90 protein-coding genes and 1 other RNA gene are annotated in these 99,281 nt (G+C 69.0%); 52 read left to right on the top strand and 39 right to left on the bottom strand.

The features are described 5' to 3' along the window. Positions 1–1,376 precede the first annotated feature (1,376 nt). Both HV826_RS13855 and HV826_RS13850 read right to left on the bottom strand, forming a co-directional pair. Positions 1,377–2,402, bottom strand: a complete 1,026-nt coding sequence (locus HV826_RS13855; protein ID WP_176417483.1) for a pirin family protein — start codon at positions 2,400–2,402, stop codon at positions 1,377–1,379. A gap of 112 nt (positions 2,403–2,514) precedes the next feature. Continuing rightward, positions 2,515–3,831: a ferritin-like domain-containing protein gene (locus tag HV826_RS13850; protein ID WP_176417482.1), complete on the bottom strand. Its 1,317-nt coding sequence runs from the start codon at positions 3,829–3,831 to the stop codon at positions 2,515–2,517. Positions 3,832–4,201: 370 nt separating this feature from the next. Here HV826_RS13850 and HV826_RS13845 point away from each other — a divergent pair, with 370 nt between their 5' ends. From HV826_RS13845 to HV826_RS13835, 3 genes are all read left to right on the top strand, one after another. Beyond that, a complete protein-coding gene (locus HV826_RS13845) occupies positions 4,202–4,741 on the top strand; it encodes a hypothetical protein (protein ID WP_255207931.1) in 540 nt (179 codons plus the stop codon). Between the two features lie 23 nt (positions 4,742–4,764). After that, positions 4,765–6,657, top strand: a complete 1,893-nt coding sequence (locus tag HV826_RS13840; protein ID WP_176417481.1) for a methyl-accepting chemotaxis protein — start codon at positions 4,765–4,767, stop codon at positions 6,655–6,657. Positions 6,658–6,860: 203 nt separating this feature from the next. Beyond that, positions 6,861–7,943 carry a LuxR C-terminal-related transcriptional regulator gene (locus HV826_RS13835; protein ID WP_255207930.1) on the top strand — a complete coding sequence of 361 codons (1,083 nt, stop codon included), beginning with the start codon at positions 6,861–6,863 and terminating at the stop codon, positions 7,941–7,943. A gap of 7 nt (positions 7,944–7,950) precedes the next feature. Here the strand turns inward: HV826_RS13835 and HV826_RS13830 are convergent, their stop codons facing one another. The 3 genes from HV826_RS13830 to HV826_RS13820 form a co-directional block, all read right to left on the bottom strand. Beyond that, the gene (locus tag HV826_RS13830; protein WP_176417479.1) at positions 7,951–8,211 is read right to left on the bottom strand and encodes a DUF3892 domain-containing protein; all 261 of its coding nucleotides are present in this window, start codon (positions 8,209–8,211) and stop codon (positions 7,951–7,953) included. A gap of 92 nt (positions 8,212–8,303) precedes the next feature. Next, positions 8,304–8,987 (bottom strand): iron-containing redox enzyme family protein, encoded by a 684-nt coding sequence (locus HV826_RS13825; protein ID WP_176417478.1) that lies wholly within the window; start codon positions 8,985–8,987, stop codon positions 8,304–8,306. Positions 8,988–9,074: 87 nt separating this feature from the next. Continuing rightward, a complete protein-coding gene (locus HV826_RS13820; protein WP_176417477.1) occupies positions 9,075–9,884 on the bottom strand; it encodes a GNAT family N-acyltransferase in 810 nt (269 codons plus the stop codon). A 218-nt stretch (positions 9,885–10,102) separates the two neighbouring features. Here HV826_RS13820 and folD point away from each other — a divergent pair, with 218 nt between their 5' ends. From folD to HV826_RS13805, 3 genes are read left to right on the top strand one after another with little or no spacing between them, the layout of a single operon-like run. Next, on the top strand, positions 10,103–10,975 hold the full coding sequence (gene folD / locus HV826_RS13815) for a bifunctional methylenetetrahydrofolate dehydrogenase/methenyltetrahydrofolate cyclohydrolase FolD (protein ID WP_176417476.1): 873 nt from the start codon (positions 10,103–10,105) through the stop codon (positions 10,973–10,975). Between the two features lie 50 nt (positions 10,976–11,025). Next, positions 11,026–11,184 carry a hypothetical protein gene (locus tag HV826_RS13810; RefSeq protein ID WP_176417409.1) on the top strand — a complete coding sequence of 53 codons (159 nt, stop codon included), beginning with the start codon at positions 11,026–11,028 and terminating at the stop codon, positions 11,182–11,184. Positions 11,185–11,226: 42 nt separating this feature from the next. Next, positions 11,227–12,072, top strand: coding sequence for a glyoxalase (locus HV826_RS13805; RefSeq protein ID WP_368670915.1), 846 nt, complete (start codon positions 11,227–11,229; stop codon positions 12,070–12,072). Positions 12,073–12,120: 48 nt separating this feature from the next. Here the strand turns inward: HV826_RS13805 and HV826_RS13800 are convergent, their stop codons facing one another. Further along, entirely contained in the window at positions 12,121–12,381 is a 261-nt protein-coding gene (locus HV826_RS13800; protein ID WP_176417475.1) for a hypothetical protein, read from the bottom strand. Between the two features lie 198 nt (positions 12,382–12,579). Here HV826_RS13800 and HV826_RS13795 point away from each other — a divergent pair, with 198 nt between their 5' ends. The 5 genes from HV826_RS13795 to HV826_RS13775 all read left to right on the top strand — a co-directional run bounded on the left by HV826_RS13795 (position 12,580) and on the right by HV826_RS13775 (position 18,093). After that, a complete protein-coding gene (locus HV826_RS13795; protein WP_176417474.1) occupies positions 12,580–14,322 on the top strand; it encodes an amidohydrolase family protein in 1,743 nt (580 codons plus the stop codon). 112 nt (positions 14,323–14,434) lie between these two features. Beyond that, on the top strand, positions 14,435–15,208 hold the full coding sequence (locus HV826_RS13790; RefSeq protein WP_176417473.1) for a M57 family metalloprotease: 774 nt from the start codon (positions 14,435–14,437) through the stop codon (positions 15,206–15,208). 164 nt (positions 15,209–15,372) lie between these two features. Further along, positions 15,373–15,780 carry an SRPBCC family protein gene (locus tag HV826_RS13785; protein WP_176417472.1) on the top strand — a complete coding sequence of 136 codons (408 nt, stop codon included), beginning with the start codon at positions 15,373–15,375 and terminating at the stop codon, positions 15,778–15,780. 357 nt (positions 15,781–16,137) lie between these two features. Further along, positions 16,138–16,920, top strand: coding sequence for a phospholipase D-like domain-containing protein (locus HV826_RS13780; RefSeq protein WP_176417471.1), 783 nt, complete (start codon positions 16,138–16,140; stop codon positions 16,918–16,920). Between the two features lie 405 nt (positions 16,921–17,325). After that, on the top strand, positions 17,326–18,093 hold the full coding sequence (locus HV826_RS13775) for a M57 family metalloprotease (protein ID WP_176417470.1): 768 nt from the start codon (positions 17,326–17,328) through the stop codon (positions 18,091–18,093). Between the two features lie 159 nt (positions 18,094–18,252). On the opposite strand, the gene HV826_RS13770 is transcribed toward HV826_RS13775, so the two are convergent. Further along, on the bottom strand, positions 18,253–19,710 hold the full coding sequence (locus HV826_RS13770) for a hypothetical protein (RefSeq protein WP_176417469.1): 1,458 nt from the start codon (positions 19,708–19,710) through the stop codon (positions 18,253–18,255). Between the two features lie 281 nt (positions 19,711–19,991). On the opposite strand from HV826_RS13770, the gene HV826_RS13765 reads away from it, so the two are divergent. The 3 genes from HV826_RS13765 (at position 19,992) to HV826_RS13755 (ending at position 24,452) form a co-directional block, all read left to right on the top strand. Then, on the top strand, positions 19,992–22,292 hold the full coding sequence (locus HV826_RS13765) for a zinc-dependent metalloprotease (protein WP_176417468.1): 2,301 nt from the start codon (positions 19,992–19,994) through the stop codon (positions 22,290–22,292). A gap of 184 nt (positions 22,293–22,476) precedes the next feature. After that, positions 22,477–22,980, top strand: coding sequence for a cytochrome c nitrite reductase small subunit (gene nrfH, locus HV826_RS13760; protein WP_176417467.1), 504 nt, complete (start codon positions 22,477–22,479; stop codon positions 22,978–22,980). Further along, positions 22,977–24,452, top strand: coding sequence for an ammonia-forming cytochrome c nitrite reductase subunit c552 (locus tag HV826_RS13755; RefSeq protein ID WP_176417466.1), 1,476 nt, complete (start codon positions 22,977–22,979; stop codon positions 24,450–24,452). The genes nrfH and HV826_RS13755 overlap by 4 nt, the downstream gene beginning before the upstream one ends. 51 nt (positions 24,453–24,503) lie before the next feature. Here the strand turns inward: HV826_RS13755 and HV826_RS13750 are convergent, their stop codons facing one another. Further along, a complete protein-coding gene (locus HV826_RS13750) occupies positions 24,504–24,971 on the bottom strand; it encodes a DUF2147 domain-containing protein (RefSeq protein ID WP_163784068.1) in 468 nt (155 codons plus the stop codon). Positions 24,972–25,279: 308 nt separating this feature from the next. On the opposite strand from HV826_RS13750, the gene HV826_RS13745 reads away from it, so the two are divergent. Then, complete coding sequence (locus tag HV826_RS13745; RefSeq protein WP_368670914.1) at positions 25,280–25,840, top strand: biotin transporter BioY; 561 nt, start codon at positions 25,280–25,282, stop codon at positions 25,838–25,840. Between the two features lie 102 nt (positions 25,841–25,942). On the opposite strand, the gene HV826_RS13740 is transcribed toward HV826_RS13745, so the two are convergent. The 6 genes from HV826_RS13740 to HV826_RS13715 form a co-directional block, all read right to left on the bottom strand. Then, on the bottom strand, positions 25,943–26,221 hold the full coding sequence (locus HV826_RS13740) for a hypothetical protein (RefSeq protein ID WP_255217206.1): 279 nt from the start codon (positions 26,219–26,221) through the stop codon (positions 25,943–25,945). Between the two features lie 118 nt (positions 26,222–26,339). Then, positions 26,340–29,066, bottom strand: a complete 2,727-nt coding sequence (locus tag HV826_RS13735; protein WP_303623582.1) for a CHAT domain-containing protein — start codon at positions 29,064–29,066, stop codon at positions 26,340–26,342. A gap of 184 nt (positions 29,067–29,250) precedes the next feature. Then, positions 29,251–29,784: a hypothetical protein gene (locus HV826_RS13730; RefSeq protein ID WP_255217205.1), complete on the bottom strand. Its 534-nt coding sequence runs from the start codon at positions 29,782–29,784 to the stop codon at positions 29,251–29,253. Between the two features lie 31 nt (positions 29,785–29,815). Then, the gene (locus tag HV826_RS13725) at positions 29,816–30,550 is read right to left on the bottom strand and encodes a hypothetical protein (protein ID WP_368670913.1); all 735 of its coding nucleotides are present in this window, start codon (positions 30,548–30,550) and stop codon (positions 29,816–29,818) included. Continuing rightward, positions 30,547–31,068 (bottom strand): RNA polymerase sigma factor, encoded by a 522-nt coding sequence (locus tag HV826_RS13720; RefSeq protein ID WP_255217204.1) that lies wholly within the window; start codon positions 31,066–31,068, stop codon positions 30,547–30,549. The genes HV826_RS13725 and HV826_RS13720 overlap by 4 nt, the downstream gene beginning before the upstream one ends. Before the next feature lie 313 nt (positions 31,069–31,381). Next, entirely contained in the window at positions 31,382–33,616 is a 2,235-nt protein-coding gene (locus HV826_RS13715; protein WP_176417462.1) for an exo-alpha-sialidase, read from the bottom strand. Between the two features lie 647 nt (positions 33,617–34,263). Here HV826_RS13715 and HV826_RS13710 point away from each other — a divergent pair. The 9 genes from HV826_RS13710 to HV826_RS13670 all read left to right on the top strand — a co-directional run bounded on the left by HV826_RS13710 (position 34,264) and on the right by HV826_RS13670 (position 43,247). Then, positions 34,264–35,052, top strand: coding sequence for a hypothetical protein (locus HV826_RS13710; RefSeq protein WP_368670912.1), 789 nt, complete (start codon positions 34,264–34,266; stop codon positions 35,050–35,052). Between the two features lie 132 nt (positions 35,053–35,184). After that, on the top strand, positions 35,185–36,057 hold the full coding sequence (locus HV826_RS13705; RefSeq protein WP_176417460.1) for a hypothetical protein: 873 nt from the start codon (positions 35,185–35,187) through the stop codon (positions 36,055–36,057). 109 nt (positions 36,058–36,166) lie between these two features. Further along, positions 36,167–36,805, top strand: coding sequence for a LysM domain-containing protein (locus HV826_RS13700; RefSeq protein ID WP_176417459.1), 639 nt, complete (start codon positions 36,167–36,169; stop codon positions 36,803–36,805). A gap of 215 nt (positions 36,806–37,020) precedes the next feature. Beyond that, a complete protein-coding gene (locus HV826_RS13695) occupies positions 37,021–37,482 on the top strand; it encodes a DoxX family protein (RefSeq protein ID WP_176417458.1) in 462 nt (153 codons plus the stop codon). Between the two features lie 242 nt (positions 37,483–37,724). Next, positions 37,725–39,065, top strand: coding sequence for a PQQ-dependent sugar dehydrogenase (locus HV826_RS13690; RefSeq protein ID WP_176417457.1), 1,341 nt, complete (start codon positions 37,725–37,727; stop codon positions 39,063–39,065). Between the two features lie 195 nt (positions 39,066–39,260). Next, entirely contained in the window at positions 39,261–40,976 is a 1,716-nt protein-coding gene (locus HV826_RS13685; protein WP_176417456.1) for a radical SAM protein, read from the top strand. Between the two features lie 131 nt (positions 40,977–41,107). Continuing rightward, the gene (locus HV826_RS13680) at positions 41,108–41,572 is read left to right on the top strand and encodes a carboxymuconolactone decarboxylase family protein (RefSeq protein WP_176417455.1); all 465 of its coding nucleotides are present in this window, start codon (positions 41,108–41,110) and stop codon (positions 41,570–41,572) included. 1 nt (position 41,573) lies between these two features. Beyond that, entirely contained in the window at positions 41,574–42,440 is an 867-nt protein-coding gene (locus HV826_RS13675; RefSeq protein ID WP_176417454.1) for a sigma-70 family RNA polymerase sigma factor, read from the top strand. A 171-nt stretch (positions 42,441–42,611) separates the two neighbouring features. After that, positions 42,612–43,247, top strand: a complete 636-nt coding sequence (locus HV826_RS13670) for a hypothetical protein (protein WP_255207925.1) — start codon at positions 42,612–42,614, stop codon at positions 43,245–43,247. A gap of 128 nt (positions 43,248–43,375) precedes the next feature. Here HV826_RS13670 and HV826_RS13665 read toward each other — a convergent pair whose 3' ends face one another. Next, positions 43,376–44,071, bottom strand: coding sequence for an NADPH-dependent F420 reductase (locus HV826_RS13665; protein WP_176417453.1), 696 nt, complete (start codon positions 44,069–44,071; stop codon positions 43,376–43,378). A gap of 152 nt (positions 44,072–44,223) precedes the next feature. Between HV826_RS13665 and HV826_RS13660 the strand changes: the two genes are divergently transcribed. The 8 genes from HV826_RS13660 (at position 44,224) to HV826_RS13625 (ending at position 51,291) form a co-directional block, all read left to right on the top strand. Further along, positions 44,224–45,189, top strand: coding sequence for a 3-hydroxyacyl-CoA dehydrogenase family protein (locus tag HV826_RS13660; protein WP_176417452.1), 966 nt, complete (start codon positions 44,224–44,226; stop codon positions 45,187–45,189). Next, on the top strand, positions 45,186–45,776 hold the full coding sequence (locus HV826_RS13655; protein ID WP_176417451.1) for a hypothetical protein: 591 nt from the start codon (positions 45,186–45,188) through the stop codon (positions 45,774–45,776). The genes HV826_RS13660 and HV826_RS13655 overlap by 4 nt, the downstream gene beginning before the upstream one ends. Positions 45,777–45,908: 132 nt before the next feature. Further along, positions 45,909–46,985, top strand: coding sequence for a hypothetical protein (locus HV826_RS13650; RefSeq protein WP_176417450.1), 1,077 nt, complete (start codon positions 45,909–45,911; stop codon positions 46,983–46,985). Further along, the gene (locus tag HV826_RS13645) at positions 46,982–47,902 is read left to right on the top strand and encodes an AHH domain-containing protein (protein WP_176417449.1); all 921 of its coding nucleotides are present in this window, start codon (positions 46,982–46,984) and stop codon (positions 47,900–47,902) included. The genes HV826_RS13650 and HV826_RS13645 overlap by 4 nt, the downstream gene beginning before the upstream one ends. Before the next feature lie 19 nt (positions 47,903–47,921). After that, a complete protein-coding gene (locus HV826_RS13640) occupies positions 47,922–48,506 on the top strand; it encodes an imm11 family protein (protein ID WP_176417448.1) in 585 nt (194 codons plus the stop codon). 6 nt (positions 48,507–48,512) lie between these two features. Then, positions 48,513–49,319 (top strand): hypothetical protein, encoded by an 807-nt coding sequence (locus tag HV826_RS13635; protein ID WP_176417447.1) that lies wholly within the window; start codon positions 48,513–48,515, stop codon positions 49,317–49,319. A gap of 186 nt (positions 49,320–49,505) precedes the next feature. Continuing rightward, on the top strand, positions 49,506–50,033 hold the full coding sequence (locus tag HV826_RS13630) for a DUF1993 family protein (protein ID WP_176417446.1): 528 nt from the start codon (positions 49,506–49,508) through the stop codon (positions 50,031–50,033). A gap of 97 nt (positions 50,034–50,130) precedes the next feature. Beyond that, on the top strand, positions 50,131–51,291 hold the full coding sequence (locus HV826_RS13625; RefSeq protein ID WP_176417445.1) for an ankyrin repeat domain-containing protein: 1,161 nt from the start codon (positions 50,131–50,133) through the stop codon (positions 51,289–51,291). 14 nt (positions 51,292–51,305) lie between these two features. Here the strand turns inward: HV826_RS13625 and HV826_RS13620 are convergent, their stop codons facing one another. Further along, positions 51,306–54,122, bottom strand: a complete 2,817-nt coding sequence (locus tag HV826_RS13620; RefSeq protein ID WP_255207924.1) for a carboxypeptidase regulatory-like domain-containing protein — start codon at positions 54,120–54,122, stop codon at positions 51,306–51,308. 356 nt (positions 54,123–54,478) lie between these two features. On the opposite strand from HV826_RS13620, the gene HV826_RS13615 reads away from it, so the two are divergent. Further along, entirely contained in the window at positions 54,479–54,934 is a 456-nt protein-coding gene (locus HV826_RS13615; RefSeq protein ID WP_176417444.1) for a hypothetical protein, read from the top strand. Positions 54,935–55,284: 350 nt separating this feature from the next. Here the strand turns inward: HV826_RS13615 and HV826_RS13610 are convergent, their stop codons facing one another. The 3 genes from HV826_RS13610 to HV826_RS13600 form a co-directional block, all read right to left on the bottom strand. After that, a complete protein-coding gene (locus HV826_RS13610) occupies positions 55,285–57,945 on the bottom strand; it encodes a DEAD/DEAH box helicase (RefSeq protein WP_176417443.1) in 2,661 nt (886 codons plus the stop codon). Between the two features lie 339 nt (positions 57,946–58,284). After that, a complete protein-coding gene (locus HV826_RS13605; RefSeq protein ID WP_176417442.1) occupies positions 58,285–58,806 on the bottom strand; it encodes a hypothetical protein in 522 nt (173 codons plus the stop codon). Between the two features lie 327 nt (positions 58,807–59,133). Further along, entirely contained in the window at positions 59,134–59,916 is a 783-nt protein-coding gene (locus tag HV826_RS13600) for an AraC family transcriptional regulator (RefSeq protein WP_255207923.1), read from the bottom strand. Between the two features lie 97 nt (positions 59,917–60,013). Between HV826_RS13600 and HV826_RS13595 the strand changes: the two genes are divergently transcribed. After that, positions 60,014–60,841 carry an NAD(P)-dependent oxidoreductase gene (locus HV826_RS13595; protein WP_176417441.1) on the top strand — a complete coding sequence of 276 codons (828 nt, stop codon included), beginning with the start codon at positions 60,014–60,016 and terminating at the stop codon, positions 60,839–60,841. Positions 60,842–60,900: 59 nt separating this feature from the next. Here the strand turns inward: HV826_RS13595 and HV826_RS13590 are convergent, their stop codons facing one another. Then, positions 60,901–61,116: a hypothetical protein gene (locus HV826_RS13590; protein ID WP_255217203.1), complete on the bottom strand. Its 216-nt coding sequence runs from the start codon at positions 61,114–61,116 to the stop codon at positions 60,901–60,903. A gap of 239 nt (positions 61,117–61,355) precedes the next feature. Here HV826_RS13590 and HV826_RS13585 point away from each other — a divergent pair, with 239 nt between their 5' ends. Beyond that, entirely contained in the window at positions 61,356–62,570 is a 1,215-nt protein-coding gene (locus HV826_RS13585; RefSeq protein WP_176417440.1) for a methyltransferase, read from the top strand. A 208-nt stretch (positions 62,571–62,778) separates the two neighbouring features. Here the strand turns inward: HV826_RS13585 and HV826_RS13580 are convergent, their stop codons facing one another. Then, complete coding sequence (locus HV826_RS13580; RefSeq protein ID WP_176417439.1) at positions 62,779–63,291, bottom strand: nitrilase-related carbon-nitrogen hydrolase; 513 nt, start codon at positions 63,289–63,291, stop codon at positions 62,779–62,781. A gap of 14 nt (positions 63,292–63,305) precedes the next feature. Here HV826_RS13580 and HV826_RS37155 point away from each other — a divergent pair, with 14 nt between their 5' ends. After that, on the top strand, positions 63,306–63,446 hold the full coding sequence (locus tag HV826_RS37155; RefSeq protein WP_368670916.1) for an ATP-binding protein: 141 nt from the start codon (positions 63,306–63,308) through the stop codon (positions 63,444–63,446). Between the two features lie 538 nt (positions 63,447–63,984). Here the strand turns inward: HV826_RS37155 and HV826_RS13575 are convergent. Next, positions 63,985–64,242 carry a hypothetical protein gene (locus tag HV826_RS13575; protein WP_176417438.1) on the bottom strand — a complete coding sequence of 86 codons (258 nt, stop codon included), beginning with the start codon at positions 64,240–64,242 and terminating at the stop codon, positions 63,985–63,987. Between the two features lie 624 nt (positions 64,243–64,866). Between HV826_RS13575 and HV826_RS13570 the strand changes: the two genes are divergently transcribed. The 8 genes from HV826_RS13570 (at position 64,867) to HV826_RS13535 (ending at position 71,574) form a co-directional block, all read left to right on the top strand. Beyond that, positions 64,867–65,187 (top strand): helix-turn-helix domain-containing protein, encoded by a 321-nt coding sequence (locus tag HV826_RS13570; RefSeq protein WP_176417437.1) that lies wholly within the window; start codon positions 64,867–64,869, stop codon positions 65,185–65,187. Continuing rightward, on the top strand, positions 65,184–66,002 hold the full coding sequence (locus HV826_RS38075) for a recombinase family protein (protein ID WP_176417436.1): 819 nt from the start codon (positions 65,184–65,186) through the stop codon (positions 66,000–66,002). The genes HV826_RS13570 and HV826_RS38075 overlap by 4 nt, the downstream gene beginning before the upstream one ends. A gap of 229 nt (positions 66,003–66,231) precedes the next feature. After that, on the top strand, positions 66,232–66,636 hold the full coding sequence (locus HV826_RS13560) for a hypothetical protein (RefSeq protein ID WP_176417435.1): 405 nt from the start codon (positions 66,232–66,234) through the stop codon (positions 66,634–66,636). An 85-nt stretch (positions 66,637–66,721) separates the two neighbouring features. Beyond that, positions 66,722–67,885, top strand: a complete 1,164-nt coding sequence (locus HV826_RS13555; protein ID WP_176417434.1) for a hypothetical protein — start codon at positions 66,722–66,724, stop codon at positions 67,883–67,885. A 280-nt stretch (positions 67,886–68,165) separates the two neighbouring features. Next, entirely contained in the window at positions 68,166–68,942 is a 777-nt protein-coding gene (locus HV826_RS13550; RefSeq protein WP_176417433.1) for a hypothetical protein, read from the top strand. Further along, the gene (locus tag HV826_RS13545) at positions 68,936–69,430 is read left to right on the top strand and encodes a hypothetical protein (RefSeq protein ID WP_176417432.1); all 495 of its coding nucleotides are present in this window, start codon (positions 68,936–68,938) and stop codon (positions 69,428–69,430) included. Before HV826_RS13550 ends, HV826_RS13545 begins: the two co-directional genes overlap by 7 nt. After that, positions 69,375–70,571, top strand: a complete 1,197-nt coding sequence (locus tag HV826_RS13540; RefSeq protein ID WP_176417431.1) for a site-specific integrase — start codon at positions 69,375–69,377, stop codon at positions 70,569–70,571. Before HV826_RS13545 ends, HV826_RS13540 begins: the two co-directional genes overlap by 56 nt. Positions 70,572–70,680: 109 nt before the next feature. Further along, a complete protein-coding gene (locus HV826_RS13535) occupies positions 70,681–71,574 on the top strand; it encodes a site-specific DNA-methyltransferase (RefSeq protein ID WP_217918617.1) in 894 nt (297 codons plus the stop codon). On the opposite strand, the gene HV826_RS13530 is transcribed toward HV826_RS13535, so the two are convergent. Then, entirely contained in the window at positions 71,564–72,487 is a 924-nt protein-coding gene (locus HV826_RS13530; RefSeq protein ID WP_176417430.1) for a ScaI family restriction endonuclease, read from the bottom strand. The genes HV826_RS13535 and HV826_RS13530 overlap by 11 nt on opposite strands. Positions 72,488–72,637: 150 nt before the next feature. Then, positions 72,638–73,003: a transfer-messenger RNA gene (ssrA, locus tag HV826_RS13525) on the bottom strand. A 219-nt stretch (positions 73,004–73,222) separates the two neighbouring features. Here ssrA and HV826_RS13520 point away from each other — a divergent pair. The 3 genes from HV826_RS13520 to HV826_RS13510 all read left to right on the top strand — a co-directional run bounded on the left by HV826_RS13520 (position 73,223) and on the right by HV826_RS13510 (position 78,148). Beyond that, positions 73,223–74,584, top strand: a complete 1,362-nt coding sequence (locus HV826_RS13520) for a pitrilysin family protein (RefSeq protein ID WP_176417429.1) — start codon at positions 73,223–73,225, stop codon at positions 74,582–74,584. After that, positions 74,584–76,191 (top strand): pitrilysin family protein, encoded by a 1,608-nt coding sequence (locus HV826_RS13515; RefSeq protein WP_176417428.1) that lies wholly within the window; start codon positions 74,584–74,586, stop codon positions 76,189–76,191. Before HV826_RS13520 ends, HV826_RS13515 begins: the two co-directional genes overlap by 1 nt. 79 nt (positions 76,192–76,270) lie before the next feature. Next, positions 76,271–78,148 carry an OmpA family protein gene (locus tag HV826_RS13510; RefSeq protein ID WP_176417427.1) on the top strand — a complete coding sequence of 626 codons (1,878 nt, stop codon included), beginning with the start codon at positions 76,271–76,273 and terminating at the stop codon, positions 78,146–78,148. 19 nt (positions 78,149–78,167) lie between these two features. On the opposite strand, the gene HV826_RS13505 is transcribed toward HV826_RS13510, so the two are convergent. Together HV826_RS13505 and HV826_RS13500 are read right to left on the bottom strand one after the other, a co-directional pair. Continuing rightward, positions 78,168–78,746: a TlpA disulfide reductase family protein gene (locus HV826_RS13505; RefSeq protein WP_176417426.1), complete on the bottom strand. Its 579-nt coding sequence runs from the start codon at positions 78,744–78,746 to the stop codon at positions 78,168–78,170. Continuing rightward, positions 78,743–79,819: a CFI-box-CTERM domain-containing protein gene (locus HV826_RS13500; protein WP_176417425.1), complete on the bottom strand. Its 1,077-nt coding sequence runs from the start codon at positions 79,817–79,819 to the stop codon at positions 78,743–78,745. The genes HV826_RS13505 and HV826_RS13500 overlap by 4 nt, the downstream gene beginning before the upstream one ends. A gap of 95 nt (positions 79,820–79,914) precedes the next feature. Between HV826_RS13500 and HV826_RS13495 the strand changes: the two genes are divergently transcribed. From HV826_RS13495 to HV826_RS13485, 3 genes are all read left to right on the top strand, one after another. Beyond that, complete coding sequence (locus HV826_RS13495; RefSeq protein ID WP_176417424.1) at positions 79,915–80,202, top strand: hypothetical protein; 288 nt, start codon at positions 79,915–79,917, stop codon at positions 80,200–80,202. 82 nt (positions 80,203–80,284) lie between these two features. After that, on the top strand, positions 80,285–81,544 hold the full coding sequence (locus HV826_RS13490) for a trypsin-like peptidase domain-containing protein (RefSeq protein ID WP_176417423.1): 1,260 nt from the start codon (positions 80,285–80,287) through the stop codon (positions 81,542–81,544). Between the two features lie 156 nt (positions 81,545–81,700). Next, positions 81,701–81,967: a vegetative protein gene (locus HV826_RS13485; protein ID WP_163782665.1), complete on the top strand. Its 267-nt coding sequence runs from the start codon at positions 81,701–81,703 to the stop codon at positions 81,965–81,967. A 37-nt stretch (positions 81,968–82,004) separates the two neighbouring features. On the opposite strand, the gene HV826_RS13480 is transcribed toward HV826_RS13485, so the two are convergent. Beyond that, positions 82,005–82,736 (bottom strand): RNA methyltransferase, encoded by a 732-nt coding sequence (locus HV826_RS13480; RefSeq protein WP_176417422.1) that lies wholly within the window; start codon positions 82,734–82,736, stop codon positions 82,005–82,007. 51 nt (positions 82,737–82,787) lie between these two features. Here HV826_RS13480 and HV826_RS13475 point away from each other — a divergent pair, with 51 nt between their 5' ends. Continuing rightward, positions 82,788–83,375, top strand: coding sequence for a hypothetical protein (locus HV826_RS13475; protein ID WP_176417421.1), 588 nt, complete (start codon positions 82,788–82,790; stop codon positions 83,373–83,375). A 69-nt stretch (positions 83,376–83,444) separates the two neighbouring features. Next, complete coding sequence (locus tag HV826_RS13470; RefSeq protein WP_176417420.1) at positions 83,445–84,404, top strand: phosphoribosylaminoimidazolesuccinocarboxamide synthase; 960 nt, start codon at positions 83,445–83,447, stop codon at positions 84,402–84,404. 27 nt (positions 84,405–84,431) lie between these two features. On the opposite strand, the gene purB is transcribed toward HV826_RS13470, so the two are convergent. The 12 genes from purB to infB all read right to left on the bottom strand — a co-directional run. Further along, positions 84,432–85,745 (bottom strand): adenylosuccinate lyase, encoded by a 1,314-nt coding sequence (purB, locus tag HV826_RS13465; RefSeq protein WP_176417419.1) that lies wholly within the window; start codon positions 85,743–85,745, stop codon positions 84,432–84,434. Then, positions 85,742–86,686, bottom strand: coding sequence for an ABC transporter substrate-binding protein (locus HV826_RS13460; RefSeq protein WP_176417418.1), 945 nt, complete (start codon positions 86,684–86,686; stop codon positions 85,742–85,744). Before HV826_RS13460 ends, purB begins: the two co-directional genes overlap by 4 nt. Further along, a complete protein-coding gene (locus HV826_RS13455; protein ID WP_176417417.1) occupies positions 86,683–89,223 on the bottom strand; it encodes a bifunctional serine/threonine-protein kinase/formylglycine-generating enzyme family protein in 2,541 nt (846 codons plus the stop codon). The genes HV826_RS13460 and HV826_RS13455 overlap by 4 nt, the downstream gene beginning before the upstream one ends. 109 nt (positions 89,224–89,332) lie before the next feature. Then, on the bottom strand, positions 89,333–89,788 hold the full coding sequence (dut, locus tag HV826_RS13450; protein WP_176417416.1) for a dUTP diphosphatase: 456 nt from the start codon (positions 89,786–89,788) through the stop codon (positions 89,333–89,335). Positions 89,789–89,855: 67 nt separating this feature from the next. Beyond that, complete coding sequence (locus tag HV826_RS13445; RefSeq protein WP_176417415.1) at positions 89,856–90,866, bottom strand: M23 family metallopeptidase; 1,011 nt, start codon at positions 90,864–90,866, stop codon at positions 89,856–89,858. A gap of 6 nt (positions 90,867–90,872) precedes the next feature. Continuing rightward, on the bottom strand, positions 90,873–91,670 hold the full coding sequence (locus tag HV826_RS13440; protein ID WP_176417414.1) for a hypothetical protein: 798 nt from the start codon (positions 91,668–91,670) through the stop codon (positions 90,873–90,875). Between the two features lie 159 nt (positions 91,671–91,829). Further along, entirely contained in the window at positions 91,830–94,001 is a 2,172-nt protein-coding gene (pnp, locus tag HV826_RS13435) for a polyribonucleotide nucleotidyltransferase (RefSeq protein ID WP_176417413.1), read from the bottom strand. 384 nt (positions 94,002–94,385) lie between these two features. Continuing rightward, positions 94,386–94,655: a 30S ribosomal protein S15 gene (rpsO, locus tag HV826_RS13430; protein ID WP_011552156.1), complete on the bottom strand. Its 270-nt coding sequence runs from the start codon at positions 94,653–94,655 to the stop codon at positions 94,386–94,388. Positions 94,656–94,865: 210 nt separating this feature from the next. Beyond that, complete coding sequence (gene truB, locus HV826_RS13425) at positions 94,866–95,735, bottom strand: tRNA pseudouridine(55) synthase TruB (RefSeq protein WP_176417412.1); 870 nt, start codon at positions 95,733–95,735, stop codon at positions 94,866–94,868. Positions 95,736–95,767: 32 nt separating this feature from the next. After that, the gene (gene rbfA / locus HV826_RS13420) at positions 95,768–96,127 is read right to left on the bottom strand and encodes a 30S ribosome-binding factor RbfA (protein WP_176417411.1); all 360 of its coding nucleotides are present in this window, start codon (positions 96,125–96,127) and stop codon (positions 95,768–95,770) included. Continuing rightward, positions 96,124–96,732, bottom strand: a complete 609-nt coding sequence (locus HV826_RS13415) for a DUF503 domain-containing protein (protein WP_176417410.1) — start codon at positions 96,730–96,732, stop codon at positions 96,124–96,126. Before HV826_RS13415 ends, rbfA begins: the two co-directional genes overlap by 4 nt. A 118-nt stretch (positions 96,733–96,850) precedes the next feature. Continuing rightward, the coding region (infB, locus tag HV826_RS13410; protein ID WP_255217202.1) for a translation initiation factor IF-2 at positions 96,851–99,281 on the bottom strand (2,431 nt) is incomplete at its 5' end.

Here is a 99,281-nt window from a genome sequence, read left to right as displayed (position 1 = left end):
CTATTCGTCGGCAGCGTCAGATGTGTATAAGAGACAGGTTCCTCACCAACGGCGCCATCCTGGCCAACCTCCTGCCGCGCTACCCACAGCTCAAGGCCGACCTGGGCCTCAGCAACGCACAATACGGGCTGGCGGTCGCCGCGTTCCCCGGTGGCGCGATGGTGGCGGGGCTTGCCGCCGGAGCGCTCATCCGCCGCTTCCGCTCCTCGCGGGTCGCCGTCGCCGGCACACTGCTGACGAGCCTGGGCGTGCTGGTCGCGGGCCTCGCGTCGTCGTGGTGGGCGCTCGCCGCTTCGCTCTTCTTCGCGGGCGGCATGGACGCCATCACCGACGTGGCGCAGAACTCCCATGGACTGCGGGTGCAGCGGCGCTATGGCCGGTCCATCCTCAACTCCTTCCACGCGATCTGGAGCATCGGCGCGGTGGTCGGCGGACTCATGGGCGGGCTCGCCGCGGGGCTGAACGTGCACCGGGGCCTGCACCTGGGATTCTCCGCCCTGCTCTTCGCCGGGGTGTCCTTGGTGGCGCTGCGCTACACGATTCCCGGCCCCGAGCCCATCCTCACCGTCGAGCCAGAGGCAGCCGCGGCGCACCAGGGCAGCGCTCCCGCGCGGCGTCCGCCGACGGGGCGCGGGCGCATCTGGCTGATGTTCTCCGCGCTGGTCTTGATTGCCGTCGGCGGCATCCTCGTCGAGGACGCGGGCATGACGTGGGCAGCCGTCTACCTCTCCGGGACACTCGGCGCCACGGCCGCGGTCGCTTCGTTCGGGTTCGTCGCCCTCGTGGGCGCGCAGTTCGTGGGCCGGCTGCTGGGCGATGGAATGGTGGACCGGTTCGGGCAGCGCGCGGTCGCTCGGGCGGGCGGCGCCACTACGGCGCTGGGCATGAGCGCTGCGCTGTTGTTCCCCTCCATCCCGGGCACCATCGCGGGCTTCGCGCTCGCCGGATTCGGCGTTGCCACGCTGGTTCCCGCCGCCATGCACGGCGCCGACGAGCTGCCCGGCCTGCGCGCGGGAACGGGGCTCACCGTCGTCAGTTGGCTGATGCGTCTGGGGTTCCTCGCGTCGCCCCCGCTCGTCGGGCTCGTCGCCGATACCGTGGGATTGCGCGTGGGTTTGCTTGGGGTGCCGCTCGCGGGGACCATCGTCGTGCTGCTCTCTGGCGTCCTGGCCCCCATCCGCGCCCCCGCCGCTTCACCGGGCGGCCAAGGCCCCTCGCTTCCGCGGCCCCATTGATGCGACAGGCCGGCCCGGCAGCTGCGCTCGTTGGGTTCACGCGCGACCACCTGCGAGACAGCCGGGCCTTCAAGCGGTGGTACGGCACTTCGCCGCGCGCGGTCCGCCAGCGCCCCGACTGAGCGCTGGCGGTCCTTCGGCTCAGGCCGGACGTTCAATGCGGCCATCCGCGTGCCGGGCGAAGCGCCCTTCCTCTCGCGGATGGACCGGGTCATTGGCCGGCCAGGGCCAGCCGCCAAAGCCGGTGCGCTGGTAGTCCGCGAAGGCCTGCTGAATCTCCTGCCGCGAGTTCATCACGAACGGGCCGTACTGCACGACGGGCTCGCCAATGGGACGGCCCTGCAGCATCAACAACTCCGCCGCGTCCGCGCCGTTCTCCAGCTCCACCGCGACGTCCGCTCGCAGTTCGACACCCTGCGACGGAGGAATGGCACGCCCCGCCACGCGCAGACTGGAGCCGAGGAAGAAGTACAACATCCGGTTGCTGCCAGGGGCCGCCGCCGGCAGCGTCCACCGCGCGCCCGGGGCCAGCTTGAGCGTCCAGATGGCCACGTCCGCCGCGGCATGCGCGGCCCACGACCTGGGCGGCGGCGGTGGCGCCTTCACGTCTCCCAGACTTCCAGCCACCACCGTGACTTCCGTGGCGCGCCCTTCCGCGTCCCGGGTGACGTGCCGGGGGATGACGTGGTTCCACAGCATGGAGAAGTGCGGCTCCACGAGCTTGTTCGCCCGCGGCAGGTTGAGCCAGATTTGAAACAGCTCCACCGGGTTCGGCTGGTCGCGCTGGAGCAGCGGGAACATCTCCGAATGGTTGATGCCCGCGCCCGCGGTGAGCCACTGCACATCCCCGCCGCCGAAGCGCGCCGCCGCCCCCAGGGAATCCGCGTGGTCGAGCAGGCCGCTGCGCACCACCGTGACAGTCTCGAAGCCCCGGTGCGGGTGCTGGGGGAAGCCGGGCACCACGGTGCCGTGATACATGTTCCAGCCGTCCCGCCCGTCGAAGTCCTGGCCCAGGTTGCGGCCCGCCAGCGAGGCGGACGGCCCGAGGCGCTCGTTTCCCACGGGGTACTTGTCGTCGTGGTGGACGCAGAAAAGGAACGGGTCCGGGGTCCGCCACGGCATCCCGAGCGGCTCCACACGAAGGACGGCTTCTGGTTGCTGACGCATCTGCTACGCCTCATCCCTTCCGGAGCCCCATGAAAATTCCCTGGGTCGGGACTCCCTCCGCTGAGCGTAACAGCGAGCCCTCCGCGCCGCTTGCCCCACCGTCCCACGAGGTTCAGGCCCACAGCTCCTGAGCGAGCGTGTCCACCATCGCCACGGCGACCTCGGGCGGGGGCAGCCCGGCCTGGGACACGAGCACGGGATTCACCGGCACGGCGGCCTCCTCGCGCAGGGCCTCCGCGGCCCGCTGCTTCGCCAACCGGAGCACCTCGCGCTCCCCGTCCGACAGCCGCGCCTGCGCCCAGGCATCAATCTTCCAGGAGAGCTCCGCGTGCCGCGTCTCGTCCTCCGCGATGCGGGCCATGGAGGCGCGCACCTCGTCGTCCTGGGCATGGAGTGACTGGTGCCGCGCCACCAGCGCGCCGAACGTCTCCCGCACACAGCCCTCCACCGCGTTGTCCAGCGCCACCGCGAACAAGGAGCGGGGCGCCGCCGCATCCACCCGCGGGGCCTGGGGCGTCGCGCCATGCCGTCCCGCCAGCCGGGCGCTGACCTCCGTGTGCATGACCTCCTCCAGGGCGCTCATCAGCGCCGCGTCCTGCAGCGCGAGGTCCGCGCCATGCGCCGCCAGCTCCTCCCGGAGCAGCAGGAAGGCCCGGATGGACGCGGCCTCCAGGTGGGCAATGGCGGCGAAGTGCTGGCCCAGCACATCGTCACACGACACCGAACCCCGTGAGCGCAGTCCTTCGGGCCTGCGCCCCACGGCGCAGTTGTCCGTGCCCCGCGCGAGCACGTTGCGCTCCTCCTCCACCACCTCGCCCGTTGACGACACGCGCAGGGCATACTGCGTCAACTCCGTCCCCTCACCACACGCCATGCCCTTGGTACCGACGACGCCGAACGCGCCGTCGCCCAGCGCCTTCACCGCCCCATACTTGAGCCCGTCGCAGCGCACGTTGTAGCCCGCGGCAAAGGCTGTCAGCGCGGCCTCCTGCGTCGTATCAATGGGCCCCAGGAACGACTTCAGCGCCTCCAACGAGGCGATGGCAGACACCACGTCGCCGCGTGTCGTCGCGACGAAATAGTCGGTGCAGATGAAACCGCAGGCGTCGCGGAAGCCCCTGGCGGGCGCCAACGCCTCGAGCTCTGACAGACATGTCTGGGTCTGGGTCGCCGTCGCGCACGGTGTCCCCGCGGAGGAGAGGGGGTTCGTTGCCATGGGCTGGCCAGCCGCATGGAAGCTCCGCAGCTGCACGAAGTCTGGCGCGACCGCAGGTGACAATCCTGTCACGGACAGCCCACCATTTTCACAAAGAGGCGGCTCATAGCCCGTCAGGTCCACTTCACCATCACATCCGGCAAGTGTCAGGGGTGACAGGAGCGAGGCGCGAAGGGCCCGGGAGAAGAGCAGACGCAAGCGATTCGAATCCATGGGTGCAGGACCTCCTTCGGATGGGAGTCCGCACCTCAGCAATGAAGATGCCAACACCCGCGGGCCTGGGAACAGCGGACAGGCACCGCGAAATCCGGACGTTTCTTGCCTGCCCCGCTCAGAAACCTGAGGGGCATGCGCGCTTGGCTTGCGCGACTTCAAGAACGGCATTCCTGGCTAAATCAGCGACACTGAAACACGAGTCACTGGCGACTCCCTCACAGTGTATGGCCAGGCAACCCGCGCGGTCGCCCAACATGAGCCGCGGGTTTTGTTTTCAGGCAAATGCCTGTGTCACACTGGCGCCGCAAGCATGACGCAGGCAGCGCCTCACCCGGCCCGGTGAACGCGCTCCGAGGATGAGGTGCGGATGTTGTCGTGGTTCGGTATCGCAGTCGCAGTGCTGGCGCAGATGCCCGCCGACGGCGCAGCCCAGGTGAAGAAGGTAGACGGGCTGGTCCCCGCGCTCCGGGAGATGGCCGCGGATCCCCTCGTCATCCAAGCGGTGCGTGAGCAGAACGCCCGCCGCGAATCCCTGGACGCCGTTCAAGCGCAGGACGCCGCCTGGATGGCGACGCCCGCGCTGACGCCTTTCAAGGAACGGCTGCTGAGCAGCGCCTGCTCGCGCGTCCTGAACCGGCACCGGGCGAAGCTGGGGCGCGTCATCGCCGAGGCCTTCGCCATGGACAACCAGGGCGCGCTCGTGGGCGCCACGCGGCGCACGTCCGACTACTGGCAGGGCGACGAGGAGAAGTTCCAGGTGCCCTTCACGCAGGGCCTCCAGCTGCGAGAGAAGCCCTTCTTCGACGAGTCGTCGCAAGCCTTCGTCATCCAGGTCTCCTTCCCGGTCCGTGAGCGCGGACGGACCATTGGCGCGCTCTCCGTCGGCATCTCCCTGCTGGACCTCTGAATCTCCTGCTCGCTCGACATCCCATGCGCTTCCTCGACGGACTGAAGCTTCGCACCCGCCTCATGCTGGCGGTGTTCCTGCTGGTCATTGGGGCCATCGCCCCGCTCAACCTCGTCGGCAACTTCTTCGCGGAGGAGGCGCTGCGGGAGCAGATCCACGCCACCCTGCAAGCGGAAGCGGAGGGGCTGCGGGAGCTGGTGGAGGCGGCGCTCACCGAACGTGAGGGCAACGCGCGCAGCTGGGCCGAAGACTCCATCGTCCGAGGCGCCCTGCTGTTCGACACCTTCGAGAAGAGCGACGCGGTGCTGGCCTCGCTCCAGAAGCGCCACGCCTCCTTCGCGGGGTTGGTGCTCTTCTCCGAGGACGGCCGGGCGCTCTCCGCCAGCGACCCCGCGCTGCTCAAGCGCTTCGCGAAACAGGAGCAGGCGGTCCGCGAGACGGCCTGGTTCAAGAACGCGAAGCAGAACCGGCTGGATGGCCATGGGCTCGAGCAGGTGGACCCCTTCTTCCAGAAGCGCGTGCTGCCCTTCGCGGTACCGGTCATCAGCCCCATCAGCCAGTCGCGCATCGGCATCCTGCTGGCGGCCTATGATTGGGGGCGCATCGGCGCGGAGGTCGAGGATGCGCTGGCGCGCGCGCACGAGCGGGGACAGAAGAGCTTCGCGCTGGAGGTCCTCTCGGCGGAGGGCACGCCCCTGTTCGACTCCCGCGGGGAGAGCGCGCAGCGCGCCACCGACGCGCTCCGGTTCGAGGCCCTGGACGGCAGGACGGAGGTGGACGTGGGGGATGGCTGGCGCTTCGTGGCGACCGTGTCCCCGCAAGAGGCCTACACCCCGCTCGAGCGGGGCGCATCCATTGCCCTCATCCTGACGGCCGTGTCGTTGATTGCGAGCATGCTGGGCTCCTGGTGGCTGGCCCGGAGCGTGACGCGTCCCATCTCCACGCTCAGCGACGTCGTCGGCCGCATCGTGCGCGAAGGCGACCTGACGCAGCAGGTGGAGGTGCCCGCCCGCCAGGACGAGGTCGGCGAGCTGGCCGCGTCCTTCGCCCAGATGATGAGCCACCTGCGAGAGTCCACCGCCAGCCTCCAGCAGGGCACGCGGGTGCTGGGGCAGACGGTGGCCGAGCTGACCAGCGCCTCCGCCCAGCAGGAGCGCAACCTGTCCCGCCAGGCCTCCGCCCTCCAGGAGACCCAGACGACGGCGCAGGAAATCAAGCAGACGTCGCTGATGGCCGCGGACCGCTCCCAGGAGGTGCTCGGCGTCACCGCGCGCGCCCGCGAGGTGGGCACCGCGGGCGAGGCCACCGTCAGCGCAAGCCTCGAGGGCTTCGAACAGTTGAGGGAGCAGGTGGGGCGGATGGCCGGCAGCATCACCGCCCTGGAGGAGCGCACGCGCCAGATTGGCGGCATCACCCAGTCGGTGAAGGACCTGGCGGACCAGTCCAACATGCTGGCGCTCAACGCCGCCATTGAAGCCGCGCGCTCGGGCGAGCACGGCAAGGGCTTTGGCGTGGTGGCCCGGGAGATTCGCAGCCTGGCGGACCAGTCCATCAGTTCCACGGGCCGCGTCCGCGAAATCCTGGAGGACGTCCAGCGCGCCATCCGCGCCACCGCCGCGCTGTCCGAGGAGGGCCAGCGGCGCACCGAGGTCGGCCTGGCCCAGGTGCGCGCCAGCGGTGAGAGCCTCCGCGAGCTGGCGGGCATCATCCAGGACAACGCCAACGCAGCGCAGCAGATCGCCGCCGCGGTGAGCCAGCAGAGCGCGGGCGTCTCCCAAATCTTCACCGCCGTGACGGACCTGTCCCGGATGATGGATGAGACGCTGCAGGGCATGAAGGCCACCCAGACAACCACTCAGACCTTGCGCGACGTGGCGCAGCGCATGGAAGCGGTCGCGAGCACCTATCGCGTCTGACACCCGGTCCCGGGCTGGCCGCGTCTTGTCAAGCCAACAGCGGCCCCTTGCATGACAAACGGCAGGCGCGGGAGCCTCCTGTCAAGCCCCGGGCCTACCACTGGGGGGTTAGGGACAGCCTTTCAGTCGGAGCCTATTGAATGGCCTGACACAGAAACGGACCCGCAGGGTTGCCTGACCAGACAGGAAGGAAGCTCGCGTCGATGAACGTCTCCTCCCATGAGTTCCTACTCCAGAACAAAGTCATCGCGGCGCTCAACAGCACCTTGTCCCTCCCCGAGGCGCTCGAATCCGCCCGGGCGCCCCTCCTGGAGCTGACGCCCGCTGACTACGTGGGCTTGTGCCTCATCAACCTGGGTCCCATCGTCGAGTTCCAATGGCTGGTGCCAGGCCACCGGCTGGCCCTGCTGGATGAGTATTCCAAGTGGGTCGACTCCGACTTCGTGCGGGCCCCCATCTTCGCCCAGCCGAATGTGGTCCTCCGGGACTCGGAGATGATTACCCGCAAGGAATTGGAGCGCAGCGCGCTCTACCAGCGCAGCAAGGAGCTGGACCTGAGCCTGGAGCACGTCATGGCGGTGCTCCTGCCCGTGTATCCACGACTCCTGGGCGCCTTCACGCTCTACCGGGACCGCCGGCTGGCTTTCTCGGAGAAGGACGCCGCCTTCCTGACGAGCCTCACGCCCCACCTGCTGAACGCGGTGCGCAACTGCCGTGACATGCAGACGGCCTCCACGGGCTCCCGGCTCCTGGAGGAGCTCTACAGCAGGCCTGACGCCGCGTACGTCGTGGTGGCGCCGCCCTCGCACGAGGTGCTGCGCTCACGCCGGGCCGCCGCGCTGCTGGAGCGGTGGTTCAAGCCCTCGGACCTCCACGCCTCGGGGATTCCGCGCGTCCTCATGGAGCGGCTGGAGGCCCTGACGCGGATGAGTCCAGACGCGCGGCTCCAGAACACGCGCTGGGTCTCCCTCCACGGGGATTCGTACCGCGTGGTGCGGTTCGTCCAGCTCCCCGAATCCGAAGGCCCGCGTCAGTGGGCCCTGATTCTGAACGAGATTCCCTTGTCGATTCCGCTCCCCGAAACCATGCGCGTGCAGCTCACGGCCCGGCAGGTGGACATCGCGCGGGGCATGCTCCGCAACTGGTCCAACGAGCAGATTGCCAGCGAGCTTGGGCTCTCCGAGGACACCGTGAAGACGCACGTGCGCGACATCTTCCGCCGGCTCCAGGTCGACAACAGGACGGACTTCCTCTACCAGGCGGCCCACCTCAACAAGCCCGTCTGAAGCAGCTTCAGAAGCGCGGCAGCTCCAGCAGGTTGTCCGTGAGGATGCCATTGGCCTTCGTGCGCAGGTACGGAGGTCTGGCGTCGATGACGAAGAGCTTCACGTCCCGGGGCCACGTCTGCACGCGGGCGTCTCCCCCCGCCTGGAGCCACTGCACCAGCTCCAGGCGGCTGCCCTCACCCACCTCGGTGCCCTCCTTCCACCGAAAGCGGGCAATGTGCTCGTGAAGCGCGCCTCCTTCGAGACGGATCTGGGTGATGTAGCGCATGAAGACGCCTCCCACTTCGCGGACGACGATTCGGAGGGGAGGATCGCCTTCAAGCGCGGGACTGTCTCTACCACCGGGGAGGTATGCGGCCTTCAGCGCTCGCGGAAGATGCCCGGGTAGATGCACCGCGTGGCGCGGGCGGAGAAAATCACCGCCGCCTGGTCCTCGGGGTCCGTCAGCGTCCGCAGCACCGCTTCCATCTCCGCCACGTGGTCCCCGTCCAGCGCGCCGTGGCTGCGCAGGAAGGTGACGGACTTGCGGATGTTCGGAATCGCGTCGGCCGCAATCAGGCGCTCCACGACGCCGGTCGCGCGCGTCTGGGACAGGTACTCCAGCACATACGCCGTCCCCAGCACCGCCGTCGGCACGCCGGACCGGGAGGTGAAGAAGTTCCAGCCGGTGTAGGCGTCCACCGCGGGGGTGCGCGCCGCGGCCTCCACGCGCGCCTCCGGACACCCCAGGTTCTTCAGGTCCGACAGCAGCCACTTCTCGTGGCCGCGCTCTTCTCCGGCCTTCTGCACCAGCAGCGCCGCCAGGTGCGGGTGCCGGCCCTGCCGCTCGAGCCGGTGGCCCGCCTCCGCCAGCATCGGCGTGCTCCAGCGCGCATAGTGGTAGGTCTGAATCAGGTAGTGGATGTAGCCCTCGGTGTCGATGGTGCCGTCGAAGAGGCGACGGGCGTCGGGCTGCGCGTCCAGCGCGGCCACCAACCCCCGGCCCTCCTGCTCCAGCACCCCCACCCAGTCCACCTGCTTCGGGTTCTGCGCTTGCGTGTTCACGGACGTCTCCTGTTCCCGGGCCGTTCGCGGTCCCCGGCTGCTGTGCGTTGAAGGTGAAGTGAAGGGAAGGAAGCAGCGCCAGCGGCCTCAAGCGGCGCGGCGAAGGGGGTGCTGCGCCAGCGCGGCGAAGCGCGCCAGGGTGCTGGCGGGAATCTCATCCAGCGCGGCGATGAGCGGCAGGGTGAAGCGGCGGAAGCTGGCGTCGTAGAGGGGCTCGGAGATGAAGCGCGCCCCCATCTTCCGGGCGAAGAGCGTGGGCGCCCTCGGCACGCGCAAGCCGTCCAGCAGGCCATGCTCCGCGCGCAGCCGCTCCATGGGCGTGTAGTAGGGATTGCTGGGGATGGCGGGCGCCTCCACCGGCTCCGGCACGTCCACGCGCCAGCGCGGGCTCATCCAGCCCCGGTAGGCGGCCACCTGGCAGGACAGCAGCGCGTCCTCGCGCGAGTCCGTGTCCAGGTTCGCGGACGCAAGCCAGTGCGTCACGCCGCGCCGTCGGCTCTCCTCGTAGATGCCCGCGTGCAGCCGGGTGACGGCCTCGGAGTGCCGCCAGCCGTCGAGCACGCAGAAGCGCGACGTCTCCGCGATGACCATCCCCGGGCGGACCACGTCCGACAGGTCCAGCTTCTGCTCCAGCTCCAGCCCCAGCCGTCCGCCAATGGCCTCCGCCACCTCCGGGTTGGGCAGCAGCAGCCGCAGCGTGGCCACCGGGGCCGCGTCCGCGTAGACGACCAGGTGCACGGTGGTGTCCAGCGTGTCGAAACAGCTCACCTCGCGGCGGGACGGCGACGTCCACCCCGTCATCAGCCCCAGCTCTCCGCCGAAGACGGCCCAGCGGACGCGGACCGCGTCGTCGAGCTCGCGTTGGGTGGTGGCAACACGACAGTGCATGGACGTCATGGGTTTCTCCGGGAAGCGAAGCGGGTCCGGCGTCGCGCCGTCCTCGCCCTTTCATTCGCCGCCCAAGCCCCGAGTGCGCGCGGGCCCTGTGCTTTTTGCTCCCCGCGAATCCAGGGCCCGCGGGGTACGACGGGGAGCGTGTCCCAGGACACCGTCCGGGGTGGGCACCGCGAAGAAGCGCTGCGCCAACCCCGGGAATCTGGCGTAAGAAGCCGCGCATGGCGCGGACCCTTGATGGAACCGAAATCAGCCGGGTGATGCGGGCGGAGCTGGCCCAGGACGTCGCGGCGCTTCAGGCCGCCGGCGTGACACCCGGACTCTCCGTGGTGCTGGTGGGCGACAACCCAGCGAGCCAGGCCTACGTCGCGAGCAAGACGCGGGCGTGCGAGGCCCTGGGGATGCGCGGCCAGACGCTGACGCTGCCCGAGGACGTGTCGAAGGAGGAGCTGTTCGCCGTCATCGACCGGCTGAACGCCGACCCGGCCGTACACGGCATCCTGGTGCAGCTGCCGCTGCCGGCCCACCTGCCCTACAAGGCCGTCCTGGAGCACATCCACCCGGCGAAGGACGTGGACGGCTTCCACCCCATGAACGCCGGGTTGGCCTTCGTTGGAGACCCTCGGGCCTTCGTGCCCTGCACCCCCGCCGGCATCATGGAGATGCTCCGGCGTGAGGACATCCCCACCCGGGGCAAGCACGTGGTCATCGTGGGCCGCAGCCTCATCGTCAGCAAGCCGCTGGCGTCGCTGTTGATGGCGCCGGGCCCTGACGCCACCGTCACCCTCACCCACCGCCACACGCCGGACCTCGCGTCCTTCACGCGGCAGGCGGACATCCTCATCGTCGCGGTGGGCAAGCAGAACCTCATCACCGCGGACATGGTGAAGCCGGGCGTCGTCGTCATCGACGTGGGGCAGAACCGCGTCTCCGACGCGAGCTCGCCGCGCGGCTACCGCATGGTGGGGGACGTGGACTTCGATGCCATCCGGCCCATCGCCAGCGCCATCACTCCGGTGCCCGGCGGCGTGGGGCCGATGACCATCACCATGCTGTTGGCGAACACGCTTCAAGCCGCGCGGCAGGCCCGGTAGCCCCAGGCGCGGAGAGGGAAGCGCCAGGGCCTCTCCCAAGGTTCACTGGCGTGGGTGGCATCCCCGCCGCCGACGCACGCGCGCAGGACCTCGGCCGGACGTACCGCTCGGACGACGGCGCTGGCGAGCACTGGCACCCGTCGACGGCCACGCACCAGAAGGTGGCGGAGGCGCTGACCCGGTTCATCCGGGACGGCGTGCGGCCCTGAGCGGCTCCGTGCGCCGCGCGCCGCCACGCATGACACGAAGAAGTGCCTCCGGCGACGTCGCTCGTCTATCCTCGCGCCATGCCCACCCATGCGACGAAGGCCACCGCCATCAGCGGGAAGGAGACGACCGTTCCGTTGCTCCCCTGCGTCTCGGCTGACGAAACATTGGAGTTCTACCAGGCGCTCGGCTTCGCAGTGACGTACCAGATGACCAAGCCGTACCTGTACCTGGCGCTGCGGTGGAGCAACATCGACCTGCACTTCGGCAGGGGCGCCAAGAGCCTGGACCCGAGCGAGGAGAACTCAGGCGGCTGCCTGGTCATGGTGGACGCGGTGGAGCCCTACCACCGGGCCTTCACGGACGCGCTGCGCGCGAAGTACGGCAAGGTGCTGGCCACGGGCAGGCCCCGCATCACCCGCTTCAAGCCCGGCCAGAGCCGCTTCTCATTGATTGACCCTACCGGCAACAACATCATCTTCATTCAGCGCGATGAGCCGGAGGATTTGGAGTACGGCGGCTCCGCGAAGCTCACGGGCCTGGCGAAGGCCATCGACAACGCGCGCATCCTGCGTGAGTTCAAGAATGACGACAAAGCCGCCGCGCGGGCGCTCGACATCGGGCTCGCCAGACACGAGGCGGAGGCTCCCGTGGAGGACCGGGTTCGCGCCCTGGCCGCCCGCCTGGAGCTGGCGGTTGCCCTTGGGGATGCCACGACGGGACGGGCGCTGAAGCAGCAACTCCAGGCCCTGCCCCTCTCCGAGGACGCGCGGCGCCAATTGTCCGACGAGCTGAAGGCCGCGGAGCGGCTGGAGGAGTGGCTCGCCCAAACCAAACCTCCCGAGCCCGCGCCGTCCAAGCGCACGGGGCCCCCGCGGCGGCCAAGATAGCGGCGAAAGCCGTGGACGAAGCCGTCGCGTCGCGCGTGCCCTCGAGCCTCAATCGACGTCGACGCCCGCATCGGGATTCCCCGAGCCGCCCCTGCCTTCCCTGAACCCCTGCGCCGCCTCCCGGGCCGCGCCCTGAGCCTCCTTCGCGGCCTCCCGGGCGCCCTCCTGAAGCTCCTTCGTCGCCTCCCCCACCTCACGGCCCACCTGTCGGGAGTTCTCCCGCGCGGACTGCTCATCGCAGCCGGTGAACGCCGCGAGCGAAGTCCCCAGGCCCACCAGCGTGAGCCACTTCCAACCCTTGCCTTTCATTGCACGCCTCCCTGGCTCGTGGTGCGTTCGCACCTTCCGCGGGCGAAGATAGTCACGCCCCCGCGGTGCGGCTGCCTGGGGGCCGAGCGCTCCCCTGACGCGCCCAGGCAATGGCATCCACGTCGGCTTGTGCAGGAAAGAACTGTCGGCGCGTCTTCTGGCTGGAAGCGGACAATCCACGGAGCCTAGGCTCTGTCCATGGACCTCATCGTCGAGAACGGCCTCGTGTTCGATGGTCTGGGCAATCCCCCGCGCAAGCTGCATGTGGGCATCCGGGGAAACACCGTCACCACGCTTTCGGAGGCCCCGATTCCGCGCGCCCCGCACACGCGCGTCATCGACGCCACCGGCCACTGGGTGACACCGGGCTTCATCGACTGCCACACGCACTATGACGCGGAGGTGGAGCTGGCGCCCTCGCTGTCGGAGTCCGTGCGACACGGCGTCACCACGGTGCTGATGGGGAGCTGCTCGCTCAGCCTCGCGCTGGGCACGCCCGAGGACCTGGCGGACATGTTCTGCCGCGTGGAGGCCATTCCCTACGAGACAGTCCGAACGCTGCTGGAGGAGCGCAAGACGTGGAACACGCTCGGCGACTACCTGACGCACCTGGAGCAGTTGCCGCTGGGCCCCCATGTCGCGTCCTTCATTGGGCACTCCGCGCTGCGCGCCCACACCATGGGCCTGCACCGCAGCCTGGAGCCCGGCCTGCGTCCACGAGAGGACGAGCTGCGCGCCATGGAGACCCTGGTGCGCGAGGGGCTCGAGCTCGGCTACCTGGGCCTGTCGGTGATGACGCTCAAGTGGGACAAGATGGGCGGCACCCGCGACATCCGCAGCCGCCCCCTGCCGTCCACCTACGCCCGCTGGAGCGAGTACCGCCGCCTGACGCGGCTGCTCCGTGAGCGGGGCCGGGTCTTCCAGGGCGTGCCCAACATCAGCACCAAGGTGAACGTGGTGCTGTTCTTCCTGGAGAGCATCGGGTTGTTCCGCCCGAGCCTCAAGACGACCGTCATCTCCATGATGGACCCGCGCGCCAGCCGCGGCATCCACCGCCTCATCGGCGCGCTCTCCCAGGTGGCCAACCGGCTGCTGGGGGCGGACTTCCGGTGGCAGGCCCTGCCCGAAGTCTTCGACCTCTGGGCGGACGGCATCGACCTGGTCGTCTTCGAGGAGTTCGGCGCGGGCGCCGCCGCCCTCCACCTCCAGGACGCCGCCTCACGCGCCGGGTTGCTGCGAACGCCGGAGTACCGTGAGCGCTTCCGCCGCGAGTGGACGAACCGCTTCCTGCCGCGGGCCTTCCACCGGGACTTCAACGAGTCGCGCATCCTCCAGTGCCCCGACGTCGGCGTGGTGGGCAAGTCCTTCGCCCAGGTGGCGAAGGAGCAGGGGCGTGACGCGGTGGACGTGTTCCTGGACCTCATCTCCACCCACGGCGACGCGCTGCGCTGGTACACGGTGATGGCCAATGACCGGCGCGAGGAGCTGGAGCGCATCTGCCGGCACCCGGACATCCTCATGGGCTTCTCGGATGCGGGAGCGCACCTGCGCAACATGGCGCACTACAACTTCCCCCTGCGGCTGCTGCGGCTGGTGCGCGAGGCGGAGAAGCGCGGCGAGCCCTTCATGAGCGTGGAGCGCGCCGTCCACCGGCTCACCGGGGAGCTGGCCGGCTGGTTCGGCCTGGATGCGGGGGTGCTCGCGGAGGGCCGGCGCGCGGACCTGGTCGTCATCCACCCCGACGGCCTGGACGCGAGGCTCGACGAGGTGGCGGAGGCCCCCATGGAGAACTTCGGTGGCTTCGTCCGGCTGGTCCGCCGCAATGACGCCGCGGTGAAGGCAGTGCTCATCTCCGGGCGCGAAGCCGTGAATGAAGCCGGCGTGTCTCCGGCGCTGGGCCGGGAGCGCGGCTTCGGCGGCGTGCTCCGCGCCCGGGCCTGAGGCCACGGCGCACTGCGTAGGACGGTGAGGCACCGTGCCGCCGCTACTTCCGCCATGCTTTACTCAAACGCGCAGCGCGGAAACCCGATTCAAGACAGGAGCCCATCCAACCATGCTCAAGAGAGCGGCAGTCCTGATGTTGAACTGTGGTGCATTGCTGTCCGGCTGCGGTCCCGACGCAACTGGCGGGAACGCGGAGGTCCTCTCCAATCTGACCGAGGCAGGGTTTCGCGCCGAGGACATCACCGTCGTCGATGACGCCGTCTACGTCGGAGGCGACGCGCATGTGCCGCTCGAGGCCTCCCGGGAGATGCTCCAGCGTGGCGAAGGGAGCCAGGAGCACTACAGGACGACCAACCTCGTCGGCCCCAACGTGACCCTGATTTGCGTCAATGCCACGTCTGCGCTGTCGAGCGTGTCCCGGTTCAGTCAGGGCCTCGACATGGCCCTCGCGAACTACAATGCCCTGGCGCTCAGGTTCAGGTTCGTTCGAGTCACCACCACCACCAACTGCTCCGCGACCATCAATGCGTCGACCATGCCGGGCACCGGGTACACGTCGGGCTATCCGTCGGGCGGGCTCCCTTATGGGCAGATTCGAATCGGCACCGGGCTGAGCAGCTACAGCGTGGACATGATTGAACATGTCATCACCCACGCGCTTGGCCACACGATTGGCCTCCGCCACACCGACTTCTACAATCGCGGCATCAGCTGTGGCGGCGGCCCCGTCAATGAGGGCCATGGTGGCATTGGTGCCATCCACATCGCCGGGACGCCCACGGTGGCAAACCCAGGCGGGTCCATCATGAACACCTGCATCCCGTCCAGCACGGACGGTGAGTTCTCCACCGGCGACATCATCGCGTTGACCTCCCTTTATTGAGAGGCGACGCGACGCGCCTCTACATGGGGGACGCATCCTCTCCAAGCGGGCCTCCGGGCACTTGCGCCCTCGCGTCGAGTGCGGTGCCCGGAGTCATCGCTGGACGGGAAACGACGTCCGATTTCTTCAAGCGCCGCGGTCACCGCTCGCGCAAGGCTGGCGCCATGACAATGGAATCCACGCACATCAGCGTCCGCATCGCGCGCTCGAGCGCGGACGTGTACGCCTACGCAAGCCAGCCGCGAAACCTCCCAGCCTGGGCGGCCGGCCTCAGCAAATCCGTCCACGAGGCGGACGGTCACTGGGTGTCCGACGCCCCCATGGGCCGGGTCACCGTCGCGTTCGCGCCCGCCAACGCCTTCGGCGTCCTGGACCATGACGTCACGCTTCCGAATGGGGAGACCGTCTACAACCCCGTCCGCGTCATTCCGGATGGAGACCACAGCGAAGTCATCTTCACCCTCCGCCGCCGCGACGGCACGTCCGCCGAAGCGTCCCGTCGGGACGCGGAAGCCGTCGCAGCGGACCTGGAACGACTGAAGGCACTGCTGGAGGGCCAAGGCACGCGCTGAACGCACCGAGGTCCTACAGTGATTCCAGTTGGAAGCGCCCGTCCGACAACCCACGGCGGACGGCGCCCACGGCCCCGGCGTGAGGAGTCGCGACGACCGTCCAAGAACTCGAATAGACGTCGCTGGTGCCCCTGCTTCAGCAAGGACACTTCCCAACAGATGCCACTCAGCCAGTTGTCGAAACTGTAGGCACCTTCGCCACAAGGTCTCCGGAGACCAATAAGACACCACGGGTCTAAAGACACCCCCTCGATAAAAGGCCACCAGTGGCATCGACGGTGTCCCGCACTCGCAGGATGCCTCCCTCTCCCTACCACCACCTGCTATTCTTCAGCTCCACGGTAATGGGAGGGGTTCTTGGCAATTGCAGGTGCGGGACGCTCACGAATCGAAATCCTCAATCACACCCAGACTGTCGCGAATCTCATGCGGCTCATTACGGAAGCCGAACGTGAGCTGCTGCTGGTCAGTCCCTATGTATCCCTCGACAAGCTCCGCGCTCCAGTTCGGGCGATCCAGGGGGCGCTTCACCGCAAAGTACGGGTCGAACTCATCATCCGAGAGAAGGATTTCAGCACGAGGCAAGCAGACCCGTTCGCCGCGAAGGAGATGCAAGAACTCCGCGCTGCGGGGATGCAGGTGCACCTCCTCAAGGACCTCCACGCCAAGGTCTACCTGTCCGAAAAGAATGCGCTCATCACCTCACTCAACTTGCTTGAGTCGTCCATCAACAACAGCATTGAAGTGAGCACATGGCTCTGTGCGGGCACTCCCGAGTATCAACAGCTCGTCGAAGTGCTTCGGACGGACATTCGCCCGACATCGGTGAAGGTCGAGACAGCAGTGCACTCGGCGCGGGCCACCCGAGCGGAAACCGCTCCCGGGAGGACGAAGACAAAAGCGAGTAGGGCCCCTTCTTTCGATGACTTGCCCATATTCGTTGATGACGAAGGTCACTGCATCCGCTGCGGGGACGACGTCGCCTTCAATACGGACAAGCCGTTGTGCACGGACTGCTTTGGTACATGGCGCCGCTTTGGCGACCCGTCCTATCGGGAGGCGTACTGCCACGCCTGCGGGGAGGACGAGGACACGTCGGTTGCCAAGCCGCTCTGCTACGACTGCTTCCGGAACATGTAGCGCGTCCAGCATTCGCGCAGCGGGAGGCGCGGTCCACAGCCGAGTGCAGGTTCCCTCCGAGTCCAAAAAATCGAAATGTCCCAAAGGGAGTGGTCCCCAGCCGCGTCAGGTGGGGACGAACTGGCGACTCGCGGTCGTCCAAGACCACGAGGCCGCCGCGGACGACCAGCGCGCGGTGTGACACGGCCGATGCCACTCCGTGTCACACCGCCAAGCCACTGTATTTTCTTGAATTCACCCGCTCGCCGGGCCACGCGCCCCGGCTCCGCGTTGGTGATTCGGCGCGTCAATTGATGACTGGATTCACCTGGGGAGTGGCCAAACACCGTGCCACCTCGGCTTGCGCCATGCTTTACTCAAGCACGCAGCGCGGAAACCCGATTCAAGACAGGAGCCCATCCAACCATGCTCAAGAGAGCGGCAGTCCTGCTGTTGAACTGTGGCGTATTGCTGTCCGGCTGCGGTCCCGAATCATCTACCGGGAGCGCGGAGGTCCTCTCCAATCTGACCGAGGCAGGGTTTCGCGCCGAGGACATCACCGTCGTCGATGACGCCGTCTACGTCGGAGGCGACGCGCATGTGCCGCTCGAGGCCTCCCGGGAGATGCTCCAGCGTGGCGAAGGGAGCCAGGAGCAATACAGGACAACCAATCTCGTCGGCTCCAGCGTGACCCTGATTTGCGTCAATCCCACGTCTGCGTTCCAGAGCTATGCCCAGCTCAACAAGGGCCTCACCCTCGCCATCGACAACTACAATGCCCTGGGGCTCAGCTTTACCTTTGTTCGGGGCCCGCTCGCCAAATGCGACGCCAACATCGTCGTGACGACCATGTCCGGTACCGGTCACTCCACGGGCTTTCCCTCGGGAGGATTGCCCTATGGGTTGATTTCAATTGGCACCGGACTGAACAACTTCAGCCTGGACGTGAATGAGCATGTCATCACCCACGCGCTGGGCCATACCCTGGGCCTCTATCACTCGGACTATTTCAACCCGAGCATCAGTTGTGGCAGCGGAGGTGGCGGCGGCCCCACGGGCGTGGGTGTCATACACATCCCCGGGACGCCCACCGGGGCAACGCCGGGTGGCTCCATCATGAACACCTGCTTCCCGTCCAGCACGAACGGTGAGCTCACGTCCTCCGACATCACCGCGTTGAACTACATGTACTGAGTTGCAGCGGGTCGACGCGCCTGCAAATGAGGCGCATCGGCCCGGACATCCGCATGCTCATTCAGGGGAGAAGCGCCCCTCCGCCCGCTGGAAAAAACGAGGGCCGCGCCCCCTTGGAATGGGCGCGGCCCTCACGTGCGGCATCGAAGAATCGAAGGACTACTCGCAGCTGCCCTGCCGCAGGTACGACAACAGCGAAGCGTCGTCCTCGGAGGCCGGCGCCGCGCCCACCAGGCACTGCCCCTGGGCGACGACCACCTGCGAGGCATTGGCGGAGAGCAGCAGCTCGCCCGTCACCACCTGCAGGCCCCCCTTGAAGCCCGTGGCGCTGTTGGCGGGCGCGGCGCGCAGGCTCGGCCCTCCGTCGCCCCCGCTGAGACGCAGCCGATAGGTCGCGTCCTCATACGCCGCGGGAATCTCCGACGCGGGCTCCGCTTTCAGGGGCGCCAGGTAGAAGCGCGTCACCAGGTCGAACTCCGGCTGCACCTTCAGCAGCGGCGCGCCATCCGCCCCGCGCGTCAGCGTCACGTCGAAGTGCCGGCCGGACTGCGCGTTGAGGTCCAGCTCGAAGAGCTTGTCGCTCCCCAGGCTCACGTGGGTCTGCGCGTCACCAAAGCCCAGGTTCTTCACCACGACGTCCGTCTGGTTCTCCGTCGCCTCGACGGAGTACGAGATGCCGGCCAGGGACACCGTCCAGTCCTTGCCCTGCAGCGACGGCGCCAGGCCCGTGTACGGAAGGCGAACCTCCGTGGTGTTCAGGTCCAGCGAGAAGCGCGCGCGCTTCGCCTGGCCGTCCACCTCGAACGCCACGAGCGGCTCGGCCCGCGCGGAGGAGAACGCGAAGGTGCTTCCCTCCAGCGCCAGCTCCAGCCGCAGCGCGTCCAGGATGGAGGCGCTGACAATCCAGTGCGCCTCGCCCTCCTGCGTCGCCTTGAGCTCGACCTGCCCCACCATCACCGTCGGCAGGAACCCGGCCGACTCGGCGTCGAGCTGCTCCACCGCGCCCTTCAAGCCCCCCAGGTCCACCACCAGCGAGACGGCCTTCGGCAGGAAGCGCAGCGCCAGCGGCTCCGCGCGATTCGCGCCGATGAGCAGCTCCAGCTCCAGAGAGTCATCCCCCTGGCTCGTCGCGCGAATGCGCAGCTGTGCGTCCTCCACGAAGCGGACACAGTCCGCGTCCGCAACCTCGCTGCCGTCCGTGCAGACCTGCTCGCCCTTCAAGCGGAAGACGGTGGCGTTGCCCTCCGTGGACTCCACGTTGGCCTCGGTGAAGACGCGCTCGCGCAGGAACCGCTCCAGCGCGTCCGCCTGCGTGTCCACCTCATCCGCGTCGAACATGGCGGACAGCGCCGCGCCCTCCTCACCCGCTGGCAGCTCCGGGAGCGGCACGCCCTCGAAGCCCGCACCGAACAGCGCCATCGCGTCACCCAGGCCATTGAGCGTCGACAGACCGCTCACGGTCTTCATGCTGCTGCTGACCCCCCGCAGCGTCTCCGCCGACCGGGAGGCGGCGATGTCGGCGACCTTCTTCGCGTCGGGAGCTTCATCGGAATCACAACCCGTCGCGACGAAGGCGACAGCCGCGACCGCGGCGAGCCAGGACCTGGAGTTTTGCATGGGGCGTTGCTCCTTGGGGTGGGTAGACAGTGCCCCCGCCTCAGCAACGTCCGCGCCAACCCAGGCTCCAGGTATTTCCAAGGGTTTCCGACACACCCCGGGCCTCAAAGCCGGGGTTGCCATGACATCCCTGTCATGACGGGCCGTTCGGCGCCGGGGAGATGCTTGCGCGGTGAGGGGGATTCCTCCCAGTCGCCGTCTCCCCTGAGGGCCGCGATGCAGGCGTCCCGTTGCTCCAGCACCGGATGGAAATTCCTCCGTCCGGCGATCTGGAGCACGACATGTTCGAATGGAGTACGCACAGGCGGCGTGCCGGGTGGGGCGCGTTGTCGCTGACGCTGGCCCTTGGCACGGGCTGCGGGGGCGGCATGCCAGAGCCGACCACGCCCCCACCGGAAGCCCCCGAGCCCGGGCTCGCCGTGGAGCTCGCGGGTGACTTCGTGGCCATCCCCCGGGAGCTGAGCAAGGAGCAGCGGCACCACGTCGACCAGAAGCTGGGCGGCGTGGTGGAGGACGCGGGCAAGAGCTTCTATCTGGCCATCCGTCGCAGCGAGCTGCGCCAGCGCTGGTTCCTCACGGCGTTCGCCAAGCAGTACCACCCCGGAGGCGTGGGCAACCGCGCGGGCGAAGTGCTGGGCAGCCGGGTGGTGAGCTTCGAGGAGCAGAACGGCAAGCTCTTCGTCTTCGACGTCGACAAGCGCAAGGTGATGAGTGACGTGTTCGACCCGCAGATCCTGGTCGAGGCGTATCCCATCGTCACCGACTACCGCCCGTTCAACCGGCTGCCCGGCGCGAGCCAGTACGTGCTCATCGACCCCACGGCAGGCCTCAACCGCTACGGCGTCGTCGGCGACAGGGTCGGGCAGAGTGGCGTCCACCTCCAGGTGGAGCTGAGCTTCGCGCAGCGCTTCCGGCGGCTCGCCGACGGGGTCGCCTACGAGCAGGTCTTCACCGGCTACGCCGACCTCCCCTGGGAGTGGGCGTCCTACTACGGCGAGGACAATGCCTTCCGGACCGCGGGGACGCTGGCCATCTCCCTTCGCAAATACAAGGAGGGGCAGGGCTACACCCCCACCCCGTTGCCGCCCCGGGAGCTCTACTTCCGCAGCGACAGGCGGCTCGTGCCCAACACGACCGCGGAGCAGTTCGAACAGGTGGCCCTGAAGTGGAACATCCACCCCGGCATGAAGCCCATCCGCTGGCACATCATGGACACCGTGCTCGCGGCGCAGCAGGACCCTCGCCTGCAGCCGTATGACGTCGTGGGCGCGATGAAGCGCGGCATCGAAGGATGGAACGCCGCGTTTGGCTTCCCCGTGTTCGAGGCGGTGGTCGGCGGAGGCATTCAGGACTTCGCCGACGACGACCGCAACGTCGTCATCTTCGACACGGACGAGCTGATGCCCATGGCCTTCGCGAACTGGCGCAGCAACCCCATCACCGGTGAGATTCGAGGGGCCAGCGTCTACCACTCGGTGAGCTGGCTGCTGTTCGCTGTGGAGGCCTTCGCGGAGGAGGCCCCGCTCACCGAGCGCGTCGCCGAGTTGGCCACCGCGCCCCCCGCGCCGAGGCTCCGGCTGTCCTGGTCCAGCCTTGAAGGCACCGCGCCTTGTGAGCTGAGCGCATCGGACCCACGCCAGGTGCGCGCCCGACTCCAGGCCTCGGCCCACCCTAGGCTCGCGGCGCTCACCCAGAAGCAGAAGGTGGAGGCGCACATCACGCACGTCATGCTCCACGAGGTGGGGCACACGCTGGGACTGCGCCACAACTTCTCCGGTTCGCGCGTCAACGACGGCAGCCCCAACAGCCTCGTCTCCACCTCGGTGATGGACTACCTGCTCGACGAGGACCGGGCCCTCATGGATGCCCCGGGCGTCTACGACGTGCGCGCCGTCCGCTACCTCTATGGCCTGTCATCCGAGCTGCCCGCGACGGACGCCTTCTGCTCGGATGACGACCGCCGCGTCGACCCGTACTGCGCCACGTATGACCGCTTCGGTGATTCCCTCATGCTGCATCATGGCCCCGTGTTCCAAGGGCACCAGGACGCCCTGCTGACCAGCCCCCATCCCTGGCCCCGCCTGCAGTTCTACTTCGACTACGTGTCCTCGCCGTACCTGGGGTTCCTGCGCCTCACCGACCCGGCAAGCCAGGCCACGGCCTACGCGCTGGCCATGCAGAAGCTCCGGCCGCCGCTCGTGATTCCCCCGGGCGCCCGGCCGGACTACGCGGCCCGCGCGGACGAGCTCACCCGGCGCATCTTCCAGCGGCTGTACCTGGACCCTGCGTCGAGCCGGGGCAGCTTCACCAGCGACCCGCCGCCATCCCCCGCGCTGCTGACGCCCATGCTGGCGGACATCGAGGCCATCGTGCTCAACACGGACGGCGTGCGCAGCCACGCGGCGCGCCGCACCCTGGTGGACGTCCTCAAGGCCCAGCAGTCGCTCGGCGCGTACCTGCTGCTGCGCGAGCTGCGCGACTCGCTCAACGCCAGCCTGCCCTCGCTGCCTCCTGAAGAGCAGGTGCTGACCGAGGACCTGGTGACGCGCATCTCGGTCGCCCTGGCGCCCTACTACCGCTGAGAGGAGCGTGAACCTCCGGGCCCGTGCCTCGCGTGTTCGAGGCATGGGCCCGGAGGACGCAAATGCCGCGTGCCCACTCGCCTGGGCGCAAAAATTTCGCGCCCCGACTCCAGCCGCTCAAGCGGCGTGAAAATTCATACGCGCTCGCGAGATGAGACTGGCCGTATGCACAACCGCTGCTACGGTGTTCCGCGTGTCCTCGGCCTCCCGCACACTCCTGGCAGTGGCCCTGGGGCTGACCCTGGGCGCGGCCATTGGCATCGGCGGCTACACCTTCGCGTACGCGAAGGGCTCGGCCTACTTGCAGGACGACCCAGCCGCCTGCGCCAACTGCCACATCATGACCGAACAGTACGATGGCTGGAGCAAGAGCAGCCACCACGCGGTGGCCACCTGCAACGACTGCCACACGCCGTCAGGACTGGTTCCCAAGTACCTCAACAAGGCGAGCAACGGCTTCTGGCACTCCTTCTACTTCACCACCGGCACCTTCCCCGACCCCATCCGCATCCGCCCGCACAACCGGATGGTCACGGAGAACGCCTGCCGGAAGTGCCACGCCAGCCTCGTGGAGAGCATCGAAACGCCCCACGGCGACTCGCTGCAGTGCCTCACCTGCCACAACTCCGTGGGGCACCCCGAAGGCTCCGGGAACCCCGAACTCATCCGTCAGGAGGTTGAACGATGACCGAGCCCGAGAAGCAACGGCGCTTCAGCGGCGTCAAGCTGGTGATTGCCGTGGCGGTGGCGGCCGCCCTGGCCGCCGCTGGCGTCACCGCGCTCCTGGTCAACATCATGGAGCGCAAGCAGGAGGCGAAGAATCCCTTCTACCGGGTGGTGGAGTTGGACGACACCATCGCCGACCCGGAGGTGTGGGGGCGGAACTTCCCGCTGCAGTACGACAGCTACAAGCGCACGGTGGACCAGCAGCGCACCCGCTACGGCGGAAGTGAAGCCGTGGCGCGCACGCCTTCCCAGGCGGACCCACGCAGCGTCGTCGCGCAGAGCCGGCTCGAGGAGGATCCGCGGCTGGTGACGATGTGGAGCGGCTACGCCTTCGCCACCGACTTCCGCGAGGAGCGCGGCCACGCGCACATGCTGGAGGACCAAGTCTACACCGAGCGCCAGCACGTGACGCAGCAGCCGGGCACCTGCATCCACTGCCACGCCAGCGTGTACGTGCCCTACAAGAAGCTCGGTGACGGCGACCTCATCAAGGGCTTCGAGAAGATGAACCAGATGCCCTTCATGGAGGCGCGCAAGCAGGTGGAGCACCCTGTCTCATGCATCGACTGCCACGACCCCACCACGATGCAGCTGCGCGTGACGAGGCCTGGCTTCATCGAGGGCATCGCCGCGCTCAAGGCCAGCCAGGGCGTTCCCAACTTCCGGGTGAATCAGGACGCGACGCGCCAGGAGCTGCGCACGTACGTGTGCGGGCAGTGCCACGTCGAGTACTACTTCAAGGGCAAGGAGAAGCGCCTCACGTACCCCTGGGCCAAGGGCATCAACATCGATCAGATCATGGCCTACTACGACGAGGACGGGCACTCCGACTGGACGCACGCGCTCACGGGCGCCAAGGTGCTGAAGGCGCAGCACCCCGAGTTCGAGCTGTACAACCAGGGCATCCACGCCAAGAGCGGCGTGGCCTGCGCGGACTGCCACATGCCCTTCATGCGTGAGGGGGCGATGAAGGTCAGCGACCACCACGTGCGCAGCCCGCTGCTGAACATCAACCGCGCCTGTCAGACGTGCCACAAGTGGAGCGAGGCGGAGCTGCTCCAGCGCGCGGAGACCATCCAGACGCGCACCTTCGAGACGCGGAACATCGCCATGGACGCGCTGGTGGACCTCATCCATGACCTCGAGTCCGCGCGGAAGGCGGGCCTGCCCGAGGAGGCGCTCGCCAAGGCGCGCGACCTGCAGAAGCGCGCCCAGTTCTACCTGGACTTCGTGGAGGCGGAGAACTCCATGGGCTTCCACGCGGACCAGGAAGCGGTGCGCATCCTGAGCAACTCCATCAACTTCTCGCGCCTGGGTCAGAACGCGCTGCGTCCCGGTGGCGGCGCCTCCACCAGCCCCACCACGCGGCCCCAGGGCGCTCCGGCGCCCGTGTCCACGGCTGGCGCCGGTGAGACGCAGCAAGGCTTGAAGTAGGCACGGCGAGCGGAAGCGAGCGGTGCCCGCTTCCGCCCTCCACCGAAGGTGCTACTCGGCGCGGACCCAGTACTGGGTGCGCCCCAGCAGCGACATGCCGACGTAGCCGCGGACCTTCAGCTTCTTGCCGCCATCCTCGACGGCGACCTTGCACTTGTAGGTCTTGCCATTCGCGGGGTCGAGGATCTTCCCGCCGGACCACTCGTCATCATCCTTCTCCAGGTCGCGAAGGATGGTCATCCCGATGATGGGCTGGTTCTTCAGCGAGCCCTCGCACTTGTCGCAGAGCGGGTTCTGCTCTTCCTTGGGCTCGCGGAAGAGCTTCTCGATCTTCCCGTACAGCTTGCCGTTCTCCTCGTAGATGGCGATGACGGACTTGGGCTTCTTCGTCTCGTCATCGATGGTCGTCCACCGGCCGACGGCGGCATTGGTCGCGGCAGGGGCCTTGTCCTCGGCGACGGCGTTCGAGGCCAGCAGCAGCGTCAGTGAAGCGAGTCCAAACCAACGGGTTGCGTTCATGTCTTGGTGTCCTTCCGCGCGGGGGCTCACGCAGGAGGCACCATGCGTACAAGCCCCGCATCACTTCGCTTGTACTCCACCGCCGTGCCGGCACTCAAACGTGCCGCCTCGCGTCATGGTGTCTCATCGCGGTGTTATCGAAGGCGACCGGGCGCTCCAAGGCCCGAGCGCGCGGAGGAAAGCGGGTCTCTCCCGCGTTGCGCCGGGTGGCGCCAGCGTGTACCCCCCTCGAGGCGCCGTGTCCTCGCGGTGTCCGATTCTGGAGGCTCCGCCTGACGCTCGCCACCACCGCCCGCCCCCGCGTCCTCGTGCTCGCCGATGGCGTCGCGCGCTCCCGGGCTCACGACCTGGCGCTCGTGCTCGGCGGCGCGCTGCTCACGGCGGGGCTCGCGCAAGTCTCCATTTCAGTGCCGGGCTCGCCCGTTCCCATCACCGGTCAGTCCCTGGGCGTCATCGTCGCTGCCGCGGCGCTCGGCCCCGCGCGAGGCCTGGCCGCGCAGGTGCTGTATCTCCTGATGGGCGCGGCGGGTCTGCCGTTCTTCGCGGAGGGCGCCAGCGGCCTGGAACGCATCCAGGGCGCAACCGGGGGCTACCTGGTCGGCTTCGTCCCAGCGGCCTTCCTGGTGGGGCTGGCGGCCCAACGTGGCCTTGACCGGCGTCCGTGGACCGCGCTGCCGCTCTTTGTCGTGGGCCAACTGGCCGTCTTCGCCGTCGGCCTGCCCTGGCTCGTCCTGTCCGCCCGGCTCGGCGTGGCCAAGGCCCTTGGCGCCGGCTTCATGCCCTTCCTTCCTGGCGGGCTCCTCAAGGCCGCCATCGCCGCCGTGCTGCTGCCCCTCGCGTGGCGGCTGGTGGGGCCACGCAAGGAGTGACTCGTCCACGTCGGTCCCGTGCTTCGCCACCGCCGGAGGCCCGCGGCGCCCGCGATGGTGAATGAGGGACGTGCCGATGTTCTCGATGAGGACGTCCACCTGTTACAGCAGGTGGGTCACCCGCAGGTCGCTGCCCACGCGGACCACCGACGTCGCGGAAGTCGGCGAGGGCGCGAAGAGCTCCACCGTCAGGTTGGAGGAGCTGCCGCACCCCGCAGTCGAGAAGCCGGAGAGATGCCCAGGTCGGCGCTCGCCACGCCCCAGCCTTCGCAGGGAGTGCCCGGGGCGGCCGCCTCGCCATTCGTGGGCAGGTAGCGCAATCGAGAGTGCGCCGAGCATCGCCGCGTTCATCAACCACCGTGAATCCATGGGGAGTCGCATCCAGCATCTCCTGAGCCCGGGGATGGGCGTGCGGAGCAGCTGCGGTCCGGTGTGCCGCCGCGATGCCAGTCCTGGAGGCCCATGAGCACGAGCCCATCCCACGGTGGGGAGCCCGTGGTCACAAGGGCTTGGAACGCGCGGAGCCTGAACGGCCCCAGCGCCACAACGCCAGGAGCATGAGCAGCGCCGCGGCGATGACCAGCGCCCCGGTCAGTCCAGCCATCGGCGCCCCCTCCTCGCGAGGCATCGCGGCCACCAGCGCGGCGTCGCCGAGCACCACCAGCCCTGCCCAGGCCGCCGGTGGCAGCCCCGCGTCGATGGCCTCGAGCTGCGCGGCCCGCAGCGCCGCGGAGACACTCAAACCCGTGGCCAGGTGCCGGTAGAAGTCTTCCACCAGGTCCGCCGCTTCCTCGTCGCGCAACGGCCACAAGCTGGCCACCACCGCGCTCGAACCCGCCTCGAAGAAGGCCCGCGCGAGGCTCAGCACACCCTCACCCGGCAGCACCGCTCCGGAGGCGCTGCGGCACGCGGACAGCACCACCAGCGCGCCGTCGAGACGCAACTGGGTGATTTCGCGCGGCTGGAGGATGCCGTCCTCGTCGTCCGCCCCCGGGTTGAGCACCAACGCGGAGCGCTCCGGGGCCTCTGCGTCCACCACGGCGTGCGCCGCCAGGTGCAGCACCCGGACCCTCGACAGGTCCGCGCGCTTGAGCGCGCGCTCCGAGGCCTCCGTGCCCACCAGCAGCCGGGGGACGACGTGGGTGTCTCGCAGCTCCTTCGCCACCCCGAGCCCTTCGCGACGGGCCTCGGGCAGCGCGCCGAGCCGCGCGGCCTCATCGAAGATTCCAGTCCGAACGCGCGCCGCCGACCGCGACACACCCTGGCCCAGGACCCACTCGGGGTCCGCCAGCACCAGCGCCTCACCGACAGGCCTGAACGGGGACTCCCCGTGCCAGTGCCGCCACAAGCTCGCCGAGGGCACCAGGGCCAGTTCGTAGCGAGCGACCAGTGGCGGCCCGTCCCGACGCTCCCGCAGCGCGGCGAAGGGGAGGTCATGCAGCGGCCCATCCGGAACCAACAGCAGCCGCCGAACCGTGGGGGGCAGCCCCGCGAGCGCCGGCCCGAGCAGCTGCGCGTGAAGCGCCACCGCCGCGCCGCGCTCGGAGCCATCCCTGCGCTCGATGAGCCCGGAGAACAGCGTGGCCGCCGCCGCGAGCCGCGTGCGCTCGGGGATGCGATGGACGTGGGTCCCCCCCCGTGTCGCCACGAACAGCCACGCACCACCCGCCGACGTTCCAGTGAGGTCCTCATCGTCCCCCACGAGGAAGACCAGCAGCGCCTCGTCCTCCGCCAGCCCCTGCTCCACGGCCGCCAGCGAGGCGAACTCCCGCGCGCCGTGGCGAGGCGCCGGGCGCAGGTCCCGCTCGCGGCGCTCCAGCTCCTGGAGTTCCTTCAGGGCCGCCTCGCGTCCATCGCTCGCGAGCGACGGGTCCAAGAGCTGGCGTTGGACCGCCACCAGCCGCGATTGCACCTCGCTCCGCTGCGCCCGGCGCTCGGGCGTGTCCCCGGAGTCCGCGAGTGCTCGCGAGGCGACCAGGGCATCGAGCAGCGTCCTCGCCCGGAGCCGCTCGCTCACGGCGAAGGCCCGCGACACAGCCTCCCGGAAGGGGAGCGTGGCGGGCTTGCCCGTCGCCCCGCCAGCCTCCAACGTCCAGCCAGCGAGCCGCTGGTAGTCACGAGCCCACGTGGCGAACAGCTCCGCCTGGCTGGAGGCATCGGTTGGCGTCTGGCGCAGGGACTCCAGCGCGTCCAGGGCGCGCTCGGCATGCGCCAGTGCCTGGGGCAAGGGCTGGGTCCGGTACGCCACCGTGCCGCGGCCTCGAAGGGCCAGCGCCAGGAACAGCGGGTCGTCTCCTCCGGAGGCCAGTCGCAGCGACGCCTCCGAGTCCTGAATGGCTCCGGCCGGGTCCACGTCTGCCCGCCGCTCCGCGCGCGTCCAGAGACACGCCAGCCGCCGCTCGTTTGAATCCAGCGACTCCGCGAGCGCCATGCAGCGCTCCAGGAGCGCGTCCGCCTCACGGCGCTCCTCGGGGGTGCCTCCCAACAGGTCCGCCGTGAGACGCACCGCCCGGGCCTCCAGCGTGGGGTTCCCCGCCCGCTCCGCGGCGGCCAGGGCCTGCCGCGCCAACGCCAACGCTCGCGTCCGGTCCGCCGGCACGTGGTCCCGCTCGAGCCGCCGCAGCGCGACGTTGGCGAGCGAGAAGCGCGCATGCGCTTCCAGGAAGAGGTCGCCAGTGCTCCGGGTCAACTCCACCAACCGGGCATTGACGTCCGAGGCCTCCTCCAACTGGCCCAGCCGCTCGCTCACCGTGCTCATGACGGACAGGTACTGCTTCTTCAGCCCTTCCGCGCCGTCCGGGAAGACGAGCGGCTCGGCGCGCTTGAGCACACGGAAGGCCCGGCCCAGGTCGAGCGCCACCTCGTAGAGCTGGCTGGCCTCGACGATGAGCGCGCGGGCGTGGAGCGCTGGCCGGCCGGAGGCGCTCGCCACCTCCACCACGCGCCGCGTCCAATCCCAGGCCTCCTGGGTGCGCCCTTGCGCCAGGAGGATGGCGCGCAGGTTGATGGCCGCCAGCACCTCACCCTCCGCATCCTGGAGCCGGCGGAACGTCTGCGCCGCGCGGAGATAGGGACCTTCCGCCGCCTTGCTGCTGGACAGCATCCCGACATGCCCGAGCACGAGCGACAGCCAGCCGTGGTCGGGGTGACGCTCCACCAGGGCCGTCAGCTCGCGCACGACAGCGTCACGAGCGGAAGCGACCTGGGCACATTGGTAGAAACACATCGCCGCCTCCCGGCCCTCTGGCCGCGCGGCGAAGCGCTCCCGGCACGACTTGAGCGAGGGAGGCTGGGGAGGGCCTGGCGCCGCGGAGGAGGCCAGGCCCGGACACACCGAGAGAATGGCCCCCAGCAGGAAGGTGAGGAGCCTCCTGTTGCTTCTTTCGGACCGGTGCGTCCGGAGCGACACGTCAGCGGGTGGGCGGCGGCGGGTCGACGGGCTCGCACTTGAGCGTCACGGGCCCCGGGGGAGGAGGCGGTGGCCTGGGCATCGCCAGCTCGAAGTAGCAGTTCTGGGGCCAGGTCCAGGAGTCCGGATCCACAACGGACCAGCGCTCCACCGTCACCACCGCCAGGGAGACGGTCTCCCCGCTCACCGTGGCGATGGCGCGCGCGAACAGCGGGTCCGCGGTGCGTGCCACGTAGCTCAGGCGCAGGGGCGCATCCGGGTCCACCACGCCCGTGGTCTGCGCGACGACGGCACCCGAGGGGTCGACGAGTTGGAGCGTCATGGACTGGCTCGCGCCGGTGCGAACGCCCGCCTCCATCACCGAGGCCACCACCTGGTCTCCCGCCTCGCCGTGGCTGGCATCCGTCTTCACCGCGCGGGTGACGGGGGCCGGCTGACTCCACGCCTGCCCGGCCCCACCGGCCACTCCCATCAGGAGCGCCACCAGTCCCGCGCGCATCCACTGTCGTGTCTTCATGCCCAGCTCCGCTTTCATGAGGCCCTCCATGGGCTCCGGACCGCCCGTTTCACTCCAGCCGGTTGACGAACGTGGCGCCGCGAAGCACCTGCCCGTCCGGCAACCGCGCTTCCACCTGCCACAGCAACGTCGTTCCCGGCTTCACCGGTGCCAGCACCTCGGAAGGCACCCGGTACTCACGCGCCTCCAGCGAGTCCACGCGGTGAACCCAGCCCAGGTCCTCCGTGGACAGCCGCACCGACCAGCGGGTTCCCTCGGGACCGCCGCTCCAGCGCAGCACACAGGCGTCGCGCCTGAGAGGCACCGCCTCTGGCACCTGGGAGACGACCGCCGCCGTGTCGCCGCCACGCAGCAGCGGCTGCTCCGGTTCTTCCCGCATCACCACGCCCACCACGATGAGGGCCAGGGCCGCGGTCGCCGCCACACCCCACAGGGGCTGGCTCCATGCGAAGCGGAACCGGCGCTTCTGCCGCGCTTCATCATCGCCGCGCCGGGTGCGTGGACGGTCCACCCGGGGCGCCACGGGAGGCACGGCCTCCGCGGCGGAGCGCGTCAGTTCGTTCGCGAGCCGCCAGGCCGCCGCCCAGGCCGGGTCCTCCGCCACACGCTCGATGACCGCGCGGCGCTCTTCGGCCGGTAGCTCGCCGCTCACCGCGCGCCAGATGAGGTCCGCATCCACCGGCGCCTCCGCGCGCTCCACCGGGTCCTCGGCACGCACGGCGGCGCGCAGACGCTCGACGGTGGCGTCATCGGGCTTCGTCTCGTCGCGTCCTCGCTCGCTCACGGCTCGAATCCCTTCGCGGAGAGGCACAGGCGCAGCGCGGCCAGGCCCCGGTAGATGAGGTTCTCGGTGCGCTTGTCGTCCCAGCCCAACAGCCGCGCGGACTCCGGCACGCTGTGGCCCTGCAGGTACAGCGTCACCGCCAGCCGGCGGTCCTGGACCAGCTTGCGCAGACAGTCGCGCACGGCCTGGGCAATCTGGGAGCCTCCCGCGGCCTTCTCCGGGTCGCCCGATGCCACCGGCGGCTCGGACAGCGACTCCACCACTTCCAGCTGGACCTCACGGCGGCGCGACACGTTGCGCAGCTCGTCCACCAGCGCGGTGTAGGCGACGCGGTACAAGTAGGCGGAGGTCAACCGGCTGCGGTCGGGCTCGCGCCGTTGCAACTCCATGACGCGCATCATCGCCGTCTGCACCAGGTCATCACGGCGATCGGCCATGTGGGGCGGACACACCCGGGCCACTGCACGGGCCAGGTCCTCGCGCAACTGCTCCAGCACCTCCGAGGGGAGAGAGACCATGGCCTGTGCCGGCCTGTGCCGTGGCTCCACGTGAAAGTTCCTCCGAGGTGCATTCATGGTCATCGAAAGGTCCCTCCCGCGGCAAGCGTGGTGGCGGATTCGACGCGTATTCCGGGAGCCTGGACGACTACGGCAGGGCTGCATCCCAGACGAGGATGTGCGACCGCGTGTCGGCGCCGGTGAGGCGCAGCTGGCGCCCGGCGGAGTCGGTTTCCCAGGTGTGCGTGGCTAGATCGTGTGCGCCTTGCCACCTGAACGGGGGACGGCATTTTTCCCCCTCATGTCCGTGCGCTGCATTCCGGCGCTTCAAGGGTCAGCGCTTGACCCGAAGCACCTGGAAGCCCACGCCCGCGCTCCCGAAGCCGCTCGCATCCTCCACGCGCACCACCAGCTCCCCGGATGGCAGCGCGCCCCAGACGTCCGCGCGCGTCAGGTCCGCGCCGCTCATCCGCTCGTACCGACGTGACTCCTGCCACGTCACGCCGTCCGCGCTGATGAAGAGCCGCGCGAACACGTCACCGGACGCATGGACGTCCCCAGCGACAGACCAGGCCGTGCCCATCACCCAGCCCCCTCCGGGCACCGCGGTGAGCGAGTACGCCGGCCCCGGCAGCTCCAGCAGCGAACGCACGGTCCCATCCGGAGACAGGCGCAGGAGCTTCGGGTGTTCGGGCTCGAACAACGTTGACTGGCCAAGGAGCAGTGCCCCGCCCGGCTGCGCCACGCCCGCCACGGCGTTGGCCCCATAACCACGCAGCAGTGACGTCCAGGTCCGCCCACCATCCGAGGAGCGCCTCACCGCGGCCTGCGCCTCGCTGCTCCCCAGGGTCGCCCACAGCGTGCCCGTCGCCGGGTCCGCCACCAGGGTATAGCCGTGCCGGTGCGCCGTGAACGTGGAGCGCACGGACCACGTGGCCCCGCCGTCCGTGGTGGCCCAGAGCCGAATCGGCACGGCGGCCGAGGTGAAGGATTGGTACTCGAGGAAGAACCACGTGCTCCCCAGGCGCGCGAAGCTCTGCGGTCCCCGCGCACGATATGTGCCCAGGCGCAGCGGGTTCTCCCACGTCATCCCCCCGTCCGTGGAGCGCTGGAGGACGTACTCTCCGCTGTGACTGGCCACCGCCAGGAGCGTCCCCTCGTCCATCGCCGCCACCGTCCACAGGTTGCCACCCCGCTGCCCCCGAGCCGAGAAGGTGTGCCCACCGTCCGTGCTCGCCATCAACCGCGAGCGCGGGCCCCCCGCGGGAATGCCATACAGCGTGCCGGCCCCGTCCACCGCGAGCAGCTCATGCGTGGAATGGGAGCGCACGAGCTCCAGGACGAAAGGCCCCGGGCCAGGCTCCGGCTCCGGCGGGGGCGCGTCATCGAGCACCAGCGACACCCGCGACACCGAACCCCACGAGCCCGCATCCACCGCTTCGCCATAGAGGCAAGGCACCTCGCCGCTGCCCTCCGGCAGGACATCCACGGCGTTGAGATACCCCTTGAACGTCGCATCCCCGTCGAGCGTCACCGCGCTCCCGAGCGCGCCATCCTCGTCCACCGTGCGCACGCGCAGCTCGTAGTTCGCGTTGAGCGCCCGCACCCGGTTGTAGAAGACATACAACGTGTCGCCGATGCGGGTGATGGCAGGCTGGGTCGCCCAGTCCGAGCTGCCCTCCACCAGCACCCGGGAACCGAAGCTGCTCCCGTCAAAGTGCCGGTAGTAGAGCTTCTCCAGCTCGTCCTTGTAGACGAGGTGCATGCCCCCCTTCCCATCCGCCACCGCGCTCAACGCCGCGCCATGGTAGATGCCGTCGGAGAAGGCCTGGCGCACCGGCCCCCACGTGCCCAACGGGTCCGATTCAGAGCGGATGCGCATGCGCGCGGGTTCCCAGCCGTCATGCATCCCGTACAGGAAGACGAGCTTCGTCCCCACGCTGAGCAGCCGGCCCCCACCCCGCCGGCGGACCTTGTCCAGCGGCTGAACCGAACCGAAGTGCTGCCCCCCATTCGTGGACACGGAGACCACCGCCGTGGCGCCGCCGTCGAGGTCCAGGCGGAAGGCCTGGACCCACAGCCGTCCCTGTGCGTCGCGCGCCAGCAAGGCCCGTGAGTAGGCCGTGCTGGCGTCCGCGTTGAACACCCGCACCGCGGGCTCCGGCGCCCAGGTATTCGCCCCGGGCTGATGGCGCCACCACTGGAAGTAGACGTCGTGCTGACTGGACGCCGCCAGTTGCGGCCCCTCGTAGGAGTAGACAAGCGCCACATCCATGCCCACGACCAGCAGCTCCGCCCGGTCCGTGTGCGCGGCGTCGGGCTGGATGTCCCCCACCCGTCGCAGGGTTTGCAGGGCGTCCTCGGAGCGGTAGAGCACCAGCCCCTTGCCGTCCACGCCTCCGTGCTGGATGGCCACCAGCCACGTCGGCGGACGATTGCTTCCGGTTTCAATGCGAACAATGTGGCGCTGCGCCGGGAGCGTCAGGGCATTTCCCCCGCTCACCGGCACCAACGCCGAGCCACTCGCCGCCACCACCACGGCGAGCATGGCACCAGCCAACCCCGTCATAAGTCCCCTCCCCGAGCGTCCCACCGGGAAGCTGAGCGCGGGAGCGCACGAAAGGAAGGAGGCCCACGCACCTGAGACGATTCCGCGGGGAGGAGTGAACGAACCGCTGCCCGCGGAGGCACACGCCCATCCATGCGCACTGGCACCAACAGGGACGTCGGACGTGGACTGCCCGACAGGAGGACCAAGCACCCGTTGGTGTTCTCCATCCCGCTGTCGAACCATCACCCGGGGCGACTTCGTCTCATTCGTCACCGATGGTCGCGAGGAAGGGACCACCGCCGCGGGTTGGCCAGCGCGGTTCGCGAGCCTCGAAACGCGAACGGCGGCGCGGACTCAGGACGCGCGAGGCGGCAAAGCGCGCGCTGGCCACCGGAGCGGGTGTCACCCCTCTCCGGTAAAAACGCACATGACTCGTTCGACGTCTCAATGGATGACGCGCTCTGAGTGACTGTCAAGCGCCGGCTGGCGGGCCGTGTCCCTGCTTCATCTGCTACGCCGTCATCGCGGCTCCACATCTCACCCTCTTGCATCCAGGGATTCTCTCCATGCTCCATCCGCACCGGCTCCCACGAGTCCTGGCCTTCGCCCTGCTCCCACTCCTCTCCGCCTGTTCCTCTTCCGAATGCACGGAGCACCGTGACTGCGTGTCCCGTGGACCGGACATCGTCTGCGTGGAGGAGACTTGCGTTCAGGCCTCCACACCCGACGCGGGCACCGTCGACGCAGGAGCGGAAGACGCTGGCGTGGACGCGGGCTCGACGGGCTCGGACGATGCCGGCGCTCCGGACTCGGGCACGGATGCGGGGAGCTCCGCGCCGGAGGCCTCGCTGCGCATCACGGAGATCAACCCGTACGTCCAGCAGGAGCTCATCGAGTTGGTGGCCGTCACCGGCGGTTCGCTGACGGGCATCTCCCTCAAGGAGCTCACCAACTCCGACTTCACCTTCACCTTCCCCCAGGGCTACACGGTGGAGACAGGCGCCGTGCTGGTCCTCCACCTTCGCGGCGCCTGCACGGATGTCCCCGGGGACCCGGCCTCCTGTGGCCAGGACGCCCCCTTCACCGCCGGGGCCTGGGACTTCAGCGTGCCGGGCTCGCTGAGCTACTCCGGCAAGGTCTTCGAACTCTTCGCGTCAGATGGCACGCCCATCGACGGCGTTCCCTTCGTCCGGGCCTCCGGGGAGATGCCCTCCAGCATCGTCGCCGCGGTCCAGCGCCTGCAAGCAGACCGCGTCTGGGACCCGACGCCTTGTGTGCATGACCTCCAGACGGGGTTCGCCCGTGACCGGTACTGCCGCAACATCGCGGTGGACTGGTCCAACATGAACGCGGACGCAAACGTGATGCGCATCGCCGGGGACTCGCCGCTGACGACGCCCGGAACGCGGACGCAGTGGAGTGGCCCCCTGCCTTCACGGTGGGGCACCTACTAGCGAGGTCGACTCCGGGCGCCGCGAGGCGAGACCATGTCTCGGCCCTGACGCTCGTATTATACACCTCGCATGACTCCAACCGAGGCGCGGAAGACCGCGCCGTCGTGGCTCCTGCTCCTGCCACTTCCCGCCATGCTCCTGGGCGCCTTCGTCGCATGGCGAAGTGGCGCTCCCATCGCCGCATTCGCCGTCAATGCGACGGCGGCGGCCCTGGGGGCTGGCGCTGCGGCCATGGTGGGGCGCCTCTCGAGCGCGGCACTCCTGCGAGTCTCCGGCCCCCTCTCCGTCGTCGCGGTGCTGCTCACCGCCTCGACACTGCTCTTTCCGGGCCTCGACGAAGTTCATCGATGGATTGAGCTGGGGCCGATACGCCTCCACGCTTCCGCCGTGGCGGTGCCGTGGGTGCTCCTCGGGATGAGTGAAGCAATGCATCGGCGCTTCTCCGCCGCCGCCGTCCTTGCCGTGGGGTTATCGGCCGTTCATGCCGCGCAACCCGACGCGGGCCAGGGGACCGCCTTCGCGCTGGCTGCGAGCACCCTGCTCGCCCGTGCGCACTCGACGCACTGGCTCCAGCGTGCCGTCAGCTGCACCGTCGTTCTCCTCATCGGCTTCGGTGCATGGCTCCAGCCGGACCCACTCGCCGCGGTTCCTCACGTCGAGCGCATCCTCCAGCTCGCCGCCAGTCTGTCGCCCGCGCTCGGCCTCGTGGCAGTGGTCGCGCTGGCCCTGCTCCTGCTGCCCGCCGCGACAGGCACCGCCGTCGCCACCAGTCTCTTCGTCTACATCGCCGCGACACTCTGCGTGCCGATGCTCGGCAACTTCCCGGTACCCGTCATGGGAGCAGGGGCCGGCCCTGTTCTGGGTTGGTACATGGCAACAGGGATTCTCGCGGCGTCCCGGTGGCGGCTGACACCACGGCACCTGCCCGCGCTGCACCAGGGCCATCACCGAGCCGCGTTGAACCCGGCCCGACCTGGACGGCGGGGCGCTGGGCAGCAGGCCTGAGGCATTCCACCCTGAGCGGAATGTCACAACTCTGAAACCATTCCAAGAATCTTGGAAGCGCGCCGCAACTCTGCCGGGGACCTCCTGACAATGGGAGCAGGAGGTTCCAATGTCCAACTACCGCATCCGCCCTGGTGACACCCTCTCTGGCCTGGCCGCCCGTTTCGGCACCACCGTGTCGAAGCTGGCCCGTGACAACAACATCAAGAACCCTGACCTCATCTACGCGGGCAATACGCTGCGTATCGGGCACTCCGGCCGTGACAGCTTCGACGCAGGCGGGGGCCGTCCGGGCGGTGTCCGCGGTGGCGGGGGCCAGTCGGGTGACGTGGGCGGTCCGACGGGCGCCGGTCCCAGCAACGCGACCGCTGCGATGCGCCGGCTCGCGGACGCTGGCCGCGCGGCCGCACTGGGCATGGGCGGCTACAACAGCCAGGGCCTGTGCGCCACGGGCGTGAGCCGGGCCATCCAGAACGCCTTCGGTGTCAAAGTCTGGGGCAACGGCAACCAGATTGACAACAACCTGCCCCGCGACAAGTTCAAGCAGGTCAACATGTCGTTGGAGGAGGCGCTGAAGATTCCGGGCCTCGTCCTCACCTGGGAGAGCACCTCCACTCGGCTGGGCAGCATCTACGGCCACACGGCAATCACCACCGGCGACGGCCGCTCGTCCGCCAGCGACTTCATCGAGAGCAACACGACCAACAACGGCCGCTCCGGCTTCAAGGTCTTCATGCCCATCGTGTAGCGCTGCGCCGCACAGCCCGTGCCGCTTCCGAAGCCCCTGGTCCCGACAAGGACCGGGGGCTTCGTCGTTTCGAGCGAACCACGCAAGGCGCAGCGGCTCCGCGCCGGCGCGCCACCGGGGGCCGGGCATGGAGGGCCCGCTGTTTTTTCCAACCGACCGATGATTTCCGGCGGCCATGGCGGTCCAACCCTCAAAACCGCTTCACGGAGGACCCCATGACCACGACGACCCACACCGAACTCCAGCACGCCGCCCCGGCCCCCCGCCCGCAGTCGGGCACGCAGTCCTCCTCGAGGAAGGCCCTGTGGACCGGACGCGTCCTGAGCGGCATCGCCGTCCTCTTCCTGCTGTTCGACGCCACCGGCAAGTTGCTCCAGATTCCCGAAGCGCAGAAGGGAACCGTGGAGCTCGGCTACCCCGTCAGCGTGCTCTTCGGCCTGGGAGTCGTTCAGTTGGTGTGCCTGGCCGTGTACCTCATTCCGCGCGTCTCCGTGCTGGGCGCCATCCTGTGGACCGGCTATCTCGGAGGCGCGGTCGCGACCCACGTCCGGGTCGGCAACCCGCTCTTCTCCCACATGCTCTTCCCCGTCTACATCGCGACGCTGCTCTGGCTGGGGCTCTGGCTGCGCGACTCGCGGCTCCGCGCCGTCCTTCCGGGCCGGGCCACCTCGCCATAGTCTTTGGAGGGACTCGAAACCCGGGGTGAGCCGCTGCGCGCCATGCATTGCACTACGGCCATCCCATACAATTGGTGCCTCGCTGCACAGCGATTGACGATGGCGTGCAGCGCTCCACCCGAGCAAACGCGCCTCTGTCCGATGTCCGGCACGGAACGGTCGCCAGTTGAAGGGCGGGCTTTCCACTCGACTCGCGGCACGCGATGTTCGCTCCCGTTCTATCCCCCTCAGGAGAGAGTCGCATGCGCACCCTGCCGCTGCCCCTCATCGTCGCCGCCCTCCTCTCTGGCTGCAGCCAGACCCCAGACCCCACGCCAACGCCCAATGACTCGGGCGTCCCGCAGCAGGACTCGGGCCTCCCGCCGGAAGACTCGGGCGTCCCTCCAGATGACGCGGGCGTTCCGCCGGACGACGCGGGTGTTCCGCCGGAAGACCCGCTTCCCACCGGGCCTCCGGTCCCGCAGGGCCCGCCCAACGTGCCCGAGTTTGATCCGGCCTTCCCCGGGCAGACACGCGTCCCCGCCATCCAGACGCAGACGCCCATCCAGGTCACCGAGATTGCATCGGGCTTCAGGAACCCCTGGGCCATCGCGTTCCTCCCCGACCAGCGCATGCTGGTGACGGAGAAGCCCACCGGCTCGCTCTACATCGTGACGCCGCAGGGCGCGAAGTCCCCGGCCGTCACGGGGCTGCCCGCCGTGGATGGCCGTGGCCAGGGGGGCCTGCTCGACGTGGAGGTCGGTCCCGACTACGCGCAGAGCCAGCTCATCTACTGGACCTATGCCGAGCCCCGCCAGGGCGGCAACGGGCTGGCGGTGGCGCGCGCGAAGCTCGTGGACGGCGAGCAGCCTCGCGTGGAGAACGTGCAGGTCATCTTCCGCATGATGCCCACGCTCGAGTCGACGCTGCACTCGGGGGGCCGGCTGGTGTTCACCCCCGACGGCAAGCTGTTCGTCACGCTCGGGGAGCGCTCCATCCTCGCGGGCCGGGTGCAGGCGCGGGACGTGAAGAGCCACTTCGGCAAGGTGGTCCGCATCAACCCCGACGGCTCCGTGCCCCAGGACAACCCCTACGTGAACAACCCGGAGGCGAAGCCGGAGATCTGGTCGGTGGGCCACCGCAACATCCTGTCGGCGGCGCTCGACAGCCAGCACCGGCTGTGGACGGTGGAGATGGGACCGCGCGGGGGTGACGAGCTCAACCGCCCCGAGGCCGGCAAGGACTACGGCTGGCCCACCATCGGGTATGGCGAGGAGTACTCCGGCGCGCCCATCCACGAGAGCCCCCGGGGCCCGGGCATGGAGCAGCCCGTGTACTACTGGGACCCGGTCATTTCTCCCTCGGGGATGACCATCTACACGGGGGACCTGTTCCCCGAGTGGCGGAACAACGTCTTCATTGGAGGCCTGTCCAGCCAGGCGCTGGTGCGGCTCATGATGCGGGATGACCGCGTGGTGGGCGAGGAGCATCTCCTCAAGGACCAGGGCGCGCGCATCCGCGAGGTGGTGCAGGGCCCCGACGGAGCCCTCTACCTGCTCACCGACGCCACCAACGGCAAGCTGCTCAAGGTGACGCCGCGCTGAAGTCACCGCCGGCCACGGCGCGCTTCACGCTCCCCGAGCGACTCCGGTCCTCGGGGGGCTGAAGGAGCGCGCCGGGTGGGCTTCCACCAGGGCCTCGGGCCAGGCGGCCAGGCGGACGGGCCCCACCATTCCGTCCGGGACTGGCCGTTATCGCCTACGCTGCGCGCCGTCCCTTGAAAGGCCGGTGTGCGTCGCATGGGTGGTCGAGTCCTCTCTCCAGTCCTCCTCGTCGGTGCCGGCACGGGGGAGGCCACGTGCGGCATCCTGTACCTGGCGGGCTACCTGCGCCGCGGCGGCATCGAGGCCTTCGTGCGGCTGTACGACGGGGATGAGACCGAAGCCGAGGTGACACGCACCTTCGAGAGCCTCCTGCGCCGCGTGCGCCCGAAGCTCGTGGGCATCAGCCTCAAGTGGTTCCACCACGTGGACCGCGCGCTGCTCATCGCGAGGACGGTGCGGCGGATCGACCCCTCCATCCGCATCGTCGTGGGAGGCAACTCCGCGTCGTACTGGTGGAAGGAGCTGAGCGGCTACGACAGCATCGACCACATCGTGCTGGGCGACGGCGAGGTGCCCCTGCTGGCGCTGTGCAACGGCGAGGAGGCGCCGGTCAACGTCGTGTCGAGGAGCCCGGACGGCCGGCCGCGCCGGCTGCCGCTGGAGTACGTGCAGCGCGCCACGAACACGGACGACATCTACTACTCGCACTTCAACGACCTCTTCCTCAGCCAGATGGACCAGCACTCGTTCTCCGGCTGGGTCGCGCCCGGCAAGGGGTGCGGTGAGAACTGCCTGTATTGCGGCGGGGCGCGAGGCAACCAGAAGGCGGACTTCGGACGCGCGAAGCCCTTCCTGCGCGCCGAGGAGAACGTGCGCCGCGACCACCAGGAGATCGCCAGCCGGACGTGGCAGATGCGCTACGACTTCGCGGGCAGCACCGCCGGGTTCCTGAGCAGCACCTGGGCGGGCGTGGACCTCTCCCACCACTGCTGCACGTACTTCCTGTGGGGCGTGCCCCGGGTGGAGCTGATGGCGGCGCTGGCCGCGACGTTCCAGCGCGTCTACATGGTCATCGACATCGGCTGCTTCTCCGAACAGCAGCGGCTGGAGCAGATGGGCCGGGGCCTGCTCAAGCCCTGCGCGAAGGACCGCGAGCTGCTGGAGGTCATCGACGCCTGCCGCAAGTACCCCAACCTGGACATCGAAATCTCCGGCATCGGGGGCCTGCCCTTCGCGAGCAAGGCCACGCTGGCGGAGGAGCTGCGGCTCGTGGAGCGCATCATCGGCCTGGACTGCGTGGTGGGCTACCAGCGGCTCGAAGCGCAGCCAGGGGCGCTGGTGACGCAGCACCCCGCGCGCTTCGACATGGTGACGGAGGCGAAGACGTTCGCGGAGTTCCTCGACTACTTCGAGCGCCGCGAGCCCGGTGACGTGTCCGTGCCGATGATTCGCTTCCGCGACGAGGGCCTGGAGGCGGCGGTCCAGCACACCTCCGACCGGGTGGACGCGCTGGCATGGAAGCACCGCGACACGCGCAAGCGCGTCGCCATCCAGGGCAGGACGCGGCTGCGCAACACCGCGCCCTGGACCCAGCGCTTCACCCTGGGTGAGTGGCTGGGCAGCCACCGCGCCCCCCCGAAGCTCGCGGGTGAGGCGGTGACAGTCTTGCGCTCCGTGGACGGCATCACGATGAGCTGCGCCCCCTCTGTCAGCCCGAAGCGGTTCGCCGACCCCACGCTCACGCAGGGCGAGGACGGCGCCATCCTCCTGGCCGCCCTGGCCGCCTTCGAGCACCCCACGAGCGTCTCCAGCGCCGTGTCGAAGCTCGGCGCCAAGGCCCGGCTGGACCCGCACTCCGCGCGAGAGGTCATCGACCATCTGGTGGACGGACGCTTCCTCCAGCCGGCGTGAGCTTTCGCATCGCGGGGCGCGGTGGGGCGAAAAAATCGTCCAGAAAAGGCCATGTCACACGGAGCCCCGGCTGCGTCGTCCTGGGGTGGAAGGCAGGCACTTGCGCCCTGCACGACACACAGGAGCTACACATGAAGCCCCGGATGAACGCGTTCGCCGTCGCCCCCGATGCGATGAAGCTGACGCTCGAGTACGGCCAGAAGCTGCTGGAGCTGGGCCTGGAGAAGAGCCTCCTGGAGCTGGTGAAGATCCGCGCCTCGCAGATCAACGGCTGCGCGTTCTGCATCCACATGCACACCCGGGACGCCCGCGCGCACGGGGAGACCGAGGAGCGCATCTACCTGCTGGACGGCTGGCGCGAGTCGCCGCTCTACACCGAGCGCGAGCGAGCGGCCCTGGCCTGGACGGAGGCCCTGACGCACGTTTCCCAGACGCACGCGCCCGACGAGGACTACGCTGCCCTCAAGCCGCACTTCTCGGAGCAGGAGGTCGTGCACCTCACCCTGCTCATCGGGATGATCAACACCTGGAACCGCATCTCCGTGGGGTTCCGCTCCATTCACCCCGTCACCGCCCCCCGCACCGAGGCCGCCTGACGTGAACCCCGCTGACGCCTTCGACCCGCTGCGCCCCCGCTTGCTCCGCATCGCCTACCGGATGCTGGGCATCGTCGCGGAGGCCGAAGACGTGGTGCAGGAGGCGTACTTGCGCTGGCACCAGACTGACCGCGCCGCCGTGCGCGACGCCGAGGCCGTGCTTGTCCGCACGGTGACGCGGTTGTGTCTGGATGTCCTGAAGTCCGCCCGCGTACGCCGCGAGGAATACGTGGGCACCTGGCTTCCGGAGCCCATCGTCGATGCGGTGGAAGGTGATGACTTGACGCTGACCCTGATGATGGCCCTGGAGCGGCTGTCCCCGTTGGAGCGCGCCGCCTTCCTCCTGCACGACGTGTTCGGCATGGACTTCGAGGAGGTGGCGAAGGCCATCGACCGCGACCCGGCCGCCTGCCGCCAGCTCGCCAGCCGCGCGCGGACCCACGTGCGCGAGGCCCGGCCCCGCTTCCCCGTGTCGGAGGCCCAGGGCCATGAGCTGGCCTCGGCCTTCTACGCCGCGTCCCGCGGGGGAGACCTGGGGGCGCTCCAGGCGCTGCTGGCCCAGGACGTCGTCGTGTACTCCGACGGCGGCGGCAAGGTGAAGGCCGCGCTCAACCCCATCTACGGCCAGGAGAAGACGCTGCGCCTCTTCGAGGGCTTGCTGCGCATCCTGGACGTGAACTACTCGCAGTTGGTGCATGAGGGCTTCATCGACGGACTGCCCGCCTTCGTCACCCTGGAGAAGGACGGCACGCTCCAGACGACGGCCCTGGGCATCGAAGATGGCCGCGTCGTCGCCATCTACATCATCCGCAACCCCGACAAGCTCCGCGCGGTCCGTGCGCGGGTGGGGGACAAGCTGCCGACTTGAGCGCCCCCCTCGGCGGCGCCACCCTCGCCGTGGGCCCCGGGCGCAGGCGTTCGTTCAAGGCGCGAGCCTGACGCCTACTACCATGCGACCGCGTTCGATGGCCGGCAGTTCCTCGTCGTCTGGACCGGAGACCGCTCCCTCTTCCTGACGCGCGTCAACCGGAACGGGACCTTGGACGGCCCGCCAGTCACGCTCTTCACCCCCACCGACCACCAGCCCGCGGGCTCCCCGGGCATCGCCTGCCACAACCGCAAGTGCCTGGTGGCGTGGATTGGCTTTGGCGGAACCGCCCGTAGCGTGGTCCGCGGCATCACCCTGAACACCTCGAAGCCGGGCTTCGACGTCCAGGAGGTCTTCATTTCCAACCAGCCGTCCGCCATCAACTCCTATGGCGTCGCGGTGGCCTGGTCCCATGACCGGTACCTGGCGACCTGGACGGACATTCGCTTCGGCGGCCAGGACATCTTCGCCGCGAGAATCCGGCGCACGGGCGCGGTGCTCGACCCGGACGGCTTCGTCATCTCCGCTGCGCCGGGCAATCAGAACTTCTCGGCGGTGACGGCGACGAAGCAGGGCTTCTTCGTCGCCTGGAGCGACGCACGCAATGGCACCGCCGACATCTACGGCGCCCGCGTGAAGGACGGGACCGCGAACGTCCTGGACCCCAGCGGCATCCCCATCGCCACCTCGCGCACGAACGACATCTCGCCCAAGGTCGCCTCCGAAGGCCACCAGGTGCTCGTCACCTGGAGCGCGCTGACGGCCGACACCGGGCGCGTCCGTGGGGACCCGCGTGAAGCAGGATGATGTTCTGGACATCCCAGCCATCCGCATCTCGCACGCGCCTTCGGTCGAACAGCTCGCGCCGTGACGCGCCCCCAGGGGCAGGCGCTGGAGGCCCGCCCTTGGGACACACGCTCGGACCTCCGGGTGCCTCAACGGCTGAACATGGCCTTGACGCGCAGGTCGTTCTGCCGACGGACCTCGGCGACCTTCGTCGCGTCGGCAGCGGCCAGGGCCTTGGGGAGCTGCTCGGCGTCGAGGTCGGCGCAGTACACCGCCGTGCCCGGTTGCTGCCGCCAGGACTCCGACAAGGGGCCCGCGTCGATGGCATCGAAGCCCAGCGCGTCGACGAGCTGAAGAACCTGCTGTCGCGCCCGCGGGTCATCGCCCGACACCGGAAGCGCGATGCGCCCCGGTGCCCCACGGGGCAGGCCCTTCGTGTCCAGGCTGCCAGCCTGGATGTTGTTGAAGGCCTTCACGACCGGACGCTTCAGGTGCGCTGAGACCCACTCGCTGTCGGTCTGCCCTGCATCGATTGCGCCGATATGGCCGTCGCGGAACTCCGGGTAGTAGTTGCCCGTGTCGACCACCACGACGTCCGCGGGCACGTCGTCGAACAGGCCGGGCGGCAAGTCCGTGATGGCCTTCTGGGGAATGGTGACGATGACGATGGGGCCCGCGTGCGCCGCCTCGCGAACGGTGACGGGCCTTGCGCCCACGCTCGCCGCGATGGCCGTGACACCCTCGACGCCGCGTGAGTTCGCGAGCGAAATGTCATGCCCCAGGGCCTTGAGGTGCCGCGCCAGGGTCGCTCCAATGTTCCCCGCGCCGATGATTCCGATGTTCATGGGACGAGCAACCTAATGAGGTGCTCCTCGGCGCGCTCGTCATTCCTCGCCCTTCGGCATGGCTCGGTGCATCAATCACACACGCGCCATGAACAATTCCAGCAACACATCAAGAGGTTGTCTCTGTCGTGCGGGCTGGCAAGGTGCGCTCCATGACACACAAGCGGCTGAAGAGGATTGGCATGGTGGGCGGGGGCGCCATGGGGTGCGGTATCGCGCTCGAGCTCGCCATCGCCGGCAGGCAGGTGGTGCTCTACAACACGCGCGCCGACAGCAGCGAGCGGGCGCGCGCGAAGCTGGAGCGAGACGCGGCGCTGCTGGTGGAGACGGGCCTGCTCGCCCCACAGCAGGCGCCCGCCGCGCTCGGACGCATCCGCCGCACCACGGTGCTCGCGGAGGCCGCCGTGGAGCAGGACCTGGTCATCGAGTCCATCCCGGAGGACCTCGCCCTCAAGCAGCAGCTCTTCCGCGAGCTGGACGGGCTCGCGGCCCCCGACACCCTGCTCGCCACCAACACCACGGCGCTGAGTGTGACGGCCATCGCCCGGGATTGCACGCGGCCCGAGCGCGTCCTCTCTGCCCACTACTACCTGCCCGCGCACCTCATCCCGCTGGTGGACGTCATCCCCGGCGAGAAGACGTCCCCCGACGCGGTGGAGACGGTGCGGCGGTTCCTCGAGGAGCTGGGCAAGTCGCCCGTGGTGTTCTCCAGGGACGTGCCGGGCTCGGTGGGCCCGCGCCTGCAGCAGGCCCTCATCGGTGAGGCCATCCGGCTGGTGCAGGAGGGCGTGGCCACGCCGGAGATGGTGGACCGCGTGCTCACCCAGGGCGTCGGACGGCGCCTGGGCGCTTCGGGGGTCTTCGACCGGCTGGACCTGGTGGGGTTGGACTTCATGACGGCCCTCCTCCACGGCGCCGGACGCCCCGTGCCCCCCGTGCTCGCGCAGAAGGTGGAGCGCGGCGAGCTGGGCCAGAAGACGGGCCAGGGCTTCTACGCCTGGACGCCCGAGTCCACCGCCGCCTACGAGGAGCGCATGGCCCGCCACCTCGTCACCCAGCTTCGTGAGGACCGGGCCGCGGGCCGCCTCCGCGTGCCCACGACGGAGCTGGAGGAATGAGGACGGAGGCCGTCCTGCTGGACTCGGCGGTGCTGTCGGACTTCCTGGCGGACGCCATCCGCGAGTACACCACCTGCACTCCGGAGCTTCCGCCCCGGAGCTGGGCCGTGCTGCTGGGGCGCGTCGTTGGCGACGCCATGCGCGTGGAGCGTGTTCGCTTCGCCACCAACATCCGTGAGACGGATGAGCACGTGCTCCAGGAGTTCGACGCCACCATCATCCCCTGCTTCGGCGCCTGCTACGCCAACGGGCGCCGTGGCTTCTGGTGCGAGCCGCGGGAGCTGCTGCGAATCACCACCGAGGCCGAGGCCCAGGGGATGGACGTGCTCGGCTCCATCCACCTGCACCCGGACTGGCACCGCATCGGCCCGCCCCACGAGCGCGGCCTGCGCGTCAGCCAGGAGCCCACGCCCATGGACCGCCACCTCTTCCAGGGCAGCGGCTGGCCGCTCAACCTGATTCTCTACCTGGAGCGGCGCGAGGGCCGGCTCTACCACTCCGTCGGAGCGTGGGCGCCGCCCGACGGCCAGGAGGCTGGCGCGGGCTGTCGCGCGCTGGCCATCCGCATGGAGACTCCAGAGCGGTGAGCCGGCCGGGGGCGCGGCGCACCAACGGCACACGCTTCGGGACTTGCCCCAGCGTCGACGCAGGCCATGGAAGCCCTGTAGGCTGTGGATTTTGGGCTGGAGGATGCACCAATGCGAATCGTGGCGGTGGGAATGAGTTCCAGCCTCGGACCCACGACGACGGCCTGCGCCGCCTTCCGCGCGGGCATCGTCCGGACAAAGCCCTCCGAGTCGGTGACCACGTTCGCACCTGGCGACAGTGAGCCCCAGCCCGTCTTCGTCCACGAGGTTCTGGGTTCGACCTTCGGCTTCACGGGCGAAGGGCGGCTCGTGGCCCTTGCCATGGAAGCGCTGGAGGACCTGCGGACCTCCGTGCCGCTGGAGTCACTGGGACGCGAAGCGGGCATCTTCCTGGCCCTGCCGGACTTCTCGGATGGCTCAGGGCCCGTGGCGCTCGCGGCGGCCGCCGAACGGCTGGGGCGCCGCGTCTTGGGACGAGCGCTGGAGGGACTCGGCGTGTCCTGGCCGGAGGAGCGTTGGAGATTCTTCAGCGGCGGCTCCGCGGGCTTCGCGCTCGCGCTGGAGTCCGCCCAGCGGGCGATGGAACGCCATGAATACGAGACGTGCCTCGTGGGCGCCGTCGATTCGCTGGTGGAGCCAGAGAACCTCCGCTACCTGCTGGGCGAGCGTCGGCTGAAGACGATGGACAACCCGGTGGGACTCGTACCCGGCGAGGCGGGGGCCGTCTTGGTGCTCCGAAAGGGCCAGTCCAGGACCGAGCCGGCGACCGCGCCCACCGTGGACATCGCTTCTGTTCACCTCGGACGCGAGCCTCACGCACGCGGTGCGAAGCTGCGGCCCGATGGAGGGGCGCTCGCGGCCTGCGTGCAGGCGGTGCTGAGCGCCGGCCCGGGTGCCAGGGACGACGTGCTGTTCATCACGGACCTCAACGGCGAGGAAGTGCGCGCCTGGGAGTGGGGCTGTGCGCTGCTACGCCTGAGGCGGGATGGCGTGGTCACCGGGGATTCGCCCTTCTGGATTCCAGCCACAGGCTTCGGTGACGTGGGCGCGGCATCGGGCGCGGTGGGAGCGGCGCTCGCGCGGCACGCCTTCCTTCGGCACTACGCTCCCGCGCGTCGCCTCGTCGTCATCTCGCAGTCGGACTCAGGAGAACGCGCCGCGTTCGCTCTGTCATCCAGTGGCATCCCAGGAACCGGAGGTCGCACGTGAACAACTCAAGCGGTGGCAGGCGAGCAGGCGTGGCGATGACGCTCAAGGAGCTCATGCAGGGCACCTTCGAGCTGTATGGGAAGGTCGTCTCCGACGGACGGCCCAACATCCGCGACTTCGGCGCAGCGCCTGGCAGCGGCGGCGCGATGAAGCGCAATGAGCCCCGGAAGAAGCAGACCGACGACACGAAGAAGCGAAAGAAGGACGCCAGCCAGGAGGAGGCGGCACCCCACGCCAACCCCCAGTATCCAAAGCGCGCCAGCCTCTCCAAAGGCACTCAATACAACAAGAACGGCGCCAGCTACATCCGCGGCACCCGGCCCACCGAGTACAACTCCTACCCGCACCTGGGCCCCGCTGCCTTCCAGGCGGACGTACAGTCACGGGCCAGCATCACCCAGCTGGGGAACTTCAACCCGTCGCTGAGCGGCGTGAGCCAGCCCTATGTATGGCGGGGCCACCACCTGATTCCGGGCGAGGCGTTCTACACCGAGGACTCCACGGGAAAGCCCATCTTCGACGAGCCAGAGAACTTCGACATCCTGTTGCAGACCCCCTATGACATCGACCACGGCCACAATGTCATACTTCTCCCGTATGAAGCCTGGGCGGTACCTGTCCACGCGCTGATTTGCCATCCCAACAACCACAATGACTACTCAAGGGATGTGATACAGCGACTGAAGAGCATCGACAACGAAATCGACACCTTGCGCGGGCAGGCCACGGAGCACGAGGCCATCGTGGCCAACGTGTTCAGTCAATTGAAGGACCTGGAATCGGACCTCTGGGAAGACCTCCTCGATGAGTCCCGGAGTGCCGTCCGCAGCGCCGCGGAGGGCGAGCTGTACGACGGCCCCTGGTGTCGCTGGAAGACACAAGATGACAGGGAGTACATCTGGCCTTCACTCTGGTAGGCCAGCAACAGGAGCCCCCGTGAGCTTTTCGCTACTATGTGACAAAAATGACGGCGCCCTGCTGGATGCCTACCCGGAGGGAGGCCCCGAAGGGTGGCGCTACCTGGTGTCCCAGCGCCTGGCAGCCGAGTACCCCTCGGGCGGTCTCAGCATGGAGTTCTCACCCAATTTTCCAGATCGGCGAAAGCTCCATGACTTCGTGGACAGCATCCTCGAAATCCGCATCGTCTCTGACCGGGTGCGCCGCGTCATCCAGGAGCTGACGCCCCGTGACGCGGAGTTCCTCCCCGTCACGCTCGTGGACCACCAGAAAGACGTCGTCGCGCGTGACTACTTCATCATGAACGTCATCGCGGACCGGGATGTCATCGACCTCGAGCGCTCCACCGTCCGGATGAGCCATATCCTCAAGGACAACATCAGCCGGGTGTCGGAGCTGAAGCTCAAGGAAGACATACCACCCGATGGCCCGAAGCTCTTCCGGCCGCGGCACCTGCGCGGCTACACGATGGTGGACCCGACCGTCCAGGCCGCCCTGACCACCGCGAAGCTGACAGGGGTGAAGTTCCTCCCGGCAGACGGCTGGAATGGCAAGTACCGCTGAGGCGACATGGACATTGACTTCCATCAACTGAGGGAGAATGCGGGGGCGGCGGCGCCAGTCCTCATCTCGCACATTGACCCGGATGGGGAACGGAACCGGATGATCGAGGAGGTGCGGGAGCTGTGCCGCTGCTTCGTCAACATCGCGGCCGCCACGCTCCTGCTGGAGGGACGTCCGCAACCGTTCTTCCTCAACCTCTGCCGGGCCGCGGAGAACTGGCGCCGCCTCCTCCTTCATCTGGAGCGGCGCAAGCTGCAACCACCGCCCGCCTCGTGGGGACTCATCCCGCTTGCCGGAGTGGTGGCGACCGGACAGTGGGAGCTGGCGTGCCAGGTGGCGGAGCGGATGACGACGACCTGGCAAAAGGACTCAGGCGAGTACGCCGCGGAGTGTGCCTGGACCTCCACGCTGGCCGGCCTGGTGCTGCACGCAACGCGCGGTGAAGACCCCACGCCGAGGCTCCAGGAGCTGGCGCGCGTCTCCAAGGAGGAGTGCTGGCCCGCGCTCGCACAGGCGCTGGTGGACAAGGATACCCTCACATTCCTCTCAGCGTTCTCCGAGGCCCTCTCCCACCACGAGGCCCGCACCGAGAAGCTGGCGCGTGGCTTCACCCAGCGCGAGGACCACTTCGGCGCGAATCGGTATCTGTGGTTCGAAGGGCTCGCCCTGCTCCGGCTCGCGCATCAGCGCGGGCTCGACGTGCCCAACGAACGCTACCGCTACTGCCCGCCCCTCGCACAGGTGCCGATGACCGAGTCATATCGGGGCGACTGGGTCACCCGCCTTGGCGAGGCAGCCTCGGGGACGCCGTGAGGCGCGGCCCATCCCCTCAGGTGAAGCCAATCGCTTCTCCAAAGATGCGATAGCCGCGGAGGAACTCGACGAGAGGCCATCGCGCAGCGCCTGTGACTGATTTGACGGGGCCAGTCCAGGGGCACGTCAGAGCGCCTGCCGGGCCGCGGCGAGCCTGCTAGGGTTGAGTCATTCGAGGAGGCACCCATGTCGCTCTACGAAACGACCGTTCCCTGCTTCGCGCAGATGCTGCGTGCGTTGTTGGTGTTCCTGCAGAAGGGAGAGGCTCGCGCTCGCGAGCTGGGCTGTGATTCGAAGAACCTGCTTCAGTCGCGGCTGGCCCCCGACATGCACAACCTGGCCAGCCAGGTGCAGTTCACCTGTACCCAGGCGCAGGAGGCGGTGCTGCGGCTTGGCCAGCATCCGCCGCCGAAGCTCGACACGCCGGTTGACATGGAACAAGCGAGCGCCTTGATCGAACGAACGCTGCAGCTGCTATCGAGCGCCGACAAGGCCCGGTTCGAGGAAGGCGCACAGCGCCAACTGTCCATCGAGTTGCCCAATGGCATGGTCTTCGACATGACCGGCAGCGAATACGCGCGGAACTGGGTGACACCCCAGTTCTACTTTCACCTGGTCACGGCCTACAACATCCTGCGGCACAACGGTGTGCCGCTTGGCAAGGCCGACTACGTCCAGCACATGTTCGCCTACCTGCGCCAGCCAGCGGCCTGAGCCGGGGGCGTCGGGTCTCAATACGTGAAGAAGCGATGCCGGACTCAGGTAGGCTGCGATGCTCCGGCATCCAGCCCCCGGCCATCAAGTAACGCGCATGAAGCTCGACACGCCCGAGAACCTGTTCGCTGCCATCGAGCAGTGCGATGTCTTCGCGGTGGAGGACCTGCTGGCGAAAGGGGCCGACCCCGACGAAGTCGACCTCCACCGCTACCAGGCCACGCCGTTGGCGTATGCCTGCAGTCACGGTGACGAGGCCGCCGTGCGCGCGCTGCTGGCCGCGAAGGCCGCCCCGGATGCTGCGGCCTTCCAACCTCCGCTGGTCGCTGCCACCGCGCATGGGTTTGCCGCCCTGGTGACGTTGCTGGTGAAGGCCGGCGCGGAGGTGCACGCGGGGGACGAAACCGGCGCCAGCGCGCTGTGGACGGCCGCCGCGAATGGCTTCGCCGACATCGCACGCTGCCTGGTGGAAGCCGGCGCCAGTCGCGAGCAGCCGGACAACGATGGCAAGCTGCCGTCCATCGTGGCGTTGGAGAATGGCCATGTCGCGCTGTCGAACTACCTGAAGGATCCGGCGAGCTACCCGGCCACGCATTCCTTCTGGCGCGGCAGCAAGAAGCGAGCGCGGCAGGCGGCGGAGGCACGGCGCGCAGAGGTGGTCAGCAGGGCCATGGGCCGGGACGGCAGTGACGCTGCTGCCGCCGAACCCGAATGGACGTTCTCCGGCGGAATTGCGCGAAGCCAGTGGGCGACCCAGGACTTCCCTTCGGTGGCCGCTGCCGGCAACCTCGAGCTGGTGGGGCGAATGCTGGACGCCGGCCTCGACCCTGACTGGACACAGTTCAGGGGCAACCCGACGGCGCTGATGCTGGCCGCGCGCAGCGGCGAGCTGGGGGCGGTGGACCTCCTGCTCGCACGCCGCGCCAAGGTGAATCACCGGACGGACAAGGGACTCACCGCGCTGCACATGGCGCTATTCAAACCGTCGGCGCGCGTACACGGCCCCATCGTTCGTAGCCTCCTGGCGGCGGGTGCCGATCCCAATGTGCCCGACGATGAAGGACAACGGCCGCTGCAGCGCGCGCTGGCGCATGCGGCGCCAGCGCTGGTGCAGGCATTGATTGAAGCCGGCGCCGACCCGTTCCTCCGCGACCGCGCCGGCCGCATGCCCGCTGACTGGGCGCCAGCCCATGGAAAGCACGCCAGCGCCATCCGCGAGTTGCTGGAGACGGCGCGCAAGGGACGGGCGGGCGACTGATGGGCTGCTGCCGGCTACCGAGCCGGGACGCGCAGGACCTCGTCATGCGGCGGCAGGTGGAGCTGCTCGGGAGGCCCTGTCCGTCCTTCGTTGCCATGCCCCCATGAGACCACGGTGCCGTCGGCGAGGAACGACTGGCCGGCGTTGCGCGTGGCGGCAATGCCCACCACGTCCCTCACGCCGGAGGGCGGGGCGAGGGCGCTGTCGCCCCAGGCCACGAGGGTGCCATCCGCCTTCAATGCCAGGACGAAGGAATCACCGCCCGCGATGGCCACGACCTGCGTGAGGTCCGCGGGGACGCTCAGGTCCGAGGGGAGGCCGCCGCCCCACGCCACCACGGTGCCGTCCGCCTGGAGGGCGAAGGCGGCCATGCGCGCCGTGGCCACGCTCACCACGTCGGTGAGCCCCGCCGGAATCGGGTGGAGACCGGCCAGGGAGGGCTCCCCCCAGACAGAGACGTGATTGGAAGGAAGGACCCCCACGCCCCACTGCGCCCCATAGGCGACCGTCTGCTGGGGCAACACGCGCACGGAGGTGGTGGCGTCCCTCCGCCAGGGAACACCGGGCGTCACGACGACGTCGTGCTGGCCCGGAACGACGTGGTGCGCCACCCGCGCCACCACCTGAGTGTCGGACCAGGAGATGAAGTCGGTGACGGCTTCTCCTCCCACCGTGACGGTGAAGGGGCCGCGCGCCGCTCCGAAGCCGGAGCCCGTCAAGGTCAGGTGTCCGCCCTGGACCGCCAGCCTGGGCGCGGAGACCTCGAGCGCGCCCAGCCTCGCCAGGGACAGGCTGACCGGATGGAGCTGGCCCTCGCTCACGTCCAGCTCCGCCACGGCCTGCGCGTAGTTCGCCTTGCTGGCCGCCAAAGTGTGGGGGCCCTGGGGCACGCCCTCCAGGACGAAGTGCCCCTGCGCATCCGTCGTCGCGGTGGCGCCATGGCCGGAGAGCGACACGGTGACGCCCTCGTGGTGACTTTCACCTTCGAGTTGGATGATGCCCGCCACCACGCCGGGCCGACGCTGCAGCGTGATGTTCACCACCGTGTCCTCCTGATACCGCACCACCACGCTGCGCTCCTGAATCTCATAGCCCGGCCAAAAGGCGGACAGCGTGTACGGCCCCACGACGAGGCCACTGAAGGAGAAGCGGCCCTGGGCGTCCGTCAACACGGTGACGTTGCCCGGAAGCAGCGCCACCGAGATGCCCGAGGTGGTGTTGGCGTCCTCCAGCAGGACCACGCCTGAGATGCTCCCGCGGGCGATGGCCAGCGTCAGGCTGACCTGGGCCTGCTCGCCGGCGCGCACCTCCACGGCGCGCTGGGCCGTGGCGAAGCCGTCCTTCTGGGCCTCCAGGGTGTAGGAGCCCGTGGGGATGCCGGTGAGGGAGAACTGGCCCGCGGTGTTCGTGCGCGCGCTGAAGGCCGTCCCCGCCAGGGTGACGTTGATGTCCACCGGCGAGCTCCCGCCCTCGAGCAGGATGACACCGGCCACGTTGCCCCGCTCGCGTGTCAGCGAGAGCGAGACGGTGGCCGTCTGGGCCTCCTGCACCTGAACGGACTGGCTCGCCACGGCGTAGCCGCTCCTCCGCGCCTCCACCGTGTACGTGCCCGAGGCCACGTTGCTGAAGGTGAAGCGGCCCTGGCTGTCCGTGGTCGTGGTGGCCCCCGTTCCCGCCAGCGTGACGCTGATGCCGCCGTGGCTGCTCGCGCCCTCCAGCAGGGCCGAGCCCTCCACGCGGCCCTGGGCCCGCACCAGCGTGAAGGCGACCGTGGCCGCGGCGCCCGTGCGCACCGTGACGGTTTGCTGGGCCACCGCGTACCCCTGCCGCTGGGCGGTCAGGGTGTAGGTGCCCAACGGAAGCCCGGTGAGGGTGAACTGGCCTTGCGCGTTCGTCGTCGTGTTGGCGCCCGTCTGCGTCACGGTGATGGTGACACCCGAAGGGGTGGCGCCGTCCGACAGTTGCACGGTGCCCGCCACGTCCCCGCGCACGAGCGACAACGTCAGGTTGACCTGGCTCGGCTGGTTCGCGCGGACCTCCACGAGCTGTTGCGCGTCCACGTAGCTCTCCCGCCGCACGCGCAGGGTGTACGTGCCCGTCATCACGTTCTGGATGTCGAACTGTCCCTCGGCGTTCGTGGTCGCGGTGAGGGCCGCTTCCACCAGGGTGACGACGGCGCCGGCGTGGTTGCTCGCGCCTTCGAACTGGATGACGCCTGACACGCTGCCCCGCTCGCGTGACAGGGAGAGGTTGACCAGGGTGGAGCCCGTGCCCCGCACCTCCACCGTCTGCCGCGTCTCCAGGTAGCCCGCCTTCTGGAGCGCCAGCGTGTAGGTGCCCTGGGCCAGGTCGGAGAAGGTGAAGATACCCGTCGCGTCCGAGGTCGTGGTGGCGCCCGTCTCCACCAGGGTGACGGTGACGCCCGAGGAATCCAGGACGCCCTCCACTTGGACAGTGCCGAGGATTGAACCCCGTCCACGCCCGAGGTCGAGCCGCACGGAGGCCGTTGCCTCCGCGATGACCGTGACGGACTGCCGGGCCTCCGTGTAGCCGGACCGCCTCGCCACCACGATGTGCGTGCCCGGGGCGACGTTCTCCAGGGCGAAGCGACCGTCAGTCGCCGTGGTGGCGCTCAGCGAGGCGCCTTCCACGGAGACGCTGATGCCCCCGTGGGACGAGGCCCCCTCCAGGATGGCCTGGCCTTCGATGCGCCCGCGCTGCGTCCCCGAATCGGGCTGCGTCCCCGCGTCGGAGGGGGTCGTGGAGGTCGAGGAACAGGCGGAGAGGGCCAGCAGGAGGGCCCAGAGCCAGGAAGGGCGAAGGAGGCGCATGGGGTGTGCCACTCGGTGGAAACAGGAAGGGGACGGACGGCCAAGAAGCCTGACGGTACCTGGATTCTACGATTCCGTGGAATGGAGTGACCGCGGAAGGCGTGTGGGGGACGCGCCCGTCCCGCGAGAGGCCTTCCGCCCTGGCGCGCTCACGCAGTCGTGGGCGCCGTGGAGCCTGGCTACGTCGAAGCTCCGGCGCTTGACGGTGGCGACGCCGGACGCCCCGTAGAGCCACCGGGACCAAGGGCACTTCCAACACATGAACAGTTCAGAACACTCTCCAACCAGACAAACAAGACCCCAGGCAAACCAACTAAACTCCCGATGCCTCGCCAACCCACCCCCAGGAGAGCCTCTTGACAGTCCATGCAATCCTGAAGCACCTTCAACTCAGCGCGACATTTGTCTCGACGGCAATCCTGATTGGCGCCTGTGGGGAACCCCTCGCCGACGAGGAAGAGGATTTGAGTATAAGCAACAACACCGTTACCGCGCTCAACATCTACCCTCCAGCGGCGACCATGTCCTGCAGCAGGTATAGCCAAACCAGCACCTTTAGTTGCTCCGGCAATGCCAGCAATGGCGTGGCACCGTACACCTACCAGTGGCAGGAAGTGGATGACTTCGGTGGCGGCTCGACGAGTACCTACTGGTATAACGGCACGACCAGTCGGAACGGTGAATGCCAGTGGGGGCTCTATACCTATGGAACGTATTACACCAAATACGTCCGGTTCCGCGTCATTGACGCCAACACCTACGTGTCGAACGTGGTGGAGCGGAGGATCAACTGCTGGATTCCGACTGAGTAGTTCGTCCAGCCATTGCTGAGCAATGCCCGGGGACGTGCGCGAGCGTGCTCGGCCCGTCCCAGGCCTGCGCCACTCACGAGCGAACCCTCCCGAAATCCGCACCCATCCAGGTGTCATGGGCCTGGGGAATGGCTCGCAGCGGGAGTGGCCAGGCGGGCGGCCTTGGTAGCACGCCATCCCAGGAGGTCACTCGGCGGATGTTGGGGCCTGGCAAGCTGCCGCCCCCCACGCCACCGTGCCCATCGACAGTTGGGGACAGCGCCGCGAGGAGTTCCGGCTGGCCCACGCGCGGGTGGAGCTGGGGCTGGCTGGACCCCGATGCATGGCGAGCGCCCTGCCCGTGCGCCAGGTCAGCGTCGCCGTCGGCCGCCGCCCAGCCGTCTTCCACTCCTGGGTGCCTTGCCGTGATGCCCTCCACGACTGGGAACGCCGCGCTCCCCGTCCCCCCGCGGGCGTGGACGCTCACGGGTGGCCTCGGCGATCTCGTCCGGCATCCAGGGCCGGTCGAGCAGTTCCTGGAGCTCGAGGAGCGAGCGAGCTTCGAGCACGCCCCGCCGACCCCGGGCCACGCTGAAGCGCCGGGGGCGGTCGAGCAGCGGCAGCTCCTCCTCCACCAGCGTGCGCGCGAGCTTCTCCGGCAGGCGCAGCCGCACCACGCCTCGCGGGGCTCCGTCCGACAGCACCTCCACGTCGTACTCGAGCGGCACCTCCTGCTCGCGCACCTCCACGGCGTCCGGGAGCGCCAGGAGCGCCAGACGCGTCGCGGGCGGCACGAGCGCGTCCAGGTCAAGCCGCAGCGGGCGCGCCTTGAACTCGTCGAGCGTGTCCACCCCCTCCAACTGCGCCGCGTAGAGCGCGGTCAGCTCCGGTACGCCCAGCGGCGCGGTGGTGCCTCCCGAGCGTCGCCACAGCTCGCGCACCTCGGTGATGGCGACCCGGTGACGGTCCACCGCGGGATGGGGTGCCTCGCCCCGCGCCAGCGCCTCGGCGAGCGCGTGCCGGGCGGCCGTGGCGAGCTCCGGCCCCCAGGCGCGCAGCACCTCCACTTCCCGTTCGAGCTCGAAGCCAAAATAATCCCCCCGCGTCTCGAGCACGACCGAGCGGAAGCGCGCGTCGTACACCGGCGCCGCCGAGTGACGGCGGGCGTAGCGGCGCAGCAGGGACTGGGGAAGCTGGGTGCCTTCGATGCCGGCCTGCGAGTCGCCGTTGCGGCCGGCGAAGTAGCGCAGCGTGCCCGCCACCGCGCCCAGGTTGCCGCACACGCTCGTCTTCGACACGCGCGCGACCTCGCCCCAGGCGGTGCGCTCGTCGATGACCAGGTCGAAGGGCATGAAGCGCGCGAGCAGGTCGCAGAAGCGCCGGGAGACGCGCGGGTCCGCGAAGGGCATGCGCGCGGGCAGCGCCAGCCCCACGCTCCGGTACACGCTCGCCATCGCGAGCGCCGCGTCCTCCAGGGCCTTCACCAGCACCCCACGCGCCTCCGCCCAGGCCGCGAGCTTCTCCGCATGGAAGACGTGGCGCGGCAGCCCCTGCGCCTGCCCCACCGTGCCCGCTTCCCGGAAGGCCTCGGCGTAGAGGTTGTACGCCGTCAGATGGTCGCTGCCGGGCACGAGCAGCCCGTCCAGGTTCCGCTCCTCGCGAGTCATCCGGTGCAGCGACTCCACCGAGCTGCACACCGCGAGCACCGGCAGCAGCGCGTCCTCCGCGTTGACGATGAGCTCCGCCCACGGGCGCTCCACGGGCAGGGCCTCCACCGCGCGGCCGTAGTCGGACAGTCGACCGTCCGCGTCCACGATGTTGCGCGCCTGCAGCTTCGCGAGCGCCCGGCGATAGGCCTCGCGGTCCAGCGGCACGGGCAGGTCCAGCGCATCCGCCCGCACGCCCAGGGCCGCGGCGGTGAGCGCGACCCGCTCCGGCTCGCCCGCGAGCTGGAACTCGGGGGCGGTGGGCCGCAGCGAGGCGAAGTGCAGCGGCCGGTCGCTCAGGATGAAGACGCGCCCGCCCTCCACCCGCCCGTGCACGCGCCCCGCCATCTGCAAGAGCTCGTTGTTGCCCAGGTGCACGCGGGTGAGGACGTTGCGGCCGCGCTCCACCAGGTTCGTGAAGCGCATGTCGTCGATGACGACCGTGTCCAACCCTGGCACGTTGAGCGCGCTCTGCCCCGCCGCAGTCATCGCGAGCACGAAGGGCCGGGGCGCAGTGCCCTCCAGGAAGGGGCGGATGGCGCGCAGCGGCTCGCCGCCGTGGTAGTGCGCCGCGTGGAGCTCCGGCGCATGCGCGCGGACGTGGGCCGCAGCCTCCTCCACGCCCGCGCGGGTGGGCAGGAACACGCCCACGCCGCGCCCCTGCTGCTGCACGCCCCGTAGGAAGTCCTCGTCGAGGAAGGACAGCGGCTGACGGCGCTCCATCTCCACCTGGGCCGCCTTTTTCGGGTCGAATGAGGACACCTGGAGCACGTCCGCGCTGTCCAGGTAGCGCGCATAGAAGGCCGGGTCCACGGTGGCGGACAGCCAGATGAAGCGGCAGCCCACGCGCTTGCCCAGGGCCAGACACAGCTCCAGCTCGGCGGAGGTCTGGTGGATTTCATCCACGATGAGCGTGTCCTCGCGCCGGATGGCGCCGCCCTGGAACCAGCGCCGCGCGATGCCGGTGGTGACGATGACCACGTCCGCGAGCGGCGTCTCCGCGGTGGCTTCCCGCTCGCGGTTGACCACCGCCACCCGCAGGGGCCGCCGGCCCACGAGCGCCTCCGCGATAGGGCGGATGGCGAGCGTCTTGCCCGTGCCGGTGCCCGCGACGATGCCGAACCCCTGCCCGCCCCGGGCCAGCTCGAGGAGGCGCTCGCCGTGGTGCTCCACCAGGTACGTGCGCAGCTCCAGCCCGAGCGCCAGCTCGATGGTTTCACATGCGGCGCGCGTGGGCGCGAGGACCACCACCCTCCCGCGCTGGGGCGTGACGGCGGAGGAGGCGTCGGGGCGCGGCGGCAGGTATCGGTCGGTGGGCGTACGCACGAAGACCAGTGATACGCACGGGCGGGTGTCCAGGGGAAGCGATTCGCCCGCGGAAGAACGCCCCCGGGGAGGCAGGCAACCGTGCGAGGCAGGGGGCTTTGTCCGTGGACCCGGTTGGAATGTCGTCCGGTGCCCGTTCTCCGGACGTACTGGTGTCGGAACTGGGGGGTGATTTCTAATGAGAGGTGCGCAGAGCGTCTGGGCCGGCGTGTGCCCCAAGGGGGCAACGCGGCCTCTCCCCCGCCGGAGGCCTCACTCGGGAGGTCCTGTCAGAGGCCCTCCGCGGCCGTCGAGCTCCAGTCCGTAACCGCTCAGCAAGCCATCCATCCTTCCTATGTGCTAGTCGACCAATACGAGGTGGCCGATGGCGAGTGGAACAAGGACGCGAGCCGCGTCGCCTCCGCAGGGTCCCGCCAGCGTGCCTGTGATTTCCAGATCGAGTTCTCCGACGAGAGACCTGCTCGAGTTCTCCGTGATGTCGAGCCGGCCGGTGAGGTGATGCACCGCGGGTTGTTCGGGGTCCGCGCCAAAGCAGGAAATGTGGCCCCAGAGTTTGTTGACGCCCCGCGTGTGCGCTGAACCCGCTTCGAATTGAACACCAGCAGGTGTATGGGGAAACACCGTGGCCACGCCGTCGATCGTATAGGCAGCCGGCCCTGCGCCTTTCACGAATGGAGCCAGCTCAAGGCGAACGCAGAACCTCGATTCGTCATCGGCCACATCTGGGAGCGGGTCGTTCAATCCACACACCTCAATCTCGGCGTGCTCTTCACCGAACTGGAGGCTGACACGCCTTTCATCCTGGAAGGTTGTCCACGTGCATCCACGCCTCACACGGTAGAGGCCGAAGACATCCTTCAACGGTTCTTCGTCTGGCTCTTCGGGACAAGGCGCAGCGCCTTCTCCGCAAGCGACAATCGATAGGGCAAGGGTGAGGGGCAAGAGGCGGTTGAAAGGAGGATGCGTCCTTGCGATGGGCATGGCCCAGCAGGCCTGCAAGAGCGGTGCCCTCTCGCTTCCAAGCTCGTAGGGCGCGGAGGGTTCCGCTGGGTTTCCATCCGTGGACAGATTGTCCATCCGGGCGGCCTTCCGGCTGCCACTTGGGAGTTTGTAATACAGTTCAGCGGCCGCGCCCACCACGTTGGCCGTGTCACCCGATAGCGGGGCTCTTCAGGCGCGAGCCCGGCGTCAACTGATCAGCGGAGCCGCGCGGAGTTCGCCGAGAAACCGCTGCGGCGTCACGCCTGTGAAGGCGCGGAACTCGGCGATGAGATGTGCCTGGTCATAGTAGCCGGCGTCGGTCGCGATGCCCGCCCAGTCGGCATGTTCGTCATCAAGCGCGGCGCGCAGCGCACGATGGAAGCGTGCAAGCCTGGCAAATGCCTTGGGGCTCACGCCAATGGCTTCACGGAACACGCGACGGAGATGCCTCTCGCTCATCCCGATGTCGCCAGCGACGTCGTTCACGGGTGAGCTCGTCAGCCTCGCGGCGGCGCCGAGGGCGAGTTGCGAGCGAGTGCGGCGTCCGGCAGCGAGCGCGAGGCGTTCGGAGATCGCGCACTCCAGGATTGCGGCCGCATCGGCCGTGTCGCGGGTTTCACCGAGCCGCTCGAAGAGCCGCCGGGTTGCGGCGTCGCCCCACAGGTCCCCGAGCGCGACGATGCCCCCGGCAATGGCGGACGCCGGCACGCCGAGCACCGCTTCGTGCGAGCCCAGGTGAAGACGCGCCGTCACGGTGCGCTGCCCGCCACGAATGAGTTTTCGATGCACCTTCTGCCTTCCGCCCATCGCGTGTGCGTCGAGACCACTTCGGGCCGATGGCCCGAACCGAACGACCAGATGGACCTCCGGACGCGGAATCAAGACGCCTGGCACATCACGGTCGCGCTCGTCCACGAACAGCGCGGCTACGGAGGACGCGATGGATGCGCCCGGTTCGATTCGAATGGGGTGAACGGGGGCCGCGTGCATGAGACGACTCTGCCGCGCGCGTGACAGCGCCGCAAGCGCTGGCGCACATGTCCGTTTTCTCCAATCTTCGACGAGTCGCGATGGCTACGTTCCGCCCATGAAAATCCTTGTTACCGGAGCGACTGGAAAGGTTGGAAGCCGACTCACCAAGCGGCTCGCCGAGCGCGGCCACCAGATGCGCGCCCTCGTGAGAGATCCGTCGCGAGCCACCGCCCTGAACGAAGCGCGTGTCGAGCTCGTCCAAGGCGATTTGCTCGATGTAGACTCGCTCTCGGCCGCGGTGCGCGGCGTCGATGCAGTAGTCCACTGCGCCGCTTTCTTCCGCGGCGCCACTCCCGAGCAAGCGCACGCGGTCAATGAACTCGGCACGCAGCACCTCGCAAGCGTCTCCCGTGCAGCGTCCGTGAAGCGCTTCATCTTCACGAGTACCGGCCTGGTCTACGGCTCGAATGGGGGCCACCTCGCCAGCGAGGATGCCCCCTGCGCGCCGACGGTAGCATACCCGATGAGCAAGCTCGCCGCAGAGCGTTTCCTCCTCGATATCGAAGGTCTCGACGTGCGCGTGCTTCGCCTGCCGTTCGTGTACGGCGACGGCGACCCTCACATCGAGGAGGTGATTCCCATGATGCGCGGCTCCCCGCCAGACCAGCGCATGTCGATGCTCCACCACGTAGACGTCGCCCAAGCCGTCGCTCGCTTGCTCGAAGCGACTTCGCCTGCGCATCGCATCTACAACGTCGTCGATGACGAGGCCCCCGAGCTCGCCACGATCTTCACATCAGTGGGCGCGCCGCCGCCTGATGGATCGAACGCTGCGTTCGCGCGCGCGTTTGACGCGCTCCTCGATGGTCGCCGTATCCGCGAAGACCTCGGCTTCAAGCCCAGGTTCCCCCGACTCTCCGACGCGCTCGCCGCAGGCGCATAGAAGCGACGTAAGGACTTGAGTCCACATTACACGATTGATTAAGGGGACAGCTTGAAGTCTCACTCGCCATATACAGACGAGTCTTCGATCGACACCACCCGGACTCCCACCAGATTCGCGGCCTCCACGGCTTGCTTCACGTTCTCCGACACAAGAATGACAAGCGAATCCTCCGCAAGCCGAGACAGCGGAAGCTCCATGGTCCTTGACTCATCGATGCGGAGCTTCGTGAACTTCATCGGCAACCCCTTTGACGCCATCCGCAGCAGAGTCATGCCATGCATCCAGCCTTTGATACATACACACCTTCGCAACCATCGACGAACACTACTGCATCAGGACCTCGAAGGGCAGTCATGATGCATTCTCGCGGACGAGGACTTGTGGAAGGGCCGTGAGGTCGCGGGACCGGGCATTCGAGTTGGAGCTGGACTCCAAGCAGGAGAGGAGGAGGAGGTGAGCGACGGAACATGGCCCCGGCATCCCCAACCGGCGGCGCATAGGATGCGCCGCCATGGACTTCCAGGCGCGACTCGAAGCGATCACACGCCAACTCCGGCCCTGGTCCCCGCTCTGGTCCCGCTCCATCCTCCAGGGCTGGCCAGGGTCCGGCGCCGCCTATCCCGAGGACTGGCTGACCTATGCCCGGTCGCTCGATGACGCGGGCGAGCGGCGGCTGGACCAGGGGGGGCTCGCGGGTGCCCCGCCTCCGGACCTGGCTGCGCTCCTGGACGTCCTCCAGGACCTGACGGCGCTGCCCTGGCACGAGGGCCGTCACGCGCTGACTGTCACGCAGACGCAGGGCCTCAGCGCCAAGAAAACGCACGAGCTCGAGCGGGTGCTCGCCCTGCTCGCGCCGAGAACGCGCCACATCCACCAGGCGGTCGACATCGGCGGCGGCATGGGACATCTCGCCCGCCTCTGCGCGCGGACGTTCGGGTGGACCTTCCACAGCATCGATCGGGACGCCGTGTTGCAGGACAAGGGCCAGCGGTGGCTGACGAGCACCCAGTCCGCCTCCGGGGGCACCCTGCGCTTCATCCAGGCTGTCGTCGAAGACGGGAGCCAACCACAGCTCGATTCGCTCTTCTCCGGCCGGGACCGGGCCTCCATCGGGCTGCACACCTGCGGGCCGCTCGCCCTCACGCACCTCCGCAAGAGCCAGGGGGCGGGCCTCGTCCTGAACATCGGCTGCTGTTACGACAAGCTGGAGATCCCGCGGGACTACCCCGTCTCCCGCGTCGGGAGCGCGCAGCCGCTGCCCTTCACCCCGCATGCCCTGGCGTTGACGACGCGGGGACGGCATCACAAGACGGAGGAGGCGTTCGCGCGGATGAAGCAGGTGTATGCGTGGCGCTTCGCGTTCGACCTTCTCTCCAGGCGGCACTTTCCCGAGCGCGGCTTCGTGAGAGCAGGAGACGCGCCCCGGGCGCTCTATGCCGGACGCTTCGCCATCTACGCGCGGGATCGCCTGGCGCGCCTGGGGCTCGACCCCGGCATGACGGACGCAGCGCTGAATGCCTTCGAGGTGTCCGTGCGCGCCGAGACGCGGGACCTCCTGCTCTGCCATCTGCTGAGGGACCGCTTCGCGAGGGCGCTGGAGGTCGTGCTCCTGCTCGATCGCGCGTTGCTCCTGAAGGAATCGGGCTTCCACGTCGAGTTCCTCCAGCTCTTCGACCCGAGCCTGTCTCCGCGCAACCTCGCGCTCATCGCGTCGCGGAGCGCCTGAGTGGGTTCGGAGGGGTTCGAGGGAGGGAAGCTCCTTGGCGGCCTCATGCAGCGGCGGCGCAAGGGGGCGAATTCAGCGTCCGAGGTGTCCTGCAACCGCCAGCGGCGGAACGCCTCGCTCGGCGACGTCAGCTCGGCCGAGTTCGAGCAGGCTGCCTCACAGGTGCCGCAAGCCGCATCACCCACCTGCCCACGACACCGGGACAAGCTCACCCCTGCGTCCCCTCAACAGGGGCCCAGGTGAGGATTCCGCTCGTCCCCGGCTCGCTCCGCGCGAGCACCCGCCCATCCGACGACACGATGACGGCGGGCCCCGCAAGCGATGCTCGGACCGCGGGCGCGTGCTGCTCCACGGCGCGCAGGATGACCGCGCCCACGGCCTGCTCCCACGCGAAGCGGTTGCCCACCAGGGGCCGGTCGCTGGCGAGCACGGCAATGAGGTCGCCCCCGGCGGCCTGTCCCTTCAAGGACGTGAGGCGGCTGAAGGCCTCGTAGCAGATGAGCGGGATGAGCCGCCGCCCCGCCACGGACAGCAGCGGCGGAGCCTTTCCGGGCGTCAGCGGTTCGCCGCTGCCGCGCAGCCCCAGGAAGACGCGCTCACCCACCGGGACGAGCACCGCCTTGCCCCGGCTCGCCAGGAGGCGTCCCTGCGCGTCGAAGGCGCCCGCCGCGATGAGGTACTGGCCTTCCGTGCGCAGCGTGGGGCCCGCGAGGCTCGCCATCGGAGTGGACCACCATCTTCCCCAACGCCGCGTGCGCCATCGCCCTCATTGACCGCGTCATCCACCACGCGAGCATCATCAGCATCGAGGGCGACAGCTACCGCAGGCGCATGGCCGAGGAGTCGCGCGCGCAGCGCAAGGCCAAGAAGAGCTGAGCGTCCCTGCTACTCACCACTGCCCACCGGCCTCGCTCCGCGCCCCGCAACCGGGGCAGGAGCGAGGCCGTCTTGCATTGGCTCGACTCGATACCCGCGCCTGCCGATGACCCGATTTCCGCGCTCCGCGATGACCGCGTCGATGACCAGAATCCCGCGCTCCGCGATGACCGCCAACAACCCACAACCTCCTCGGACTCTTCCGCGCGACGGCGGCAGCGTAGCGGCCTGCCGCCCCCAGCGGCGGACCGGCATCTCTCGTCCGGCTTCCCGCCCAACCTCCATTACCGCTACACGCTCCTAGAGACGCCAGAGGGGCACATTGCGGGCACATGAAGCCACGCAGGCAAACAAAAAGCCCAGCAACCTCTCGGCTGCTGGGCTTCTCACTCAGTGGAGGCGGCGGGAATCGAAACCGGGCCTCACTCGCGCTTCTTGCCAGTCTCGATGGGAGCTGTGGCAGTTAGACGCTGCGCTGTGTCGCTCTAAGTCGGCCGGTGACGGCAGCGGTACACGTTCGGCAGGGAGCTCCCTGACGCTACCGACCGAGCCGCTTAAAGGCCTTGGCGAGGTCGTCGAGGGCCTTCTGCGCCTTGCGCATGTCATCCCCCTCCAGACGGATGCTGGCACCGCAACCCTTGCAGGTCACCGTCGTGCCGGGAGCTGCGTCCCGCGCTTTGATCTCACGCTTGCGCCCGCAGGAAGGGCACTCGATAGGAAGCGTCAGGTCGAGGTTCCCCGATACGCGAGTCTTGATCATGATCGCACCGCCCGTAGTGGACTGACCGAAGCCCATGCCTCGGTCCCTTCAAAGGAAGTGGCCAAACCGTACTGGCCCCCTCTGACACAATGGGAAAGCCCCCGCTTCCGCTCCAGGACGAGCCAGACATTTTGCATGCGCTACGCGCTCGGCTTTCAAGGACTCCAACCTCGACAAGCTCACCGTACCCCTGAAGTTCTGCGCCGCCTCAAGCGTCGTTGTGGAGAGCTGGCCGGAGGCACAGAGAGGGAAGTAGCCGGGAGCAACGTCCTCGCCACCCAGCTCCCCCCCTTCTCCCAGGTCAGGCTCCCCCGAGGACACCGCCTCGAGAGAGCCGCCCCAGCCTGCTCCACGTCCGCGCCCAGCGGTCGCCGTCCCTGTTTTCAGCCAAGGGTGATTGGGCAGAGTTGGCCTCGGCGACACGGTTCTCCGGAGTGATCCTCGCCGGTTCAGACGCGGACCACACCGGGGCCGGTCGGGACACTGGAAGCGAGGGGAGTCTCCCCACCCGCGCACCCACTCACGCCGGCACTCGCAGCGTTGGGCCCTCTTTCACTAGGCGCGGCTGGCGGTTACGCGAGGCGCTTTTCCTCTGCTGAACGTTAGTTTAGTTCTTCTTCAGAATGTCCCTGAGCGAATCAGGGCAACTGAAGGAGCACCATGGAGAACGAGAAGCTGCTGAGCCGCGCCGGGGCTGCCACGCGCCTGGGCATCCCCGAGTCCACCGTCTACCAGCTCGTGCGTCGGGGGGAGCTGCGTGCCCTGAGGGTGGGGCGCGTCCTGCGCTTCGAGGCGGCAGCGCTGGACGCCTGGAAGCAGGCGCAGTCCACGGCTGCCGAGCCCGCAACGCTTAAGGCGCCGGCCCTCTCCGCTGCGGACGCAGCCGAGCCCGGAGGCCGGCTCCTCCTCGCCCTGCTCGCGGAGATGCGCACCGTCAACAGGCTCCTCACCCGCGTCCTCAACCGCGGCGGCCGGGCGTGAGCGTCTACGGCTACGTCCGGGTGAGTACCGAGGGCCAGGAGGACGGCACCTCTCTCGATGAGCAGCGGGCGCGCATCGAGGCCTTCGCCGTCGCCCGAGGTTGGACGCTCGCGGGCATCCATTCTGACGTTGCCAGTGGGACGACGTTCGAGCGCCCCGCCTTCAAGGCCCTGCAGGAGGCCCTCACCGCAGGCGACACCGTCCTCGTCCTCGCGCTCTCCCGGCTGTCACGCACGCTCACGGACGGCTACCCGCAGGTTCTCGCGTGGCAGCAGCGGGGCATCAGCTTCTTCTCCGTCACGGAGCCCATCGAGACATCGTCCGCGATGGGGCGGCACATGCTGCGCATGGTGTTCGACTTCGCCCAGACGGAGCGAGAGGTCCTGCTCGAGCGCATCGAGGCTGGGCGGCGGCGCAACGCCGAGCGCGGAGGATGGAATGGCGGGCCGACGCCCTACGGCTACCTGCGCCTCATGGAGGGCCCCAACGATTTCGCCGTCGAGGAGGGGGAGGCCTCCGTGGTCCGGCAGCTCTTCAAGCTCTACGCGACGGGCCGCTTCGGGCTCACCCGCCTCAAGCGCGCTGCTGGCTGCCCATTGAGTGAGTCGGCCATCGCGAACGTCCTGAGCAACCCCTTCTACCTGGGGCAGCTGCGCTACGCGGGAACGACGCGGCCCAACGCCCACCCGGCGGTGGTGAGCCGAGCCCTCTTCGCCCAGGTGCAGCGCATCCGGGAGGCGCGGACGCCGAGGTCACCTCGCGCCAAACCCCTTGGAACTCTGGGCGAAGCCTGCCTGACGCATCCGGCACGGTAGAGCGTAGCCAATGGGACGCCCGGCAGGACCGCCGCTGGCGTGGTCCGGAAGGCAACCCGGCTTCGCGACAAAGTCTATGCCAACGGCCGCGACCGCTTGGGGGCCGCTCCAAGTGCCCGTCCTGACTAGAGGCGAGCGAATTAGCCGCGCTCCGGGAGGGGGCTCAACGAGCGCCTTGCAAATAACCATGCGCGCCGGCGCTGGAGCCGGCCGGAAAGGACCATCTCCCATGGCCGGAGTCACCATCCTCACCGCACAGCTCACCTCTGCTGGGCTGCTGCTCGTCCAGTTCACCTGCCGCAGCCGCGGCGCGTCCAACTGGCGCCACCTCCTCGACGCCTTCGAGGAGGCGCTCGGCACCGCCCCGCCGCACCTGAGGCCCAGCGTCTACCGAGTCTCCCCCGGCGCCACGCTCGGTCGCGGCGGCCAGTTGCAGATGCCGCCAATGGCCTTGGCGTATGTCCTCGCGAGATGGAAGCAGTCGCGCTCCGTCCAGCGTGCACTCGGAGCGAATGAGCTCGAGCTTCGAGTCGAAGCGCTCAATCCACAGGCGCTCACCCGGGCGGAGCGACGCCTTGGCGAAGTGTCCCCGCTCCCAGAGGGCGCGGACGGTGGCGAGGAGCACGTCCGGTGAGGCCCTCGCTTATCTATAGGTCCCCCTATCCCGGGTCGTTTGGGTACGGGATAGGGCAAGAGGAGAAGCAGAGGGGAGGCCTCCGATGAAGGACCTCCGCTCTCTGGTATCCGTCTTCCCCGAGGGAGGCACGAACACCTTCACCCTCGACAGGGTTGAGCTGAACCTTTACCCCACCCGAGGCCAACTCAAGGGCCGGCGCCCCCCATACAGCCCGGAGCGGTCCGTCCTCTCCGTCATCTCCTCAAAGCCCCTGACCCACCCGGACAACTGCTGGCGGGTGAGCGTCGAGCGCGGCGGCCTCTCCTGCTTCCTCGCGCTCGGCGCCTTCAGGGGCGGAGATGGCTCTCGGGTGTCCTGTGCGGTGACGGGGAACGTCCTGCGCCGGCTCCGGGTCCGCCTGCGCGCGGAGGACCTCATCTCGTCACGTTCCCCAGCGCCAGGCGCGCGCGGGAAGGAGCCGAACTTCATCCCGCCCGGGGATGTGCTCCCCGGAGTGGATCTGCACCGCCTCTCCGTCGAGGAACTCCTCCTCATCATCGGCGAGGCCCGCGGCCACTACGCGGACCTCCTCCACGAGGTGTTCGGGCTGCGGCTCGACCCGAAGCACGTCGGCGTCTCCATCGCCATGGTGGAACTCAACTGGGACCGCTATTCGGACCTGGCCCAGGCGGCGCCCACGCTCTTCTGGCCTGCGTGGCGGGACGCCTTCTACGGGGCCAGCGTCGGTCGCACCGAGGCCACGGAGCGCCGGGAGATGGACGCCTCTCCGGGCACCGGCGTCTTGAGCGCCCTCGGCGTCCACGGCGGCCGCCCCAAGCTGTACGCGAAGGACCACCGACACCTCCGCTACGAAGTGCAGTTGACGGGTGCGCGGGCAAAGGAACTCCTAGGGCACGCCATCCGCCTCGGCTCCGCCCCGGCCCTCACCGAGGACCTGGAGCGGCTCGCCGGCCCCTTCTACGAGAAGTTGATGCAGGCGCAGGGCAACCTGACCTGCCGGACGATGCTGAAGCTGTCGGAGCTTCTCGGCGGATTCGGCAAGGCGGGGCTGCCCGTCCTCAAGGCCTTCGAGAGCGGCAGCAAGTTCTTCAACGCGGGCGGGCGGCACCGGAAGGCACTGGCCCGCCTCACAGCGCGGGGGTGGGTGCAGCACGAGAGCCGCGGCTTCTACGTGCCGGGGCCGGCCCTCGCCCGCACCCTCCACCTCGCCTCCTACTTCGACCGCCACGCAGGGGAGGCGCCATGACCCCCAGCCCCCCCAGTGGAGTGGAAACCTCAGCCACGTGCGCGCGCCGCGCCATGTCTGGTCGGAACAATCTGCACACCTATTCGCCCCCCCACAGCGCCCCGCTCAAGGCTCGCTCCCGTCCCTCGGGCCGCAAGGCTCGGCCTCACCGCGGGCCCGCGAAGCCAGCTCGCTGCCGCGTAGGCGCACGATTGGGGCTGGAGGTGGCCCGACCTCGCCGCCGCACGGCCGCAATGCGCAGCAGGCCCACGGCGGCCTCCGTTGAGCTTCGGGAGGCGTCATGAACTCGCGCCATGCCATCCCGGACCTCCTCAAGCGCGACGGCGGCATCCTCGTGCGCGTCGACTTCCTCGACGCCGCCGGCTTCCTCGAGCAGCGCGGCATCGAGGTGCCCGTCGCAGACCTCCGCCTCGCCAACCGCACCCTCGCGTACTTCCCCGTTGAGGGCGAGCGGCCGCACGCACTCGCGTACCGCAGCCTGAGGCCGGAGGGGGATGGCTGGGCCCTCCTGCCGGTGGACCCCACCGTGCGGCTCATCCTGCGGCCGTTGCAGACCGACGTGCAGCGCGCGGCCGTCCGGGCATGGAAGCGGGCGGTGCGCCCTGCCGTCAGCGAAGAGCTCGACAGCCTCGTCGCCCGACGCGGCCGAGCACGGCCCGCTCGGACGCGCCGGCCACTCGGGGAGGTGCGGTTCTCGGCAAGCTGGCACGCGCGCTTCGTCGATGGCCGGCTGCGCACCGTGGGCGTCCTCCTGGTGGGAGGGAGGGCCCGACCGGCGTTGCTGTACCGGGCGCTCGACCGCAACAGCTCAGATGCCGCCGACTTCAACCGCATCCTCGCGATGGCCCGCCTACGTCTCGGCTCCCGCGAGACGTTCCGCTACTTCGTGGGCAGCGGCAACGCGACGACGAACGAGTTCAGCCGGCCCTTCGATGCCTTCGGCCCCACGCCGGAGGCCGCAGCCGCCCGGCTGATGCACCGACTCCGCACCTCGCGGGACTACCGCGCCGCGCGCGCTGCCCACGGGGCCACCCCAGAGGTGGGGGAGCCATGGTGACGGACATCCTCGAGGCGGCGTTGAGAGCCGCTCCGGACGATGCAAGCCGGGCTGCCCTCTATCTCAGGATCTTCCCATTCATCGTCGAGGCAGCCGAACAGGGCCTCCTCGACTTCGAACTCACCGTGATGCCGCTGGATACGCAGACGGGAGCGATCTCAACCCCGAGCACGCCGCTGTTGGAAGAAGACGCCGAGCAAGGCCTCACGTTCCGACAGTTCGCAGCGCGCGCGGGAGTCGACCGGCGCACGGTGGGCAAGCACGTCATTGAGGTCGCGCCTGGCCCGGTGCCGCCGGACTTCCCTTCAGGAAAGGTGCCCGGCCGCCGAGTAGGCGGCGTCATTCGCATTTTCATGAGCGACCTCTTGCGAGGTCAGAGAGAGGAGCGTCATGCCGGTACGTCGAGAACGCCTACAGGTCCAGTTCAAGGGAATGCCTACCATCGACAGATCGCTTTGCTTCGTCGTCGGGGACGTTCCTCAAGCTGAGCGTCGCCGCCTCCGCGGCGTCGTCTTCGAGGCCATGGATGACGTCGAGGTAGCGGACAAGCTTGCCACTCTTCATCGGGTGGCGCGAGATGCTGCCCAGCGCGGGGAGGTTCGTCAGTTTCTCGAAGCGCTCGACCGCCGTGATCAGCGCACTGGCGAGGCAAGCCGCACGTTCGCGAACTTCGCGGAGGAGTGGCTCCGTACCTGCGTCACTGGCTCGGACCTGCGCGAGCGGCAAGTGATGAGCGACGAGACAATCCTCGCTCTCCATCTGAACCCCTTCTTCGGAAAGATGCACCTCAACGAGATTGGCGCCCGTCAAATCGACCAGTTCAAGAAGCTCAAGCGCGGGCAGAAGCACCAATACGGGCTGGGCTACTCTGCTCACTCCATCAACAACTTCCTCTCCGTACTGCGGCGAGTCCTCGTAAAGGCGGAAGAGTACAGGCTCGTCGACAGGAACCCCGTCCTGCCCTCCGCGTGGATGAGCCGCGAACGGACACCAGAGGACGGGCGCCCAAGCTGGACACGCGAAGAGGTAGCAAGAGCGGTCACGTGCCTACGCGAGCAATGGAGCGCCTCGGAGCCGTCTCGGTACGTCGCCCTAATGACGCAGATCGTGACCGGTATTCGGTTTAGCGAGCTACGCGCCCTTCAGAAGGACGACCTCGACCTTGCCGCCTCGCTTCTCCTCGTGCGTCGCTCGATGGCCCACCGGGCTGTGAGCACGCCGAAGAACAAGAAGGCGCGAGCCCAGCCGCTCCCCCGCGAGTTTGCGGAGGAGCTGCACCGCTGGCGCCTCTCCACTGAAGGCCAGCTACTCTTCCCAGGGCCTACAGGCGGACCTCTTGCGAACAACACCCTGAACCGCTGGTTCACCCAACTGTGTACGGAAGCGAAGGTCCGCCGCATCTCGAGCCACGGCGCCCGACATACTGCAGGGTCGGACTACGCGGCCTTGGGCGCATCGATGAAGTTCATCGGCAGCCTGCTAGGGCACGCCGACACGCAGGCGACGGAGCGCTACACCCACGTGCAAACGGGGGCTACCGCCCACTTCGTCGACACTCGTTGGGCGAGCTGGAGCAGCCCACAACGCCGTGACGCCACAGAACTCGACGATGTCAGGCCCTGCCCGTAAGTTCCGCCGAATGAAGGCTCTGAGGACCCCGCCGCTGCCCCAAACTCGGCCCGCCAAGCAGGTGCCCACGTCACTTGCTCCGCCGCACCTGCTCCGCGCACCCGAAGAGATGGCAGCGTCCGACTTTGAGGCGCGTTTCAAAAAATACGTTTCTACGCTCACCGACGCTCTAGGTGCGCCCACTTACGCTCAGAACGGCTTCATTCTTTTCAAAGGCGATTGCGTGGACTTGCTCGCTCGATTGAGCCAGTCCACCATTCGGCCAGAGCTGACGGTTACGTCTCCCCCCTACAATATTGGCAAGGAGTATGAGAAGCCGCTTCCGCTCAACGACTACCTTCAATGGTGCTCGCAGTGGCTGAAGGGAATCCATGCTGTCACGGCCGACCAAGGCGCCCTGTGGCTGAACCTTGGATACGTGGATGTCGAAGGCCGAGGGAAGGCGGTGCCACTGCCGTACCTCATGTGGAACCTAAGCCCGTTCTACCTCCGCCAAGAAGTCGTATGGAACTACGGTGCCGGGGTGTCCTCGAAACGCTCGTTCTCTCCCAGAAACGAGAAGTGGCTTTTCTACACGAGGGCCGTGGACTCCTACACGTTTAATCTTGACGATGTCCGCGACCCGGACGTGAAGTATCCGAACCAGAAGAAGAACGGAAAGCTGCGTTGCAATCCGCTTGGTAAGAACCCATCCGACGTCTGGCAGATCGCAAAGGTTACAAGCGGAAAGAACCGCAGTTCGAAAGAGAGGACCTCCCACCCCGCCCAGTTCCCCTTAGCCTTGGTGGACCGAATCGTTCGGGTTTCCTCCAACCCCTGCGACATCGTCATGGACCCTTTTTCCGGTTCAGGGTCAACGGGTATTGCGGCCGTGGGTAGCGGCCGCGTCTTCCTCGGGTTTGAGCTTCGCGAGGACTACTGTCGTCTGGCTATCGAACGCTTCGAGAACTACTCAGCCCTGAGGAAGCGAAACAATAGTCAGCTGAAGATATTCAATCCCTAATCGACGGAGAGGCGAGCAGCAGCGTCGCATCCTGCGCCATCTCCGGAAAGCTCAACGCCGTCACAAGCGCTTTCAGGAAACTTGCATCTGCGTCCGGCATTGCCGACTTCAGCGACTTCCTGAGACCGACACGCGACTGACGAGAGTCGAAGACCATTTCAATTCTTCCGAGGAGTGCCAGCACATCACCGATTGTGCGTAAGCCTCCTTGTTCGAGCGCTTGGCCAGCCTTCGGTCCGACCCCACCGAGGCAGCGCACGGATGCCTCCAGTCGATAGTGTCCGTGCATCGGCACGAGCTTGTGCTCATAAACGTACGGCTTGAGACTCGCCATTTGCCCAGTCGCCGAAGCCTGCGGTTGCCAATCCCTGGCGTCGAGCCAACCTACGCGAATCTGATAGATAGCCTTCTCGAGAAAATTGATCGTGAGGTAGTAGCCACTGCGGTCTTTTCGGCCCGGCGAGTCGATGTCGCCCTGCGCATTTGGTTGAGCGTAGCTGCGGTTCCCAAAGATCTTTCCTCCCTCCTGGCCTGAGACTTTCAACTCGAAGTCGAACAGGCCGGGCCTCGGCGCGGCACCGAGATAGACCAAGTCCTTCTCTCGCCCCTCACCCCGCCGCCACATCTGCAGAAGGCCCAGCTTCTTAGCGAGGAGGGTTTCGAAGAATTCGCCGATGACCTGAGCGGGAAGATCTAGTTCGGCTAGAGGAACGGACAGTTCACCGAGACCAATGGTGGTCTTCCACAGTACCTGCCAGGCTTCGCCAACTGCCCCCAAAAGCTCCTCAGGCCTAGAAAAGAGGGGGTGCTGCTGGATCAGGCCGCGTGTGGTCGCAGTCCAATCTGCACAAGGTGAACCCACAAACAGCGGCTCGACCGCCGCTGAGACGCGTTCTTGGGAGTTGGAAGTCATACAGCCGGATTGTCAGCTGCAGACCAAGGATGTCAAACTTGGGACCGCTCGAAGCCGCCTCGCAACCAGTTCAACCGTTGCGCCAGGGGGCCCCGCCAGGGCACAAAAAAAGGAGGGCGCGATAAGTACGCGCCCTCCTTCGGTTTTCTACAGTGGAGGCGGCGGGAATCGAACCCGCGTCCGAAAGCCGTCCGTTCTTCGACCCTACGTGCGTAGTCCGCGGTTTGCTACGTCCCTGAGGCTCCCACGGACGGGATACTCAGAGCCGGTCCTGGAAAGGTCTCGCCACCTCGGGTCCAGGCGCCCTTGGCAGCCAGCCTGCATTATGACGGCCCATCCCAACCCCACAGGCCGAGAGCGGGGGGACCGCGCACTAAGAGCTGTTTTTAGGCAGCCAGCGCGAGCTCAACGTTGTCGTTGGCTTTTGTGTCTTTGCCGGGTTGGATTTACGAGCTACCAGACAAGCTCGGCACGCGTCTCGAACTTCATTGCCCCCGTCGAAACCAGGTCGCCCCCGGTAGGTTCACTGCACGTCACGCGGCCACTCACCGCGCCCCGTCTTCTTCACATTAACCGCTGCCGAGGGCGCGTCAATCCTCCTGAATGGTCGCGGGCCCACTTGGGCGCACGGACGTGGACACTCGGCCCACAAGCCCATCCCCCACCGAGCCAGCCGTCGTAGGGTCGCCTACCCGCCGGGTCCCGCTTCCTCCGCCCCGGCCACGAGGCACCTGAATGAGACGACTGCTCCCCCTCCTTCTGCTCCTGCTGGGCCCCGCCCTGCCGGCCGCCGCCGCCCCCACCCCGGCGTCGGACGCCTTCCCGTACACCCTCCAGACGGACACCCTGCCCAACGGCCTCACCGTGGTCCGCGTGCCCTACCCGTCCCGCGGCATCATCGCCTACGTCACCGTGGTCCGCGTGGGCTCGCGCAACGAGGTGGAGCCCGGCCGCACCGGCTTCGCCCACTTCTTCGAGCACATGATGTTCAAGGGCACGAAGACACACCCGGAAGGCGAGCGCGAGCGCATCCTCGGGAACTTCGGCTACGACGACAACGCCTTCACCACCGACGACATCACCCTCTACTACTCCTACGGCCCCACCGCCGGCCTGCCCCAGCTCATCGAAATCGAGGCGGACCGCTTCCGGAACCTGGAGTACAGCGAGCCGTCCTTCCAGACGGAGGCGCTCGCCGTGCTAGGCGAGTACCACAAGAACGCCGCCGCCCCCTTCCTCAAGATGGAGGAGGAGCTCAACGCCGCGGCCTTCACCCGCCACACGTACCAACACACCACCATGGGCTTCTACAAGGACATCCAGGCGATGCCCCAGGCCTATGCGTACAGCCGCACCTTCTTCGAGCGCTGGTACACCCCCGACAATACCCTGCTCTTCATCATCGGCGACTTCGACGACGCCCAGGTCATGGAGCAGGTCCGCCAGCACTACGGCCCGTGGAATCGCAAGGCCGCCCAGGTCACCGTCCCCGCCGAGCCGCCCCAGCAGGGGGCTCGCACCGCCCACATCGACTGGCCGCAGCCCACGCAGCCCCGGCTGGTGATTGCGTGGCGCACGCCCGGCGCCGGCACCAGCCCGGAAGACGCCGCCATCCAGACGCTCCTCGTGGACTACCTGGCCGGCCCCACCAGCCCCGCCTACAAGCGGCTGGTGCTGGACAAGCAGCTCGTGGAGTCCATTGGCAGCGACTACGCCGAGCACCGCGACCCGCACCTCTTCACCCTCACCGCCACCCTCAAGGATGAGCGCCACCGCGCCGCCGTGCGCAAGACGCTGCTCCAGGAGGTCAGCCGGCTCGCCGCTGGCCGCGTGGACGCCGCGCGCCTCAAGGCCATCCAGGACCACGCCCGCTACGGCGCGCTCATGGCGCTGGAGACGCCTCGTGACGTGGGCATCCAGCTCGGCTGGTACGCCGGCGTCACGGGCTCGCCCGACGGTTTCCAGCGCCACCTGCAGAGCCTGCCCAGGGTGACGCCCGCGCAGCTGTCCGACTTCACCAAGCGCTACCTCACCGCCAACAAGTTCATCCTGCTCAGCCTCACCCCCAAGACGGACGCCCAGGGAGGGACGAAGTGATGAAGACCCGAGCACTCCTGTCCCTCACCGCCCTGCTGGGGCTCGCCGGCTGCGCCACCACGCCCCAGGCGCCGCCTCCCGCTGAGAAGGCGCCGGCGCCCGCCCAGGCCGCGGCGCCCGAGCCCGCCCCGCCGCCCGCGCGCCCGGAGGCCGTGCCCGCGACGCCGCTGCGCCAGCCCGAGCCCATGGAGCTGGTCGTCCTGGCGCGGCCGGACACCCCCATCGTCTCCTTCCGGCTCGTCTTCCACACCGGCTCCGTGGACGACCCGAAGGGCAAGGAGGGCCTCACCGCCCTCACCGCGCGGCTCATGGCGGAGGGCGGCACGCAGCAGCTCACCTCCTCGCAGCTCCTGGAGGCCCTGTACCCCATGGCCGCGGAGCTGGACGTCTTCGTGGACAAGGATTTCACGACGTTCTCCGGCCGCGTCCACAAGGACTTCCTGGCGCGCTTCCAGGACCTCTTCACCGACGTGCTCCTGGCCCCGCGCCTGGACGCCGCCGAGTTGGAGCGCCTGCGCGCCAACGCCATCAGCGACGTGGAGAACGGCCTGCGCAGCGCCAACGACGAGGCGCTGGGCAAGGTCGCGCTGGACGCGCTCATCTACGAGGGCCACCCCTACGCGCACTTCACCGGCGGCACCGTGCAGGGGCTGAAGGCGATGACGTTGGAGGACGTGAAGGCCCACGCCCAGCGCGTCTTCACGCAGGACAGGCTCGTCATCGGCCTGGCGGGCGCGGTGGATGAAGCGCTCGCGCAGACGCTCCGCTCGCGCCTGTCCGCGCTGCCCGCGAAGGGCGCGCCGCGCGTGGCGCTGCCCGCCGTGCCGACGACGGCCGGCCGCACCGTCATCATCCAGAAGCCCACGCTCTCCACCGCCGTCAGCATGGGCTTCGTCAGCACCATCCGCCGCGGCGACCCGGACTTCTTCCCGGTGGCCTTCGCCATGTCCAACCTGGGCGAGCACCGTCAGTTCATTGGCGTGCTCTTCACCGAGCTGCGCGAGAAGCGCGGCCTCAACTACGGCGACTACGCCTACGCCGAGCACTTCATCGAGTCGCCCGGCACCACATACAACCGCACCAACATCGCGCGCACCCAGCAGGACCTGTCCCTGTGGATTCGGCCGGTGGTGCCCACCCACGGCGTGTTCGCCACGCGCGGCGCGGTGTTCTTCCTGGACCAGATGGTGAAGGAGGGCATCCCCCAGGAGCGCTTCGAGCTGATGCGCGGCTTCCTCCAGGGCTACACCCGCCTGTGGGAACAGACGGACCAGCGCCGGCTGGGCTACGCCATTGACGGGCGCTTCTACGGCACGCCCGACTTCCTGGAGCAGTACCGCCAGGCCATGTCGAAGATGACGCCGAAGTCCGTCCAGGAGGCGCTCCGCCGCCGCGTGCAGCCCGAGGCCCTCAACTTCGCCTTCGTCACCGAGGACGCGGAGGGGCTTGCCCAGGCGCTGCGCTCCGGTGCGCCGTCGCCCATCACCTACGCGTCCCCCAAGCCGGAGGCGCTGCTGACGCAGGACCAGGCCATCTCCTCGTCCAAGCTGCCCCTGCGCCCGGAGGCCATCCAGGTCATCCCCGCGCAGCAGTTCATGGAGAAATAACACCCGGCTGTAATCAACAGTGCCGGGGGGTGGGTCATTTCCTTCCACCCCCCGGAGTCGGGTGCTAAGAGCCTGAAACATGCGAGGCATCAGCTTGCGTGGCTCAGCCACCCGACTCGCCGTCCTGGGCCTGCTGCTGGCCTCGGTGGCTGCGCACGCCGACCACGACCCGTTCGCCCGCGGGTTCGACGCCGTTCCCGTCAAGGCCACCGCGGCCCAGCACAGCGGTATCGCGCTGGAAGGAACGAGCAACGCGCTGCCCGTTGGCAGCTTCCGCGCGGCGCTCCTGTTCGACTTCAACTGGCGCATCCTCTCCCTGAAGCTGGGCGACGAGAAGCTGGGCGACCTGCTGCCCTACCGGCTCGATGCGCACCTGCTGTTCGCCTATCAGCTCCATGAGCGCCTGGAGCTGGCGGTGGACCTGCCCGTCACGCTGCTCCAGGGTGACAACTTCCAGTTGCTGCGTGACGCGCTGGACGCCCCCAACTTCCCGGGCGCCGCGGGCGTGGGCCGCACCACGCTGGGCGACATCCGCCTGCTGCCGCGCGTCCACCTGCTGGACCGGGAGACGTTCCCGGTGGGCGTGTCGCTCGTCGCCGAGGTCCGGCTGCCCACCGGCAGCGCCTCCAGCTTCACCGGCGAGCGCGGCGTGCTCTGGGCGCCTCGCGTCGCGCTGGAGCAGCGGTTCACCTTCCTCCCCGTGCCCGTTCGCGTGCTCGGAAACGTGGGTGTGCGGCTGCGGCCCCATGCGCAGTACCTCAACCTGCTCGTCGATGACGAGCTGACGCTGGGCGCCGGCGCCATCGCCGAGCTGCCCAACATGGGCCGCTTCACGGACGTGGAGGCCGTGGCGGAGATGCACCTGGGCACCCCGCTGGTGCGCCCCTTCAACTTCGACCAGGCCGACACGCTCAAGACGCCGTGGGAGGCGCTGGTGGGCGCCCGCGCGAAGGTCTGGGGCAACTGGGGCATGGAGCTGAACGTCGGCCGCGGCATCAACCTGTCCAGCGGCTACGGCCGCGAGGCCCTGCGGGTGATGTTCGCGGTGCGCTACGACGAGACGTTCGTCGACTCGGACGGAGACGGCGTGCCCGACATCCGCGACCGCTGCCCCAACGAGCCCGAGGACAAGGACGGCTTCCAGGACGGCGACGGCTGCCCCGACCCGGACAACGACGGCGACGGGATTCCGGACGGCGAGGACGGCTGCGCCAACGAGAAGGGCCCCAAGCACACCAAGGGCTGCCCGGACCCGAACCACGACACGGACGGCGACGGCGTCGTCGACGGCGAGGACGCCTGCGTCGACAAGCCGGGCCCCAAGTCCAACAAGGGCTGCCCGGAGGACGAGAACGACGCGGACGGCGACGGAATCCCCGACCCGCTCGACAAGTGCCCGTACCAGCCCGGCCCGAAGGACTACGACGGCTGCCCGGACACCGACGGCGACGAGGTGCCCGACAACGAGGACGACTGCCCCGAGGAGTTCGGCCCGCCGGAGAACAACGGCTGCCCGTTCGACTCACCGCCCTACGTCGTCGTTGAATCGGACCGCATCCGCATCAAGGGCAACGTGCTCTTCGAGACGGGCTCCGCCGTCATCCAGAAGCGCTCCTACCCGCTGCTGGACGAGGTGGCGACGGTGCTGCGGAAGAACCCGACGCTGGGCCCCGTGCTCATCGAAGGCCACACCGACAACCGCGGCTCGCGCGCCCTCAACATGGGCCTGTCCGACCGCCGCGCGAAGTCCGTGCTCGACTACCTGGTGGCCAAGGGCATCGCGCGCAAGCGCCTCAGCTCCAAGGGCTTCGGCTTCAACAACCCGATTGCCACCAACGACACGGCGCTGGGCCGCGCGAAGAACCGGCGCGTCGACTTCCGGCTCGTTCGCTCGGAGGTGGAGACGGAGAAGAAGGAGACCGTCGTCCCGGCCGCGCCCCCAGAAAAGAAGCCCTGAGGCGGAAGGGCGGCGTGGCTCAGGGCTGCTTGAGCGCGCGCTCGATGCGGCGGCGGATGCCGTCCTCGGACAGCGCGCCTCGCTGCGCGTCCATCACCTTGCCCTCGCGGTCCAGGAAGTAGAGCGTCGGCAGCGCGCTGACCTGGAAGGCCCGCGCCACGTCGTCGTCCGCGTACACCACGTACGGCGCCAGGTCCGGCAGGTGGTTGCGCATGAAGGCCTCCACCAGCCTGGGCGCGCGGTCGCCGTCATCCCGGCTGGCCGCGACGAAGACGAGCCCCTGCGGCTCGTACTCCTTGGCCAGCTTCACCAGCGCCGGCATCTCCTCCCGGCACGGCGGGCACCAGGTGGCCCAGAAGTCCAGCATCACCACCTGGCCCTTCAGGTCCTCCAGCTTCAGCGTGCCGCCGCCATGGCGCGCCATCTCCATGGACGGCGCGGACGTCCCATCCGGCACCAGCCGGGCCCGCTGCGCCTCCAGCACGCCCAGGTACACCACGCCGCCCACGCCGAGCGCCCCCAACAGCCCCAGCACCACCTTCGTTCCGGCGCCCGCCTTCTCCGGGGCCGGAGGCGGAGCCCCGATGCTTTCCGTCACTGGAATCCACTCCTCGTCAGGCGGCCATGCACCCGCCGCAGCGCCCACCGCACACCCTCACGGGCCACCGGACGCCGCGACACCCACGCCGCCACGTCAGGGCCCCACCGATAGTAGCCCCGGATGAACACCCGGCCCGGCGCGCTCTTCCGCAGCACGTCGTCGCGGTAGGCGCGGAAGGCCACGAGCTCCGGCGCGCCGTCGCCGAACGCCACCGTGGCCACGAAGCACGAGGACGCCGGGCTCACCCACATGAGCCGCTGGTTGGTGAGGTTCACCACCGCCTTCAGCTCGCGCGCCTCCGTGTAGATGAAGGCCAGCAGGTCGCGCCGCGCCGAGGGGAACTCCTGGCCGCTGGCCTCCTCGAACTCGATGCGCGTGCTGCCCGTGGTGCCGACCTCGTCCACCGTGAAGAAGTACCGCTTGGAGCTGCGGCCGACCTCCACCTCCAGCCCGCGCAGCTCGCCGAAGTACGCCAGGAAGGGCGTGCGGCAGACCGGGCAGATGAAGCGGTTGTAGGCGTGGCTGGTGAGGAACGCGTAGTCCCCCACCCGCTTGCAGCCCATGTTCGGACACACCAGCTTCACGCCCGCCTGGGGCGCGTTGCGCGGGTCATAACGCGACACGCGCGAGCCCTTGTCGAACACCGGCGGCGGACGCGGCGGCGACGTCACCAGGTGGCGCGTCGGGTGCGCGGCGCGCTCCAGCTCCTGCGCCCGGCGCCAGGCCGTCTCCGCCGCCTCCAGCCGTCCGGCCGCCGTGTGGCAGAGCGCCTCGCCGTGGGCCAGCAGCGCGGCCACCAGCTTCTCCAGCGGGGCCACCGCCGAGCCATCCCGCCCCGCGGCCAGCGCCTCCGCCAGCACCCGCTCGACTTCGGGGAGCAGGGCCTGGGCGGCCTTGCGGGAAGGGTCCTCCGCGCGGCGGTACACCGGCGGTTCGGGGATACGGACGAAGAGGGCCGAGGCCGCCGCGCGCACCCGCTCCACCGCCGCGTCGCCACGCCCTACGTCCAGCTGCGCCGCCCGCTCACGGGCCGCCTGAAAGAGTTCTTCGGGTTGCAAGCGCGCGGACATTAAAGGGCCCACCCCGCGCTGTCAGCGCATTGGACACCGCCGCGGTCGGAAACTGGCCACGCCCGCCTTCTTGATGTACGAAGAGGTAGGAGGCTGTGAGCGTGAACGCATTGAAGTTCATCGTCTGGACGTGCTGTGCGGTGGGGCTCGGCGTCTTCCTGGCTTCGGGCAAGGTGGATGGCCGCACGCCGCTGAACCACATGGAGCGGGCGTGGAGCCGCTCGGTGAACCCGGCCGCGGTGGATCGGCTCAAGGACGGGCTGGAGGACGCGTACGAGGACGCCAAGGACGCCGTCGCCGGAAACAAGGATTCGTCGCCTCGTGAGCGCATCAGCGCCGAGGACCGTGCAGCGGTGAACCGCATCATCGCGCAGAAGAAGTAGTCCGCCGTCGGGCCCGCTTCCCCTGGCCTTCCCGCCTCCTTAGGTTGCACCGAAGGCGGATGGTCGGGGTGGAGGCGGGGCCATGGGCAGGGCGCGAGGCAAGAGTGTCATCCTGTTCGCCGCGCTGGTGTGCGCGCTGGTGCTGCCAGCGCAAGCCACCGGCCGCGAGCGAAACCGGCTGTGGGTGGAGTCGCAGAACCGCGCGCTCCAGAAGCAACGCTCCACGCTGAGCGACGTCGCCCGGCGCGCCATGCCCTCCGTGGTGTCCATCACCACGCAGCAGGCCGCCGACATGCAGGCCGCCGCCGCTGGAGAAGACGCGCAGAAGGGCATCGGCTCCGGCTTCATCATCCATCCGGACGGCTACGTCCTCACCAGCGCGCACGTGGTGGAGGGCGCGGCGGAGGTCATCGTCTCCGTCCTGCACCCGCGTGGCTACGTGGAGGAGTTCGAGGCCATCATCGTGGGCGAGGACGCCCGCACCGACTGCGCGCTGCTGAAAATCGCCGCGCCCCGCAAGCTGCCCGTGCTGAAGCTGGCCTCCGCGTCACACGTGCGCTCGGCGGACTGGATTGTCGTCATCGGCAACCCGTTCGGGCTGGCGCACTCGGTGACGGTGGGCGTGGTCAGCTACATGGGCCGCACGGACGTGACGCCCAACGGGCGCGACGGCGACTTCGACTACATGCAGATGGACGCCTCCATCAACCCGGGCAACTCCGGCGGGCCGGTGTTGGACCTGCACGGCGACGTGGTGGCGGTGGCCAACGCCGTCAACGTGGCGGGCCAGGGCATCGGCTTCGCCATCCCCATCGACATCGCGAAGACGGTGATTCCGCACCTCAAGGCCCACGGCCGCGTGCGCCGCGGGTGGCTGGGCATGAGCGTGCAGGACTTCTCGCCCGAGGTGGCCGAGGCCTTCAACCTGCGGCGCGGCCGAGGGGTGGTGGTGACGGACATCGTCGAAGGCGGTCCGGCCGAGCGCGCGGGCCTGCAGGTGGGCGACGTCATCGTCAGGGTGGACCAGCGGAGCGTGCGCCGGGCGCATGCGCTGCGCTGGCAGGTGGCCGCCCGGGGCGTGGGCCGTGACGTGAAGTTCCAGGTCCACCGGCTGGGGCGCCCGATGAAGCTGACCCTCAAGCTGGACGAGATGCCCTCCGAGGAGGCGCCCCCGCCCACCATGGCCAGCACCGGGCCCGGGCGGCACGCGGGGGCCCCTCAGCCGGTGCTGGACGACCTGCTGTCGCCGGTGCCCCGCTCGAAGAGCCGCCAGGCGGCCCCGCCCTCGGGGGAAGCAGGCCCCGGGACAGGGGGTTCTGGACAAGACGCCCCCGCGCCCTGAAGTCCGGAGCGGCCCCGCCGCGGCCCCCTGGTTTCCCGGGCTCCTTGCGTTCGGGGGGCATGGGCGCTAGACAGTGCGCCTTTTTCCGTACCCTTGCGGCGGGTCCACCTCGGTGTGGCGCCGCGACTTCGCATCGTTTCGCAGGAGAGTTTCGCAATGGCCGAGGCCCAGACGACCCCGAAGCGCACCAGTTGGCCGCGTTTCGCCAAGAGCAATGGCAAGAAGGCGTGCACCGTGGAGGGCTGCAAGCGCCCCTACCGCGCCAAGAACTACTGCTACTTCCACTACAAGCAGTGGCGCCAGGGCGACCTGCCGCACAGCCGTTACCGCACCTGCTCCAAGCCGGAGTGCCGCGTGAAGACGTTCAAGGCCGGCCTGTGTGAGAAGCACCACGGCGAGGCCTTCAAGAAGGACGCGGCGTAGCCCGCGACTCGCCGTCGGCGCCGGGGTGGCCTCTTCCTCAGGGAGAGGCGCCCCGCGTCACCGCGCGCTCCAGGTGCTTGAAGGCCGTGAGCCACAGCTCCGCCTCGCGCTGGGTCAGCCGCGCTCGCATCAACGTCTGCTCCAGCTCGTTCAGCACATGCTGCGGCGCCTGCGGGTTGAGGAACTCCGCGCGCAGCATGACGTCCCGCATCCGCTTCGCCAGCGCCCCCAGCGTGCCCAGCTTCGCCCCCGGCGCCTCCTCCACCGCGGCCGTGGGCGTGAGCCCCTGACGGTGGCAGAGGTACAGCAGCACCGCCGACGACTGCGCCAGGTTCATGGACGGCTGCACCGCCGACGTGGGAATCGCGAGCACGTCCGTGCACCGCGCCAGGTCTTCGTCGGACATGCCCCGCTGCTCGCCGCCGAAGACGAGCGCCACGCGTCCGCGCACGCTCTCCTCCGCCAGCCGCTGCATGGCCTCCTCTGGCGTCAGCACGGTGCGGCCCTTGAGCTGGGTACGAGAAGTCGTGCCCACCGCGTACACGCAGTCCTTCAGCGCTTCGCCCAGGTCGGACATCACCTCCATGCCCCGCAGGACGAAGTCACTCTTGACCGCGAGACGCTCCGCGCCCTCGATGGACTTCAGCACCGGCTCGGACAAAATCAGTCGTGAGTACCCGAAGTTGGCCATGATTCTGGCCACGGCGCCGAGGTTGTCGGTGGAACGCGTCTGATGAAGGACAACGGTAAGCTGCTCCCCTGGCCGCATGCGCTGAGTTTAGCTGGTTGATCCCGAAGCAGATCGGTATATTCCCCGTCGATGCGTCGCTGGCTCCCTGGGTTGCTCCTCTCTCTCGTGACGGTCCTCACCGCCTGTGGTGAGGTCGGTGCACCTGTCCGTGCCACGGTGAGCGCGCGGCAGGCCCTCACCAATCCGCCGGAGTTCCTCGAGTTCGAGTCTTCGTCGACGCGGCTGGAGCTCTTCCGCGAGGTGGCCCGGCAGTCCGTCGTTGAAGCCGGGCAAGCAGCCCAGGCCCTGGTCCTCTTCCCCGTCAGCCGTCAGGGCGAGCTGCTCGCCGCGCCGGGCTTCGACCCGAAGATGGACCTGTTCCAGGCCCCCGACGCGGGCGCGCCCTTGGAGCTGGTGTTCGAGTCTGGCGGAGAGCGTTGGCCGGATGACCGCCGCGAGGGCCTCCAGGGCCTCTCCGAGCGTGAAGCCGCAGAGCTGGTGGCCCGCACGCTGCTCGCCCACTGGGGCATCGCGCCGGACAGCGCGGTGCAGGTGGACCGGGCGTCGGGCGCGCCGTACGCGGTCGCTTACGTGGATGGAATCCTGCGCATCAACCCAGCTTTCCTCTACCTGGCAGCGGCGTACGGTCCTTCTTCCCTGCCCGCTTCGCTCCAGTAGAGTCGCGCGCCTCAAGTCAGGCCCTGTTGCCTCTCGCCCTTCCCGCGAGAGAGGGGCCGCGAGGCGACAGTGAATACCTCCGCACTTCACGCGCAGCTTCCCCTCACCCTCCAGCAGACGGACCTGCCCGCGCTCGGCCAGCACTACCGTGGCAAGGTTCGCGAGACGTACCGGCAGGATGACCGGCTTATCCTGGTGACGACGGACCGCCTGTCCGCGTTCGACCACATCCTCACCACCATCCCCTTCAAGGGCGAGGTGCTCAACCGGCTCTCTGCCTTCTGGTTCGAGCGCACGAAGCACATCGTCCCCAATCACGTGCTGGACGTGCCCGACGCCAACGTCACCGTGGCGCGCGCCTGTCAGCCCTTCGCCGTGGAGGTGGTGGTGCGCGGCTACCTCACCGGCAGCCTGTGGCGCGACTACCAGAAGGGCGCGCACACCGCCTACGACCTGCCCTTCCCGGACGGCCTGCGCAAGGACGAGCCCTTCCCCGCCCCCATCATCACCCCGTCCACCAAGGCGGAGTACGGCCTGCACGACGAGCCCATCTCCGAACAGGCGCTGCTGGCGCGAGGGCTGGCCACGCCGCGTGACTGGGCGCGCATCTCCGAGGCCGCGCTGGGCCTCTTCGCCGAAGGGCAGCGGTGGGCGCGCACGCGAGGCCTCATCCTCGTGGACACCAAGTACGAGTTCGGCAAGGTGGGCGACACGCTCTACGTCATCGACGAGATGCACACCCCGGACTCCAGCCGCTACTGGGTGGCCGACGAGTACGAGGCGCGCTTCGCGAAGGGCGAAGCGCAGCGCATGCTGGACAAGGAGAACATCCGCCAGTGGCTCATCCGCGAGCGGAGCTTCTCCGGCCAGGGCACGCCGCCGCCCATCCCCGATGAGGTGCGCGTGGACCTGGCCGCGAAGTACGTGGCCGCCTACGAGCAGATTACGGGCACGACGCTGACGCTGGAGCCGGGCGACGTGAAGGCCCGCATCGAGCGCAACCTGCGTGAGAAGGGCTACCTGAAGTAGCCCTCCTCCGGCACCGGCACGGGGCGCCTACGCGCTCCGGCCGAAGACGCGCTGGAAGACGTCGTCCATGTGGCGCGTGTGGTAGCCCGGGGAGAAGCAGTCGGAAATCTCCTCGGGCGTCATCATCTTCCGCAGGTCCTCGTCCGCGAGCAGGGCCTGCCGGAAGTCGAGTCCTTCCTCGTACAGCTTCATCGCGTTGCGCTGGACGATGACGTAGGCGGCCTGCCGGTCCATGCCCTTGCGCGCCAGCTCCAACAAGAGGCGCTGCGAGTTCACCACGCCGCCCAGCAGGTCCAGGTTCTTCTTCATCTGCTCCGGGTAGACGCGCAGGTCCTCCATCAGCCGCGCGAAGCGGATGAGCATGAAGTCCGCGAGGATGGTGGCGTCCGGGCCGATGACGCGCTCCACGGAGGAGTGGGAGATGTCCCGCTCGTGCCACAGCGCCACGTCCTCCATGGCGCTCACCGCGTAGCCGCGCAGCAGGCGCGCCAGGCCGGTGAGGTTCTCCGACAGAATCGGGTTGCGCTTGTGCGGCATGGCGCTGGAGCCCTTCTGTCCCGCGGTGAAGGGCTCCTCCGCCTCACGCACCTCCGTGCGCTGGAGGTGGCGAATCTCCACGGCGAACTTCTCGATGCTCGAGCCCAGCAGCGCCAGCGCGGTGAAGAACTCCGCGTGCCTGTCCCGCTGCACCACCTGGCTGGAGGCCGGCGCGGGCTTGAGGCCCAGCTTGCGGCAGACGTGCTCCTCCACTGCTGGTGGCAGGTGCGCGAAGGTGCCCACCGCGCCGGAAATCTTCCCCACGGCGATGCTCTCACGCGCGTGCTCCAGGCGCGTGCGGGCGCGGCGCAGCTCGTCGTACCAGATGGCCAGCTTGTGGCCGAAGGTGATGGGCTCCGCGTGGATGCCGTGGCTGCGGCCCATCTGCAGCGTGTGCTTGTGCTCGAAGGCGCGCTTCTCCACCGCGGCCATGACGCGGTCCACATCCTTCAGGATGAGCTCCAGCGCGTCGCGCAGCGTGAGCGCCAGCGACGTGTCCAGCACGTCCGACGACGTCATGCCCAGGTGCAGCCAGCGCGCGCTGGGCCCCACCCGCTCCTCCATGAAGGTGAGGAAGGCGATGACGTCGTGCTTGGTGGTGCGCTCAATCTCCTCGATTTTCGCCGCGTCCTCGGGCGTGAAGTCGCCCGCGCGAGCAAGGCAGTCCCGCAGCGCCTCGCGGGGCGCAAGCCCGGCCTCCACCATGCCCTCCAGGGCGGCGAGCTCCACGTCGCGCCAACGACTGTAACGGGCCTCATCGGACCAGAGGGAGGACATCTCCTGACGGCTGTATCGCGGAATCACTCGTAGACCTTCACGGCAAAGTCCCGCCGCGCCGCGAGCCGGAGGAGTTCCAGCACGGCGTCGGAGGACGGACCCAACTTCCTGGCGGCGGTGAGATTGAGAGACAAGTCCAGCCCCTCGGGCTGAACCACCGCCAGCGCTCCTGGATTCACCTTCTCGTGGATGATGCGGTTGGCCAGCCGCCCGGCCTGCTGGCCAATGGCCGTGGGACTGGGCGAGAGCGCCAGCGTGGCCCCTTCCTTCACCTGGCTGGGCGTCAACGCGGCCAGCGGCACCCGGTGCGCCGTCGCGAAGGCGATGAGCGCCTGGACGACCGCCGCGTTGCCCACCGTCTTGTCCGCCACCATCAGCAGCGCGTCCACCTTGCCCACCGCGCCGTCCAACGCCTTCTCCGCCCGGCCCCCCGCCTTCATCTCCAGCGGGAGGATGGACATGCCCTTCGAGGCCGCCGCCGCGCGGGCCTGCGTCACCGTCCCCGCCGAGAACCGCGGGTCATGCAGGATGCCCACGCGCTTCACCTTCGGCGACATGGCCTTCAGCGCCTCCAGCTCCGGCCCCATGTCGCTGGTGAGGGAGATGCCGGTGACGTTGGCGCCATCCAGCCCGTACTTCTCGTAGTAGGGCACCATGGCGAAGAGGACGGGCACGTCCTCGCCCAGCGAGCGCCGTGCGGCGTTGGCGGCCAGGGGACCCAGGGCCAGCACCAGCGCGGGCTTCTGCGCCGCCAGCTTCTTGAAGAGCCGCGCGGCCGCGCCCGCGCTTTCGTCCAGCATGACCTCCTGCACCTCCGCCCGAGCCTCCGCCGCGAACCCGGCGATGACGGAGGCATACGGCGCCAGGTGGGCGGACTTCACCGCCACCACGCGGGGACGGGCCGGCTGCTGCGCCACGGCCACCGCCGGCAGCAGCGCGACGAGGAGCGCGACGACGCAGCCCTTCATTGCCGCACGCTCGCGCAGCAGCGGAAGCCCACCGCGTTCGAGCGCTCCGTGGGCACGCCGTTGCTCCGCGCCGAGCAGCGTGACGCCGGGTCCGGCTGGTCGAAGGCGCCGCCCTTCAGCGCGTAGCCCTGGCCGTCCAAGCGGGTGGACGTCCACTCCGCCGCGTTGCCCGCCAGGTCCATCACCGCGTAGCCCGACTTGCACCGCGCGAAGCGCCCGGAGACCGCCAGTCCCCCCGAGGCCGCCGCGGTGTTGCACGCGCCCACGGCCTGCTCCTCGCCGAAGGGGAACCGCGAGTTGCCAGGGCCCTTGCATGCCTTCTCCCATTCCTCTTCCGTGCAGAGCCGCTTGCCCTCGCGCTCGCACGCGCCCCGCGCCTCTTCCCAGGCCACGGCCACCTTCGGCGCCGCGCCAGCCTGGTTGGGGAACTCGTACTCATCCACGCAGAAGGAAGACACCTGGATGCTCGCGACGGGGCGCTCGTCCGGGCTGGCCAGTGCGTCGTCGTCGCTCCGGCCCATCTTGAAGGCCCCGCCACTCACCAGCCGCATGCCCGCGGGACATCCCCCCACGGGCGCCGCCACCGCGGCCGCGCCACCAGCCCCGGCAGCAGGCGCCTCGCCACGAGCCCCCTGCCCTCCGGACTTCTGCAGCGCCTTGATGGCCAGGAAGCCCCCGCCCGCGCCCAACGCCAGGCAGCCGAGGACGAGCAGCGCCAGCCTCAGCATCGAACGCTGGGGCTTCGCCGCGCGCGTGGCGGACCTGGTGAGCACCGCTCCGCGCGGCGCGGCGCGAGCGCTGGAGCCTTCCGACGGCTCACTCCGCTTCGCGCCGGAGCGAGCGCCCGGGTCCGACACCTCCGAACCCCGGCGGCGGGTGCGAACACCGGAGTCCTCGGAGGCACGGCCGCGGCCACGGCTGCCGGTGTCCTCGGCACCGCCTTCGCTCGAACGAGACGACGCCTCGTTCTGCGCGCCGTCGCGAGCCCGTGAACGGGAGCGGCCCACCGCGGGCGCGGCGTCCAGCGTGGGCGCGGCGGGGCGGCCCGTGGGCACCGCGGGCGCCTCGTCCAGGGTCATCGCGCTGGAGCGGCCATCCGTCACCGCGGGGGCGTCCACCTGCGTGGGCGCGGCGGAGCGGCTCAGCGCGGCCTCGGACTCCTGCGCGGACGCGGCGCCACGCGCGCTGGTGTCCTCGGAGTCCTTCCGCGCCGGCGCGGAGCGGGAGGGCACGGGCGGAGACGACACGGGCCGCGAAGCGCTTCCCTGCGCCGAAGGTGCCGCCTTCGCGGCGACGGGCGGCGCGATGAAGGGCAGCGCCTGCTCCGTCAGGTGCTGCGGCGCGGACGCAGACGCGGGCTTGCCTCGGCCCATGATGGCGGCCAGCGACGCCGCGTCCAGCGGCTGCGTGGCATCCACCGGCGGCAGGTCCGGGATGGGCGCGGGCGGCTTGGGCGCGGCGACCCCGGGCGGCGGAGGCAGGTCCTCCTCCTGCACGGCCGGGAGCATGCCCGTGGGCACCGGAGGCGGAGGCCTCGCCGCCTGCCTCGCGGTGTTCGCGGCCGACGAGCCCGGAGGGGCCGGGAGGCTCCGCGCGCGCGACACCACCGCGGCCGGCGTGCGCGCCAGGATATTGGAGAACTCGGTGAGGAGCTCACCCGCCGTCTTCGGACGGGCCAGCGGGTTGAAGTTGAGCGCGCGCCGGTACAGCGCCTCGATGGAGGTCGGCAGGTCCGGGTGGTGCATCGTCAGGCCGGGGATGACGCCGTCCTCGGGCACGAGCCCGGTGAGCAGCTCCCCCACGATGACCGCGAGCGAGTACACGTCCATGCGCGTGTCCAACTCGCCCCCGCCCACGTACTCCGGCGCGATGTAGACGTCCGCGCGCTGCCCCTTCTGGGCCTGCACGAAGGGCAGGTGTGGCACGGCCAGGCCCAGGCCGTAGTCCGTCACCTTGAGCAGGTCCGGCAGGACGATGACGTTCTCCGGCTTGAGGTCGGAGTGCGGCCCGAAGCGGTGCGCCGCGTCCAGGGCCGCCGCCATCTGCGACAGCAGCGGCTCCACTTCCTTCAGCGAGAAGAGCTGCCCCCGCGCGGTGCGCTGCTCCAGCATCCGGCGCAGCGTCATGCCCTCCAGCAGCTGTAGGGTGATGAAGGGCCGGTCCCCATCCACGCCCTCCTCGTACACGCGCAGGAGGTTCGGATGGCTGAGCTTCTTGGCCACGCGCATGGACAGCGAAAACTGCATGCGCTCCTCGGGCTGCTGCACCAGTCGCGGGTGCACGGCCTTGAGCGCCACTTCGACGTCAATCTCCTCGTCCAGGGCCCGGAAGACGAAGCCCATGGGCCCGGAGCCCACCACTTCCTGGATGGCGTAGCGGCCGGCGACGACGTCCCCTGGCTTGTAGGGTGCGCCGTCCGCGTTGCGCCGGCGAGCCGCCCCGGCGGGAGGACGCGCCGCGGCATCGTGCTTCAGCCCACAGGTGGGACAGGTGTCTTGGGAGGCAGGAACGAGGCTGCCGCAGCGGTAGCAGAGCAAAGCTGGCGTACTCCAGGAGGCAGTCGGGGGGCCACCTCGGGGGAAGGCCCAGCCTCTTATTCTGCACGCTCCCCTGTCATCAAGGAACGCCGAGCGCGGAAGTCAGCGACTAGCGGCCCGTGGACCCGAAGCCATTTCCACCCCGGGAGGTTTCCTCCAGTACCTCCACCTCCTGGAGGGCGACGGGTGGCACGGCGGCCACCACCAGCTGGGCCACGCGGTCGCCCCGACGCAGGGTGAAGGGCTCGTTGGAGAGGTTGACGAGGATGACCTGCACCTCTCCCCGGTAATCCGCGTCCACCGTCCCCGGCGCGTTGAGGAGGGTGACGCCATGCCGCAGCGCCAGGCCCGAGCGCGGACGCACCTGCCCTTCGTACCCAGCGGGTAGCGCGAGCGCGAGCCCTGTGGGCACCGCCAGCCGCTCCAGGGGCCCCAGCACCCGCTCCCCGTCGATGTCCGCGCGCAGGTCCAGGCCCGCGGCCTGTGCCGTCTCGTAGCGGGGAAGTGGCAGGGGCTCCGCATGGGGGCGCACGCGGCGCACCTTCACCGTGAGGGGGGAAGACATGCGCTGGGACTAACACAGCTGCCGCCGCCTCGTGCCACGGCGGCGTGACAACCTCGAGCGTCAGGCCTCATGGCGCGGCGCCCTTCGCCACGGACCGCAAGGCGGTGCGGAACTTCAGCGGGTCCATGGGCCGCGCCGCCAGCTCCAGTTGGTAGTGCAGGTGGGGGCCGGTGGAGCGGCCCGTGTTGCCCGAGTGCGCCACCCGCTCTCCCCGGCGCACGCGCTGCCCCACCTTCACCAGCAGCTCCGAGTTGTGACAGTACGCCGTCGTCACGCCCCGCCCGTGGTCCACCACCAGCACGCGGCCATTCACGGCGTCCTCGCTGGCACGCCGCACGACGCCGTCCGCCACCGCCACCACGGGCGTCCCCACCGGCACGCCCAGGTCCACGCCGGTGTGCAGCTTCCGGCGCCCCAGCACCGGGTGGAAGCGCTCGCCGAAGGGACTCGTCACACGCGCGCTCTCATGGACGGGCCACGCCAGCCCGAAGGCGGTGGCCAGCGCCAGGGCCTGTGCGGCGCCCACGGAGGCGTCCTCGAAGCCCGGCGGGAGCTGCCCCGACAGGCGCTCCAGCGTGGGCGCCCCACCCTCCGCCGCCACCCGCTCCAGCGCGTAGCGCGCGGGGACTCGGCCCGCGAAGAGCGCCGTGAGCCGGGCCTCCTCTCCTGGAAAGTCCTTGGCCAGCGCCGTGTGCAGGCTGCGCGCGGCCACCGGGCCCGTCTGCGGGTCCAACAGCGACGCGGCGGGGACGCCCAACTCCGCGGCCAGCTCCAGCGCGGGCTGGCGGGCTCGCACCTGTGCGCCCTTGAGCGCCAGGTGGGTTCCCCAGGCCAGGGCCTCCGCATCCGTGAGGGCCCGCGACAGGGGCACGTCGGGAGCCACCAGCGGCGTTGACAACGAGGTGCCACTGACGCCGTCGTAGTACGCGAGCAAGGGCCGTGCGGTGCTACGCGTCCCCGTGGCCCACGCCGTGGCCTTGCGCACCAGCGCGCCCGCGGGCGTGTGGTGGTACGCGGCCCACAAGCACAGCGCCGCCATGCAGAAGTCCAGCAGTCCTTTCGCCTGGCGCGGGAACATGGGCACCTACCGGAAGAAAGACAGCAAGGGCGTCGCATCCACCACTGCCGCCACGGCCAGCGGCACCACCACCGCGCAGCCCAAGAGCCCGCGCCGCAAGGCCGCCGTGCCCCCGGCTTCCTCACACACCGCGTCCGCGTGTTGAAGGTTGCGCAGCACCGCGCGCCACCCGAGCGAAACCAGGACGCCCACCAGCGAGGCCACCGCCAGCACCCGGGCCGCCACGTCCGCCGCGCCGTCCCCGAAGAGCTCACGCCAGGAGAGGTATACCGAGCCCTGGATGAGTCTGGCCACCGCGCACGCGCCCGCCAGCACCACGGCCGCCGTCGCGAGAGGCCGCAGCCACCGCATGGGCGTGGGCTTGCGCAGACACCGCGACCACAGCTGCCTCCACGTCGGACGCGCGGCCTGCTGGGGCTCCAGCACCGCGCGCCACGCCTCCGTTGGAACCGGTGCGGCCGCCTCGCGGTAGCCCAGCGCGGGCAGCGCCAGCACCACGTCCGCCGCCAGCTCCCACGCGAGCGCGAGGAAGCGCGCGATCCGGGTGCGCTGCTCCAGCGACACCCACTCCACCAGGGGCGCCGTCAGCGAAGAGCGACCCACGAGCGCGTCGAAGCCCGCGTCCACCCGGTCCACCAGCGCCAGCAGCCGTTCATCCAGCGTGTCCGCCGCCGAGTGCACCCCCACCGCCACCAACGCGACCAGCCCCAGCGGCATGAACGCCCAGCGGAAGGCCCCCAGGAAACGGGAGACGTCCGCCAGGAAGGGCGTGGACGACGAGGCGGGCGGTGGTCGAGGTGGCAAACAGCCTCCTTGCGGCTGGGGCTCGCTCCTCAACGCACGGCCCGTCTGGAAGTGTCTAAGCCACCCCGGCCCGAAACGAAAACACCCCCTCCCGCGCGGTGGCGGAAGGGGGCGTCATGAGCGCCGGGCGCCCCGTGAGGGAGCCCGGGCTTTCGGGCACTAGGCCTTGGCGTCCGGCTGCGTGGGCGCGGGCGCCGGCTGCGCGGCGGCCTCACCCGCGGCGGCGGCACCCTGCTGCGCGGTCCGCTCCGCCATGGCCTCCTTGCGCGACAGGCGAATCTTGCCCGTCTTGTCGATGCTGACGACCTTCACCAGCACCTCGTCGCCCTCGTTCAGCACGTCGGAGACGCTCTTGACGCGCTTGTCGGACAGCTCGGAGATGTGGATGAGGCCGTCGGTGCCCGGGAACAGCTCCACGAAGGCGCCGAACTCGGCGATCTTGCGCACCGTGCCCGTGTAGATCTTCCCGATTTCGGCCTCGCGGGTCAGCGCCTGAATCATCGCGATGGCGGCCTTCACGGCGTCGCCGTTCGCGCTGGCGATGTCCACGCGGCCCGAGTCCTCGATGTTAATCGCGGCACCGGTGCGGGCGATGATGTCCTTGATGACCTTGCCGCCCGGCCCGATGACGTTCTTGATGAACTCGGGACGAATCTGGATGGTGGTGATGCGCGGCGCGTACTGGCTGATTTCCTTGCGGGACTCGGCCAGCGTCTTGAGCATCTCCCCCAGGATGTGGAGGCGGCCCTGACGCGCCTGCTCCAGGGCGCGGCTCATGATCTCCGTCGTGAGGCCGGTAATCTTGATGTCCATCTGGATGGACGTGATGCCCTTCGAGGTGCCGCACACCTTGAAGTCCATGTCGCCCAGGTGGTCCTCGTCACCGAGGATGTCGGAGAGGATGGCAATCTTGTCGCCCTCCTTCACCAGACCCATGGCGATACCGGCCACCGGGGCCTTGAGCGGAACACCCGCGTCCATCAGCGCCAGCGTGCCGCCGCAGACGGAGGCCATGGACGAGGAGCCGTTGGACTCCAGGATGTCCGACACCAGGCGCACCGTGTACGGGAAGGACTCGCTCTTCGGAATCATGTTGCGCAGCGCGCGCTCCGCCAGCGCACCGTGGCCGACTTCACGGCGGCCCGGGCCACGCAGCGGCTTCGTCTCGTTCACGCTGAACGGCGGGAAGTTGTAGTGCAGCATGAAGCGCTTGAACGCCATGCCACCCAGCATCTCCAGGCGCTGCTCGTCATCGCTGGTGCCCAGCGTGGCGACCACGAGCGCCTGCGTCTCGCCGCGCGTGAAGACCGCGCTGCCGTGGGTGCGCGGGAGCACGCCCACCTCGCACGTAATCTGACGGACCACGTCGTGGCCACGGTCGCCGATGCGGCCACCGTTGACCGTCATCTCGCGCATGTGCTCGTACTTCAGGTCCTCCACCACCGACTTGGCGTGCTTCTCCACCACCGGGGTGTAGCCGTCGCCCAGCTGCTCCTTGAGCCTGGCGAGCGTCTCCTTCTTCGTCTTGCCGAGCGACTCGTAGCGCGCGCCCTTCTCCTTGATGCCGTAGCCCGCCTTGATGCCGTCCATGGCCAGCTCGCGCACCTTGGCGCGCAGGCCCTCGTCCACGGCGGCGGGCTTGTCGAAGGCGCGGACCTGCTTCTTCAGCTCGCGCCGCAGCTCGTCCTGCAGGTCCAGCGCGGGCTGCGCCGCCGTGAAGCCGAAGTCGAGCGCCGCGACCATGTCGGCCTCGGAGACCTCCTCCGCGCCACCCTCCACCATGACGATGGCCTTGCGGCTCACCGCCATGATCAGGTCCAGGTCACTCTGCTCGCGCTGCTTCGCGGTGGGGTTGGCCACCAGCTGACCGCCGACGCGGCCCACGCGGATGCCGGCGATGGGGCCATCAAACGGGATGTCCGACGCCCACAACGCCGCGGAGGCGCCGGTGAGGCCGTGGATGTCACCCTCGTTCTCCGGGTCGGAGGAGATGACGCTGGCGATGACCTGCGTCTCGTACGCGTAGCCTTCGGGGAAGAGCGGGCGGCAGGAGCGGTCAATCAGGCGGCTGGTCAGCGTCTCCTTCTCCGTGAGGCGGCCCTCGCGCTTGAAGTAGCTGCCGGGGATGCGGCCAGCCGAATACAGCTTCTCCTGGTACTCCACCGTCAGGGGGAGGAAGTCGATGTCCTTCTTCTCCCGGGCGCTCACCGCCGTCACCAGCAGCATGGTGTCGCCATAGCGAACCACCACGGAACCGTCGGCCTGCTTCGCCAGACGGCCCACTTCAATGCTCAGCTCGCTCTCGCCAATCTTGACGCTCTTCTTCAACATGTCCGTGCCTCTGGATTCGTCAGGGCGAAGACCCCACCGCGCGCACCCGGTCCGAGAAATGGACCCGGCACCCCGGGAGGGTCCTCGGGGTGTTTGAGCGGTCACCAGGGCCTCAAGACAGGCGCCAGTTGAGGCAACCGCCAGCATGTACTGCGGAGGGCGCTTGCGGAGCGCCGGAGGGATGTCTCGGAACTTTTGATCCCTGGTCGCAGGGGCCGACCGCAGTCAGCCCCTCCGAACGGAAACCAAAACCTCCGCAGCCACCACTCCCTTGCCCGCCTCCACCCACCGCGCTTCGACTGCTTCACTTCACTGCATGACTGCCTACGTCTTAAACGCGCGGGGCGCTGGTTTCTGCCAGCGCCCCGGGTCCTGCTCAACTGCCTACTTGCGGATGCCGAGGCCGTCGATGAGCTTCTTGTACCGCGCGACGTCCTTGGACTTCAGGTAGTCCAGCAGGCGGCGGCGCTGACCGACCAACTTCAGCAGACCGCGGCGGGAGTGGTGGTCCTTCTTGTGCGTCTTGAAGTGCTCGGTGAGCATGGTGATGCGCTCGGACAGCAGCGCCACCTGGACCTCGGGGGAACCCGTGTCCGACTCGTGGGTCCGGAACTTCGACACCAGCTCCGACTTACGCTCCTGGTGCAGCGACATGAGGCTCTTCCTTGCCCGCTCCGGTGGAGGTTGCTGCTCGCGTCACCACGGTCCGCGGAGGGGTACAGACCGGGTGCATCCTTCTAACGAGCGGGGGGGCTTATAAGCTTCACCCCCCGTGGGGTCAACCATCGACGCCTGCCCGCCAGCCCCGGAAAGTCCGGGACCGTGAGGAGACGTACAGCCACAACCCCACGAAAAATCCCGGCGTTACACCAGGACGCGCAGGTAGCGCAGGCGGCCACCCGCCACTTCGGCCACCGCCAGCAACGCGTCGTCCGGGCCCATGACGCGCACCCGTCCGGCCTTCCCAGCGGGGACCTCCACCGGGACGCCGTGGGAGACGCGCCTGGCGTCGGCGGCGCTCACCCGCACCTCCGGCAGCTCCACCAGCGCATGCGACATGGTCATCAGCCGGCTGGCCAGCGCGCCCTCCTTCAGCAGCGTCGGCACGTCCGCCAGCGGCAGCGCCTGCGCCAGGGAGAAGGGACCACTGGCGGTACGCCGCAGCGCCTCCAGGTGGGCTCCACAGCCCAGCGCCCGGCCCACCTCCTGGGCCAGGGTGCGCACGAAGAAGCCCTTGGAGCAGCGCACCGACAGCTGCAGGCGCTCCGCGGAGAAGTCCCGCAGCACCAGCTCGTACACCGTCACCTGGCGGGCGGCGCGCTCCACTTCCTCGCCCGCACGGGCCAGCTCGTAGAGCCGCTTCCCACCCACCTTGACCGCCGAATACATGGGCGGAATCTGGTCGAAGGTGCCCCGGAAGCGCGCCAGCGCGGCCTCAATCAAGGCGGGCGTCAGCGCCGGCACGGGCGCCTGCGCCGTCACCTGCCCTTGCGCGTCCAGGGTGTCCGTCTCCGAGCCCAGACGCACCGTGGCGTCGTAGGCCTTGTCGCCCTCGGTGATGAAGCCCGCGACCTTGGTGGCTTCCCCCAGGCAGAGCGGCAGCACTCCGGTGGCCAGCGGGTCCAGCGTCCCCGTGTGGCCCACCTTCTTCAGGCGAAGCAGCGAACGCACCTGGCGGACCACGTCGAACGACGTGGGGCCGGTGGGCTTGTCAATGACGAGGACGCCGTCCATGGCACGCCAATCGTGGAGGCCCGGGGCTGGACCTACCAGCCTTCCTTGTTGCGGACCTCGCGCAGCAGCCGGTCAATCTTGTCACCTTCACCCACCGATTCGTCGAAGGAGAAGTAGATTTCCGGCGACACGCGCAGGTTGACGGCGGACGTCACCTCGCGGCGCACGAAGCCCTTGGCGGCTTCCAGGCCCTGCTGCGTGTCCGCCCGCTCCTGCTCGCTGCCCATCATCGAATAGAAGACACGGGCCACGCGAAGGTCCGGGGAGACCTTCACGCCGGTGATGGTGATGAAGCCGATGCGCGGGTCCCTCAGCATGCCCCGGGTGAGCAAGTCACCAATGGCCGCCTGGATTTCCTGCCCCACGCGCTCCGGTCGGGAATGCGTCGTCATTTCTTCTCCCAGTCTCGCGGGTTGCGCAGGGAGCGGGCCCGAGCCCGCGCCTCGTCGAACGTCATCCGTCCACCGCTCGACGGAGACGGGCGGCCCGTGCCGCCGTCCATGCCGCCTTCATGGCGGCTTTCCCACTCTCCCAACCCCTCCGCCTCCGCGAGCGAGCCACGCTCGCCGCGCAGGAAGCGGGCAATGGCGGCCTCCGACTGCGCCGCCGCCTGCTCCGGGGAAAGGTCCAACGCCTCCGCGCCCTCATCCACGGCCCGCGCCGAGAAGGAACCTCGCGAGGCCGCCTGGCCACCCGCGAAGAGCTGGTCCCCGAAGCCGAGGATTTCCGTCTCCCGCGACAACAGCGGGGCGACATACATCTCCTCGACGAAGTGGATGACCTTCTCCAACTGCTCGTCCACGTGGCGACGCTCGTTGCCCACCACCGCGAGCGCCAGCGAGGCCTTCTGCCAGAGGTCCTGGTCATCGACCTCGGCCACCGCCACGTTGAAGCGGGCCTTGAGCCGGTCCGTCACCCGGCGGAGCACCTGCCGCTTGGACTTCAGCGAGCCGCTGTCCGGAATCTGCAGGGTGAGGCGTGCGACACCTACGAACATAAAAGTCCCCCATTGCCACGGGTAGCCCCGCCCGACGGCGGAGGCAACCCGGGCATCAGCACCCTGGGAAGATGGGGTCTTCCCAGGGTTTCAGGGAGGCGCCGGGGCTCTCCTGCAACTAGGAGAGGCTCTGCCGAGTCTCTTCGATCTCGTAGGCCTCGATGATGTCGCCCGGCTTGAGGTCGTTGAAGCTCTCGATGCCGATACCGCACTCGAAGCCCTGAGCGACTTCCTTGACGTCGTCCTTGAAGCGCCGCAGCGACGCCATCTTCCCGGAGAACAGCTGCTTGTTCTCGCGCATGAGACGGACGAAGGCGCCGCGCTTCATGACACCGTCCAGCACCGCCGCACCAGCGATGGTGCCCAGCCGCGGCACGTTGAAGGTGTTGCGCACCTCCGCACGGCCCAGCTTGCGCTCGGTGCGGATGGGCTCCAGCAGGCCCTCCATCTCCAACCGAACCCCGTCGATGAGCTCGTAGATGATGGAGTAGCTCTTGAGCACCACTTCCTGGGCCTTGGCCGCGGCCTCCGCCCCGGACTCCGGGTTGACGTTGAAGCCCAGCACGACGCCCTTGGAGGCCGCCGCCCGCATCACGTCACCTTCGGTGATGGCGCCCACGCCGGAGTGGACCACCTCCACCTTGACCTTGTGGGTGGCGAGCTTCTGGACGGCCTGCTTGACGGCCTCGGCCGAGCCCTGCACGTCCGCCTTGATGACGACGCGCAGCTCCTTGGGACCGCCGCCCGCCTTCGTCTTGGCGAACAGCTGCTCCAGGGACTCGCGGCTGACCTTGGACAGCTCGGTCTGCCGCTCCTTCATGTTGCGGTGCTCGGCGATCTGCTTGGCCGCCTTCTCGTCCGCCACCACGTTGATGGCGTCACCCGCGCTCGGCACACCGGACAGGCCGACGACCTCGGCGCAGTAGCCCGGCTTCACTTCCTTCACCTGCTCGCCGCGGCTGTTCGTCATCGCGCGGACGCGGCCGTAGTGCGAACCGGTGACGACGGCGTCACCCAGCTTCAGCGTGCCTTCCTGCACCAGCACCGTGGCGACCGGGCCACGGCCGCGGTCCAGCTTGGCCTCGATGATGGCGCCCACCGACGGGCGGCTCGGGTTGGAGGTCAGCTCGAGCACCTCGGCCTGGAGGGCCAGGTTCTCCAGCAGGAGCTCCAGGTTCTCCTTCGTCTTCGCGGAGACGGGAACCATGATGGTCTCCCCGCCCCACTCTTCCGGCACGAGCTCGTGGGTGGCCAGGTCCTTCTTCACGCGGTCCAGGTTCGCGCCCGGCACGTCGATCTTGTTGATGGCGACGACGATGGGAACCTCCGCCGCCTTCGCGTGCTTGATGGCCTCCGCCGTCTGGGGCATCACGCCGTCATCCGCCGCCACCACCAGCACCACGATGTCCGTCACGTCGGCGCCACGGGCGCGCATGGACGTGAAGGCCTCGTGGCCCGGCGTGTCGAGGAACGTCACGTCGCCCCGCGCGGTGGTGATGCTGTACGCGCCGATGTGCTGGGTGATGCCACCCGCCTCGCCCATCGCGACGTTGGCCTTCCGGATGGCGTCCAGGAGGCTCGTCTTGCCGTGGTCGACGTGGCCCATGATGGTGACGACCGGCGGACGGGGACGCTCGTTCTCGGGACGGACCTCCACCTCGGGCAGGTAGTCCTCCACCTCGAAGCCGACGCGGTCGATCTTCCAGCCGTAGTCGCCAGCGACCATCTCCGCGGTGTCCGCGTCCACCATCTGGTTGGCCGTGGCCATCTTCCCCATGCCCATCAGCTTCTTGATGAGCTCGGCGCTGCGCACACCCATGCGCTGGCCCAGGTCGGACACGGAGATGCCCTCCTGCAGCTTGATGACCTTCTTCTCCTCGGCCATCTGGGTGATCTGCGTCTTGGCGCCCTTCTTCGTGGGCTTGCGCTTCTTGCCACGGATGGGGATGGTGACGCGGCCCCAGACCATGTCCGTCAGTTCCTGCTTGGACACGCTCTGCGTATCACCGGTGGTGCGCTTGCGCTGGCCACGCTCCTTGTTCTTGGAGACGTCCACCAGCTCGCGGCCGCGGCCCAGGTGGTCCGGAACCACCTTGTACTCACGCCGCTCGGGGATGCCCGTGCGGCCCGGCGCCATGGGGTACTGCTTGGCCTGACCGGCCGTGGGCGTCACGCGGCGCACCTGGATGAGCGGGCGCGAGATGACGACGGCCTGGGTCGCCGTGGGACGGGCCGCGCCCGTGGGCGACACCTGAGCGTGCGGCACGCCGCCGACCATGATGGTGGGGCCCTGAGGTATCGGCGAGGCCGAGGCCGAGGCCTGCACTCCCGTGCCAGGCGCCGCGGTCGGACGCACCGGCCCCTGGCCGGGACGCCCTGCGCCCTGGTAGGAGCCCGGCCCCTGGTAGGACGGACGGCCGCCCGGACCACCGGGACGCCCACCCGGGCCGCCCGGACCACCGGGACGCCCACCCGGGCCGCCCGGACCACCGGGACGCCCACCCGGGCCGCCCGGACCACCGGGACGCCCACCCGGGCCACCCGGCCCC

It is taken from the genome of Myxococcus sp. AM010, assembly GCF_013372585.1.
GTDB classification, from domain to species: Bacteria; Myxococcota; Myxococcia; order Myxococcales; family Myxococcaceae; genus Myxococcus; species Myxococcus vastator.
This window is presented reverse-complemented; position numbering and strand designations above follow the sequence as displayed.

What these genes read in the sequence shown, in the direction of transcription:
- HV826_RS13690 (WP_176417457.1), top strand. Translation starts at nt 37,725, where the DNA reads ATGCGCACCCTGCCGCTGCCCCTCATCGTCGCCGCCCTCCTCTCTGGC.
- HV826_RS13625 (WP_176417445.1), top strand. Translation starts at nt 50,131, where the DNA reads ATGAAGCTCGACACGCCCGAGAACCTGTTCGCTGCCATCGAGCAGTGC.
- rpsO (WP_011552156.1), bottom strand. Translation starts at nt 94,655, where the DNA reads ATGTCGCTGCACCAGGAGCGTAAGTCGGAGCTGGTGTCGAAGTTCCGG.
- HV826_RS13515 (WP_176417428.1), top strand. Translation starts at nt 74,584, where the DNA reads ATGAAGACCCGAGCACTCCTGTCCCTCACCGCCCTGCTGGGGCTCGCC.
- HV826_RS13570 (WP_176417437.1), top strand. Translation starts at nt 64,867, where the DNA reads ATGGAGAACGAGAAGCTGCTGAGCCGCGCCGGGGCTGCCACGCGCCTG.
- HV826_RS13850 (WP_176417482.1), bottom strand. Translation starts at nt 3,831, where the DNA reads ATGGATTCGAATCGCTTGCGTCTGCTCTTCTCCCGGGCCCTTCGCGCC.
- HV826_RS13700 (WP_176417459.1), top strand. Translation starts at nt 36,167, where the DNA reads ATGTCCAACTACCGCATCCGCCCTGGTGACACCCTCTCTGGCCTGGCC.
- HV826_RS13685 (WP_176417456.1), top strand. Translation starts at nt 39,261, where the DNA reads ATGGGTGGTCGAGTCCTCTCTCCAGTCCTCCTCGTCGGTGCCGGCACG.
- HV826_RS13490 (WP_176417423.1), top strand. Translation starts at nt 80,285, where the DNA reads ATGGGCAGGGCGCGAGGCAAGAGTGTCATCCTGTTCGCCGCGCTGGTG.
- HV826_RS13790 (WP_176417473.1), top strand. Translation starts at nt 14,435, where the DNA reads ATGCTCAAGAGAGCGGCAGTCCTGATGTTGAACTGTGGTGCATTGCTG.
- HV826_RS13550 (WP_176417433.1), top strand. Translation starts at nt 68,166, where the DNA reads ATGAACTCGCGCCATGCCATCCCGGACCTCCTCAAGCGCGACGGCGGC.
- HV826_RS13775 (WP_176417470.1), top strand. Translation starts at nt 17,326, where the DNA reads ATGCTCAAGAGAGCGGCAGTCCTGCTGTTGAACTGTGGCGTATTGCTG.
- HV826_RS13750 (WP_163784068.1), bottom strand. Translation starts at nt 24,971, where the DNA reads ATGAACGCAACCCGTTGGTTTGGACTCGCTTCACTGACGCTGCTGCTG.
- HV826_RS13770 (WP_176417469.1), bottom strand. Translation starts at nt 19,710, where the DNA reads ATGCAAAACTCCAGGTCCTGGCTCGCCGCGGTCGCGGCTGTCGCCTTC.
- HV826_RS13695 (WP_176417458.1), top strand. Translation starts at nt 37,021, where the DNA reads ATGACCACGACGACCCACACCGAACTCCAGCACGCCGCCCCGGCCCCC.
- HV826_RS13630 (WP_176417446.1), top strand. Translation starts at nt 49,506, where the DNA reads ATGTCGCTCTACGAAACGACCGTTCCCTGCTTCGCGCAGATGCTGCGT.
- pnp (WP_176417413.1), bottom strand. Translation starts at nt 94,001, where the DNA reads ATGTTGAAGAAGAGCGTCAAGATTGGCGAGAGCGAGCTGAGCATTGAA.
- HV826_RS13510 (WP_176417427.1), top strand. Translation starts at nt 76,271, where the DNA reads ATGCGAGGCATCAGCTTGCGTGGCTCAGCCACCCGACTCGCCGTCCTG.
- HV826_RS13535 (WP_217918617.1), top strand. Translation starts at nt 70,681, where the DNA reads ATGGCAGCGTCCGACTTTGAGGCGCGTTTCAAAAAATACGTTTCTACG.
- HV826_RS13580 (WP_176417439.1), bottom strand. Translation starts at nt 63,291, where the DNA reads ATGGCGAGCCTCGCGGGCCCCACGCTGCGCACGGAAGGCCAGTACCTC.
- HV826_RS13555 (WP_176417434.1), top strand. Translation starts at nt 66,722, where the DNA reads ATGAAGGACCTCCGCTCTCTGGTATCCGTCTTCCCCGAGGGAGGCACG.
- HV826_RS13705 (WP_176417460.1), top strand. Translation starts at nt 35,185, where the DNA reads ATGCTCCTGGGCGCCTTCGTCGCATGGCGAAGTGGCGCTCCCATCGCC.
- HV826_RS13485 (WP_163782665.1), top strand. Translation starts at nt 81,701, where the DNA reads ATGGCCGAGGCCCAGACGACCCCGAAGCGCACCAGTTGGCCGCGTTTC.
- HV826_RS13715 (WP_176417462.1), bottom strand. Translation starts at nt 33,616, where the DNA reads ATGACGGGGTTGGCTGGTGCCATGCTCGCCGTGGTGGTGGCGGCGAGT.
- HV826_RS13845 (WP_255207931.1), top strand. Translation starts at nt 4,202, where the DNA reads ATGTTGTCGTGGTTCGGTATCGCAGTCGCAGTGCTGGCGCAGATGCCC.
- HV826_RS13730 (WP_255217205.1), bottom strand. Translation starts at nt 29,784, where the DNA reads ATGAAAGCGGAGCTGGGCATGAAGACACGACAGTGGATGCGCGCGGGA.
- HV826_RS13765 (WP_176417468.1), top strand. Translation starts at nt 19,992, where the DNA reads ATGTTCGAATGGAGTACGCACAGGCGGCGTGCCGGGTGGGGCGCGTTG.
- HV826_RS13680 (WP_176417455.1), top strand. Translation starts at nt 41,108, where the DNA reads ATGAAGCCCCGGATGAACGCGTTCGCCGTCGCCCCCGATGCGATGAAG.
- HV826_RS13720 (WP_255217204.1), bottom strand. Translation starts at nt 31,068, where the DNA reads ATGGTCTCTCTCCCCTCGGAGGTGCTGGAGCAGTTGCGCGAGGACCTG.
- HV826_RS13655 (WP_176417451.1), top strand. Translation starts at nt 45,186, where the DNA reads ATGAGGACGGAGGCCGTCCTGCTGGACTCGGCGGTGCTGTCGGACTTC.
- HV826_RS13575 (WP_176417438.1), bottom strand. Translation starts at nt 64,242, where the DNA reads ATGGGCTTCGGTCAGTCCACTACGGGCGGTGCGATCATGATCAAGACT.
- HV826_RS13520 (WP_176417429.1), top strand. Translation starts at nt 73,223, where the DNA reads ATGAGACGACTGCTCCCCCTCCTTCTGCTCCTGCTGGGCCCCGCCCTG.
- HV826_RS13590 (WP_255217203.1), bottom strand. Translation starts at nt 61,116, where the DNA reads ATGACTCTGCTGCGGATGGCGTCAAAGGGGTTGCCGATGAAGTTCACG.
- HV826_RS13480 (WP_176417422.1), bottom strand. Translation starts at nt 82,736, where the DNA reads ATGCGGCCAGGGGAGCAGCTTACCGTTGTCCTTCATCAGACGCGTTCC.
- HV826_RS13475 (WP_176417421.1), top strand. Translation starts at nt 82,788, where the DNA reads ATGCGTCGCTGGCTCCCTGGGTTGCTCCTCTCTCTCGTGACGGTCCTC.
- HV826_RS13560 (WP_176417435.1), top strand. Translation starts at nt 66,232, where the DNA reads ATGGCCGGAGTCACCATCCTCACCGCACAGCTCACCTCTGCTGGGCTG.
- truB (WP_176417412.1), bottom strand. Translation starts at nt 95,735, where the DNA reads ATGGACGGCGTCCTCGTCATTGACAAGCCCACCGGCCCCACGTCGTTC.
- HV826_RS13500 (WP_176417425.1), bottom strand. Translation starts at nt 79,819, where the DNA reads ATGTCCGCGCGCTTGCAACCCGAAGAACTCTTTCAGGCGGCCCGTGAG.
- HV826_RS13820 (WP_176417477.1), bottom strand. Translation starts at nt 9,884, where the DNA reads ATGACGTCCATGCACTGTCGTGTTGCCACCACCCAACGCGAGCTCGAC.
- HV826_RS13740 (WP_255217206.1), bottom strand. Translation starts at nt 26,221, where the DNA reads ATGCGACTCCCCATGGATTCACGGTGGTTGATGAACGCGGCGATGCTC.
- HV826_RS13755 (WP_176417466.1), top strand. Translation starts at nt 22,977, where the DNA reads ATGACCGAGCCCGAGAAGCAACGGCGCTTCAGCGGCGTCAAGCTGGTG.
- HV826_RS13855 (WP_176417483.1), bottom strand. Translation starts at nt 2,402, where the DNA reads ATGCGTCAGCAACCAGAAGCCGTCCTTCGTGTGGAGCCGCTCGGGATG.
- HV826_RS13585 (WP_176417440.1), top strand. Translation starts at nt 61,356, where the DNA reads ATGGACTTCCAGGCGCGACTCGAAGCGATCACACGCCAACTCCGGCCC.
- folD (WP_176417476.1), top strand. Translation starts at nt 10,103, where the DNA reads ATGGCGCGGACCCTTGATGGAACCGAAATCAGCCGGGTGATGCGGGCG.
- HV826_RS13795 (WP_176417474.1), top strand. Translation starts at nt 12,580, where the DNA reads ATGGACCTCATCGTCGAGAACGGCCTCGTGTTCGATGGTCTGGGCAAT.
- HV826_RS13460 (WP_176417418.1), bottom strand. Translation starts at nt 86,686, where the DNA reads ATGAAGGGCTGCGTCGTCGCGCTCCTCGTCGCGCTGCTGCCGGCGGTG.
- HV826_RS13600 (WP_255207923.1), bottom strand. Translation starts at nt 59,916, where the DNA reads ATGCACGCGGCCCCCGTTCACCCCATTCGAATCGAACCGGGCGCATCC.
- HV826_RS13635 (WP_176417447.1), top strand. Translation starts at nt 48,513, where the DNA reads ATGGACATTGACTTCCATCAACTGAGGGAGAATGCGGGGGCGGCGGCG.
- HV826_RS13545 (WP_176417432.1), top strand. Translation starts at nt 68,936, where the DNA reads ATGGTGACGGACATCCTCGAGGCGGCGTTGAGAGCCGCTCCGGACGAT.
- rbfA (WP_176417411.1), bottom strand. Translation starts at nt 96,127, where the DNA reads ATGACGACGCATTCCCGACCGGAGCGCGTGGGGCAGGAAATCCAGGCG.
- HV826_RS13735 (WP_303623582.1), bottom strand. Translation starts at nt 29,066, where the DNA reads ATGTGTTTCTACCAATGTGCCCAGGTCGCTTCCGCTCGTGACGCTGTC.
- HV826_RS13665 (WP_176417453.1), bottom strand. Translation starts at nt 44,071, where the DNA reads ATGAACATCGGAATCATCGGCGCGGGGAACATTGGAGCGACCCTGGCG.
- HV826_RS13445 (WP_176417415.1), bottom strand. Translation starts at nt 90,866, where the DNA reads ATGTTCCCGCGCCAGGCGAAAGGACTGCTGGACTTCTGCATGGCGGCG.
- HV826_RS13415 (WP_176417410.1), bottom strand. Translation starts at nt 96,732, where the DNA reads ATGTTCGTAGGTGTCGCACGCCTCACCCTGCAGATTCCGGACAGCGGC.
- HV826_RS13595 (WP_176417441.1), top strand. Translation starts at nt 60,014, where the DNA reads ATGAAAATCCTTGTTACCGGAGCGACTGGAAAGGTTGGAAGCCGACTC.
- HV826_RS13835 (WP_255207930.1), top strand. Translation starts at nt 6,861, where the DNA reads ATGAACGTCTCCTCCCATGAGTTCCTACTCCAGAACAAAGTCATCGCG.
- HV826_RS13830 (WP_176417479.1), bottom strand. Translation starts at nt 8,211, where the DNA reads ATGCGCTACATCACCCAGATCCGTCTCGAAGGAGGCGCGCTTCACGAG.
- HV826_RS13530 (WP_176417430.1), bottom strand. Translation starts at nt 72,487, where the DNA reads ATGACTTCCAACTCCCAAGAACGCGTCTCAGCGGCGGTCGAGCCGCTG.
- HV826_RS13540 (WP_176417431.1), top strand. Translation starts at nt 69,375, where the DNA reads ATGCCTACCATCGACAGATCGCTTTGCTTCGTCGTCGGGGACGTTCCT.
- HV826_RS13840 (WP_176417481.1), top strand. Translation starts at nt 4,765, where the DNA reads ATGCGCTTCCTCGACGGACTGAAGCTTCGCACCCGCCTCATGCTGGCG.
- HV826_RS13785 (WP_176417472.1), top strand. Translation starts at nt 15,373, where the DNA reads ATGACAATGGAATCCACGCACATCAGCGTCCGCATCGCGCGCTCGAGC.
- HV826_RS13660 (WP_176417452.1), top strand. Translation starts at nt 44,224, where the DNA reads ATGACACACAAGCGGCTGAAGAGGATTGGCATGGTGGGCGGGGGCGCC.
- dut (WP_176417416.1), bottom strand. Translation starts at nt 89,788, where the DNA reads ATGTCTTCCCCCCTCACGGTGAAGGTGCGCCGCGTGCGCCCCCATGCG.
- HV826_RS13800 (WP_176417475.1), bottom strand. Translation starts at nt 12,381, where the DNA reads ATGAAAGGCAAGGGTTGGAAGTGGCTCACGCTGGTGGGCCTGGGGACT.
- HV826_RS13650 (WP_176417450.1), top strand. Translation starts at nt 45,909, where the DNA reads ATGAGTTCCAGCCTCGGACCCACGACGACGGCCTGCGCCGCCTTCCGC.
- HV826_RS13620 (WP_255207924.1), bottom strand. Translation starts at nt 54,122, where the DNA reads ATGCGCCTCCTTCGCCCTTCCTGGCTCTGGGCCCTCCTGCTGGCCCTC.